This is a genomic window from Streptomyces sp. I05A-00742 (assembly GCF_013055795.1).
Lineage (GTDB): Bacteria > Actinomycetota > Actinomycetes > Streptomycetales > Streptomycetaceae > Streptomyces.
In genome coordinates, this window is the sequence record NZ_JABETO010000007.1 from 1 (window position 1) to 110099 (window position 110099).

109 protein-coding genes, 1 tRNA gene, 2 pseudogenes and 1 riboswitch (1 of these 113 running past the window's edge) are annotated in these 110099 nt (G+C 71.8%); of the genes and pseudogenes, 54 read left to right on the top strand and 58 right to left on the bottom strand.

Annotated elements, in window-relative coordinates:
- The 3 genes and pseudogenes from HN013_RS08980 to HN013_RS08990 all read left to right on the top strand — a co-directional run.
- Positions 1-334: pseudogene (locus tag HN013_RS08980) on the top strand (IS5/IS1182 family transposase); the annotation flags it as partial.
- A gap of 97 nt (positions 335-431) precedes the next feature.
- Positions 432-638, top strand: a complete 207-nt coding sequence (locus tag HN013_RS08985) for a hypothetical protein (RefSeq protein WP_249374856.1) — start codon at positions 432-434, stop codon at positions 636-638.
- 3 nt (positions 639-641) lie between these two features.
- Positions 642-1679 carry a hypothetical protein gene (locus HN013_RS08990; RefSeq protein ID WP_171164929.1) on the top strand — a complete coding sequence of 346 codons (1038 nt, stop codon included), beginning with the start codon at positions 642-644 and terminating at the stop codon, positions 1677-1679.
- 98 nt (positions 1680-1777) lie between these two features.
- Here HN013_RS08990 and HN013_RS08995 read toward each other — a convergent pair whose 3' ends face one another.
- Positions 1778-2116, bottom strand: a complete 339-nt coding sequence (locus HN013_RS08995; RefSeq protein ID WP_212764148.1) for a transposase — start codon at positions 2114-2116, stop codon at positions 1778-1780.
- A 130-nt stretch (positions 2117-2246) separates the two neighbouring features.
- Here HN013_RS08995 and HN013_RS09000 point away from each other — a divergent pair, with 130 nt between their 5' ends.
- Positions 2247-3149, top strand: coding sequence for an SDR family oxidoreductase (locus HN013_RS09000; protein ID WP_171164930.1), 903 nt, complete (start codon positions 2247-2249; stop codon positions 3147-3149).
- 269 nt (positions 3150-3418) lie between these two features.
- Here HN013_RS09000 and HN013_RS09005 read toward each other — a convergent pair whose 3' ends face one another.
- Positions 3419-4552, bottom strand: coding sequence for an NAD(P)/FAD-dependent oxidoreductase (locus tag HN013_RS09005; RefSeq protein ID WP_171164932.1), 1134 nt, complete (start codon positions 4550-4552; stop codon positions 3419-3421).
- 109 nt (positions 4553-4661) lie between these two features.
- Between HN013_RS09005 and HN013_RS32840 the strand changes: the two genes are divergently transcribed.
- Positions 4662-5210, top strand: a complete 549-nt coding sequence (locus HN013_RS32840) for a DUF6228 family protein (protein ID WP_249374857.1) — start codon at positions 4662-4664, stop codon at positions 5208-5210.
- Positions 5113-5631 carry a GNAT family protein gene (locus tag HN013_RS09010; RefSeq protein ID WP_312018556.1) on the top strand — a complete coding sequence of 173 codons (519 nt, stop codon included), beginning with the start codon at positions 5113-5115 and terminating at the stop codon, positions 5629-5631. Before HN013_RS32840 ends, HN013_RS09010 begins: the two co-directional genes overlap by 98 nt.
- Positions 5632-5671: 40 nt before the next feature.
- Here the strand turns inward: HN013_RS09010 and HN013_RS09015 are convergent, their stop codons facing one another.
- Both HN013_RS09015 and HN013_RS09020 read right to left on the bottom strand, forming a co-directional pair.
- Positions 5672-6925, bottom strand: coding sequence for an acyl-CoA dehydrogenase family protein (locus tag HN013_RS09015; RefSeq protein ID WP_171164935.1), 1254 nt, complete (start codon positions 6923-6925; stop codon positions 5672-5674).
- Between the two features lie 83 nt (positions 6926-7008).
- Entirely contained in the window at positions 7009-7488 is a 480-nt protein-coding gene (locus tag HN013_RS09020; protein WP_171165298.1) for a flavin reductase family protein, read from the bottom strand.
- Positions 7489-7611: 123 nt separating this feature from the next.
- On the opposite strand from HN013_RS09020, the gene HN013_RS09025 reads away from it, so the two are divergent.
- A complete protein-coding gene (locus HN013_RS09025) occupies positions 7612-8349 on the top strand; it encodes a FadR/GntR family transcriptional regulator (protein WP_171164937.1) in 738 nt (245 codons plus the stop codon).
- Between the two features lie 9 nt (positions 8350-8358).
- Here HN013_RS09025 and HN013_RS09030 read toward each other — a convergent pair whose 3' ends face one another.
- Both HN013_RS09030 and HN013_RS09035 read right to left on the bottom strand, forming a co-directional pair.
- Complete coding sequence (locus HN013_RS09030; RefSeq protein WP_171164939.1) at positions 8359-8856, bottom strand: GNAT family N-acetyltransferase; 498 nt, start codon at positions 8854-8856, stop codon at positions 8359-8361.
- An 88-nt stretch (positions 8857-8944) separates the two neighbouring features.
- A complete protein-coding gene (locus tag HN013_RS09035; protein WP_171164940.1) occupies positions 8945-9442 on the bottom strand; it encodes a MarR family winged helix-turn-helix transcriptional regulator in 498 nt (165 codons plus the stop codon).
- 107 nt (positions 9443-9549) lie between these two features.
- Between HN013_RS09035 and HN013_RS09040 the strand changes: the two genes are divergently transcribed.
- Positions 9550-10392, top strand: coding sequence for an NAD(P)H-binding protein (locus tag HN013_RS09040; protein WP_171164943.1), 843 nt, complete (start codon positions 9550-9552; stop codon positions 10390-10392).
- Between the two features lie 145 nt (positions 10393-10537).
- Here HN013_RS09040 and HN013_RS09045 read toward each other — a convergent pair whose 3' ends face one another.
- Positions 10538-10972, bottom strand: a complete 435-nt coding sequence (locus HN013_RS09045) for a nuclear transport factor 2 family protein (protein WP_171165300.1) — start codon at positions 10970-10972, stop codon at positions 10538-10540.
- 132 nt (positions 10973-11104) lie between these two features.
- Between HN013_RS09045 and HN013_RS09050 the strand changes: the two genes are divergently transcribed.
- Entirely contained in the window at positions 11105-11668 is a 564-nt protein-coding gene (locus HN013_RS09050) for a PadR family transcriptional regulator (protein ID WP_171164945.1), read from the top strand.
- On the top strand, positions 11661-12461 hold the full coding sequence (locus tag HN013_RS09055; protein ID WP_171164947.1) for an SGNH/GDSL hydrolase family protein: 801 nt from the start codon (positions 11661-11663) through the stop codon (positions 12459-12461). The genes HN013_RS09050 and HN013_RS09055 overlap by 8 nt, the downstream gene beginning before the upstream one ends.
- 175 nt (positions 12462-12636) lie before the next feature.
- On the opposite strand, the gene HN013_RS09060 is transcribed toward HN013_RS09055, so the two are convergent.
- Entirely contained in the window at positions 12637-14214 is a 1578-nt protein-coding gene (locus tag HN013_RS09060; RefSeq protein WP_249374858.1) for a DHA2 family efflux MFS transporter permease subunit, read from the bottom strand.
- Between the two features lie 37 nt (positions 14215-14251).
- Complete coding sequence (locus HN013_RS09065; protein WP_171164949.1) at positions 14252-14857, bottom strand: NADPH-dependent FMN reductase; 606 nt, start codon at positions 14855-14857, stop codon at positions 14252-14254.
- 111 nt (positions 14858-14968) lie between these two features.
- Between HN013_RS09065 and HN013_RS09070 the strand changes: the two genes are divergently transcribed.
- The gene (locus tag HN013_RS09070; protein WP_171164951.1) at positions 14969-15733 is read left to right on the top strand and encodes a TetR/AcrR family transcriptional regulator; all 765 of its coding nucleotides are present in this window, start codon (positions 14969-14971) and stop codon (positions 15731-15733) included.
- Between the two features lie 100 nt (positions 15734-15833).
- On the top strand, positions 15834-16274 hold the full coding sequence (locus tag HN013_RS09075) for a GNAT family N-acetyltransferase (protein ID WP_171164952.1): 441 nt from the start codon (positions 15834-15836) through the stop codon (positions 16272-16274).
- Between the two features lie 182 nt (positions 16275-16456).
- On the opposite strand, the gene HN013_RS09080 is transcribed toward HN013_RS09075, so the two are convergent.
- From HN013_RS09080 to HN013_RS09095, 4 genes are all read right to left on the bottom strand, one after another.
- Complete coding sequence (locus HN013_RS09080) at positions 16457-17050, bottom strand: NADPH-dependent FMN reductase (protein WP_171164954.1); 594 nt, start codon at positions 17048-17050, stop codon at positions 16457-16459.
- Positions 17051-17220: 170 nt separating this feature from the next.
- Positions 17221-18468 carry a GNAT family N-acetyltransferase gene (locus HN013_RS09085; protein ID WP_171164956.1) on the bottom strand — a complete coding sequence of 416 codons (1248 nt, stop codon included), beginning with the start codon at positions 18466-18468 and terminating at the stop codon, positions 17221-17223.
- A gap of 91 nt (positions 18469-18559) precedes the next feature.
- Positions 18560-19555: an asparaginase gene (locus HN013_RS09090; protein WP_171164959.1), complete on the bottom strand. Its 996-nt coding sequence runs from the start codon at positions 19553-19555 to the stop codon at positions 18560-18562.
- A 39-nt stretch (positions 19556-19594) separates the two neighbouring features.
- On the bottom strand, positions 19595-20251 hold the full coding sequence (locus HN013_RS09095; RefSeq protein ID WP_171164961.1) for an AmfC protein: 657 nt from the start codon (positions 20249-20251) through the stop codon (positions 19595-19597).
- 147 nt (positions 20252-20398) lie between these two features.
- Between HN013_RS09095 and dtd the strand changes: the two genes are divergently transcribed.
- On the top strand, positions 20399-20824 hold the full coding sequence (gene dtd, locus HN013_RS09100; protein ID WP_171164963.1) for a D-aminoacyl-tRNA deacylase: 426 nt from the start codon (positions 20399-20401) through the stop codon (positions 20822-20824).
- A gap of 223 nt (positions 20825-21047) precedes the next feature.
- Here the strand turns inward: dtd and HN013_RS09105 are convergent, their stop codons facing one another.
- The 6 genes from HN013_RS09105 to HN013_RS09130 all read right to left on the bottom strand — a co-directional run bounded on the left by HN013_RS09105 (position 21048) and on the right by HN013_RS09130 (position 26200).
- Positions 21048-22028, bottom strand: a complete 981-nt coding sequence (locus HN013_RS09105) for a folate-binding protein YgfZ (RefSeq protein WP_171164965.1) — start codon at positions 22026-22028, stop codon at positions 21048-21050.
- 9 nt (positions 22029-22037) lie between these two features.
- On the bottom strand, positions 22038-22475 hold the full coding sequence (locus HN013_RS09110; RefSeq protein WP_171164967.1) for a transcriptional repressor: 438 nt from the start codon (positions 22473-22475) through the stop codon (positions 22038-22040).
- Positions 22476-22494: 19 nt separating this feature from the next.
- On the bottom strand, positions 22495-23517 hold the full coding sequence (locus tag HN013_RS09115; RefSeq protein ID WP_171164969.1) for an ABC transporter substrate-binding protein: 1023 nt from the start codon (positions 23515-23517) through the stop codon (positions 22495-22497).
- Between the two features lie 8 nt (positions 23518-23525).
- Positions 23526-24296: an ABC transporter ATP-binding protein gene (locus HN013_RS09120; protein WP_171164971.1), complete on the bottom strand. Its 771-nt coding sequence runs from the start codon at positions 24294-24296 to the stop codon at positions 23526-23528.
- Positions 24296-25375: an iron ABC transporter permease gene (locus tag HN013_RS09125; protein ID WP_171164973.1), complete on the bottom strand. Its 1080-nt coding sequence runs from the start codon at positions 25373-25375 to the stop codon at positions 24296-24298. The genes HN013_RS09120 and HN013_RS09125 overlap by 1 nt, the downstream gene beginning before the upstream one ends.
- A 98-nt stretch (positions 25376-25473) precedes the next feature.
- A riboswitch (cobalamin riboswitch) is annotated at positions 25474-25606 on the bottom strand.
- A complete protein-coding gene (locus HN013_RS09130; protein ID WP_171164975.1) occupies positions 25595-26200 on the bottom strand; it encodes an FABP family protein in 606 nt (201 codons plus the stop codon). (Overlaps the previous riboswitch by 12 nt.)
- A 280-nt stretch (positions 26201-26480) precedes the next feature.
- Between HN013_RS09130 and HN013_RS09135 the strand changes: the two genes are divergently transcribed.
- On the top strand, positions 26481-26846 hold the full coding sequence (locus HN013_RS09135) for a DsrE family protein (RefSeq protein ID WP_004949161.1): 366 nt from the start codon (positions 26481-26483) through the stop codon (positions 26844-26846).
- A 120-nt stretch (positions 26847-26966) separates the two neighbouring features.
- Here the strand turns inward: HN013_RS09135 and HN013_RS09140 are convergent, their stop codons facing one another.
- The 6 genes from HN013_RS09140 to HN013_RS09165 all read right to left on the bottom strand — a co-directional run bounded on the left by HN013_RS09140 (position 26967) and on the right by HN013_RS09165 (position 31463).
- Entirely contained in the window at positions 26967-27218 is a 252-nt protein-coding gene (locus tag HN013_RS09140) for a DUF3099 domain-containing protein (protein ID WP_171164977.1), read from the bottom strand.
- A 179-nt stretch (positions 27219-27397) separates the two neighbouring features.
- Positions 27398-27685 (bottom strand): DUF1416 domain-containing protein, encoded by a 288-nt coding sequence (locus tag HN013_RS09145; RefSeq protein ID WP_171164979.1) that lies wholly within the window; start codon positions 27683-27685, stop codon positions 27398-27400.
- A gap of 35 nt (positions 27686-27720) precedes the next feature.
- Complete coding sequence (locus HN013_RS09150) at positions 27721-28563, bottom strand: sulfurtransferase (RefSeq protein WP_171164981.1); 843 nt, start codon at positions 28561-28563, stop codon at positions 27721-27723.
- A 389-nt stretch (positions 28564-28952) separates the two neighbouring features.
- Positions 28953-29657: a DUF2993 domain-containing protein gene (locus HN013_RS09155; protein ID WP_171164982.1), complete on the bottom strand. Its 705-nt coding sequence runs from the start codon at positions 29655-29657 to the stop codon at positions 28953-28955.
- A gap of 209 nt (positions 29658-29866) precedes the next feature.
- Positions 29867-31192 (bottom strand): hypothetical protein, encoded by a 1326-nt coding sequence (locus HN013_RS09160; protein ID WP_171164984.1) that lies wholly within the window; start codon positions 31190-31192, stop codon positions 29867-29869.
- Positions 31193-31202: 10 nt separating this feature from the next.
- Positions 31203-31463: a MoaD/ThiS family protein gene (locus tag HN013_RS09165; protein WP_171165303.1), complete on the bottom strand. Its 261-nt coding sequence runs from the start codon at positions 31461-31463 to the stop codon at positions 31203-31205.
- Positions 31464-31723: 260 nt separating this feature from the next.
- On the opposite strand from HN013_RS09165, the gene HN013_RS09170 reads away from it, so the two are divergent.
- Together HN013_RS09170 and HN013_RS09175 are read left to right on the top strand one after the other, a co-directional pair.
- Positions 31724-33457, top strand: coding sequence for an ABC transporter ATP-binding protein (locus tag HN013_RS09170; RefSeq protein WP_171164986.1), 1734 nt, complete (start codon positions 31724-31726; stop codon positions 33455-33457).
- Positions 33458-33651: 194 nt separating this feature from the next.
- Entirely contained in the window at positions 33652-35547 is a 1896-nt protein-coding gene (locus HN013_RS09175) for an ABC transporter ATP-binding protein (RefSeq protein ID WP_171165305.1), read from the top strand.
- A 199-nt stretch (positions 35548-35746) separates the two neighbouring features.
- On the opposite strand, the gene HN013_RS09180 is transcribed toward HN013_RS09175, so the two are convergent.
- Positions 35747-36595: a S9 family peptidase gene (locus tag HN013_RS09180; RefSeq protein WP_171164988.1), complete on the bottom strand. Its 849-nt coding sequence runs from the start codon at positions 36593-36595 to the stop codon at positions 35747-35749.
- 287 nt (positions 36596-36882) lie between these two features.
- Between HN013_RS09180 and HN013_RS09185 the strand changes: the two genes are divergently transcribed.
- The gene (locus tag HN013_RS09185; RefSeq protein ID WP_171164990.1) at positions 36883-37704 is read left to right on the top strand and encodes a response regulator transcription factor; all 822 of its coding nucleotides are present in this window, start codon (positions 36883-36885) and stop codon (positions 37702-37704) included.
- Between the two features lie 24 nt (positions 37705-37728).
- On the top strand, positions 37729-38775 hold the full coding sequence (locus tag HN013_RS09190) for a LacI family DNA-binding transcriptional regulator (RefSeq protein ID WP_171164992.1): 1047 nt from the start codon (positions 37729-37731) through the stop codon (positions 38773-38775).
- A gap of 63 nt (positions 38776-38838) precedes the next feature.
- On the opposite strand, the gene HN013_RS09195 is transcribed toward HN013_RS09190, so the two are convergent.
- Entirely contained in the window at positions 38839-40017 is a 1179-nt protein-coding gene (locus tag HN013_RS09195) for an ARMT1-like domain-containing protein (RefSeq protein ID WP_171164994.1), read from the bottom strand.
- 274 nt (positions 40018-40291) lie between these two features.
- Here HN013_RS09195 and HN013_RS09200 point away from each other — a divergent pair, with 274 nt between their 5' ends.
- The 3 genes from HN013_RS09200 to HN013_RS09210 all read left to right on the top strand — a co-directional run bounded on the left by HN013_RS09200 (position 40292) and on the right by HN013_RS09210 (position 43766).
- Positions 40292-41431 (top strand): S1C family serine protease, encoded by a 1140-nt coding sequence (locus HN013_RS09200; protein ID WP_171164995.1) that lies wholly within the window; start codon positions 40292-40294, stop codon positions 41429-41431.
- A gap of 215 nt (positions 41432-41646) precedes the next feature.
- Complete coding sequence (locus HN013_RS09205) at positions 41647-42372, top strand: response regulator transcription factor (protein WP_171164998.1); 726 nt, start codon at positions 41647-41649, stop codon at positions 42370-42372.
- A complete protein-coding gene (locus HN013_RS09210; RefSeq protein WP_171165000.1) occupies positions 42369-43766 on the top strand; it encodes a cell wall metabolism sensor histidine kinase WalK in 1398 nt (465 codons plus the stop codon). The genes HN013_RS09205 and HN013_RS09210 overlap by 4 nt, the downstream gene beginning before the upstream one ends.
- An 84-nt stretch (positions 43767-43850) precedes the next feature.
- On the opposite strand, the gene HN013_RS09215 is transcribed toward HN013_RS09210, so the two are convergent.
- Entirely contained in the window at positions 43851-44375 is a 525-nt protein-coding gene (locus tag HN013_RS09215; RefSeq protein WP_249374859.1) for a hypothetical protein, read from the bottom strand.
- Positions 44376-44518: 143 nt separating this feature from the next.
- On the opposite strand from HN013_RS09215, the gene HN013_RS09220 reads away from it, so the two are divergent.
- The gene (locus tag HN013_RS09220; RefSeq protein WP_312018544.1) at positions 44519-46744 is read left to right on the top strand and encodes an MMPL family transporter; all 2226 of its coding nucleotides are present in this window, start codon (positions 44519-44521) and stop codon (positions 46742-46744) included.
- A 14-nt stretch (positions 46745-46758) separates the two neighbouring features.
- Here the strand turns inward: HN013_RS09220 and HN013_RS09225 are convergent, their stop codons facing one another.
- Entirely contained in the window at positions 46759-47736 is a 978-nt protein-coding gene (locus HN013_RS09225) for a threonine/serine dehydratase (RefSeq protein ID WP_171165002.1), read from the bottom strand.
- A gap of 63 nt (positions 47737-47799) precedes the next feature.
- Here HN013_RS09225 and HN013_RS09230 point away from each other — a divergent pair, with 63 nt between their 5' ends.
- Positions 47800-48459: a TetR/AcrR family transcriptional regulator gene (locus tag HN013_RS09230; RefSeq protein ID WP_171165004.1), complete on the top strand. Its 660-nt coding sequence runs from the start codon at positions 47800-47802 to the stop codon at positions 48457-48459.
- Here the strand turns inward: HN013_RS09230 and HN013_RS09235 are convergent.
- The 3 genes from HN013_RS09235 to HN013_RS09245 form a co-directional block, all read right to left on the bottom strand.
- Positions 48449-48952, bottom strand: a complete 504-nt coding sequence (locus HN013_RS09235) for a hypothetical protein (protein ID WP_171165006.1) — start codon at positions 48950-48952, stop codon at positions 48449-48451. The two genes, HN013_RS09230 and HN013_RS09235, sit on opposite strands and share 11 nt — an antisense overlap.
- Before the next feature lie 229 nt (positions 48953-49181).
- Entirely contained in the window at positions 49182-49376 is a 195-nt protein-coding gene (locus tag HN013_RS09240; protein ID WP_171165008.1) for a DUF397 domain-containing protein, read from the bottom strand.
- 9 nt (positions 49377-49385) lie between these two features.
- Positions 49386-50237 carry a Scr1 family TA system antitoxin-like transcriptional regulator gene (locus HN013_RS09245; RefSeq protein WP_171165009.1) on the bottom strand — a complete coding sequence of 284 codons (852 nt, stop codon included), beginning with the start codon at positions 50235-50237 and terminating at the stop codon, positions 49386-49388.
- Positions 50238-50491: 254 nt separating this feature from the next.
- Here HN013_RS09245 and HN013_RS09250 point away from each other — a divergent pair, with 254 nt between their 5' ends.
- Together HN013_RS09250 and HN013_RS09255 are read left to right on the top strand one after the other, a co-directional pair.
- Positions 50492-50974 (top strand): ATP-binding protein, encoded by a 483-nt coding sequence (locus tag HN013_RS09250; protein WP_171165011.1) that lies wholly within the window; start codon positions 50492-50494, stop codon positions 50972-50974.
- A gap of 330 nt (positions 50975-51304) precedes the next feature.
- The gene (locus tag HN013_RS09255; protein WP_312018545.1) at positions 51305-51919 is read left to right on the top strand and encodes a hypothetical protein; all 615 of its coding nucleotides are present in this window, start codon (positions 51305-51307) and stop codon (positions 51917-51919) included.
- Between the two features lie 57 nt (positions 51920-51976).
- On the opposite strand, the gene HN013_RS09260 is transcribed toward HN013_RS09255, so the two are convergent.
- Both HN013_RS09260 and HN013_RS09265 read right to left on the bottom strand, forming a co-directional pair.
- Positions 51977-52159, bottom strand: coding sequence for a DUF397 domain-containing protein (locus tag HN013_RS09260; protein WP_171165013.1), 183 nt, complete (start codon positions 52157-52159; stop codon positions 51977-51979).
- Positions 52160-52202: 43 nt separating this feature from the next.
- Positions 52203-54044, bottom strand: a complete 1842-nt coding sequence (locus tag HN013_RS09265; protein ID WP_171165015.1) for a bifunctional UDP-sugar hydrolase/5'-nucleotidase — start codon at positions 54042-54044, stop codon at positions 52203-52205.
- Between the two features lie 301 nt (positions 54045-54345).
- Between HN013_RS09265 and HN013_RS09270 the strand changes: the two genes are divergently transcribed.
- The 8 genes from HN013_RS09270 to HN013_RS09305 all read left to right on the top strand — a co-directional run bounded on the left by HN013_RS09270 (position 54346) and on the right by HN013_RS09305 (position 62718).
- Positions 54346-54897, top strand: coding sequence for a hypothetical protein (locus tag HN013_RS09270; protein WP_171165017.1), 552 nt, complete (start codon positions 54346-54348; stop codon positions 54895-54897).
- An 82-nt stretch (positions 54898-54979) separates the two neighbouring features.
- Positions 54980-55936 (top strand): mycothiol synthase, encoded by a 957-nt coding sequence (gene mshD / locus HN013_RS09275; RefSeq protein WP_171165019.1) that lies wholly within the window; start codon positions 54980-54982, stop codon positions 55934-55936.
- Positions 55937-56062: 126 nt separating this feature from the next.
- Positions 56063-56512, top strand: a complete 450-nt coding sequence (locus tag HN013_RS09280) for a GntR family transcriptional regulator (RefSeq protein WP_312018546.1) — start codon at positions 56063-56065, stop codon at positions 56510-56512.
- Positions 56509-57444 carry an ABC transporter ATP-binding protein gene (locus HN013_RS09285; RefSeq protein WP_171165021.1) on the top strand — a complete coding sequence of 312 codons (936 nt, stop codon included), beginning with the start codon at positions 56509-56511 and terminating at the stop codon, positions 57442-57444. Before HN013_RS09280 ends, HN013_RS09285 begins: the two co-directional genes overlap by 4 nt.
- Positions 57441-58442, top strand: coding sequence for an ABC transporter permease (locus HN013_RS09290; RefSeq protein ID WP_171165022.1), 1002 nt, complete (start codon positions 57441-57443; stop codon positions 58440-58442). Before HN013_RS09285 ends, HN013_RS09290 begins: the two co-directional genes overlap by 4 nt.
- Positions 58443-58665: 223 nt before the next feature.
- Entirely contained in the window at positions 58666-61146 is a 2481-nt protein-coding gene (locus tag HN013_RS09295) for an RNA degradosome polyphosphate kinase (RefSeq protein ID WP_171165024.1), read from the top strand.
- Between the two features lie 55 nt (positions 61147-61201).
- The gene (locus tag HN013_RS09300; RefSeq protein WP_171165026.1) at positions 61202-62281 is read left to right on the top strand and encodes a CHAD domain-containing protein; all 1080 of its coding nucleotides are present in this window, start codon (positions 61202-61204) and stop codon (positions 62279-62281) included.
- The gene (locus HN013_RS09305) at positions 62278-62718 is read left to right on the top strand and encodes an NUDIX hydrolase (RefSeq protein WP_171165028.1); all 441 of its coding nucleotides are present in this window, start codon (positions 62278-62280) and stop codon (positions 62716-62718) included. Before HN013_RS09300 ends, HN013_RS09305 begins: the two co-directional genes overlap by 4 nt.
- A 142-nt stretch (positions 62719-62860) precedes the next feature.
- Here the strand turns inward: HN013_RS09305 and HN013_RS09310 are convergent, their stop codons facing one another.
- On the bottom strand, positions 62861-63676 hold the full coding sequence (locus HN013_RS09310; protein ID WP_171165030.1) for a class I SAM-dependent methyltransferase: 816 nt from the start codon (positions 63674-63676) through the stop codon (positions 62861-62863).
- A gap of 164 nt (positions 63677-63840) precedes the next feature.
- On the opposite strand from HN013_RS09310, the gene mshA reads away from it, so the two are divergent.
- Both mshA and HN013_RS09320 read left to right on the top strand, forming a co-directional pair.
- Positions 63841-65208 carry a D-inositol-3-phosphate glycosyltransferase gene (mshA, locus tag HN013_RS09315; protein WP_171165032.1) on the top strand — a complete coding sequence of 456 codons (1368 nt, stop codon included), beginning with the start codon at positions 63841-63843 and terminating at the stop codon, positions 65206-65208.
- Positions 65201-65704: a YbjN domain-containing protein gene (locus HN013_RS09320; RefSeq protein WP_171165034.1), complete on the top strand. Its 504-nt coding sequence runs from the start codon at positions 65201-65203 to the stop codon at positions 65702-65704. The genes mshA and HN013_RS09320 overlap by 8 nt, the downstream gene beginning before the upstream one ends.
- A 16-nt stretch (positions 65705-65720) precedes the next feature.
- On the opposite strand, the gene HN013_RS09325 is transcribed toward HN013_RS09320, so the two are convergent.
- Positions 65721-66992 carry an MFS transporter gene (locus HN013_RS09325; RefSeq protein WP_171165311.1) on the bottom strand — a complete coding sequence of 424 codons (1272 nt, stop codon included), beginning with the start codon at positions 66990-66992 and terminating at the stop codon, positions 65721-65723.
- A 162-nt stretch (positions 66993-67154) separates the two neighbouring features.
- On the opposite strand from HN013_RS09325, the gene HN013_RS09330 reads away from it, so the two are divergent.
- A complete protein-coding gene (locus tag HN013_RS09330) occupies positions 67155-67916 on the top strand; it encodes a phosphoglyceromutase (protein WP_171165035.1) in 762 nt (253 codons plus the stop codon).
- A 345-nt stretch (positions 67917-68261) separates the two neighbouring features.
- Here the strand turns inward: HN013_RS09330 and phoU are convergent, their stop codons facing one another.
- Positions 68262-68951 carry a phosphate signaling complex protein PhoU gene (phoU, locus tag HN013_RS09335; RefSeq protein WP_171165037.1) on the bottom strand — a complete coding sequence of 230 codons (690 nt, stop codon included), beginning with the start codon at positions 68949-68951 and terminating at the stop codon, positions 68262-68264.
- 244 nt (positions 68952-69195) lie between these two features.
- Between phoU and HN013_RS09340 the strand changes: the two genes are divergently transcribed.
- Both HN013_RS09340 and HN013_RS09345 read left to right on the top strand, forming a co-directional pair.
- A complete protein-coding gene (locus tag HN013_RS09340; protein ID WP_171165039.1) occupies positions 69196-70482 on the top strand; it encodes a cell wall metabolism sensor histidine kinase WalK in 1287 nt (428 codons plus the stop codon).
- A gap of 49 nt (positions 70483-70531) precedes the next feature.
- Positions 70532-71212 (top strand): response regulator transcription factor, encoded by a 681-nt coding sequence (locus HN013_RS09345; RefSeq protein ID WP_171165041.1) that lies wholly within the window; start codon positions 70532-70534, stop codon positions 71210-71212.
- A gap of 107 nt (positions 71213-71319) precedes the next feature.
- On the opposite strand, the gene HN013_RS09350 is transcribed toward HN013_RS09345, so the two are convergent.
- Positions 71320-72048: a DUF461 domain-containing protein gene (locus tag HN013_RS09350; protein ID WP_171165043.1), complete on the bottom strand. Its 729-nt coding sequence runs from the start codon at positions 72046-72048 to the stop codon at positions 71320-71322.
- Between the two features lie 521 nt (positions 72049-72569).
- Between HN013_RS09350 and HN013_RS09355 the strand changes: the two genes are divergently transcribed.
- The 4 genes from HN013_RS09355 to HN013_RS09370 all read left to right on the top strand — a co-directional run bounded on the left by HN013_RS09355 (position 72570) and on the right by HN013_RS09370 (position 75234).
- A complete protein-coding gene (locus HN013_RS09355; protein WP_003953493.1) occupies positions 72570-73052 on the top strand; it encodes a CarD family transcriptional regulator in 483 nt (160 codons plus the stop codon).
- 361 nt (positions 73053-73413) lie between these two features.
- On the top strand, positions 73414-74208 hold the full coding sequence (ispD, locus tag HN013_RS09360; protein WP_171165045.1) for a 2-C-methyl-D-erythritol 4-phosphate cytidylyltransferase: 795 nt from the start codon (positions 73414-73416) through the stop codon (positions 74206-74208).
- Positions 74198-74689 carry a 2-C-methyl-D-erythritol 2,4-cyclodiphosphate synthase gene (gene ispF / locus HN013_RS09365; RefSeq protein WP_171165047.1) on the top strand — a complete coding sequence of 164 codons (492 nt, stop codon included), beginning with the start codon at positions 74198-74200 and terminating at the stop codon, positions 74687-74689. The genes ispD and ispF overlap by 11 nt, the downstream gene beginning before the upstream one ends.
- Positions 74690-74826: 137 nt before the next feature.
- Positions 74827-75234, top strand: a complete 408-nt coding sequence (locus HN013_RS09370; protein ID WP_171165049.1) for a PPOX class F420-dependent oxidoreductase — start codon at positions 74827-74829, stop codon at positions 75232-75234.
- A gap of 43 nt (positions 75235-75277) precedes the next feature.
- Here the strand turns inward: HN013_RS09370 and HN013_RS09375 are convergent, their stop codons facing one another.
- Together HN013_RS09375 and HN013_RS09380 are read right to left on the bottom strand one after the other, a co-directional pair.
- Positions 75278-76507, bottom strand: coding sequence for an acyltransferase (locus HN013_RS09375; RefSeq protein WP_171165051.1), 1230 nt, complete (start codon positions 76505-76507; stop codon positions 75278-75280).
- 140 nt (positions 76508-76647) lie between these two features.
- Positions 76648-77868, bottom strand: coding sequence for an acyltransferase (locus tag HN013_RS09380; RefSeq protein ID WP_171165053.1), 1221 nt, complete (start codon positions 77866-77868; stop codon positions 76648-76650).
- A 227-nt stretch (positions 77869-78095) separates the two neighbouring features.
- Between HN013_RS09380 and cysS the strand changes: the two genes are divergently transcribed.
- The 3 genes from cysS (at position 78096) to HN013_RS09395 (ending at position 82297) form a co-directional block, all read left to right on the top strand.
- A complete protein-coding gene (gene cysS, locus HN013_RS09385) occupies positions 78096-79487 on the top strand; it encodes a cysteine--tRNA ligase (protein ID WP_171165054.1) in 1392 nt (463 codons plus the stop codon).
- Between the two features lie 71 nt (positions 79488-79558).
- Positions 79559-80509 carry a 23S rRNA (guanosine(2251)-2'-O)-methyltransferase RlmB gene (gene rlmB, locus HN013_RS09390; RefSeq protein WP_171165056.1) on the top strand — a complete coding sequence of 317 codons (951 nt, stop codon included), beginning with the start codon at positions 79559-79561 and terminating at the stop codon, positions 80507-80509.
- Between the two features lie 201 nt (positions 80510-80710).
- Positions 80711-82297 (top strand): DoxX family protein, encoded by a 1587-nt coding sequence (locus HN013_RS09395; RefSeq protein WP_171165058.1) that lies wholly within the window; start codon positions 80711-80713, stop codon positions 82295-82297.
- A 62-nt stretch (positions 82298-82359) separates the two neighbouring features.
- Here HN013_RS09395 and HN013_RS09400 read toward each other — a convergent pair whose 3' ends face one another.
- From HN013_RS09400 to HN013_RS09410, 3 genes are all read right to left on the bottom strand, one after another.
- Complete coding sequence (locus tag HN013_RS09400) at positions 82360-83082, bottom strand: nucleotidyltransferase family protein (RefSeq protein ID WP_171165060.1); 723 nt, start codon at positions 83080-83082, stop codon at positions 82360-82362.
- Between the two features lie 196 nt (positions 83083-83278).
- Entirely contained in the window at positions 83279-83695 is a 417-nt protein-coding gene (locus HN013_RS09405; RefSeq protein WP_171165061.1) for a hypothetical protein, read from the bottom strand.
- A gap of 200 nt (positions 83696-83895) precedes the next feature.
- The gene (locus HN013_RS09410; protein ID WP_171165313.1) at positions 83896-85032 is read right to left on the bottom strand and encodes an ABC transporter ATP-binding protein; all 1137 of its coding nucleotides are present in this window, start codon (positions 85030-85032) and stop codon (positions 83896-83898) included.
- 181 nt (positions 85033-85213) lie between these two features.
- Here HN013_RS09410 and HN013_RS09415 point away from each other — a divergent pair.
- A tRNA-Thr gene (locus HN013_RS09415) sits at positions 85214-85287 on the top strand.
- 208 nt (positions 85288-85495) lie between these two features.
- On the opposite strand, the gene HN013_RS09420 is transcribed toward HN013_RS09415, so the two are convergent.
- Positions 85496-87655, bottom strand: coding sequence for an MMPL family transporter (locus HN013_RS09420; protein WP_171165063.1), 2160 nt, complete (start codon positions 87653-87655; stop codon positions 85496-85498).
- Positions 87656-87925: 270 nt separating this feature from the next.
- Here HN013_RS09420 and HN013_RS09425 point away from each other — a divergent pair, with 270 nt between their 5' ends.
- Complete coding sequence (locus HN013_RS09425) at positions 87926-89062, top strand: aminopeptidase P family protein (RefSeq protein WP_171165065.1); 1137 nt, start codon at positions 87926-87928, stop codon at positions 89060-89062.
- 4 nt (positions 89063-89066) lie between these two features.
- Here the strand turns inward: HN013_RS09425 and HN013_RS09430 are convergent, their stop codons facing one another.
- The 3 genes from HN013_RS09430 to HN013_RS09440 form a co-directional block, all read right to left on the bottom strand.
- On the bottom strand, positions 89067-90620 hold the full coding sequence (locus HN013_RS09430) for an MFS transporter (RefSeq protein ID WP_171165066.1): 1554 nt from the start codon (positions 90618-90620) through the stop codon (positions 89067-89069).
- 90 nt (positions 90621-90710) lie between these two features.
- Entirely contained in the window at positions 90711-91208 is a 498-nt protein-coding gene (locus HN013_RS09435) for a hypothetical protein (protein WP_171165068.1), read from the bottom strand.
- Positions 91209-91298: 90 nt separating this feature from the next.
- The gene (locus tag HN013_RS09440; protein ID WP_398979077.1) at positions 91299-92846 is read right to left on the bottom strand and encodes a M4 family metallopeptidase; all 1548 of its coding nucleotides are present in this window, start codon (positions 92844-92846) and stop codon (positions 91299-91301) included.
- Between the two features lie 343 nt (positions 92847-93189).
- On the opposite strand from HN013_RS09440, the gene HN013_RS09445 reads away from it, so the two are divergent.
- Complete coding sequence (locus tag HN013_RS09445) at positions 93190-93747, top strand: GNAT family N-acetyltransferase (protein ID WP_171165072.1); 558 nt, start codon at positions 93190-93192, stop codon at positions 93745-93747.
- 54 nt (positions 93748-93801) lie between these two features.
- Here HN013_RS09445 and HN013_RS09450 read toward each other — a convergent pair whose 3' ends face one another.
- From HN013_RS09450 to HN013_RS09470, 5 genes are all read right to left on the bottom strand, one after another.
- Positions 93802-95304 carry an FAD-dependent monooxygenase gene (locus HN013_RS09450; protein WP_171165074.1) on the bottom strand — a complete coding sequence of 501 codons (1503 nt, stop codon included), beginning with the start codon at positions 95302-95304 and terminating at the stop codon, positions 93802-93804.
- 167 nt (positions 95305-95471) lie between these two features.
- Positions 95472-95660, bottom strand: coding sequence for an antitoxin (locus HN013_RS09455; RefSeq protein ID WP_171165076.1), 189 nt, complete (start codon positions 95658-95660; stop codon positions 95472-95474).
- 99 nt (positions 95661-95759) lie between these two features.
- Positions 95760-96182, bottom strand: a complete 423-nt coding sequence (locus tag HN013_RS09460; protein WP_171165078.1) for a hypothetical protein — start codon at positions 96180-96182, stop codon at positions 95760-95762.
- 134 nt (positions 96183-96316) lie between these two features.
- Positions 96317-96589 (bottom strand): hypothetical protein, encoded by a 273-nt coding sequence (locus HN013_RS09465; protein WP_249374862.1) that lies wholly within the window; start codon positions 96587-96589, stop codon positions 96317-96319.
- A gap of 82 nt (positions 96590-96671) precedes the next feature.
- Entirely contained in the window at positions 96672-97052 is a 381-nt protein-coding gene (locus HN013_RS09470; protein WP_212764153.1) for a hypothetical protein, read from the bottom strand.
- Between the two features lie 309 nt (positions 97053-97361).
- On the opposite strand from HN013_RS09470, the gene HN013_RS09475 reads away from it, so the two are divergent.
- The 3 genes from HN013_RS09475 to HN013_RS09485 are packed head-to-tail and all read left to right on the top strand — an operon-like array spanning position 97362 to position 101457.
- Positions 97362-99431 carry an MMPL family transporter gene (locus HN013_RS09475; protein WP_171165082.1) on the top strand — a complete coding sequence of 690 codons (2070 nt, stop codon included), beginning with the start codon at positions 97362-97364 and terminating at the stop codon, positions 99429-99431.
- The gene (locus HN013_RS09480) at positions 99431-100771 is read left to right on the top strand and encodes a sensor histidine kinase (RefSeq protein WP_398979080.1); all 1341 of its coding nucleotides are present in this window, start codon (positions 99431-99433) and stop codon (positions 100769-100771) included. Before HN013_RS09475 ends, HN013_RS09480 begins: the two co-directional genes overlap by 1 nt.
- A complete protein-coding gene (locus HN013_RS09485) occupies positions 100768-101457 on the top strand; it encodes a response regulator transcription factor (RefSeq protein ID WP_171165084.1) in 690 nt (229 codons plus the stop codon). Before HN013_RS09480 ends, HN013_RS09485 begins: the two co-directional genes overlap by 4 nt.
- Before the next feature lie 482 nt (positions 101458-101939).
- Here the strand turns inward: HN013_RS09485 and HN013_RS09490 are convergent, their stop codons facing one another.
- From HN013_RS09490 to HN013_RS09505, 4 genes are read right to left on the bottom strand one after another with little or no spacing between them, the layout of a single operon-like run.
- Positions 101940-102530, bottom strand: a complete 591-nt coding sequence (locus HN013_RS09490) for an ATP/GTP-binding protein (protein WP_171165086.1) — start codon at positions 102528-102530, stop codon at positions 101940-101942.
- Complete coding sequence (locus HN013_RS09495; protein ID WP_171165088.1) at positions 102517-102882, bottom strand: DUF742 domain-containing protein; 366 nt, start codon at positions 102880-102882, stop codon at positions 102517-102519. The genes HN013_RS09490 and HN013_RS09495 overlap by 14 nt, the downstream gene beginning before the upstream one ends.
- Entirely contained in the window at positions 102882-103286 is a 405-nt protein-coding gene (locus tag HN013_RS09500; RefSeq protein WP_171165090.1) for a roadblock/LC7 domain-containing protein, read from the bottom strand. The genes HN013_RS09495 and HN013_RS09500 overlap by 1 nt, the downstream gene beginning before the upstream one ends.
- The gene (locus HN013_RS09505; protein ID WP_312018549.1) at positions 103283-105571 is read right to left on the bottom strand and encodes a nitrate- and nitrite sensing domain-containing protein; all 2289 of its coding nucleotides are present in this window, start codon (positions 105569-105571) and stop codon (positions 103283-103285) included. Before HN013_RS09505 ends, HN013_RS09500 begins: the two co-directional genes overlap by 4 nt.
- 581 nt (positions 105572-106152) lie before the next feature.
- On the opposite strand from HN013_RS09505, the pseudogene HN013_RS32845 reads away from it, so the two are divergent.
- Positions 106153-106585 (top strand): annotated as a pseudogene (locus tag HN013_RS32845) (DUF6879 family protein); the annotation flags it as partial.
- Positions 106586-106857: 272 nt separating this feature from the next.
- On the opposite strand, the gene HN013_RS09510 reads toward HN013_RS32845, so the two are convergent.
- On the bottom strand, positions 106858-107433 hold the full coding sequence (locus HN013_RS09510; RefSeq protein ID WP_171165094.1) for a TerD family protein: 576 nt from the start codon (positions 107431-107433) through the stop codon (positions 106858-106860).
- Between the two features lie 211 nt (positions 107434-107644).
- Here HN013_RS09510 and arfB point away from each other — a divergent pair, with 211 nt between their 5' ends.
- A complete protein-coding gene (arfB, locus tag HN013_RS09515) occupies positions 107645-108073 on the top strand; it encodes an alternative ribosome rescue aminoacyl-tRNA hydrolase ArfB (protein ID WP_171165096.1) in 429 nt (142 codons plus the stop codon).
- 33 nt (positions 108074-108106) lie between these two features.
- On the opposite strand, the gene HN013_RS09520 is transcribed toward arfB, so the two are convergent.
- Positions 108107-108658: a flavin reductase family protein gene (locus HN013_RS09520; RefSeq protein WP_398978998.1), complete on the bottom strand. Its 552-nt coding sequence runs from the start codon at positions 108656-108658 to the stop codon at positions 108107-108109.
- Positions 108659-108999: 341 nt separating this feature from the next.
- Between HN013_RS09520 and cdgB the strand changes: the two genes are divergently transcribed.
- A protein-coding gene (gene cdgB, locus HN013_RS09525) for a diguanylate cyclase CdgB (RefSeq protein WP_171165101.1) crosses the window boundary here: on the top strand, positions 109000-110099 show its 5' portion. It continues 673 nt past the right edge of the window; 1100 of the gene's 1773 nt are visible here — the first part of the coding sequence; it begins with the start codon at positions 109000-109002; the stop codon falls past the right edge of the window.

Consider the following 110099-nt stretch of genomic DNA (forward strand, 5'->3'; position numbering starts at 1 on the left):
CGCACTCGTCGACGGCATCCCGCCTGTCGCCGGACGGCACGGACGCCCACGCAGACGCCCCGACGCCCTGCTCGGCGACAAGGGCTACGACAGCAACCCCAACCGCCGCGAACTGCGCAAGCGCCGCATCCTGCCGGTCATCTCCCGCAAAGGCGCACCCAACATCGAGGGGCCGGGGAAGCTCCGCCACGTCGTCGAGCAGACCTTCTCGCTCCTGCACCAGTTCAAGCGCCTGGCCGTCCGCCGGGAACGACGGCTCGAACTCCACGACGCCCTCGTCTCCCTGGCCTGCGGCCTCATCTGCTGGAGACGCCTCAACAACCGCAAACCATGATCCTGTTACGAGCTCTAAGGAGAGCTGGCAGGCCCTGGTGGTGACGATGGAGGACTCCCTGCGACTACACGCCCATCGTCCCGGCACCTTGGTCGCCATGACCGATTACCTCCACGAGCGCACTGGCGGGCTGATCGGCAGTCTTTCCCAGCTCGTCCGAGAAACCACAGTCGACGCCATCGACAGCGGCACGGAAAAGATCACCAAGCGCATGCTCGACGAGATCGAGCTCGACCACGCCGTCCAGAAGACCCGGCCTGATCGCCCCCGTGCCAAGTATGCTCGCAGGCCGAAGGCGACCTGAGTAATGGAGCCCTGGGAAGCCCCGGTCCGGTTCCTGCCACTTCCTCTGCCACCGGTCCACGGAGAGGTCTTCGGCTGGCACCTGAACCGCCTCGCCGCCGCAAACTACGTGACATCGGGCCAACTGGCGCAAACCCTGACGCCGTTCAAGAACGCGCTGATCGGCAAGCGGACGGACACGTTATGGCGCTGGACTCCGATGGTTCTGCCGCGGCTGGCACTCCTGACGGGGCTCACCCACGAAACCCTTCGAATGCTGCTGCCAGCGATCTCCCGGATTGAGGCGCGTACCGGAGGCGAGGTGATCCGCTACCGGCGGCGCCTCTACGTCGCGTGCTCAGGAACTGAACCCGATAACATCCCTGCCGCCAAGATCTGCAAAATGTCATTCGCAGGGCATAGATATTTCCGCATTCACCCCGAAGTGCGGTCGACGAATGCCTGGTCCGCCCGAGAGGTCATCATGTCGGCAAGTTATTTCACATTCGTGAACTATCCCGACATCGACGAGTTTTCTGATTTCGCTCAGCGCCGATCTTGGGTGCTGACGTTTCCGTCCGAGGAGGCGGGCGAGTCGGCGCTCGTCGATGACGATCGGATTGAGTACGCCTGGACACCCCCGAGCGGGGGTGAAGTGCGATTTGTGCAAGATGCCACCCTTGAGCTCTTCTGCCTTGGGCTCACGCGGGTCACCGATGATGTCCTCGAAGCCCTGCGAATCTCCTACGGCATCCAAAGCAGGGAGGATCTCCTGGATCTTTGGGAAGCGGATTCGGATCGGGAGGATATCCTCCTGCGGCTGGCTAATGCCGGTGGCGCCGAATACTCGAACGAGGTTTCCGCCGTAGTCGAGGAAGCGCTGAGCGACGTCGATTCCAGGGTCCGTGCCACTGCGCTGTTGACTGCCGCCTACCTGGGATGGAATGAGCTTCTCCCAACCGTGGAGCGGGTGAGTCGAAGCGATGAAGACCCTCACGCCAGGGCAATTGCTCTCAGTGCTGCCCACTCGATTACCCTCAGCAACTCCGTAACAGCCCGATGAACCACCATCCTGGCCACAGTTGTCCGGTCTCGCCATGGATGAGCCAGTCCCGCTCGACGGGCGCCGGAATTGGTGCCATGTCTCGTTTGGTGAGTTTCTCAGCGGTGGACGCGGCGCGCCGCGCACTCGTGGATCGTCCTGGTCCAGGCGGCGAGCGCAGGGGTGGGGGACGTCGCCTCGCTCAGGCTCTGCCACAGATTCGCCTCGCTCCAGCGGGTGAACCAGCGGTGGGCCGTAGGCACGCTGACCCCGAACGAGGGGGGCAGATGCTGCCAGGCGCAGCCGCTGGTGAGCACGTAGACGACGGCGACCATGACCCCGCGCGCGTCGGCCGCGGCCCTGCCACCGCCCTGGGGTCGCGGCGGCGGGGCCGGCAGGAGCGGACGAGCCGCCGCCCACATCTCGTCGGGGACCAGGCGCTGAGCGAGTGCGTCCATTCCTTTGATCGTACGCACCCGTGACGGGCCACCCTGCCGCTCCGCCAAATGAGATGTGCGCGCCAGAGCCACCCGGGCCTATCGTCGGCCGCCCGCCGACGAGTTCGGCGCCGACTACGGAGGGGAATCCATGACCATTCTCGTAACGGGCGCGACGGGAAAGACCGGCCGAGTCCTGGTCGACCGGCTGCTCGGGGCCGGACAGCGGGTGCGGGCCCTGACGAGGAACCCGGAAGAAGCTCACCTTCCCGATGCCGTCGAGATGGTGGCGGGCAGCCTCACCGACCTCACCGGAGCCGCAACGGCACTCGACGGAGTGGACGGCGTCTACTACCTGTCCGGAGCACTCGACCCGGAACGTGCGGTACAACAGGCCCGCGCCTTCGTGGAGCTCGCAGCGGACGCGGGGGTCAGGCGCATCGTCGACCTCTCCGGCCTCGCCGTCACCGTGCGGCGGCCGGGCAGCTACGAGATGCTGCGCGACGTCGAGGAGGTCATCGAAGCCTCGGGTTTGGAATGGACGCACATTCGGCCGGGCGAGTTCGCCAGTAACAAGCTGGATATGTGGGGTGCGTCGATCCGCGCGGAGAGCACGGTGCGCAGCGCCTTTCCCGACGCGCTCGGTGTCCCCATCCACGAGGCGGACATCGCCGAAGTGGCCGCTGCCGCGCTCCTTTCGGATGGCCACGCCGGGCACGCGTACTCGCTGAGTGGGCCGCAGCAGCTCACGCACCGGGAGCAAGCCGCGGCGATCGCCGAGGGCCTGGGCCGGCCGCTGAGCTTCGAGCAGGTGACGTACGGCCAGGCCCGCGCCGCGTACATCACGGCAGGGATGCCGTGGGACATCGCCGAATACCTGTTGGGCTATCAGGCCGAGTACGCGGCGGAGCCGCCCGAGGTCCGGCCCGATGTCGAACGAGTCCTGGGCAGGCCGGGCCGCACGCTGGCGCAGTGGGCCGCGGATCACGCGTCCGACCTCTCGGATGATCCCGTGCGGCGGGCGAAGGACTCGGCCGGTGCTGTCACGGGCTGACCCGATGCGTTCTCCTTGTTCCCGGCGTCGCCGAATCCCGCGCTGACGGACCGATTTCGACGCTCGGCCGGGCGGGTGACCGCCCGGCCGTCCAGTCCTGCTCAGCGATGCTGCCGAGCAGGGTCTGAAGGTCCGCGGTCAGCTCCCGGTCCACCAGCGGCGAACGGACCTCGGCCCGTCGCGCGGGGTGGCCGCGGCGACAACTGTCCCCGCGGCCGCCCGTATCGGTGAGTCGTGCGGGGCCGCACCGCCCCGCACGACCCGGCGGCTCAAGGGGTCCGCTCGTCTCCGGTGAGCGCGGTGATCAGGCTGTGGGGTGCGTCGTGATCGGAGAGGAAGTCGTGCAGTTGGAGCTCTTCGACGGCGGCTGCGGCGCTGCGGGGGAACATGGCCTGCTCGTACTCGGTGAGCGCGGCTTCGGTGTCGTCGGGGTGTGCGGCGAGGGCCTTGCCGAGTTCGGCGCCGTCGAGCATGGCGAGGTTGGCGCCTTCGCCGTTCGGGGCCGAGAGGTGGGCGGCGTCGCCGAGCAGGGTCACCCCGGGCACCCGGTCCCACCGGTGGCCGGCCGGCAGGGCGTAGAGGGGGCGCAGGACCGGCGGGATGTCGCTGTCGGTGATCAGTGCGGTGAGCTCCGGCGCCCAGCCGTCGAATTCCTTCGCGATCCGCGCGGTGGCCGCGGCGGCGTCGGTGAAGTCGATGGCGGCGAACCAGTCCTGCGGCTCGGCCAGCCCTATGTAGGCGTGCAGGGTGTCGCCCTTTTCCCGGTGGGCGAAGATCTCCCTGTCCGGTGTGGGCACGATCATCGACCCGCCGCCGACCGCTTTCGCGGCGGCGGGGTGCCGGGTGTCGGCGTCGAACAGGTAGGTATCGACGACCGACTTGCCGGTGTACTCGGGTGTGGCGGCGGAGAGCAGCGGCCGGACCCGTGACCACGCGCCGTCCGCGCCGACCAGCAGGTTCGTGACGACGGTGCCGCCGTCGGCGAACGTGACCTCGTGGCGGCCGTCGCCGAGGGTACGGGCGCTGCCGGCCTTGTGGCCCCACCGGACGGTGCCGGCGGGGAGCGAGTCGAGGAGGATCTGCCGCAGCTCGCCGCGCTGCACCTCGGGGCGTCCGCCCGTGCCGTCGTCGGCCTTTTCGAGCAGGACGGTCCCGTTCCGGTCGAGGATCCGCATCGCCTGGCGGCCCTCCAGGACGAGTCCGCGGAACTCGCCCAGCAAGTCGGCGGCCTCAAGCGCGAGTTGGCCGTTGTAGTCGTGGATGTCGAGCATGCCTCCCTGTGCGCGGGCGGCCGGCGAGGGCTCCGCCTCGTAGACCGTGGCCGGGATGCCGTGGACGTGCAGGACGCGGGCCAGGGTCAGGCCCCCGAGCCCGGCGCCGATGATGGTGACGTCAGTGGTCATTGGTGGCTCCTCGCGTGTCGCACGCCTGCCGGGCGGGCACCCGGCGGGATCACAGGAAAGGTGCCTGGCCCAGCCGACAATTCGTCGACATCGGACCGACAGCCCCGATATGCGACCGACACCGCAAATCGGTCCCTGCGCCCGGACGTTCAGGGCCGGCGGTCTTCATCCGGGCCCCCGGGCTGAGCGATCGCGTCGGCGAGGTCGTCGCCTGGGTCCAGGGCAGCGATCTCGACACCCGTTCCTGGCGGAACTGGCCGCGGAGTACCGGGGACGGGCCGGCGGGCGGGGCCGGCGGGCCGACGGCGGAGGCCTGGCGGTGTCGGTCGCCTTCCGGTCCGGTGGTCTCGTCGGGTTGGTCTGGGAGTCGCGGCCGTGGCCGACGGCCATCGGCGGCTGGGGGGCTTCGGTGACCGTCTGGCTGGAGGCGGGTGTGCAGTCGAAGCCCTCCGGGGCCTTTGAGGCGCTCGTCGGCATTCCCCTGACGTGTAGGGGCCACGGAACGGCCTGCGTAGGATTCCCGGATGGCGATCACCGGTTACTCCCTGGAGGGGCCGCGCGTGGCCGTACGCCACGTCGTGCGGCGGGACTTCGACGAGCTGGCGGCGCTGGCCCGGGAGAGCGCCGGGATGCTCGGCCGGTGGCTGGGGGCCCGTGAGCACACGGTGGAGGAGTTCGAGGGCTACCTGGAGCGGCTGGAGCAGCCGACGCATGAGGGATTTGTGATCTGCCTGCGCGGCACGGGGGCGATCGTGGGTGGCGTCAACATCAACAACATCGTGAGAGGCGCGCTGCGGAGCGGGACCCTGGGGTACACCGCCTACGCGTCCACGACCGGCCGCGGCTATATGACCGAGGGGCTGGGCCTGGTGATCCGGCTCGCTTTCGGGCGGATGGAGTTGCACCGGCTGGAGGCGAACATCCAGCCGGACAACACCGCCTCGCTGAGGCTCGTCGAACGTCTGGGCTTCCGGCGTGAGGGCTACTCGCCGGCGTTCCAGTTCATCGACGGCGAGTGGCGGGACCATGAGCGCTGGGCCATCACGGCGGACGATGTGTCGCGCCGTGACCGGCGCTGATGCGCGGAGGGGCCGACCCCCGTGCGGCCCCCGGGGCGGGTCAGACGAACGGGGTGATGCGTTCCTCGATGCCGAGCAGCGCCTTGCCGTAGACCTCCATGCCCACGGCGGGGGTGGAGGCGGCGTGGCGGCCGGCGACGGAGGCGTCGCGCCAGATGCGCTGGAGGGGGTTGACGTCGGCGAAGGAGCCGGCGCCGTGGACGTTGAGGAGGGTGTTGATGGCGGAGAGGAGGTTGTCCACGGCGTGGCCGGTGTCGGCGCGTATGCGGGCCCTGGTGAGGTAGTCGAGGTCGTCGCCCCGGGCGGCGGCGGTGTCGAGGTCGGTGGCGGCGCGCCGGGCGTGCAGGTGGGCGGTGTCGATGCGGAGGGCGGCTTCGGCGACCTGGGTCTGGACGCCGACGGATTCGGCCTGGGTCCCGTAGTAGGTGTACGAGATCGGCTTGGTGGCGGTCTTCGCGGTGACGAGCTTCAACGCGGCGCGTCCCAGGCCGAGTTGCGGGCCGACGAGGCCCACGGCCAGGAAGGGGGCGAAGGAGGTGCGGTAGAGGCCGCTCGGGCCGTGGTCGGCGGGGAAGTCGCCGTTGATGGCGCCCGGTACGGACATCACCCGGTGCTCGGGGACGAAGATGTCGTCGGCGATGAGGCAGTTGCTGGCGGTGCCGCGCAGGCCGGCGACGAACCAGGTGTCCTCCAGGGTCAGGTCGGACCGCGGGGTCAGGGCCATCGCCTGGTCGGTCACGGTGCCGTCCTCGTCGGTGAGGGGCATGCCGAGAACGGCCCATGTGGAGTGCGGGGAGCCGGAGTTGTAGTACCAGCGGCCGGTGACCCGCCAGCCGCCGTCGACCCTGCGGCTGGTGGCGGTCGGGCTGAAGACCCCGGTGACGCGGGCGTCGGGGTCGGCGCCGAAGACCTCGTCCTGGGCCTGTTCGGGGAAGAGGGAGGCCAGCCAGTTGCAGGTGTTGACCACGCCGGTCACCCAGCCCGTCGAACCGTCGCCCTCGGCCAGCGCGGCCGTGACGTCGAGCAGGGTGCGGACGTCGCTCTCGTAGCCGCCGAAGCGGCGCGGGACGGTCAGCCGGAACAGCCCGGCCCGCGTCAGCCCGTCGATCACTTCGTCGGTCAGCCGCCGGTCCGCGTCGATCCGGGCGGCGTGGTCGCGCAGCAGCGGCTGGAGCGCCTCGGCCCGTGCCACGAGCTCGGCGCCGGACGGGATCGGGGCGGACGGGGCCGGGGCGGGCGCGGCCGGGGTGGGCGGGGCGGCGGACGCCGCGGGGCGGGGAGGGGTGGTGGTCATATGGGCCTCCTGGCTGAGGTTCGGAACGGCTGAGGTTCGGAGCGGCCGGTGTTCGGTCGGCCGGCGTTCGGAGCGGCTGAGGTTCAGCGCGCGAACGCGGAGTGGGTGCCGAAGGTGCGGTGGCTGTAGACGAGGGGCGCGGCCTCGTCCGTGCGGACGTGCTCGACGTCGCCGAGGAGCAGCAGGTGGTCGCCGCCCTCGACCGCCGAGCGGAGCCCGCACACGAGCCAGCCCGGCGCGTCGGTGAGCCGGGGCAGCCCGTGGTCGTAGCGCCAGGGCACCCCGGACGCGGCGAAGCGGTCGGGCAGCCGCCGGGCGAAGGTCCTGGCCGGCTCGTCCTGGTCGCTGCCCAGCACGTTCACCCCGAACCGCCCGGTCGCGAGGATGCGCCCGAGCACGTCGGAGGAGCGGTTCAGTGCGACCGAGACCATCGCGGGGCGCAGCGACAGCGAGGCGAAGGCGCTCACTGTGACCCCGTAGGGGATCTCGTCCTCGGTGGCCGTCACGATCGTCACCGGGGCGCAGACGCCGGCCATCGCGTCGCGGAAGTCCTGCTCACCCATCAAGCTCAAGCCCCCTAATCATTATGATGATTAGGGTGATCATGCATCCGATTTACGAAAGGCGTCAAGGGGTGCGAGGCTATTCGCCATAATCAATTCAGCCCGGCGCGCCGAGGAGACACCGTGGGAACCACAGACGACCGCACGGGCGGGCACGAGGCGCGTCACGCACGCGACGGCGCGGACCTTCCGGCCCTGTGCCGCGACGACTGGGAGCGCCGCTCTTCCCCGTCCCGCGCCGAAGTGGCGGCGGACCGCATCGCCGACCGCGTCGCCCGCACCCCGCCGGGCGCCCGCCTCGGGACCAAGGACGAGCTGCGCGCCGAGTGCGGGGTGTCCGTCGGCACGTTCAACGAGGCGCTGCGCCTCCTGCAGGCCCGCGGTCTGGTCACCGTACGGCCCGGCCCCGGCGGTGGGCTCTTCGCCGCCCAGCCGCCCCCCGCCGGGCGCCCGGAGGCCTGGATCGGCGCCCTGGACGAGCAGCGGCCCGACGAGGCCCGGCGCATCCGTGACGCCCTCGACCCCCTCCTCGTGGAGGACGCCCTGTGGCACGCGTCCCCCGCCGACATCGCCGCGCTGCGGGGGCACTTGGCGGCCCTGGCCGAAGCGGCCGACGCCGCCGACCCGGCCGCCTCCGCCCGCGCCGACCGGCTGCTGCGCACCCGCCTCGCCGCCATCGGCCCCGGCGTGCTGCTGCGTTCGCTGTACGACGGCCTGCTGACGGTCGTCGAGCGTGCCGAGTCGGCCGCCGGCCCGGAGGCCCTGCGTGCCCGGTACGACCGGCACGCCGCGCTCATCGACGCCCTCGACGCGCGCGACCGCGACCGGGCCCTGCGCCTGGCCGCGGCTCCGATGCCCTGAGCCCCCCGCTCAGCAGGCGCGTTCGTACTCGACCTGGGCGAGGGGGTTGCCGTCGCCGAAGTCGTGGGTGCGGGTGGTCCCGCGTTCGGTGAAGCCGGACTTGACGTAGAAGCGGCGGGAGCGCGGGGTGTCGCGGAGGGTCCAGAGGTGGACCCGGGCGAATCCGGCGGCGCGCAGCCGGTGCAGCGTCCCGGTCATCAGGGCGGGGGCGACGCCGCTGCCCCAGCCGTCGGGGTGGCCGTAGAAGGTGTAGAGCTCGGCGAGGCCCGGTCGGGTGGGGGAGGGGAGGGAGAAGGAGAGCGCCAGCGGGCGGGCGTCGAGCGTGGCGAGGAGCAGCGTTCCCGTGCCCTCGGCGATCCGCCGGTGCCAGCGCGTGCGCCGGTCCCTGACCCCCCGCGTGACGAACTCCGGGGCGAAGAAGGGCCCGTAGGCGGCCTCCCAGGCCGCGGCGTGGATCTCGCCGAGTGCGTCCCCGTCGTCCGGGCCGGCGTCACGAACCTCGATCATCCGTTCACCGTAGCCGGATGCCGGGAGTCACCGGATGCCGGGAGTCAGGGAACCCCGAGGGAGACCCCGAGCGTGCCTCCGGGCCGCGCTATTCGGCGGCGTCGGCGGCGGGCCCCCGGTCGCGGAGCGCGGCCAGTGAGTCCACGTACTGGAGCATCAGCCGGGCGAACTCCAGCCGGTCGTGCGACGTCCAGTCGGCGGTGATGTACTCGAACGCCGAGCGCTGGTGACGGCGGAAGCGGGCCATGAGGTCGCGGCCGGCGGGCGTGAGGTGGAGGACGCTGCGGCGGCCGTCCTGCTGGGAGGCGCCGCGGACCAGGTAGCCGGCCTTGATGTTGTCGCTGACCATGCGGCTGGCGACCGAGGGGTCCACGACCAGGTGTTCGGCCACCGCGCCGACGGTGATCTCCCGGTCGGGGTCCTGGGTGGCCTCCAGGACGATGTTGAGGACCAGGGTCCGGCTGAGGTCCTTCGTCGAGACCGGGTGCTCGACCTCGAGCAGTGCGGTGCGGCGCAGCTTGGAGAACGCCGGGCCCACGGCGTCCAGCAGCTCGTCGGCCGTCTTCGGCCCGTTCGTCGTCGTCATGCCCCACATCGTACGTCCATGAGGATCCGCAAACATGTGTTGACTAGAAAACGTGTGCATGTAAGCATGCATATGTAAGTCAGCAGGAAACAGGAACGGAGATCTTCGTGACCACCCTCATCACCGGTTCGCGCGGCAAGGTCGGCCAGACCGTCATCGAACGCCTCCACTCGGCCGGTGTCGCCGTCCGGGCCGCCAGTGCCGATCCCGCCGCGCTGTCCGTCCCGGACGGTGTCGGGACCGTCGAGCTGGTGCTGGACCGGCCCGAGACGTTCGAGGCCGCGCTCGCCGGGGTCCGGCAGGTGTTCCTCTACCCGGAGCCCGCCGGCATCCACGACCTGATCAAGGCCGCCGAGGCCGCCGGGGTCGAGCACGTCGTCCTGCTGTCCTCCGCCTCCGTCCTCGCGCCGGACGCCGAGGACAACCCGCTGGCCTGGCACAACCTCCAGGTCGAACGCGCCCTGGCGGAGGCCGACTTCACCGTGACGTTCCTGCGTCCGGACGCCTTCGCCAGCAACGCGCTCGGCTGGGCCCACTTCATCGGCCGGGGCCTCCCGGTGCCGCTCGCCTACCCCGAGGCGTCCCTCGCGCCCATCCACCCCGTCGACATCGCCGACATCGCCGTGCACGCCCTCACCGACGCCTCCTTCGCCGGCCGCGCGGTCACGCTCACCGGCGGCCGGTCGCTGACCTTCCGCGAGCAGCTGGCCGTCATCGCCGACGTCACCGGGCGGGACATCGCCGTCGAGGAGATCACCCGGGCGCAGGCCGAGGAGCAGATGGGCCGCTCCATGTCCGCCGCGATGGTCGGCTCGCTCCTCGGCCTGTGGGCCTCCGCCACCGTGACCCCCGTCCCCGTCGCCGACACCACCGAGACCGTCCTCGGCACCCCGGCCCGCACCTTCGAGCAGTGGGCCCGCGAGAACGCCGCGGCCTTCATCCAGGGCTGAGTCCGCCCGTGCCCCGCGACGTACGACGCGGCCCGTGACGATCACGTACGAGTGGCGCGGCGATGTCGACAGCGCGGCCGTCGACGCGCTCCACGCCGAGGCGTCCGGCCACGCCCCGGCGCCCGTCGCGCCGCGCCGGACCGGCTCAGGCCGCCGGCGGCGCCGGGACGAGGCCGTCGGCGACGAGGCCGGCGTACACCGCGTCGCCCAGGGCGCGGACCGCCGAGTGCGGGCGGACCATGACCGTCAGCGTCCGGATGCGCCCGGAGTCGTCGGTGTGCAGCAGGTCGATCCCGTGGATCTCCTTGCCGTTGACGCCGGCGCGGAAGACCAGGACGGTCGCCGGGGTCGGTGTGCCGTCGGTGAGGGGCTCGGCGGTTCCGTCGCACGAGCCGACGTAGCGGAAGTCCTCGAAGGTGCGCAGCAGGATCCTGAAGAGCCCTATGACCTGGGACTTTCCCTTGAAGGGGGTGAAGGTCACAGGGCTGTTGAAGGTGATGTCGTCGGTGAGCAGGTCCTCCAGGGCGGCGAGATCGTGCTGCTCGACGGCGGTGCGGAAGCGGTCTGCGGCGGTCGTCATGGGCTTCACCCGGGCCGCGGTCGTGGGCTTCACTCGGTTCCTCCTGTAGTCATAAAATTGACTAGTCACTTTCTTGAGTACCATGCGGCGAGGGAGGACCGGAAGACCCGAGAGGGCGGAAGGAGGGGGCTCATGACGTTGCGTCACGCCGTGCTCGCGGCCCTGCTGGACGATGAGTTGAGCGGCTATCAGCTGACCAAGTCCTTCGACGTGGGCGTCGCCAACTTCTGGCACGCGCTGCCCCAGCAGCTGTACGCCGAGCTGACCCGGCTGGAGAAGGACGGTCTTGTCACCGGGCGGGAGGTCGTGCAGGACACCCGGCCCAACAAGCGTCTGTTCAGGGTCACCGAGGCGGGTCTCGCCGCGCTGGAGGAGTTCGTGGCGGACGCGGCCAAGCCGTCGTTCGTCCGGGACGACCTGATGGTCATGGTCCAGGCGGCCGACCACGTGGACGTCGACGCGGTCGTCGCCCGGTTCACGGAGCGCGCGGCGTTCGCCGAGGCGAAGGCGGAGCTGTTCCGGGCGATGCTGCGGAAGATGCGGGGCGGCCGGGAGGAGGGGGAGTTCCTGCGGCACGGTGAGCGGATCGGCCCCTACCTGACCTGTCTGCGCGGCCTCGCCTTCGAGGAGGGCAACCGGGACTGGTGCCTTCGCGGCGCGGAGATCCTGCGGGAGAGGAAGCGTGCCCGTGTCTGAAGGACCGTCGGTTTCCCACCTGCGGTACGTCGCCCTCGGGGACAGCCAGACCGAGGGGCTCGGGGACGGCGACGAGGCCACCGGCCCGCGCGGCTGGGCCGACCGGTTCGCGGACCGGCTCGCGGAGGTCAACTCCGGCCTGCTGTACGCGAACCTCGCGGTGCGCGGCCGGCTCGCCGGTCAGGTCCGCACCGGGCAGCTGGACCCCGCCCTCGCCCTGCGGCCCGATCTGGCCACCGTCGTCGCCGGGTTCAACGACCTGCTCCGGCCGCGCTTCGACGCCGACGAGACCGGCGGCCACCTGGAGGCGATGTTCGCCGCGCTCCGCGCCTCGGGCGCGGAGGTGGTGACCATGACGTTCCCCGACCCCGGTCGCGTCACGCCGCTCGCCCGCCCGTTCGGCGCCCGTGCCGAGGCGCTCAACCGGCGCATCCGGCGGGCCGCCGGGCGCCACGGCGTGCTCGTGGCCGAGACCGCCCACCACCGGGTCGTCACCGATCCCCGGCTGTGGAGCGCGGACCGTCTGCACGCCGGCCCGCTGGGCCACGCCCGTATCGCCGCGGCCGTCGCCCACACCCTCGGGCTGCCCGGCAGCGACGACTCCTGGACGCACCCCCTGCCTCCGCCGCCCCTCCCGCCCCGCACCGGGTGGCGCGCCGCTTCCGAGGAGGCCCGCTGGGCCGCGTCCTTCCTCGGCCCCTGGCTCGTCCGCCGGCTGCGCGGCCGGTCCTCGGGGGACGGGCGGGAGCCCAAGCGGCCCCTGCTCCTGCCGGTACGGGCGGCGGCTGGGTGACCTGCGCGGCATATGTCCCGGTCGGGAGTGGACCTTGACCTGACGTCCGGTTGAGGAAATAGCGCTCCTGGGTGGGCGAGCCCGGCGTCGTGAGCGTCAGGGCGGGGGGCCGGCAGGCGTTTCTGTTGGCCCGCCGGCCGGTTCAGGGCGCGGGCCACGGCAGCCCGGGGCGGGGTCACGAGGCGGAGGCGCGTTCCGCGCTCTCCCGCACCGGTACCGGAGAGGCCGCGACCGGAGAGGCCGCGACCGCCTCCGCCGCCGGGCCCCGCCGCACCCACGTCAGGGCGAAGGCGAGCGCGGCCAGGGCGGCCGCTCCGGCCAGCACCCCGTACAGCCCCTGGGTGACGGCCTCCCCGACCGCCGCGCGCACGGCGTCGGGCATCTCCGCCAGTGAGTCGGGGGACAGGGCGTTCCCGCCGGTCAGCCGGTCCGTGGCGGTGTGGCCGAGGCGGGTGGTGAGTTCATCGTCCATGCGGCCCGCGTAGACGGCGCCGAGGGCGGCGGTGCCGAGGGTGCCGCCGATGGTGCGCAGCAGGGTGACGGTTCCGGCGGCGGCGCCCATGTCGCGGGGGGCGGCGGTGGCCATGGTGGTGAGGGTGGCGGTCTGCATGGCGGTGCCGAGGCCGGCGCCGAGGACGGCCGTCAGGGCGGAGGCGACGGGCGTGGGGGTGTCCGCGTCGAGGAGGAACAGCAGGAGCGCGCCGGTGAGCATGAGCGCGCCGCCGGCCACCGGCAGCAGGTGCTCGTGACGGCTCTTCCCCGTCATGCGGCCGACCGTGAGCTGGGCCGCCAGCATGCCGAGCATCAGGGGGAGCAGCAGCATGCCGCCCGCCGTGGACGAAGCGCCGCGCGCGAGCTGGAGGTACTGCGGGAGGTAGCTGATGACGGCGAGCATGACGGCGCCGGACAGGAAGCTCATGCCCTGGGCCAGGGTGAAGGAGCGGTTGCGGAACAGCCGGGGCGGGATGACCGGTTCCGCCGCCCGCCGCTCGGTGCGGACGAACCGGGCGAGGGCCGCGGCGGCGACCGCGGCGAGTGCGGCGGTCTGCGGCGACAGCCAGGGGTAGCGGGTGCCGCCCCAGCTGCCGAGCAGGGTGAGGGCCAGGATGCCGGTCGTCAGGAGGGCGACGCCGGCGACGTCGACGCGGGCCTTGATCCGTTCGCTGTGCAGCCGCACCCCGGCCGTGGTGGCCAGCAGAACCACCGCCCCGACGGGCAGGTTGACGTAGAACGCCCAGCGCCAGCCGATGTGGTCGGTGAGGAAGCCGCCGAGCAGCGGGCCGCCGACGAAGGCGACCGGCATCATGATGCCGATCATGGACTGGGAGCGGCCGCGGTCCTCCGGCGCCACCAGGACGCCCATGACGGAGATCGCGCCGACCATCAGGCCGCCGCCGCCCAGCCCCTGGAGGGCGCGGAAGGCGATGAGCTGGCCCATGTCCTGCGCGAGGCCGGACAGCGCGGAGCCGGCCAGGAAGACGACGACGGAGGCCAGGTAGGCGCCCTTGCGGCCGTAGAGGTCGCCGAGCTTTCCCCAGAGCGGGGTGGCCGCGGAGGCGGTGAGCAGGTAGGCGGTGACCACCCAGGAGAGGTGGTCGACGCCGCCGAGGTCGCCGACGACGGTGGGCAGGGCGGCGCTGAGGATCTGGCCGTCGAGCGCCGACAGGAAGATGCCGAGCATCAGTCCGAAGACGCCGAGGCGGGGGAACGGCCGGCGCGCGGGCTCCGGTCCGTCCCCTGCGGGGTGGTTCATGGGTCCCCCTGGGACGGTGACGTGTGGTGAGGGCGGGTCAGGCGGTGGTGTAGGGGCTCCTGCGCCGCGCGTCGCGCAGCGCGTGGGCCCACCAGGCCAGTTGGTCCAGCTGGGACTTGGCCGCCGCGTCGGAGCGCGGGTCGGTGGGCCGGCCGTCCGCGTCGAAGGGACCGTCGGAGAGCTGGAAGCTGACGGTGTCGCGGAGGGTGGCCGCGTTGAGCTCGGCCAGGACGAGCCGCAGCTGTTCGACGGCGCGCAGGCCCCCGGAGCGGCCTCCGTAGGAGACGAAGGAGACCGGCTTGGCGTGCCACTCCCGGTTGTGCCAGTCGATGGCGTTCTTCAGTGAGGCCGGGAAGCTGTGGTTGTACTCCGGTGTGACGACGACGAAGCCGTCCGCGGCGGCCAGCCGGGGCGAGACGGCGGCGAGCAGCTCCCCGGCCCCCTCGGGGGCGGGTCCGCCGAAGGCCGGGAAGACGGTGGGCAGGGGCGTCTCGACGAGGTCGATCAGGTCGGCCTCCATGTCGTCGCGCCCGGCGAGGTGGCTCATGACCCAGTCGGCGACCACGGGGCCGAAGCGGCCTTCCCGGGTGCTGCCGCTGAGGACGGCTATGCGGAGCGGAGCGGTTGTGTACGTCGTATCCATAGAAATACAACGTACACGCTGATGTGTACAACGTCTACCGTTGATACGCTGTACGCAGCGGAAGGCCCTCCGACGGCATCCGCGTCCGGCCACGAGGAGCAGGAGCGGAAGATGTCAGGCGAGAGCGGGAAGAGCGGGAAGAACGGCAAGGGGGGCAAGGCCGGAAGCGGTGCCCCCGGGCCCGGCCTGTGGGAACGGCTCGAACGCCCCGCGCCCGCGCCGCGGTCCGCCGCGCTCACCCCGGGGCGGATCGCCGCCGCCGCGGTGGCCATCGCCGACGCGGAGGGGCTGGAAGCCGTCACCATGCGCCGGCTCGCCGCCGACCTCGGGGTGGCCCCCATGGCCGCCTACCGCTATGTGACCGGCAAGGACGAACTCATCGCTCTCATGGTCGACTTCGTCCACGGCGAGCTGGAACTCCCGGACGCCGCGGGGGGCTGGCGCGGGACCATGCGCGCGGTCGGGCTGCGCACGCGCGCCCTGATGCTCGCCCACCCCTGGATGGCCAGGGCCGACCATTTCTCCCTCACCCCCAGCCAGTTCGCCGTCTCCGAGCGGGTCCTGACGGCCCTGGACGGCCTCGGACTGGACGCCGACACGATGATGGCCGTCTTCCGTACGGTCACCGCGTACGTGCACGGCGCCGTCGACTCCGAGATCGGCCTGCTGCGGATGATGCGCAAGCGGGGCTGGACCACCGGTGACGAGACGCGGGAGGGCCTGGCCCCGGAGATGACCTGGCTCATGGGCACCGGGAGGTATCCCGCGACCCGGCGCTATCTGGCGGAGGCGCAGCGCAAGGACGACGCGGCGTGGCGGTTCGAGCTCGGGCTGGACTGCGTGCTCGACGGCATCGCCGTGCGCCTGGGCATCTGAGGCATCTGCGGCGTCTGACTGCCCTGTGGCCGCGCCGACTTGACAAGGTAGGAGAAAAATCCGGCCGGTCTCCGCGGCCGCGGCGCTAACATGCCGCCGCATGATCATGCGCAGACAGGACGGATACGAACTCTCGACCGACCCCGACCGTATCGACGTCGGGCTTGTCCACCACTGGCTCTCCACCGACGCGTTCTGGGCCATCGGCCGCAGCAAGGAGACCGTGGAGAAGTCCGTCGCGGCGTCCCTCAACTTCGGGGTGTACGAGCCGGGGGGCCGGCAGGCCGGTTACGCGCGGGTCGTCACCGACCTGGTGACGTTCGCCTGGCTCTGTGACGTCTACGTCTCCCCGGACCACCGGGGACGGGGTCTCGGCGCCTGGCTCGCGACCGCCGTCCGCGACCACCTCGCCCCGTACCGGCTCAAGCGGCTCCTGCTGACCACCAAGGACGCGCACGGGCTCTACGCGCAGGTCGGGTTCGTGCCGGTGTACGACCCCGAGGGCATGATGATGATGAGCTTCGAGAACGACCCTGTCTGACTCGCGCCTTCGGGGCGGGACGGGCGCGCGGCCCGGGTGGCCCGGGCCGCGCGTTCCGCTGGGCCTTCATGCCTCCAGCCTCCAGGCCGCCGTGTCCGCCGCCGCGTCCGGGGGCAGCATGCGGCAGTGGTACGGGATCTGCTTGGTCATCCGCCCATCGTGCCGCACCGCCCCCGCACCGGTCAGCCGGCGTAGGGCCGGGCCGCCCGGGCCTCGCGCAGCGAGACGGCCCACCAGGTGAGCTGGTCGAGCAGCACCTTGGCCGCCCCGGCCGCCTGGTTGCCCGCCTCCTCGTCCAGGTGCCGGCCGTTGGCGTCGAACGCGCCCCACGGGTTGTGGAAGCTGATCGTCTCGCGGATGGTGACGGCGTGCAGCTCCGCGAGGACCGGGCGCAGGTGCTCTATCGCGCGCAGGCCGCCGGAGAGCCCGCCGTAGGAGACGAAGGCGATCGGCTTGGCCCGCCACGGCGTCGCGTGCCAGTCGATGAGCGCCTTGAGCGAGGCCGGGTAGCTGTGGTTGTACTCGGGCGTGACGATGATGAACGCGTCGGCCCGCTCCAGCTTCGGGGACACGGCGGCGAGCAGCGCCGCGTCCTCCGGGCCCGGCTCGGGGCTGAGCTGGGCCGGGAGCGGGTGCTCGGCGAGGTCGACGACGTCCACCTCGATGTCGTCGCGCTGGGCGAGGTGGGTGCCGAGCCAGCCGGCGACGGTCGGGCCGAAACGTCCGTCACGGGTCGAGGCGACGATGACGGCGAGGCGGTACGGGGCGTGCGACATGGCGGTTCCTCTGTTCTCCGTAGGGGTTTCCCCGTGGGGTGTCCACGGTGGGGTTTCCACGGCCGCGCCGGCGCGGCGGGTGACACGGAAAAGCTTGATACCTCAACCTCAGTAGAGGTCAACTGAAACAGGAGCACCTTCAGTAACACGGTGCGCCCGCCCACCTTCCCTCAGAACACGTCCGGGCACCAGGGCCGTTGGGAAGTCCGCAGCATGAGGTCGGCCCGGGCGGCCGCGCCGGGCCGCTCCTCGGTGACCGAACCCAGCGCCACGAGCCGCACGGCCGACTCGTCGCCGAGCCAGAGGCGGCCCAACTCGCCCGCCCCCAGGGCGAGATCGGCGTCCCGCGTGGTGGGCGTGCACGTGGCACCGTCGGGGCCGGCGTCGAGCAGGTACCGGCCGGCCGCGTACCCGTCCGGGTCGGCGACCTCGACGACGAGGGTGCCGGGAGCGGCGTACGTACGGGCCTCCAGCAGCGCCGGCACATCCAGCGGGCGCAGCCACAGGAAGTCCGCCTGGCCGGTGACGCGCGCGGCGCGCGGGTCGGGCAGCAGCAGCGGCAGGAGGTCGTCGGGGGCGCGGTTGCCGGTGTCGGCCCTGGTGATCCAGTCGACGGAGAGCAGGAAATGCCACAGGGCGCGCTCGGCGGCCGGGGAGACCGCGACGAGGTCGCGCACGATCGCCTTGTCGTGCGGCTGGTGGGCGGCCCACTTGTGCTCGACGGTGTAGGTGAGCAGGCCGTCCACCCGGCCGTCCGGCGCGCGGTAGAGGACGTGGTAGGGCTCCGTCCAGTCGGCCGCGAGGGTCGGCCAGGAGAGGTCCCCGGTGGCGAACCGCCACCAGCGCTCGGTGCGGTCGACGACGCCGTGGCGCCCCGCCCGCAGCCGTTCGTGCAGCCCGGGACCCAGCTCGCGGACGGTCGCGCCGTCCGCGAAGTCCACCCGCCCGCCGCACGCCGGGCCCGCGTACCGCCGGTCGAGGCCGCTGCGGGCGACGTCCACCTCCCAGGAGGCGACGGAGGCGGCCGGGCCGAAGCCGTACCGCCCGTAGATCGGGTACTCCGCGGCGATCAGGGTCGCGGCGGCGTCCCCGCGCTCCTTGGCGGCTCTCAGGTCCCGGGCCATCATCCGGCTGAGCACCCCGCGCCTGCGGTGCGTGGGGGAGACCGTCACATTGGTGACCGCGTTCACCGGGACCGCGGTACCGCCGACCGCCGTGAGCTCCTGCGGATGGCTGCGGAACGTGCCGACGCAGCGCCCCGCGTCGAAGGCGCCCTGCGTCCGCGCGAGGTCCATGCCCGCTCCGCGTATCTCCACCTCTTCCTTGGAAGCCTCGGGAGCGGAGAGGAAGCCGACGTGGAGGGCGGTGATCCAGTCGGTGAGGTCGTCGCGGTCGATCGTGCGTATGTCGAGAGGCATGCGCCGCACGCTAGGCGCATGATCGCCCCGGACGCGCGCCATTTATCGCGGGGACAGCGGCGGCCCCGAGGAGCCGCCCGCCCGGCCCGGCTCAGAACGCCGCGCGGATCTCCCCGACGCGTTCCCCGCCGCCGAAGAGCGGCACGTCGCGGATGCGGTCGAGGACGGGCGCGTCGACGCCCATCAGCTCCAGGGCCCGGGCCAGGACCGGGCCGAGGGCCCGCAGCGCCCCGTCGTCGATCTTGAAGGCCAGGGCGCGGCCGTCGGGCAGGGCGACCGCCTGGACCGCCTCGGCGCCCATCTTGGAGAGCGCGCCCGGCAGCTCGCGCATCAGCCAGGTGTCGGGACGGCGGGTGCCGGCCACGTACTCCGGGTGGGCACGCATCGCGTCCGCGACCCGGCGCTCCGGGGTGCCCGGCGCGGCCAGTACGAAGTGGCGGAAGGCGCGGGCGAGGCCCACGAGGGAGAGGGACATCAGCGGGGCCCCGCAGCCGTCCGTGCCGATGTGCGCGACGCGCTCGCCGCTCGCCTCCTCCACGGCGCCCAGGACGAGCTGCTGGAGGGGGTGGGCCGGGTCCAGGTACGAGTCGACCGGCCAGCCGTTGGCGGCGGAGGCGGCGATCATGGCGGCGTGCTTGCCGGAGCAGTTCATGGTGACGCGGTCCCGGACCCGGCCCGAGGCCAGGTACTCCTCCGCCTCGACGGGGTCGAGCGGGAGGTCCGGCGGGGTCCGCAGGTCGCCCTCCGCCAGCCCGAACTCGTCGAGCATCGTGCGGACCAGGTCCAGGTGGAAGTCCTCGCCGGAGTGGCTGGCCGCCGCGAGGGCCAGCCGCTCGCCCGACAGGTCGAGGCCGGCCCGGAGGACGGCCACCGCCTGCATCGGCTTGTTGGCGGACCGCGGGAAGACGGGCGCCGCGGGGTCGCCGAACGCCAGCTCCACGCTGCCGTCCGCCGCCAGCACCACCAGCGAGCCGCGGTGGTGGCCCTCGACGAAACCGGACCGGACGACCTCGGCGAGGACCGGGCGTATCGCGGCGTCGTCGTCCACCCGGGATATCGCGGGCGGGGAAGGGGTCGAGGTGGTCATGGGCCGGGCCTTCCGGGGGCGGGGACCGCCCCCGGAATGTCACGGGAGCAGGTCGTCTACTTGCGCTTCTCCTTCACGGTACCTTCGCGCGATCTCCGCACCGCAATCGTCCGCCGTCCGCTGGAGCTGCCGGCGCCGCTCCGAGACGTGCCGCTCGTACGCCGCCAGCCGGCCCAGGCCCGCCCGCAGCTCGGCGTCCGTGCGGGCCGTCAGGTCGGAGAGCCCCACCTCGCCGAGCATGTCCTCGGCCAGCCGCCGGTACTCCTCCGCGTGCGGCGTCCCCAGCGTCACATGGCGGGCGGACGAGCGGTGGGCCGACGGGTCGTCCGTCAGGATCTCCGACAGCCGCTCCACCAGCAGCCGCCGGTCCGCCGCCGGGGTGTCCGGCGCCGCCCGCCCCTCCAGCGCGGCCCGCAGGATGTCGATGCGGCCCTGGAGCAGCCGCCGCACATAGCTGAGGTCCGCCTCCTCCTGCCGGGCCTCCTTGCGCACCGCCCGCAGCTCCGCCAGGCGCAGCTCCCCGAGCTGCCGCACCGGTACGTCCGCCAGCCGCCCGGACCGCTGGCTCGGCGGCCTCGCGTGCAGACCTTCCACGGCGTCCCCGGCCTCCGATGCCTTCGCCTTGAGCGTCTCTAGCGTGGTGGGTGTCCTGAGCGTCTCAAGCCCCTTGAGGTGGTTCCCGGTCGGTGTGGTCATGCGGCTCCGTCCCCTCGCGCCGGGTGCGTACGGAACGCTGTGCCCGCATATCGCACCGCCTGCACGCATCGTGCCACTGTGCCCCGCCCGGCCGCAGGCCGTCTCCACCCGAACGGCCCTGAACGGGCGCCGTGCATCATGGACGCCATGCGAGCTGTGGTGCAGAGGGTGAACGGGGCGAGCGTCCTCGTCGACGGCCGGACCGTCGGCGAGATCGTCGGCGAAGGGCTGTGCGTGCTGGTCGGGGTGACCCATGACGACACTCCCGCGAAGGCGGCTCAGCTGGCGCGCAAGCTGTGGTCCTTGCGGGTGCTGGGGGATGAGAAGTCGTGTTCCGACGTGGGGGCGCCGTTGCTCGTGATCTCGCAGTTCACGCTTTACGGTGATGCGCGGAAGGGGCGGCGTCCCACTTGGAACGCGGCTGCTCCGGGCCGCGTGGCCGAGCCTTTGGTTGACGAGGTCGTCGCACGGCTGCGTGAGCTGGGGGCTCGGGTTGAGACAGGGGTGTTCGGGGCGGATATGAAGGTGTCGTTGACGAACGACGGGCCGTTCACGGTGCTGCTGGAGGTGTGAGGGGCCCCGGTCCCTCCCTTTCACCGTTTCTGCGGGGAAGACCCCGCGCCCCCGGGTGAGCGCGCCTGCGGCGCGCGTCCTCAAACGCCGGACGGGCTGAAGTGTGCGCCCGGGCGCGAAATCCAGCCCGTCCGGCGTTTGAGGACCTCGCGGCGAAGCCGCGATGCCGGGGGCCGGGGCAGAGCCCCGGGAAACGGTGAAAGGGCGGGACCGGGGCACCCCCCTACGGCTCGACCACAACCTCCTGCGCCGCAGCCGTCCCCTCACCCACAACCAACGCCGCATCCACCGGAACATTCCGCTTCACGAGCGCCAAAGCGATCGGCCCGAGCTCATGGTGGCGCACCGCCGTAGTGACAAACCCGAGCTGCCGCCCCTCCGCTCCATCCGCGGCCAGCCGGACGGCGGAGCCGTGCCCGGGCAGATGCACCTCACTGCCGTCGAGGTGCAGGAAAACGAGCCGCCGCGGCGGCTTCCCAAGATTCTGGACGCGAGCGACGGTCTCCTGCCCCCGATAGCACCCCTTCTGCAGATGGACGGCGGAGCCGATGAGGCCGAGCTCGTGGGGGATCGTCCGGTGGTCGGTCTCGAGGCCGAGCCGGGGGCGGTGGGCCTCGACGCGGAGGGCTTCGAGGGCGAGGACGCCGGCGGCGGGGCCGTGGTCGGCGGCGAAGGAGTCGAGGTGCTCACGGGGGAGGAAGAGGTCACGGCCGTGGGGGGTCTCGCGGACGACGACACCGTCGGGGACGCCGGCGATCGAGCCGGCGGGCAGATGGACGACGGCGAGGTCGTCGGTGCGGTCGGCGACCTCGACCCGGTAGAAGAACTTCATGCTCTCCAGGTAGGCGATGAGCGCCTCCTGGGTGCCGGGCTCGACGTGGGCCCAGACGGTCTCCCCGTCGTCGACGAGGGAGAGGGCGTGCTCGATGTGGCCGTTGGCGGTGAGGATCAGCGCCTCGGTGGCCCGGCCGGGCGGCAGGTCACTGACGTGCTGGGTGAGGAGCAGGTGCAGCCAGCTCAGCCGGTCGGGACCGGAGACGGCGACCACCCCGCGGTGCGAGAGGTCGACGAAGCCGGACCCGTCGGCGAGCGCGCGCTGCTCACGGAACGGGTCGCCGTAGTGGGCGGCGACGCCCTCGTCCGGGCCCTCGGCGGGCACGGCGCCGGGCAGCGACAACAGAGGGCTCTTCGATCGACGCAGCATGCGCCCAGCCTACGACTCGTCCGGAGCCTTCCCGGAGGCGCAGGAGCCGCACCGGCCGAAGATCGCGAAGTGCTTCATGTCGGTGTCGAAGGCGAACTCCTCACGCAGCCGCGCGGTGAACTCCGCGGCCACGGAGAGGTCCGCCTCGATCACTCCGGTGCAGTCCCGGCAGACGAGGTGTATGTGGTGGTGCCGGTCCGCGAGGTGGTACGTGGGAGCGCCGTGGCCGAGATGGGCGTGGCTGACCAGGCCCAGCTCCTCCAGCAGCTCCAGCGTCCGGTAGACGGTGGAGATGTTGATCCCGCCCGCGGTCCTGCGGACCTCGGTGAGGATGTCGTCCGGCGTCGCGTGCTCCAGCCGGTCCACCGCCTCCAGCACCAGCTGGCGCTGCGGGGTCAGCCGGTAGCCGCGCCTGCGGAGATCGCTCTGCCAGTCGGTGTCCACCACGCTTCCAGTCTAGGCAGCGTCAGCCCTCCCGTACGCCCTTCAGGTAACCGGCGAGTGCCGCGATCGCCGCCGGGTTGCGCGGGCTCTCGACGAGGTCCACGTAGTCGAGGACGAAGACGCGCTTGTTCTTGATCGCGGGCACGTCGGCGAGCGGCGGGTAGGAGAGCAGGAACTTCTTCTTCTCCTCCGCGGTGACGTCACCGTAGTTGTTGATCACGATGACGTCGGGCTGCCGGTCCACGACGGTCTCCCAGCCGACCGTGGTCCAGGTGTCCTTCAGGTCGGCCATCACATGGTCGCCGCCGGCCTTGGTGATGATGTCGTGCGGCCCGGCGTAGGCGCCCGAGGTCACCGGCTTGTCGCGGCCGTCGTCGTAGAGGAACACCTTGGGGCGCTTGCCGCCGGCGGGGATGCCGGCCTGCGCGTCGGCGACCTGCTTCTTGAAGTCCGCGACGAGCTTCGCCGCCCGGTCCTCGACGTCGAAGATCTTCCCGAGGGTGGTGAGGTCGGTGTACAGCGCCTCCAGCGGCGGCATCACGCCCCGCTGCTTGCCGCTGCCGCTGCGGCAGGACTCGGTGAGCACGTACGAGCCGATGCCCAGCTTCTTCAGCCCGGCGGGCGTGAAGCCGTCGCCCTCGCCGAAGCCGTAGTTCCAGCCCGCGAAGACGAGGTCGGCCTTGGCGTCGAGGACCATCTCCTTGTTGATCTGCTTCTTCGACAGCCACTTGACCTTGTCGTAGCCGCCCTTCCAGGGCACGTCGTCGCGGCTCCCCTTGTAGTCGGGCGCCACATAGCCCGCCATGTGCTTCTCCAGCCCCAGGGCGAACATGATCTCGGCGATGCCCACGTCGTTGGTGACCACGCGCTGCGGGGCCTTGTCGTACGTGGTCTTCACCCCGCAGTTCTCGATCGTGACGGGGTAGTGGCCGCCGGAGGCCTTGGACGCCTCGGCGGGCTTGTCGTCGCTCACCTTCGCGCCGCAGCCCGCGAGGGCGACGGCGGTGAGCAGGGCGACGGCGGTACGGGTGATGCGGGAGGTCATGGGAGTCCTCATCGGGGCAGGCGGTCGAAGAGCAGTTGCGGTAGGCCGGACTCGGGGTGCGGCACCCGGTGCGCCCGGACGCCGAAGACGTCGGCGAGGAGGCCGGGCGTCAGCACCTCGTCGGGCGGCCCGGAGGCGACGATCCGGCCGCCCGCGAGGACGTACAGCACGTCGCAGTGGGTCGCGGCGAGGTTGAGGTCGTGCAGCGCGGCCAGCACGGTGAGCCCGGACTCCCGTACCAGCGCCAGGACTTCGAGTTGCTGGCTGATGTCCAGATGGTTGGTCGGCTCGTCCAGGACGAGGATCTTCGGCCGCTGGGCCAGGGCGCGGGCTATCAGCACCCGCTGCTTCTCACCGCCGGAGAGGGTCAGGAAGCCCCGCTCGGCGAGGTGCCCGGCGCCGACCCGCTCCAGGGCCGCCGTGCAGACCTCCGTGTCCTCGCGGCTCGTCCGCCCGGCCGCCCGCTGGTGCGGCAGCCGGCCCATCGCGACGACCTCGCCGACCGTGAAGTCGAACTCGCTGCCCGACTCCTGCGGCAGCGCCGCCAGCCGCCTCGCCCCTTCGCGGGCGCTCAGGCCGTGCAGGTCGTCGCCGTCGAGCAGCACCCGGCCGTGGGTCGGCCGCAGCGCCCGGTAGACGCACCGCAGCAGGCTGGACTTCCCGCTGCCGTTGGGACCGACGATCCCGACGAACTCCCCGCTGCCGGCCCGCAGTTCCACGTCCCGGACGAGCCGGGCGCCCGGGACCTCGACCGACAGGTCCTCGATGTCCACCCTCATCAGGCACCTCCGAAGCTGTAGCCGCGGCGGCGCATCAGCAGCACGAAACACGGCACGCCGATCAGCGCCGTGATCACCCCGACCGGCAGTTCGACGGGGGCCAGCAGCAGCCGCGAGACGACGTCCACCCACACCAGCAGCACCGCGCCCAGCAGCGGCGCGACGGCCAGCACCCGGCGGTGGTCGGCGCCGACCAGCATCCGGGTGGCGTGCGGGACCATCAGCCCGACGAAGCCGATGGCGCCGCTGACGGCCACGACGGCCCCCGTGACGGCCGCCACGACGACGAACAGCACCCGGCGCCGCCGCTCGGGGTCGACGCCGAGCGCGGACGACGTCTCGTCGCCCATGGCCAGGACGTTCAGCCCGCGCGCCGACCACAGCAGATAGCCGAGCCCGCACAGCACGGCGCCCGCGGCGAGCGGCACGGACTGCCAGCTGGCGCCGCCCAGGCTGCCCAGCAGCCACATCATCGCCGAGCGGGCGGCGTCGCCGCGGTCCGCGCTGAAGACCATCAGCGTGGTGATCGCGGAGAAGCCGTAGTACATGGCCGTGCCGACGAGGACGAGCCGCAGCGGCGTCAATCCGTTCGCGGTGCGGGCCGCCGCGTAGACCAGGGCCATCGAGGCCAGCGCCGAGACGAACGCGGCGCTGGACAGCGCCCAGACGCCGAGCGAGCCGAGCACGCCGAAGAGCAGCACCGCGTTGGCGCCGACGGCCGCGCCGGAGGAGATGCCGAGTACGAACGGGTCGGCGAGGGCGTTGCGGACCAGCGCCTGGGTGGCCACGCCGACGGCGGACAGCCCGGCGCCGACCACGGCCGCCAGCAGGGCGCGCGGGAAGCGCAGCTCCCAGACGATGGTGTAGGCCGCGATCTCGTCCCGGTCGATCCCGCCGCCCGTCAGCCCCGCCGCCAGGTAGCGGAGCGCGTCGCCCCAGCCGATGCCGGAGGAGCCGAGGGCGACGCAGCAGAGGAGGGAGCCGAGCAGGGCGACGCCCAGCCCGGCGAGCAGGGGTGGCAGCGGGAGCCGCCGCGACGGTGCGGTCGTGCCGGGTGGAGCCTGAGCGGTGATCGCCAAGGGGTACGCCTCGCGTCGGGCCGTGGGCCCGGGCGGATGTGCCCGCAGGAGCCCCGCCGCGACCGCGGGGGGCCTCCCCTCGCAGACCACGGCGAGTTGTCAGGAGCTGACACCGCCGCGGGCGATCGGGCTCGCAGAACGGTGTTCTGCTTTACCGTTGCGGGTCAGCGCCGGGATGTGACCGGACTTCCCCCGCGGGGCGCTGGGTGAGCGGCCGGGTTACGGCTGCTCGGGGTTGTACGGGGTGCCGTCCGGGCGGAAGAACGAGACGCCGTCCGGGAGGTCGTCCGGCAGGTTCCGGGCCCACTCCTCCAGGCCCGCCACGTCGGCGGTCTTCTTCAGCTGCGCCGACATGTACGGCCGCAGCGGCACCTCGGGGGTGGCCTTCTCGCCGACCCACATCAGGTCGCCCTTGACGTACCCGTAGAGGCGCTTGCCGCCGGAGTACGGGCCGGACGCGGCGGTCCGCGCGACCGCGTCCGTGACGATGTCGATCTGCGGCTTCTTGTCGGCGAGCTCGCCGTACCAGACCTCGACGACGCCCTGGTCGCGGATCATGACGACCTCGATCTTGCGGTCCTTGTCGATCCGCCAGTAGCCGCTCTCGGTCTCCAGCGGGCGGACCTTGTTGCCCTCGGCGTCGAGCACCCAGCTGTGCGAGACGTACTCCAGGAAGTCCCGGCCGTCGTGCGTGAAGGTGACTTCCTGCCCGAAGTTGCACTTCTCGGAACCGGGGAAGTCGGCGACACCCGCCCCCTCCCACTTGCCGAGGAGGAAGACGAGGGGCACGAGGTCCCGGTGGAGGTCGGAGGGAATCTCGATCATGGGATCAGCTCAGACGATCTGTAGGGGCGGACAAGGAGGGGTCAGCGCTGGCCCTGGTACAGCTTCTTCCAGGTCAGCCCGGCGAAAGCGAGAACGCCGACGGCGACCAGGATCAGCAGGGTGGTGAAGACTGCCTCAAGCACGAGCGCGCTCCTCGGTCGGAGTGAGGGTGTGTACGGACCGCGGCCGAGTCTAGTCGGCCCCGTGCGGATCGGCGGTGTGAGGTGGTACGGCCCTCCGGGCCGGGCGCCCGGCCCGTCGCCCGGCCTAGAGTGATCCCATGCGGAAGAAGCTCGTGATCAAGGTGACGGCGGGCGCGGACGCGCCCGAGCGGTGCTCGCAGGCGTTCACGGTGGCGGCCGTCGCCGTCGCGAGCGGCGTCGAGGTCTCGCTGTGGCTGACGGGGGAGTCGTCGTGGTTCGCGCTCCCGGGCCGCGCGGCGGAGTTCGAGCTGCCGCACGCGGCACCGCTGCCCGAGCTGATCGACGGCATCCGGGCCGGCGGCGGGATGATCACCGTCTGCACCCAGTGCGCGGCGCGGCGGGACATCGAGGAGAAGGACCTGATCGAGGGCGCGCGCATCGCCGGCGCCCAGGTGTTCGTCGGCGAGGCCATGGCCGACGGGGTGCAGGCGCTCGTCTACTGACCGGGTGATCTTGGCCGGGTGGCCGGGTGGCCGGGTGGCCGGGTGGCCGGGTGACCGGGTGACCGGGTGACCGGGTGACCGGGTGACCGGGTGGCCGGGGGCCGGGGCGTCGGGGAGCCGTCAGCGCCGGTCGTCCAGTTCGTTCCACCAGCGGTCGGACTCGGGGTCGCCCGTCTCCTCGTCCCACCAGCGGTCGTCGGGGCCCCGGCGGTTGGCCACGACGGCCGCCACCGGGGGGATGACCATCGCGAACAGGCACATGCCGATGGCCGCGGGCACGGACCACAGCCGCACGACGGCCCAGGCCAGGACGAACATGCCGATGCACGTCCCCATCATGGCGAAGTACAGGTGCCGTCGCCGTGCGTACATGGTTCAACGGTACGGCGGGGTCCCGCCCCGGGCGAGACCCCGCGGGCGGACGTCCCGGCGGTTCCGCCGATGGACGGACGACGGGCGGCGACGGCGGACGGCACGGAGGGCCGCACCCCGCCACCAGGCGTCCAGACCCCGGGGGTGCGGCCCTCCGGCCGTTCGTTGTGACCTGACCGTCAGACGGCGATGGCGACCTCGGCCAGCCCGCCCTCCTGGGCGACGACCGTGCGGTCGGCGGTCGCGCCCGTGACGAGCGCGCGGACCGTCCAGGTCCCCTCCGCCGCGTAGAAGCGGAACTGCCCGGTCGCGGAGGTGGGGACCTCCGCCGTGAACTCGCCGGTGCTGTCCAGCAGGCGCACGTAACCGGTGACGGGGACCCCGTCGCGGGTCACGGAACCCTGGATGGTGGTCTCACCGGGCTTGGCGGTCGAGGCGTCCGGGCCGCCTGCCTTTGCTCCACACATGGTGCGTTCCTTTCCGTGGGCGTCAGTGGCGGGCGTCAGTTCGCGCCGAGCTCGATCGGCACGCCGACGAGCGAGCCGTACTCGGTCCACGAGCCGTCGTAGTTGCGGACGTTCGGCTGCCCGAGCAGCTCGTGCAGGACGAACCACGTGTGCGCCGACCGCTCGCCGATCCGGCAGTACGCGACGGTGTCCTTCGACAGGTCCAGCCCTGCGCCCTCGTAGACGGCCCTGAGCTCCTCGTCCGACTTGAACGTGCCGTCGTCGTTGGCCGCCCTGGACCAGGGGACGTTGCGCGCCGTCGGGATGTGGCCCGGCCGCTGCGACTGCTCCTGCGGGAGGTGGGCCGGGGCGAGCAGCTTGCCGCTGAACTCGTCGGGCGACCGGACGTCGACCAGGTTCAGCGTCCCGATCGCGGCCACCGCGTCGTCCCGGAACGCGCGGATCGAGGTGTCCTGCGCCGTGGCCCGGTACTCGGTCCGCGGCCGCTGCGGCACCTCGGCCACCAGGTCGCGCGAGTCCAGCTCCCACTTCTTGCGGCCGCCGTCGAGGAGCCGGACGTCCTCGTGGCCGTACAGCTTGAAGTACCAGTACGCGTACGCGGCGAACCAGTTGTTGTTCCCGCCGTACAGAACGACCGTGTCGTCGTTCGCGATGCCCTTCCCGGACAGCAGCTCCTCGAAGCCTGCCTGGTCCACGAAGTCCCGGCGCACCGGGTCCTGGAGGTCCGTCCGCCAGTCGATCCGGATGGCGGACTTGATGTGGTTCTTGTCGTAGGCCGAGGTGTCCTCGTCGACCTCGACGATGACGGTCTTGGGGTCACCTGCGTCGATGCGGGCCTGGACCCAGTCGGCGTCCACCAGGACGTCACTGCGGCTCATGCTGTTCTCCTCCGGGGCAGTTGCTGAGGTACGCCGGGTGCGCGCGGGGCGCCGGCACACGGCGGTGATGCGGGGAGGGGGCCGGAGCGGCCGGCCGAACGAAGGGGTGCGGGGCACCCCATCAGGCACGGCGACACAGCATGGCGGCCACACGGCACAGGTCGACTGCCCGCCGCTTGGTGAGATCCGCCTGTCGCCTCATGGGGCGATCGTAGGGAGGGCGGGGGAGGGGTGTCACCGGTGTGTCGGTATGTGAGACGGTTTGTCTCGGGTGGTGGACAGCTTCAGCCCGTCCGGCGTTTGAGGACAACCGCGCGGAGCGTGGTTTGGGGGGTGCGGGGGCTTGCCCCCGCAAGAAACGGTGAAAGGGCGGGACCGGGGCGAACCCCCTACCCAGCGAGCCGCACGTCCGTCCCCCCAAGCGTGATCTCCACACCCTTCTCATCCGTCACAACCTTCTCCAGCTTGATCCCCCGCGGCAGCCCCGTGATCTCCCGCTCGAAATCCGTCTTCTTGCGAATCAACTTCTCCAGCCCCGGCAGATCATCCGGCACCTTCTCCGCATGCACCCGCACCCGCGTCCCCCCCACCACACTCACCGTGGAGACAACACTCCGCTTCACCACACCCATCGGCAGCGGAACACTGCCGGTGACCTTGACCCGGCTGGTCCCGGACGCGTCCTTGCCGCCGTAGCCGACAGTGATGCCCGGTCCGGCGATACGGCCCAGGTCCTCGTAGGAGATGTGGGCGGTGCCGGTCGCCCGGTCGGCGACGGCGGAGGAGAAGCTGCTGTCGACGCGGACGCCGTGCAGGGTGGCGTCGAAGTCGCTGACCCGGATCGACTTGTCGCCCGCGCCGGCGGTCACCCCGCCGTCGAGCGAGACCTCGACCTCGTCGAGCTTGGAGTCCGCGACCTGGGTCAGGAACGGGAAGCCCTTGATGGAGACGTCCGGCGTGCCGGACATGTTCTGGCTGCTGCGTATCTTGTCCGCGGCTTCGTTCTCCGCGTACCAGACCGCACCGCGGTCGGCGGCGACGAAGAGGCCGCCCAGGACCACGACGACGATCAGCAGGGTGCGTATGGCGCGCATCGGGTGACGATCCCCCAGGTTGGTTCGGGCCTTGCCGTTCCGGCGAGCCTACTCAGTCGGTCCTGACGACCGTTCGGTCCTGACGACCATGAGGACGGCCGCGGACGGCCCCTGGTTCTGCCGGCGGGGCGACGGTGACCCGACGGCCGCGCCCGGTCACGGTGCGTCGCACACCGGGCGCCCCTGCCCCCGCCCCAACCCCGTCCGCGTCAGAACAGCGCCCGGCCCAGCACGTAGACCACCGGACCGGCGAGGGCCAGCGGGAGGGCGACGCCCGCGGTCATGTGCACGAAGCGCGACGGGTAGTCGTAGCTCGCCACGCGCAGACCGATGAGCGCGCAGGCGCCGGCCGCCAGGCCCAGCAGGGCCGCGGAGCCGCCGGTGTGGGTCAGCTGCCCGCCGAGCACGCCCGCGCCCGCCGCCGCGATCAGCGCGACGACCGGGGCGGCGGCCGACGGCAGCGGCAGGGCCCGGGCCAGGACCGTCGCGGCCACGGCGAGCGCCCCGACCACCACGGCGTCCTGGTCGGCGGACAGGTGCCCGGCCGCGAGGACCGCGAGGGCCGCGGAACCGGCGGCCGTCGTCAGCCCGTACAGCCGCTCGTCCGGCGAGGCATGGCTGCGCAGCTGGAGCATGACGGTCAGCAGCAGCCAGACGCCGAGCGTGCCGAGCACCACCGTGGGCGCCTGTTCGGCCTTGGCGGCCAGCAGACCGGCGTCGGCGACCAGGCCGCCCAGGAACGCCAGCGCGATGCCCTGCCGCGCCGGCCACATCCCGTTCAGCCGGAACCAGCCGGCGGCCGTCACCGCCTGGAGCAGCACGACGGGAACGGCCAGCGCCGCCTGGCCCACGGGCGCGGCGAGCGCCACCAGGGCGGCCAGGACGGCCGTCAGCAGGGCGGGCCGGAAGCCCGGCGACAGGATCTGCGGCCGGCCCTCGGCCTTGGCCTTCTCCGCGGCCGTCATCGGCTTCGCCGGCTCCTCCGCCACGGCGGGCACCGGCGCGTACGCCGCGTCCTGCCGAGCGGGCTCCGCCGTGAACGCCGCGGCCCGGCCCGGCTGCTGGACCTGCGGCCAGGCAGCGGCGTCCGCCGCGCGGTCCGGCGCGCCGGACCAGGCGGGCGCCGCCGAGCCGTAGGACGGCTCCGCCACCGGCAACTGCTGCTGCCAGGCCTCCGTGTCCCAGCTCTGCGTCTGCCACGTCTGCGTCGACGGCTCCTCGGCGGGCGCCCAGGCCTGCTGGTCACCGGCCGTGGGCCAGGCCGTTCCGCCCTGCTGCTGGTGCGGCTGCTGGGGGTACGGCTGCTGTTGCTGTGGCTGCTGGTACGGGTAGTCGTACGAGCCGCCGCCCGTGGCGGTGTGACCGGCCTGCGGGTCGTAGGGGGCCTGCTGCCCGTACCCGTCGTACTGCTGACCGTGCTGACCGGGTTGACCGTGCTGGCTCTGGTGCCCGTGCTGCCCGTACTCGTCGTACGGGTCCCGGGGTTGCCGGGGTTGCCGATGCTGCTGGTACGGGTCGTGGTACTGGTCGCTCATCGTGCCGGTGTCACCCTCCTGCGAAGGGCGGGAGCACTTCGACCGTGCCGCCCTCGGCCAGCTGGACCGTGGTGTGCTCGCGGGTGCCGACCGGGTCGCCGTCCACGAGGAAGGAGCAGCGCGCGAGGACCCGCGCGAACTCCGGGCGCCCCGCGTGGCGCTCCCGGGCCGCGGTCAGCGCGTCGGCGAGCGTCGGTGCCGCGTAGGGCTCCTCGGCCGTGCCGGCCGCGGCCTTCGCCGCGGCCCAATACCGGATCGTGCCCGCCGGCACCGTCCCGCCCGGCGGCTCCGGTCGTGCCGTGTGTGTGGTCGCCACGGGCACCCCGCTTTCACGTTTCGGTTCCATTGTTCGCTGCGTCGTCGCCGCTTCTTCCGCCTCCATGATGACGGGTACCGGGCCGCCCCCGGTCCCGGGCCGGAAAAACCGGGGCGAAAGTCAGGGGGGAATGCGGGGGAATCAGGGGAAGGACCAGGGATGGGTGGGGAAAAAACCAGGGGATCGTACGAACGGTATTCGCTTAGGCTTCTGGTGTGCTGGTACGCCTACTCCGAGCTCGACTGAAGCCCTACTCCCGCCTCTTGGCGCTGGTAGTGCTTCTGCAACTCGTACAGACCCTCGCGACGCTCTATCTTCCCTCGCTCAACGCGGACATCATCGACAAGGGGGTCGTGAAGGGCGACACCGGATACATCCTCACCACCGGTGGCGTGATGGCCGCCGTCGCGCTCGTCCAGATCGTCTGCTCCCTCGGCGCGGTCTACTTCGGCGCGCAGACCGCCATGGCGATCGGCCGCGACCTGCGCGCGGCCGTCTTCGACCGGGTGCAGGCCTTCTCCTCCCGCGAAGTGGGGAAGTTCGGCGCGCCCTCCCTGATCACGCGGACGACCAATGACGTCCAGCAGGTTCAGATGCTGGTCCTGATGTCGTTCACGCTGATGGTCACCGCGCCCATCATGTGCGTCGGCGGCATTGTGATGGCCCTCCAGCAGGACGTGCCGCTGTCCGGTCTGCTGCTGGCCATCGTGCCCGTGCTCGGTGTCATCGTCGGGCTGATCATCCGGCGGATGCGCCCCATTTTCCGGGATGTGCAGGAGCGCATCGACACCGTGAACCGCGTGCTCCGCGAGCAGATCACCGGTATTCGCGTGATTCGTGCCTTCGTCCGCGACACCCATGAACGCGAGCGCTTCGACGGGGCCAACGCCGCGCTGATGGACGTGTCACTGCGGGCCGGCCGACTGATGTCGATCATGTTCCCGGCCGTGATGCTGGTGGTGAACGTGTCCTCGGTCGCCGTGCTGTGGTTCGGCGGACACCGCATCGACGGCGGCGACATGGAGATCGGCGCCCTCACCGCGTACCTCAGCTACCTCATGCAGATACTGATGGCCATCATGATGGCCACCTTCATGTTCATGATGGTGCCGCGTGCCGAGGTCTGCGCCGAGCGGATCCAGGAGGTCCTGACCACCGAGTCCAGCGTGGTGCCGCCCGCCGCTCCGGTCACCGAACTGCGCGGGCACGGCCACCTCGAACTGCGCGACGTCGGGTTCCGCTACCCGGGCGCCGAGGAGCCCGTGCTCAGGAACGTCTCCCTGGTCGCGCGCCCCGGCGAGGTCACCGCCGTCATCGGCTCCACCGGCAGCGGCAAGTCCACGCTGCTCGGGCTGATCCCGCGGCTCTTCGACGCCACCGAGGGCGCGGTCCTGATCGGCGGGGTGAACGTGCGCGAGGCCGAACCGGCGCTCGTGGCCCGCACGGTGGGGCTGGTCCCCCAGAAGCCCTACCTCTTCTCCGGGACGATCGCCTCCAACCTCCGCTACGGGCGGCCGGACGCGACCGACGAGGAGCTGTGGGCGGCGCTGGAGACCGCGCAGGCCCGGGAGTTCGTCGAGGCCATGGAGGAGGGGCTCCAGGCCCCGGTCGCCCAGGGCGGCTCCAACGTCTCCGGAGGCCAGCGCCAGCGCCTGGCCATCGCCCGCGCCCTGGTCCGCAAGCCCGAGATCTATCTGTTCGACGACTCCTTCTCCGCGCTCGACTACGCCACCGACGCCCGGCTGCGGGCGGCGCTCTCCCTGGAGACCGGGGACGCCACCGTCCTCGTCGTGGCCCAGCGCGTCTCCACCATCCGTGACGCCGACCGGATCGTCGTCCTGGACGAGGGCCGCGTCGTCGGCACCGGAACCCATACCGAGCTGATGGCCTCGAACGAGACCTACCGGGAGATCGTGCTGTCCCAGCTCACCGAGGAGGAGGCCGCGTGAGCACTCCGGCGAAATCCCAGCGGGCGACGGAGCCCGAGGAGCCGGCGACGGCCACGTCGTCCCCCGCACCGGAGGGACACCCCGGGACGGAAGGGGGCAGGCAGACCGGCGAGGACGGCACGGCCGGCAAGGACGGCAAGGCCGACGCCCCGGGCCGGAGAGGCCCCGCGCCCGCGACCGGCATAGCCCGCTACATGGGCGGCCAGCCCACCGAGAAGTCCGCGGACTTCAAGGGCTCCTGCCGTCGCCTGTTCGCGCGCATGGGCCCCGAGAAGGCCATGCTCTGGGCCGTGCTGCTGCTCGGCCTGGTCAGCGTCGCGCTGACGGTGGCGGGACCGAAGGTCCTCGGCCACGCCACCGACCTGATCTTCTCCGGCGTCGTAGGGCAGCAGATGCCCGCGGGCACCACCCGGGAGCAGGCCCTCGACGCCATGCGCCGCGACGGCCACGGCAACATCGCGGACGTGCTGTCCGGCGTCGACTTCACCCCCGGCCAGGGCATCGACTTCGGCGCCGTCGGCACGGTGCTGCTGTGGGTGCTGCTGATCTACGTCGGCGCCTCCCTCTTCAGCCTCGTCCAGTCGCGGATCGTCACGACGGCCATCCAGCGCACCGTCTTCCGGCTCCGCCGGGACGTCGAGGAGAAGCTGGCCCGGCTGCCGCTGAGCTACTTCGACAAGCAGCAGCGCGGCGAGATCCTCTCCCGCGCCACCAACGACATCGACAACATCGCCCAGACCTTCCAGCAGACGCTGGGCCAGATCATGGCCTCGGCGCTGACCATGGTCGGTGTGCTCGCGGTGATGTTCTGGATCTCCTGGCTGCTCGCCGTCGTCGCGCTGATCACGGTCCCCGTCTCGGCGGTCATCGTCACCGTCGTCGGCAAGCGGGCGCAGCCGCAGTTCGTGGCCCAGTGGGCCTCGACGGGCCGGCTCAACGCCCACATCGAGGAGATGTACACGGGCCACGCGCTGGTGAAGGTCTTCGGCCGGCAGGAGGAGTCCGCGGCGGCCTTCCGCAAGGAGAACGACGAGCTCTACCGGGCAGGCTTCAAGGCGCAGTTCATATCCGGCGTCATCCAGCCCGCGATGATGTTCGTCGGCAACCTGAACTACGTGCTCGTCGCCGTCGTCGGCGGTCTGCGGGTGGCCAGCGGTTCGCTGTCGATCGGTGACGTCCAGGCGTTCGTGCAGTACTCGCGCCAGTTCAGCCAGCCGCTCACCCAGGTCGCCTCCATGGCCAACCTCGTCCAGTCCGGCGTCGCCTCCGCCGAGCGCGTCTTCGAACTCCTCGACGCCGAGGAGCAGTCGCCGGACGACGACGCGCTGAAGCTCGGCCGGGTCCGCGGCGAGGTCGTCTTCGACAAGGTCTCCTTCCGCTACGAGCCGGACAAGCCCCTCATCGAGGACCTGTCCCTCACCGTCCGGCCCGGCCAGACGGTCGCCATCGTCGGCCCCACCGGCGCAGGCAAGACCACCATGGTCAACCTGCTCATGCGGTTCTACGAGGTGAACGGCGGCCGCATCACCCTCGACGGCACCGACGTCGCCTCCCTCTCCCGCGAGGAACTCCGCTCCCACATCGGCATGGTCCTCCAGGACACCTGGCTCTTCGGCGGCACCATCGCCGAGAACATCGCCTACGGCGCCCAGGGCGCGTCCAAGGAACAGATCGTCCGGGCGGCCAGGGCCACGCACGTCGACCGCTTCGTCCGCACCCTGCCCGACGGCTACGACACCGTCCTCGACGAAGAGGGCGCCAACGTCAGCGTCGGCGAGAAGCAACTCATCACCATCGCCCGCGCTTTCCTCGCCGAGCCCGAGATCCTCGTCCTCGACGAGGCCACCAGCTCCGTCGACACCCGCACCGAAGTCCTCATCCAGCAGGCCATGGCCCAGCTGCGGACCGGCCGCACCAGCTTTGTGATCGCCCACCGGCTGTCCACGATCCGGGATGCGGACGTGATCCTTGTGATGGAGGCCGGGCGGATCGTGGAGCAGGGTGATCATGAGTCGCTGCTGGCGGTGGGGGGTGCGTATGCGCGGCTGTATCAGGCGCAGTTCGCGCAGGCGGTGGTGGAGGGGGCGTAGGGGGTGCCCCGGGCCCTCCCCCAGAGGGGGACCCCCAGTCCTCAAACGCCGGACGGGCTGAAGTGTGCGCCCGGGCGCGACAACCAGCCCGTCCGGCGTTTGAGGACAAGCGGCGAAGCCGCTTTCACGGGGTCCGGGGCAGAGCCCCGGGAAACGGTGAAATGGGGGTGCCCCCTCTGGGGGAGGGCCCGGGGCACCCCTACCCCCCAACCACCCACCTTGCGATCCGCCGCAACAACGGCACCGGCGCAGCCGCCTCCGCATGCCCGAACCCCGGCTCGACCCACAACTCCGTGCACGCCGGATCCCCGGCAGCAACCAGCATCCGCGGATGATCCAACGGAAAATACGCATCCCGATCACCGTGCACGATCAACACCCGCCGAGGCGCGATCAACGGCACCGCCCCCACCGGCGGCACCGGCACCGGATCCCACTCCGCGGAGTGGACCCGGGTCCGCAGGGCCCACCGGGCCACCACCCGCCCGGCCGGCCGCGTCACGGCCCAGTGCAACCGCCGCATCGGAGCGGTGCCCCGGTAGAACCAGCGGGCGGGAGCGCTCACGGCCACGACCGTGTCGGCGTGTGCCCCTGTGCGCCCCTCGTGCTCTCGGCCGGTCTCCGGGAGGTAGAGGCCGCCGTGGCGGAGGGCCACGGAGCCGCCCATGGAGAAGCCGACGGTGGCGACCCGCCGGTGCCCGAGGCGGCGGGCCCAGCCGACGGCGGCGGCGAGGTCGAGCACCTCGCGGTCGCCGACCGTGGAGTGCCCGCCGGACCGGCCGTGCCCCCGGAAGGAGAAGGTGATCACGGCGGTGTGCTGGGCGAAGACGGCGGCGGCACGGCGCAGGGCGGGCCGGTCGAGGGCGCCGGTGAAGCCGTGGGCGAGCACGACGGCGGGGGGCCGGGGGCCCGTGCCGGGCGGTGGGCCCGGCTCGTAGGCCGCCTCGACGGGCACGCCGTCGGCTGTCAAGAGGACGATGCGATGACCACCCGAAGTGATCGACGAAACACAAGATCGGGCAAAGTCGCCGGAGCCCGGGAAAGTCATGTGGGTTATTCTGCTGCGCAGAGAGGATCCGGGCAGAGTCGCCCCCGGGTCCTTTTGTGCATTCGGACGTGCGGTACCGCGCGTACGACCGGGCGCACGCGTGCTTCCGGGCGCGCACCCGCACACTCCCCCAGCACCACGCCTGGGTGGTACCCCCGTCGCAGGGACCGAGGAGGAACCGACGCCATGGGCGAGCGAAGCGCGCACGACAGGACGAACGGCAGGACGGACGGCAGGACGGACGGCAGGCCGGGGGACGGACCGGGCAACCGGGCGGGTGACCGCCGATGAGCTCTCTCCTGCTGCTGACCAACGCCCTCCAGCCGTCCGCCGAGGTCCTGCCCGCGCTCGGGCTGCTGCTGCACAGCGTGCGCGTGGCCCCGGCGGAGGGACCCGCCCTGGTGGACGTCCCGGGGGCCGACGTCATACTGATCGACGGTCGGCGCGACCTGCCGCACATCCGCAGCCTCTGCCAGCTGCTGCGGTCCACGGGCCCCGGCTGTCCGCTGCTGCTCGTGGTCACCGAGGGCGGCCTGGCCGCCGTCACCGCCGACTGGGGAGTGGACGACGTCCTCCTCGACACCGCGGGTCCCGCCGAGGTGGAGGCGCGGCTGCGGCTGGCGATGGGCCGGCAGCAGATCTCGTCGGACGACAGCCCCATGGAGATCCGCACCGGCGACCTCTCGGTCGACGAGGCGACGTACAGCGCCAAGCTCAAGGGCCGGGTGCTGGACCTGACCTTCAAGGAGTTCGAGCTGCTGAAGTACCTCGCCCAGCATCCGGGGCGGGTCTTCACCCGGGCGCAGCTCCTCCAGGAGGTCTGGGGGTACGACTATTTCGGCGGCACCCGGACCGTGGACGTCCATGTGCGGCGGCTGCGGGCGAAGCTGGGGCCCGAGCACGAGTCGTTGATCGGGACCGTCCGGAACGTCGGTTACCGCTTCGTCCTGCCGGAGAAACCGGAGAAACAAGAGAAACAGGAGAAAAGCGAGAAGGCGGACCCCGCCGACCGGGCGCCCGGGCGGGCGGAGGAACCGCGGGCCCAGGACCCCGCCGCCGGGGCGGGAGCCCCCGGCCGAACAAAGAGTCCGCGACCGGCCAAACGGTAGGTGGACCCGCGTAGACTGCCGCGCGTGGCCAAGGTGACGCGGGACGATGTGGCGAGACTGGCGGGGACATCCACCGCGGTGGTCAGTTACGTCATCAACAACGGACCGCGCCCGGTGGCACCGGCGACGCGGGAGCGGGTGCTGGCCGCGATCAAGGAGCTGGGCTACCGGCCCGACCGGGTGGCCCAGGCGATGGCCTCCCGGCGGACGGACCTCATAGGCCTGATCGTCCCGGACGCCCGCCAGCCCTTCTTCGCGGAGATGGCGCACGCGGTCGAACAGGCCGCGGCGGAGCGCGGCAAGATGGTCCTGGTCGGGAACTCCGACTACCTCGACGAACGCGAAGTGCACTATCTGCGGGCCTTCCTGGGGATGCGGGTCTCCGGCCTGATCCTGATCAGCCAGGGTCCGAGCGAGCACGCCGCCATAGAGATCGACGCGTGGGACGCGCGCGTGGTCCTCATGCACCGCAGGCCCGACGCGATCGACGACGTCGCCGTGGTGACGGACGACATCGGCGGCGCCCAGCTCGCCACCCGCCACCTCCTCGAACACGGCCACCCCTACGTCGCCTGCCTCGGCGGCACCGAGCACACCCCGGCCGTCGGCGACCCCGTCACCGACCACGTCGAGGGCTGGCGCCGGGCCATGCGCGAGGCCGGTAAATCCACCGAGGGCCGCCTCTTCCACGCGCCCTACAACCGCTACGACGCCTACAAGGTCGCCCTGGACCTGCTGGCCGGCCCCGACCGCCCGCCCGCCGTCGTCTGCGCGACGGACGACCAGGCGATCGGCGTCCTGCGCGCGGCCCGGGAGCTGCGCATCGACGTCCCCGGCGAGCTGGCCGTCGCCGGCTTCGACGACGTCAAGGAAGCGGCCCTCACCGACCCGCCCCTGACCACGGTGGCCTCCGACCGGCAGGCGATGGCCCGGTCGGCGGTCGACCTGGTGCTGGACGACGGGCTGCGGTTCGCGGGGACGCGGCGGGAGCGGCTGAAGCAGTTCCCCTCGGCGCTGGTCATCCGGCGGTCGTGCGGGTGCGGCGGGGACCAGGGGACGTCCTCGTCCTGAGCGACGGGAGCGACGGGTGGGCCCGGCGCCCGGCGCGCGATATGCGGTGGTGCCCCTCCCGCCTCATGGCCGCAGCCTCGCCTGAACCAGCGCCCGTGTGCCGTCCGTGCGCCAGTCGGTCCCGGTCGCGTCCAGCTCCTTCGCCGTCTCCGCGTCGAGGCCCACGACCACGTCCGACTTGAGGGTGCGCAGCGCGACGAGCGAGCTCGGCACCCCGGACACCGCGTCGGCGAACGGACGGGTGGCGGGCCATGCGCGATCGCCCACCAGGCGGCGGTAGTTGAGGTCGCCCTTGAAGACGAGGAGCCCGGCCGCGGCGAGGGCCGCCCGCAGGTCGGCGGGCATCTCGTCGAAGGTCGAGGGCGAGCAGTAGAACTCGTGGGTGGCGAGGCGCAGCCGTCCCCCGGCCGCCGCTTCCCGGAGGCGGCGGGCCGCCTTTCCCGCCGCGCCGGAGAAGGCGGCGATGCGCAGCAGGCAGTCCCGTACGTCGGCGGCGGTCGCGTCGGAGACGTAGTAGGGGAGCGGTTTGACGTGCAGGACGACCGCGTCGGCCCGTCCGGTGGCCAGGAGGTGGTCGGCGAGCAGCAGGTCGGCGAGGAGCTCGCGGCCGGCGTTGTCGAGGATCATGTGGACGTCGCCGGGCGGGCGTTCGCCGATGTGGCGCCAGAGGGCGGCGGTGTCGTCCGCGAGGAGGGGCAGGTCCGTGGCGTCGGTGGTGGCCTGGACGAGCTGGAAGCCCAGGTCGGCGCGGTTGCCGTAGAGGGCGGCCAGGATCAGGGCATGAAAGGTCTCGGCGGGGGACGCGTCGGCCAGTCCGTCCCGCCAGGCCGTCTCGGCCTCCAGTCCCGGGTCGGCCAGCTCGGCCGCCTTCATGGGGGCGAACGGGTCGACCCCCTGCCAGGGGCCGGGGACGAAGTGGTCGACGCACTCCAGCAGGCGCAGGTAGAAGTAGCTCTCCGCCCAGAGGAACGGTGCCTCGTGCCACGGCCGGCCGACGTACCGGTGGCCCCGGGCCGCCCACGGGACGTGCGCGGCGGTCTCCGGGGCCGGGGACCGGACCGTGCCGCTCCGCGACTCCTCCAGCAGGGCGTCGAGCCGGGCCCGCTGCTCCGGCGTGTAGGGGTTGCTCTCGCACAGCCGCCGGACGAGGGCGGGGTGGCGTTCGTGGAAGACCCCCCAGCCGAACCCGTCGGGGTCGGCGATGCCGTAGGCGGGAGCCGTCCCACTCGTGCTCGTCGTCATCGTCGCTCCCTCGGTGTCGTGTGCGTGGGGGAGCCGTCACCTGCCCGGTGGCGGCTCCGCCCCTCCTCTCCCAGGATGCCCGCCGGTTCGCGCCCGTATCGCCCGTTCAGCCCAGACGGAACCCTGTCAGGGGCGCTCGGGGATGGCCTTGCGCTCCTGGGCGCCCACCGGGCAGCCGGGCCGTCGGGGCCTTTATACGGACCGCACGCCCTTCTGGCGGGCTTCTCAGCGCTCACTCAGACTGTTCTCATGAACAGGGAGGACAGTCATTCATATGACGACGGAGAACCCCCGCCCGAGCGGTCACCAGCACCCTGAGTCCCCCTACGGGTACCCGGCCCCGCCGGCCCACCCGCCGCAGGGCCCGGTCAGCACGCCGGACGGCTCGACGGTCTGGCCCGGTGGCGTGCACCGCACCGGCGTGCACGGCACCAGCGCGTACGGCACGGGTGCGTACAGCGGCGGCAACGGAGGCCACGGCGGGTATGCCGGCTTCGGCGCCCCCACCCCCGCCCCCGCCCCTGCCCCCGAACCCCGGCACCGCCGCCGGGGCGCCCGTACCCTCATCGCGACCTGCGCGCTCGTCGCGGCCCTGGTCGGCGGCGGTTCCGCCGCGCTCGTCTCCGGGCTGACGGGGAGCGGCGACGCAGGCAGCAGCCCGACTCCGGTGCAGAACGCGTCCTCCCGGAGCGCCGGCGTGACCGCCGTGGCGCAGGCGGTCAGCCCCAGCATCGTGGAGATCAAGGCGGCCACCTCCGGCGGCCGGTCCACCGGCTCCGGCGTGATCGTCGGCGCGAACGGCGAGGTGATCACCAACAACCACGTCGTCGCCGGCGCGGACACCGTCCAGGTCACCCTCCACGACGGCTCGACGAAGAACGCCAAGGTGGTCGGCACCGATCCGGGCAAGGACCTCGCCCTCATCAAGATCGAGGGAGCGAGCGGCCTCAAGCCCGCCAAGCTCGGCGACTCAAGCAAGCTCCAGGTCGGCGACCAGGTCGTCGCCATCGGCTCGCCCGAGGGCCTGACCGGCACCGTCACCAGCGGCATCGTCTCCGCTCTCAACCGCCCGGTCACCGTCCCCAAGGAGCAGGGCGACCGGCAGCAGCGGGACAGCGGCGAACCCCAGTGGCCGTTCGAGTTCGGCGGCAACCAGTACAACGGCGACACCGGCTCGTCCAAGACCACCTACAAGGCGATCCAGACCGACGCCTCCCTCAACCCCGGCAACTCCGGCGGCGCCCTCATCAATATGAACGGCGAGATCGTCGGCATCAACTCGGCCATGTTCGCGCCCGGTTCGGGCGGCGGCTCGGCCGACACCGCCGGCAGCGTCGGCCTCGGCTTCGCCATCCCGGTCAACGACGTCAAGGCCGACCTGGCCGGTCTCCGCACGGGCGGCAGTGGCGACTGAACCAGTAGCAGCGACCAAGCGGTAGTAGTGACTGAACCGGCAGCAGCGACCGAAGCGGTAGTGGTGACTGAAGCGGCAGCAGCGACCGAAGCGGCAGCGGCAACTGAAGCAGCACCGGCGACCGAGCCGCGTGGGAAGCTGAGGTGCCGACGGACCGGCCGCCGGCCGCCGGCCGCCGAGGTGACAGCCGACCGGAAGAACACGTGAGGAAGTCGATGAGCTCCGCCGACCCGTCCGCGCCCGCCCGCATCCTGGTCGTGGACGACGAACCCGCCGTCCGCGAGGCCCTCCGCCGCAGCCTCGCCTTCGAGGGCTACGGAACGGAACTGGCCGTCGACGGCCTGGACGCGCTCGCCAAGGTCGGCGCGTACGAGCCCGAACTGATCGTCCTCGACGTGCTGATGCCCCGCATGGACGGCCTCACCGCCGCCCGCCGGCTGCGCGCCTCCGGCGTCACCACCCCCATCCTCATGCTCACGGCCCGCGACACCGTCGGCGACCGCGTCACCGGCCTCGACGCCGGCGCGGACGACTACCTCGTCAAGCCGTTCGAGCTCGACGAGCTCTTCGCCCGGATCCGCGCCCTGCTCCGCCGCAGCTCCTACGCGGCGCCCGCCGCCCCCGAGGAGCCGCACGTCCTCACCTTCGCCGACCTGCGCATGGACCTCGCCACCCGGGAGGTCACGCGCGGCCCCCGCCACGTCGAGCTCACCCGCACCGAGTTCACCCTCCTCGAACTGTTCCTCGCGCACCCGCGCCAGGTGCTCACCCGCGAGCAGATCCTCAAGCACGTCTGGGGCTTCGAGTTCGAGCCGTCCTCCAACTCCCTGGACGTCTACGTGATGTACCTGCGCCGTAAGACCGAGGCCGGCGGCGAACCCCGCCTCGTCCACACCGTGCGCGGTGTCGGCTACGTCCTCCGGGCGGACGGCGGCGAATGATCGAGCGCTTCCGCCGGCTGCCCCTCCGCTCCCGGCTCGCCCTGCTGACGGCCGCGGCCGTCGCCGTCGCCGTCGCCGTGGCGGCCGGAGCCTGCTGGATACTCACCAAGGAGCAGCTCGAAAAACAGCGGGACACCACGCTGACCAGCCAGAAGGTCGCCGACGACTATGTACGGAGCCTGCTGGACCACTGCGGCGCCCGCGTCCCCGACAAGCTCGTCTCCCCGTCCCCGTACACCATCCAGGCCGTCACCGCGGACGGCGCGGTCTGCACCCAGCTCGGCCGGTCCCCGATCCGCGTCGACGTCCAGGACTTCGCCGTCGCCACCGGCCGGCGCACCGACGCCCTGCACAACGCCCGCGCCCAGGACGGCACCGAGATGCGCGTCGCCACCTCCCCGGTGGCCGGCGGGCTCGCCGTGATGATCGCCCAGCCCGTGAGCGACATCGACCGGCCCATGAACGCGCTCGCCATCGTCCTCGTCGTCACCGCCGGGATCGGCGTCCTCGGCGCCGCCGCCATCGGCCTCGTCGTCGCCCGCGCCGCCCTGCGCCCGGTCGACCAGCTCACCGGCGCCGTCGAACACATCGCCCGCACCGAGGACCTGGCCGTCCGCATCCCCGCCGAGGGCGAGGACGAGATCGCCCGCCTCTCCCGCTCCTTCAATTCCATGACGGCCGCCCTCGCCTCCTCCCGCGACCGCCAGCAGCAGCTCATCGCCGACGCGGGACACGAACTGCGCACCCCGCTCACCTCGCTGCGCACCAACATCGACCTGCTCGTCCGCAGCGAGGAGACCGGCCGCGCCATCCCGCCCGAGGACCGCAAGGCCCTCCTCGCCAGCGTCAAGGCCCAGATGACCGAACTCGCCGATCTCATCGGCGACCTCCAGGAGCTCTCCCGCCCCGACAGCGCCCCCGGCAGCACCCCGGTGCAGGTCATCGGCCTCCACGAGGCCGCGGGCAAGGCGGTGGAACGCGCCCGGCTGCGCGCCACGGGCCTGACCGTGACCGCCGAGCTCGACCCCTGGTACGTCCGCGGCGAGGCACCCGCCCTGGAGCGGGCCGTCGTCAACCTCCTCGACAACGCGGTCAAGTTCAGCCCGCCCGGCGGCACGGTCGAGGTCCGGCTGTCCGGCGGTGAACTCACCGTCCGCGACCACGGCCCCGGCATCCCCGCCGACGAACTCCCCCACGTCTTCGACCGTTTCTGGCGCTCCCCCTCCGCCCGCGGCCTCCCCGGCAGCGGCCTCGGCCTCTCCATCGTCGCCCGCACCGTCCGCCGCTCCGGCGGCGAAGTCACCCTCCGCCCGGCGGAGGACGGCGGCACCATCGCGAGCGTCCGGCTGCCGGGGGCGTCGGTGGAGCCGCCGGCGGGGATGCCGGGGGTGTGAGGGGGCGTCCCTGTGCGGAGAAAGCGCGCATGGGCCGGCGCCGGAAAGCGGCACGGCGCCTGCCACTCCGTAGCGGGACGGACCTCAGTCGTCGGCCGCGACGAGAAGCGTCAGGAGTCCCGCCGAGCGGTCGATCAGGACGAACTCGTGGAAGTCGATCTGCACGCCGCCCCAGTCGTGGAAGGCGTCGTCGCCCAGGTCGGGCAGGTGATGCAGGCTGCTCGCGGCGGTGACGCGGTCGAAGACCTCCCGCCGCAGGTCGGCCTCCAGGGTGTCCGGCACCTCCCCGAACTGGTCCGTCCACGTGCGGAGGACGCGTACGGCATCCTCCTCGCCGACGGGTTCGTACGCCTCGGGGGACACCCGGGCCAGCCAGTAGGGGCCGTGCCGGGTTCCCTGCGGGTCCACGCCGCCGCCGGCGTAGTCGTCGCGGAACTGCTCGTGCCGGACGAGGGCGGCGAGGAGGGCGGCGTCGGTGGTGGCCGGGGCCGTCTGCGGAGGGAACCGCAGGTGCTTGATGTCGACCCACCGGCGGGCGTACGCGCTCGGCCTGCGGAACGGGTAGTCCGCGAAGTTGATGAAGGTGCTGTCCTGGTGGGCGAGTGACATGTCCACAATGTTCCACATGTCGGTCGACTCTCCGCGGCCGGGGCGAGGTCACTCGTTCACCGGCACCGGCGCGCTCTGCCGACGCGCGCGGCTTTTACTGTCCTTGGGGCTGGAGAAAGCCGATCGCTGGAAGGCGTGTGCCCGTGCCGGAGCCGAACGACGTGCCGTCCGCGCGGGGATGGCTGGGGCGCCTGGGGGAGTGGTGCGCCCGGCACTTCGTGATCGTCTTTGTGGTGTGGCTGGCGGCGCTGGGCGGGATGCAGGGGCTGGACAAGGCGTTCGGCGGGTCGTTCTCCGACAACTTCGACCTCCCCGGTACGCAGTCGGTGCGGGGGCTGGACGTGCTCAAGGAGCACGATCCGAAGACCGGCGGGACCAGCTCCCCGGTCGTCCTGCACGACGCCGCACGGCCCCTGGCCGATGTATCCGCGCAGGTCAGCAGCACCGTCGCGGCCCTCCAGAAGCTGCCGCACGTGCTGGCCGCCGCCAACCCCCTCCTCGTACCGTCCACGCCGTCCAAGGGCGGGCAGACCACCGGTCCCGTGTCGGCCGACGGCCGGACGGCGTACATCACGGTGCGGTTCGACACCTCGCCGGTCCTCCTCGGCGAGGACACCGTACGGGGCGTCGACCGGGCGGTGACGCCGCTGCGCACGGCCGGTGTGCAGGTGGAGTACGGCGGGCCGCTGGGCGAGCTCGCCCGGCCGAAGCCGGACGACCGGCTCAGCGAAGCCATCGGATTCGGCGCGGCCGTGGTGGTCCTGCTGATCGGCTTCGGCAGCGTCCTCGCCGCGGTGGTGCCCCTGGTGGCCGCCCTCGCGGGCGTCGTCACCGGCCTGGCGTGGCTGGGCCTGCTGGCGGCCGCGTTCACCTTCTCCACCGTCTCGCCGACCCTGGCCACCATGATGGGCCTGGGCGTGGGCATCGACTACGCCCTGTTCCTCCTCACCCGCCACCGGCAGAACGTCATGGACGGCATGGACGTCGCCGTCAGCGCGGGACGGTCGGTGGCCACCAACGGCCGGGCCGTCCTCGTCTCCGGCTGCACCGTCATCGTCGCCCTGGCCGGACTGTGGGCCTGCGGCATCCCCTTCGTCGGCAGGCTCGGCACCGCCGCGGGACTCACCGTCGTCACCGGCGTCCTGGCCGCGCTCACCCTGGTCCCGGCCCTGCTCGGCCTGATCGGGCGGCGCGTCGACCGCTACCGCGTCCGCACCCCGGTCGCGGAGACCACCCCGCACCGCGAAGGCAAGGAGCGCGGGGGCTGGCACCGGTACGCCGGACGGCTGGCACGCCACCCCTGGCGCTTCCTCGTCGCCGGCGTCGCCGTCGTCGGCATCCTCGCCATCCCGCTCTTCTCCCTGCGCCTCGGGCACATCGGCGACGGCGCCGACCCCGTCAGCTTCACCGACCGCCGCGCCTTCGACCTGATGTCGGCCGCCTTCGGCCCCGGCTCCAACGGACCGCTGACCGTCGTCGTCGACGGAACCGCCGTACCGCCCGCCGACTGGTCCGCCCTCGTCCGGCAGGTCGGCGGCGCCCTCGCCCACCTGCCCGGGGCGGCTGTCGTCGGCCCCTTGCAGACCTCGCCCGACGGCGATGTCCTCTCCGCCACCGTCATCCCCGCGGCCTCGCCCCAGGACGCCTCCACCACCGACCTGGTCAACCGGCTCAAGGACACCGTCCTGCCCCGGACCGTCGCCGGAACCGCCGCCCACTCCTACGTCACCGGTTTCACGGCGGTCCAGGTGGACTTCGCCGATCTCCTCTCCAGCCGCCTCCCGCTCATCATCGCGATCGTCGTCTGCCTCGCCTTCCTCCTCATCCTGGCCGTCTTCCACGGCCTCCTGGTCGCCCTCAAGGCGGCCGCGCTCAACATCGTCTCGATCGGGGCCTCCTACGGCGTGGTCGTCGCCGTCTTCCAGTGGGGCTGGGGCGGCCCCGCCCTCGGCGTCCACGGCACCGTGCCCATCGAGAGCTACGTACCGATGATGATGTTCGCCATCGTCTTCGGCCTCAGCATGGACTACGAGATCTTCCTGCTCTCCCGCGTCCAGGAGGCCTGGCTGCGCACGGGCGACTCCCAGGGCAGCGTCGCCTACGCCCTGGAGATCACCGCACGTGTGATCACGTGCGCCGCGCTCATCATGACCAGCGTCTTCGCCGCCTTCCTCATCAGCTCGAACGTCACCGTCAAGATGCTCGGCCTCGGCCTGGCCGTCAGCGTCCTCATCGACGCCACGGTCGTCCGCCTCGTCCTCGTCCCCGCGAGCATGACCCTGCTCGGCAGGAGCAACTGGTGGGCCCCGCGCTGGCTCGACCGGATGCTGCCCCGCATCCGCACCGAGGGCCCGACTCCTGGGCAGTGAGCGGTAGTTCGGTGTCAGTCGGCGGCCGGGCCGCGTACGAGGTCGGACGGATCCGTGTTGGCGCCGCACAGGACGACGGCGACCTTCTCGCCGGCCTCGGGACGGTACGCGGACAGCGCCGCGAACGCCGTGGCCCCGGCGTGCTCCACCGCGATCCGCCACTCGTCCCACAACTCCCGCCGCGCCCGGACGATTTCCGCGTCCGGTACGAGCACCGAGCGCACGTCGGACCCTTGGGCCGCGGCCAGGGCGAGCGGGGTCGCCCGTCGTGCGCCGAGCGCGTCGGCGGCGACCGAGTCCACGGTCACGTCGACCGGCCGTCCGGCGGCCAGCGCGGAGCGCAGCGCGCGGCTGTTCTCCGGTTCGGCGGCCACCGTACGGATGCCGTGCTCCCGGGCCGCCGTGGCGACCCCGGCGAACAGACCGCCACCTCCGGCCGCGACCATCACCGTGTCCAGGTCCGGCAGTTGGCCGTGGATCTCCTCCAGCAGGGTGCCGGCCCCGGCGGCGATCAGTGGATGGTCGTAGGCGTGCGAGGCGAGCGCGCCGGTCCTCGCGGCGAACTCCTCGCAGGCGGCCAGCGCCACGGCGTACTCCGTCCCGACGAGGCGCACGTCCGCCCCGTACGCCCGCAGCCCGGCCACCTTCACCGGCGGCGCGGTCTCCGGCACGAACACCGTGGCCCTCACGCCTTCCCGCCGCGCCGCCCAGGCGCAGGCCAGGCCCGCGTTGCCGCCGGAGGCGATGGTCACTCCGGCCTCGGGGAGGGTGCCGGCGTCCCGGTGCGCCCGGAGGAAGTTCTGCGCGCCGCGCGCCTTGAAGGAGCCGGTGTGCTGGAGGTACTCCAGGGCCAGCCAGAGCTGGCTGCCGTCCCCGGAGTCGGCCGCGACGTCGGCCGGGACGAGGGTGACCGGTCTGACGCGGCCGGCGATGCGGTCGGTGGCGGCTCGGACGTCGGTGTAGGTGAGGGCGGAGGCAGCCGGGTGGGACACGGGGGCTCCTGGTGGGAGGCGGGGGTGACGCGGTACGGTACGCCGTACCGTACGCTGTCCCGTATGCCCCGGCAATCCCCCTCCCTGGACCTCGCGACCCCGGACCACATCGCCGCCACGGCCCTGCGGCTCGTCGACCGGGAGGGCGCGGGCGCCCTCACCTTCCGGACCCTGGCAGCGGAACTTGGCATCTCTGTCGCCTCCCTCCAGCGCCGCTGCACGGACCTCGCCGGGCTCCTGGACCTGGTCACCGACCACCTCGCCGCCGAACTCCCCGACGTTCCCCCCGGCACCCCCTGGGCCGCCGCCACCGAACTCCGGTTCACCGCCCTGTACCGGCTGCTCGCCACCCACCCGGGACTGGTCACCCTGCGCGGCAGCCGACCCCTCCTCGGCCCGAAGCTGCTCGAACGCCTCGTCGAACCCCAGCTCGCCGACAGCCTGGCCGCCGGCCTCGCCCCCGAGGCCGCGATCGCCGCCTACCGGCGCATGTACCTGCTCACCCTCGGCAGCGCGGCTTTCGTCGACCACCGCGACCACAAGTCCGCCCAGGCGCAGACCCGTTCCGCCCTCGCCGCCCTCGACCCCGACACCTTCCCGGTGCTCACGGGCCACCTCGCGGCGATCGTCCCCGCCGTGACCGACCACGAGGTCTACTACGACGCCCTCCGCCAGCTCATCCGCGCCGCGGACCCGGCGGGGCCAGCCCCCGTCACGCGGTGACCGAGTACCGGGCCGCCCGCTCACCCGCGCACAGATAGCGACAACCCGCTCCCACCGCCCCCAGCGCCGCCTCGACTCTCCGCCGCTCGTACGGCTCCACCTCCGCCGGCCAGCACGCCGGGTCCACGAACCCCCAGGCCAGCACCTCGTCCGTACCGTCGCCCGCGGTTCGGGGGAGGTTGACGCACGTCGCCTGCTCGGCGCTCAACCGGCCGCAGTCCACGACGAACTGGATGCTCTCGCCCTCCGGTCCACTGACCCGCGCGTCGTGGTCCACCGCCACCACGTGCCCGGGGTCGACCGGTACGCCGAGCATGCGGCGCGCGTGGTAGGTGGCGGCCCACAGCGCGGTCTCACCGGGGAGGGCCGGGCCTCCGGGCAGCACGCGGCGGGCGCGGCCGCCGGGGGAGGCGAGGGTGACGAGCAGGGGGTGACCGAGGTCGTTGGTGAGGAGGGCGTGGCCGAGGAGGCGGTGGCGAGGGGGGTTTGTCATGGGGGGTGCTCCCTTGGGTGGGTGAGCGGAGGCGGGCACCGAGGAGAAGTGGTGACGCGGGCAATCGCCCGCGGTGCGGATCCACTTGGGAGTTCCTCTTCGCCTCGGTGCAGACGGAAGCTAGCGCCCTCGGCTCGTCAGTTACAAGAGTGCAACGTTGAACTCGTGCAACGTGATCTGCTCAAACGCCACCCACCTGCGGAGATGGAGGGTCGGCAGGCTGCTGAGATCACCCGATCGGGTGGCCGAGATCTGACGTCCTGGCATACAGGAGCAGTGCACCCAGTTGGTGTTGGCCGGTCGTGACGAGCGCCAGAGGGTCGTCACTCTCCCGTATGAGAATCCCGTCTCTGGATTGACTCAGCTCGACGCAGTCGTCGCTGTCCCCGGAGAATGAGGATTTCTGCCACTTCGGTTCCATCATGCCGTGTCCTCACAACTGCTCAAGAGTGTCGCGCACGAAGCGCAGCGACTCGGGTGGTGGTAGGGAAATGTCCAGGGCGCGGCGGAGAATGCTGCGGTATTTCTCCAAGTGCGCTTCTGTGTCCAGGAGGACGGATCCGTGGGCGGTGTCGAGCGAAATCGTGTCGAGCCTCGGGACGGGTCCGGACGCATAGGTGAGTGAGCTGTTGGCGCTGGGGAACGCGCCGGCGGCGAAGGGGATGACGCGTAGCGTGACACCGTCATGTCCGGCCATCTCGATCAGCCTTTCCAGTTGCCGCCGTTGCCCGTCCCTGCCCGGGAATGTCATGCGCAAGGCCGCTTCGTGGACGACGAAGGTGCACTGCTTCGCGGGACTCTGCTCGATCACTCGCTTCCGCTGCATCCGGTAGGTGACTCTGCGCTGGACATCGATGGCGGACAGCTCCGGGACGGTCTGGCCGAAGACGGCACGCGCGTACTCCTCGGTCTGCAACAGGCCGGGAATGTAGACCACCTGGAAAGCGGTCAGCGCGATCGCGTGATGTTCGAGTTCTGCCAGATCGAGGGCGGTGGGCGAAATCGACTCCCGGTACTCCTCCCACCATCTCTTCCCGCGTTCTTCCGTCATGCGGACGAGGGCTTCGATGTACGCGGAATCCGGGCACGCGTAGATTCTCGCGAGCGCTCTCAGACGCTCCGCGCTGATCCCGATCCGCCCGGCCTCGATATTGCTGATGCGCGTACGGTCGGCACCGAATTGCGCACCGGCGTCGGCGACGGTGATTCCGCAGTGCTCGCGCATCTTGCGCAGTTCCGTACCCAAGCGCCGCTGACGGCCCGTCGGCGCTGACCTGGGTGGCATATCCGGTCCTCCCCTGATTCTTGCGCACAGTCTCCCGTGCGGTCTTCACGTCGTCCAGGTGTTGCACTCACACCCCTGCGCTAGTTGCACCCGTGCATCGACACGTCTACGGTCCTGCCTACACCGCGCCGCACCGCTCCGGGAAGACCCGAAGTGCAGCCACCTATATGTCCGTTGAGGCATCCCGGGAGGTGGCCGAGCCACGGACAGGGGCGCAGGCGCATGCAATCGACCGACCGCTCGGAGGCAACCTCATGAGTACGGCAACCCTCGACCACCCCCGCGCCACCGGCCCCTACCGGATAGTCGCCCCCGCCGACTTCACGACCGTGCACCTCGCCAGGGAGTTCACGGCATCCGTCCTGGTGGCCATGGGCCGCGCCGCGCTGGTCGACGACGCGTGCCTCTGCGCGGCGGAGCTCGTCACGAATGCCGTGCGGCACGCCAGGACGTTCCGCGTGACGGTCGACGTCGCGTTCCGGCCGGGGCGGGTGGTTGTCGCGGTGGGGGACGAAGACCCATTCCGCCGGGCGCAAGAGGGCGGAAGCAGGCTGGAGTTGGTGCGCAGCGTCTGTGTGGCGCACGGAGTGAACCGCACCTGGAACCGGCCGCCGGGCAGTCGGGCGCTGATTGTCACGGGGAAGCGGGTGTGGTGCGAGCTGGACGACGGGGGCGAAGCTGACGCGGAGAGACACCCGTTCGCCATGGAACGCTCGATCGAGCCAGGCGTCGAATGAGTGATCGCTCTCCGAATTCCGGACCTTCGGCCCCCGCCGGTTCATACCTTCAGCCCATGGTCACATCACGCCATGAGGCGTCGCACCAAATCTTCCGGGAACGCCCGGAGTTGCTGGATCCGGTGTTCCAAATCTTCGGGGTGCCGTTGCCGGAACGGGCTGCCATCGAGGTCATCTCTCCGGACGCAACGGAGATCAGGCCCCTCGAACGGCGCGTGGACAGTCCTGCGCGTCAAACCGCCCAGCGGAATCGGCTTCCTGCTCGCCATCGAGTCGCAGGGGCGACGGGACGCGGACAAGGCGGTCAGCTGGGCCTACTACCTGGCCTTTTTGAAGGCGAAGTACAAGTGCCCGGCGCTGTTGCTCGTGGTCTGCCAGGACAAGGCGACAGCGGACTGGGCGACCGGGCCGTTCCGGTTGGGTGCCGGCGGCTGGACGGCGCTTTCGGTGCGTCCGATGGTGCTGGGGCCCGGCAACACCCCAAAGATCATCGACAAGGAGGAAGCCGCACAGAACCTGGCTCTGGCGACGTTCTCCGCCATGGCACACGGGCGCGACCCGGCTGTCGACGACATACTGGACGCACTGGCGCGGGCCCTGGGGACGGCGGACGAGGAAGACGTCGTGTTCTACGCGGAAATGCTGGAGAGCGGCCTGGGAGACACCCGGGCGGCGAAGACCTGGAGGAAGCTCGTGAAGATCCACACCTATTTCCCCGGCCGCGGGACCCTCATCGAGGAGACGCTCGAACAGGGACGTGTCGAGGGACAGGCCAAGGAGCGCGCCGAGACGGTGCTGCGCATGCTGGAGCGTCGGGAAGTCGCCGTTCCGGACGAGGTGCGGGAGCGTGTTCTCGGCTGCTCCGACCTGGAGACGCTCGGCCGATGGCTCGATCGAGCCTTCACCGTCACCAACGCCGAGGACCTCTTCGAGGAAGAGCGCTGAAGCCGTACACACGCGACTGTGCCCCACAGTGGCGGACCACTGCGGGGCACGCGCGGGCTACCCGAACCGCCCTGCCTTGATCCGGGACAGAAGCCCGTGAGTCACCCGGGGGCTGGTGTCGAGGACGACGTCGGCATCGTCGCTTTCCCGCACCAGCACAGCCCCCTGCCGCCGGGCGAGTTCCAAGCACTCGTTTTGTTCAGTGGAGAAGGATGATCTCTGCCAGGGCGTATCCGACATGCTCACCTCCAGGTGTGTCTCCTGCTGGGCGGGGCGAAGGAGCCTACTTCACGACCGTGATCCGCTCCGCCTTCGGCGGATCCAGCGGCGCGTTCTTCGACGAGTGGGCGCTCAGGTACGCGAGGAAAACATCCAGGTCGGACGCCCCGACCCGCTTGTTCTTCGCCTCCTTGAAGGTGGCGAAGCCGTCGCCGCCGCCCATCAGGAACTCGTTGGCCGCGACGCGGTACGTCTTCGCCGGGTCGATCGGCGTGCCGTTGAGCTTCACGGACGAGGTGACGATGCGGTCGGCGCCGCTCTTCGTCAGGTCCAGCGTGTACGTCAGCCCCTTGCTCACCTGAAGGATCTTCGGCTGGGGGCCGTTGACCGTGCCGCTGACCTGCTGCTGGAGGACGGAGATGAGCTGGGCGCCGGTGAGGTCGGCGGTCTGCATCATGTTGGTGAAGGGCTGGACGGTGAAGGCCTTGCCGTAGGTCACGACGCCGTCGCCCTCGGCGCCGGCGGCCTTGTAGGCGAGGTCGGAGCGGATGCCGCCGGGGTTCATGAAGGCGATCTGGGCGCCGCCCTTGTCGGCGGGGGCGAGGGCTTCGAGCTGGGAGTCGGCGATGACGTCGCCGAGGGGCTTCTCGTACGCGTCCGAGCCCCGGCCGTTGATGTCGGCGGAGATGTAGCCGACGGGGCGGTTGGCGATCGGCGCGGCGAGGGCGTTCCAGCGGGCGATGAGGGAGGTCATGTCCGCGGCCTTGGGCCGGTCGCGGTCGACCACGTGGTTGGTGGCGCGGGGGCGCGCGACGGGGGTGCGCACGATGTCGCGGGTGCGGCGGTCGTACGTGAGCTTGGTGTCGGTGTAGAGGCGGCCGAAGGAGGCGGCCGAGGTGACGGTGCGCGGGTTGCCCGCGGGGTCGGGGATGGTGCAGGCGTAGGCCTGGTGCGTGTGGCCGGTGACGAAGGCGTCGACCTTCGGCGTGACCTTCTTGGCGATGTCGACGATCGGGCCGGAGATGCCGGCGCCGGCGCCCGGGGTGTCGCAGTTGTCGTTGTACGAACCCGATGCCGGCATGCCGCCCTCGTGGACGAGGGTGACGATCGCCTTGACGCCCTTGCGGTCGAGCTCCTTGGCGTACTTGTCGATGGTGGCGACCTCGTCGGCGAACTTGAGGCCCTTGACGCCCTCCGCCGTGACGACGTCCGGCGTGCCCTTGAGGGTGAGGCCGATGATGCCGATCTTCACGCCCTTGTGCCGCCAGATCGTGTACGGCTTGAGGATGGGCCTGCCGGTCTTCTCGTCGGTGACGTTCGCGGCGAGGTAGGGGAAGTCGGCGCCCTTGAACGTCTTGCCCTTCTCGAAGCAGCCGTCCTTGGGGTGGCACCCGCCGCGCTGCATCCGCAGCAGTTCGGCCCGGCCCTCGTCGAACTCGTGGTTGCCGACCGAGGTGACGTCGAGCTTCAGCTTGTTGAGCGCCTCGATGGTCGGTTCGTCGTGGAAGAGGCCGGTCATCAGCGGGCTGGCGCCGATCATGTCGCCGGCCGCGGCGGTGATCGAGTACTCGTGGCCCTTGCGCGCGGTGCGCAGCGCGTCGGCCAGGTACTCCACGCCGCCCGCCGGTATGACCTTCTTCGTCCCGTCCTTCTGCGTCTCGGTCACCGTGCCGGACGAGCCCTGCGGCGGCTCCAGGTTGCCGTGCAGGTCGTTGAAGGACAGGAGCTGGACGTCCACCGTGCGGCCGTGGCGGTGGCCGTCGCCGCGGCCGTGGTCGCGGTCGCGGTCGTGGGAGGGCGCCGCTCCGGCCGGAGCGGCGGCGAGGACACCGGCGGTGGCGGCGAGGACGGCGGCGCCGGCCGTCAGTCGTCTCGCGAGGCGCTTCCGTGGTGGCGTCGCGTGCATGTGTTCCCCTTTGTGCGGGTTTGGCAGTGCCAGGTGATGCGGTCTGCGGCAGCCTACGGTCAACGCGCGTAGCGCGCAGGAGGGTTGAGGTGACGAATTGGTAGCGCTTGGGCGCTCCGTCCCCCCGCGAGTACCGCCTGCGGGCACCCCTTACGGACACCCCCGCGGGCAACGAAAAGGTCACGTCGCTTGACCGAATCCGCCCCCTGTGGCTTATTGGGCGCCAGCACCACTAAGGCAAGGCTTCCCTTCCCTTGGGCGTCCCTGCCGCAGCACCACCCACACCCCTGAGGAATCCACCGTGTCCGCCCCGGCCGGCCCCGCACCCCTCGTCACCCGGCCCGTCCTCCACACCGCCGCCGCCGCGGGCCTCTGCGCCCTCTGGGCGGCGGCGGTCTGGACCGCCGTCCACCTGCGGGCCGACCCGCACCTCCATGACGTCGCGCTCTTCGTCCACCTCGCCTCGCTGCTCGTCGGCTTCGGCGCCGTGCTCACCGTCGACTGGCTGGGCCTGCTGTGGCTGACGGGACGCAGGGAGCTGCCCGAGGTCCTGCGGACGGCGGGCGCGGTCCACCTGCCCGTCTGGCTGGGCCTGGCCGGGCTCGTCGGGACCGGCGTCCTGCTCCACCCCGACCCCGGCTCCCCGCTCACCCGCGTCAAGCTCGGCCTCGTCCTCCTCGTCGCCCTCAACGGCCTGCACGCCCGGACCCTCCAGCCGCGCATGGAGGCCGTCGCCGCCGGACGGACGCCCGCCTCCCGCGCCCTGACCGTCCGCTGCGCCGTCACCGTCCTCCTCTCGCAACTCGGCTGGTGGGGCGCCACCGTCATCGGCTTCCTCAACAGCAGGCGCTGAGTCGGAGACCAGGCGAACCCCCCAAGACGGCAGACGCGGCGCTGGTCCGAACCCCGTCCGGGCCGCGGCATAGGCTCGACCCATGACTGACGAGTTGAACGACGCGAGCGGACGGCGACGGATCGAGGTGCTGGACGAGCCGGCGCCCGAGCACGTGCGGGACGTGCTGCGGCTGATCGCGGAGGCCGCGGCGGTCGACGGCCAGCAGGCCGTCTCCGAGCAGGGCCGCCTCCAGCTCAAGGGGCGCCGCCCGGGCGTACGGCACCTGCTCCTGCACGAACAGGGCGGAGAGGGTGGAGAGGGCGAGGCGGGCGGCGGGGACGTCCTCGTCGGATACGCGCAGCTGGAGGACACCGACCCCGTCGAGGCCCCGGCCGGCGAGCTCGTCGTGCACCCCGCGCACCGCGGCCGCGGCCACGGCCGGGCGCTGGGCAGCGCGTTGTTGCAGGAGTCCGGCAAGCGGCTGCGGGTCTGGGCGCACGGCGGCCACCCGGCCGCGCGCCACCTCGCCCAGGTGCTGGGGATGAGCCTGTTCCGCGAGCTGCGGCAGATGCGCCGCCCGCTGGAGGGCCTGGAGCTCGCCGAGCCCGTCCTCCCCGAGGGCGTGACCGTACGGACCTTCCGGCCCGGCGCCGACGACGCGGCGTGGCTCGCCACCAACGCCGAGGCGTTCGCGCACCACCCGGAACAGGGCTCGCTCACCCAGCGCGACCTGGACGACCGCAAGGCCGAGAGCTGGTTCGACCCCGAGGGCTTCTTCCTCGCCGAACGGGACGGGGAGATCGTCGGCTTCCACTGGACGAAGGTCCACGCGGCCGAACGCCTCGGCGAGGTGTACGTGGTCGGCGTCCGCCCCGGCGCGCAGGGCGGCGGGCTCGGCAAGGCGCTGACGACCATCGGCCTCCGCCACCTCGCGGCGTCGGGCCTGCCGACGGCCATGCTCTACGTGGACGCGGACAACGTCCCGGCGGTGACGGTCTACGAACGCCTGGGCTTCACGATCCACGAGACGGACCTGATGTACCGCACGGAGAGCTGACCCCCGCAGCCACTGAAGGCCCCCGCCCGCAAACCGGCAACCCGGCAACCCAAGGTTGACAACGGGCGGGGTATCCGAGCACCCTGCTTCCACTAATCAATTAGTGAAAGCAGGGGAGATGATGGCGTGGTCGAGTTCCGCATCGACCGCCGCAGCGGTGTCGCCACGTACCTCCAGATCGCCCAGCAGGTCGAACAGGCCCTGCGCCTCGGTCTGCTGATGCCCGGCGACCAGCTGCCCACCGCCCGTGAGGTCGTCGCGGCCACCGCCATCAACCCCAACACCGTCCTGAAGGCCTACCGCGAGCTCGACCGCGCGGGCCTGGTCGAGGCGCGCCCCGGAATGGGGACGTTCGTCCGGCGCTCCCTGGCGAGGCCCGGCGCCGCCGCCGACTCGCCGCTCCGGGCCGAACTGGCCGCCTGGGCGGACCGCGCCCGCGCGGCCGGGCTCGACCGGGGCGATGTCACCGCGCTGGTGACGTCCGTCGTGGACGAGGCCTACGGCTGCCGGACCCCCGGCGCCCAAGGCGGTAGCGGCGGGAACCCGACAGGACACGCGGACGAGGGGACCGGATGACCGACCTGACCTACCTCCCCGGCGGGACCGCGATCGAAGCGGTCGGGCTGGGCGTGCGGCACGGACGCGCCCGGGTGCTGAGCGACTGCTCGTTCCGGGTGCCGACGGGCCGGGTCTGCGCGCTCGTCGGACCCAACGGGGCCGGCAAGTCCACCCTGCTGTCCGCCGTGGCGGGGCTGCGGCGGCCGCACAGCGGCTCGCTTGAAGTGCTGGGCGGGCCCGCGGGCGGTTCGGACGCCCGGCCGCGGGTGGCCTATCTGGCCCAGGAGAAGCCGCTCTACCCGCAGTTCACCATCGCCGACACCCTGCGCATGGGCCGTGAGCTCAACCCCGGGCGCTGGGACCAGGCGGCGGCGGAACGGCTGGTGCGGGAGGGGAACCTGTCGCCGCACGCGCGCGTCGGTGCGCTCTCCGGCGGCCAGCGCACCCGCGTCGCGCTGGCCCTGGCCTTCGGCAAGCGCCCCGAACTGCTGCTCCTGGACGAGCCGATGGGCGATCTCGACCCGCTGGTGCGGCACGAGATGACGGCCGCCCTGATGACCGAGGCCGCCGAGAACGCCACCACCATCGTGCTGGCCTCCCACGTCCTCTCCGAACTCGACGGCGTCTGCGACTACCTGCTGCTCCTGGGCGACGGCCGGATACGGCTCGCGGGCGAGGTCGAGGACCTGATCGGCGCGCACCGCGTCGTCGTCGGCCGGCACGAGGAGCCGGGGACGCCCCGGGCGTTCGCCCTGCACACGGTCGTCTCCTCGCGGACGACGGGCCGTCAGCTCACCGCCGTGCTCCGGCCCGAGGGGCCGATCGCCGGGGACTGGGAGATGTCGGAACCGACCCTGGAGGACCTGCTCCTGGCCCACCTCCGGGCCCCCGGGGTGCCGCCGCTGCTCACCCCGAGCGCCGAACCCCGGTCCGGGAGGGCCGCCGCGTGACGTCCACTTCAACACCCGCTCCGCCCGTCCCCGTCGCCCGGCGCTCCCTCCGGCCGCGCGGTATCGCCTGGCTCGTCCTGCGCCAGCACCGGGCCACCTTCATCGTCCTGGCGCTGCTCCTGGTGGTGGACCTGGGGCAACTCCTGGTGCTGCGCTGGCTGTTGGCCCACGAAGCCGACTCCCAGGGCCTCGCCCGGCTCTGCGCCGACATCGGTCCGGAATGCGTGGACCAGTGGTCGTCCATCGGTGACTTCCGCTCCACGTACGGCGACGCCCTGCACTTCAACGGCCTGGTGGTGCAGTACGTGCCGCTGCTGGCCGGGCTGTTCACCGCCGGGCCGATGGTCGCGCGCGAGCTGGAGAACGGGACGTGGAAGCTGGCGTGGACGCAGTCCGTGTCGCCGGTCCGCTGGCTCGCGGCCAAACTGGCCGTGCCCGCGGTGCTGGTGCTGACCGGGGTGTCCCTGCTGTCGGCGGTCTACACATGGTGCTGGGCGGCCGTACCGCCCGAAGTGCTGCCGGGCCAGCGCTGGTACGACTCGTTCGGCATGCTCGGCCCGATGCCGGTGGCCGACGCCCTGCTCGGGGTGGCGCTCGGAGCGCTCGCGGCGCTGCTGACCCGGCGCACGGTGGCGGCGATGGTGCTCACCCTTGTGGGCTATGGGCTGGTCCGGTCGGCGCTGGGCCTCGTCCGCCCCTACCTGCTGCCCCGCACCCGGCTGACCTCGCTGGACATGCCCGCCTGGTCCACCGACGGCTGGGTCGTCGACCGCGGCATGCTCACTCGTTCGGGTGAACGCGTGTGGGGCGACTCGTGCGACGTCGGCGTCTCGCCGGACCGGTGCCTCGCCCAGCACGGCGCCGACCGCTGGTATCTCGACTACCACCCCACGGCGCACCACTGGCCGCTGGCGTGGATGGAGGCGGGCCTGCTGGCCGTCCTCGCCGCGCTCGCCGCCTGGGCGGCGGTGCGCTGGCTGCGGCGGGGCCGGCCCTGAGGCCGACGGCCTGTTGTCACCCCACGTGACGGCCGGAAGCCCTCCGTCGCCCGCGGGAGGCTCCCGGGTTTCCCGCACGCCATGTGGGCGTTACCCGTGATTCAACCGCGGTTGCCAGTCTTGCGGGATGCAGCCGTTCGCCCCCCACGCACGACAACGCAGGCCACGCGCCGCCGCGGTCTCCGCCGTGCCCGCCCTCCCGGGTGAGCGGAACAATGAAGGTATGGCAGACCCTCCGGCGTTCTCGCGCCCCCGGGAAGAGGACCGGCCGCACGGTGACCGGGCCGGGGACCCGCCGCCCGTGAGCTTCCTGGCCGCGCACCGGCCCGGCCCGGACCGCTCCCCGGCCCTCGCCCCGTACGTCCCCGAGCTGGAGCCCGACCTGGACGCCGACCTCGACGACTACGCCGAGGACGACTCCGGCGAAGGCGACTACAGCGAGGACGGCTATGGCGAGGACGGCTACGGCGGGGGAGGTTACGGCGAGGGCGACTACGGCGGAGCCGATTACGGCGCCCGCGCCCCCGCCCGCGAGCCCGCCCGCCACCGGCAGGCGCCGAGCACGGCGGACCGCGGGATCGACTACACGGACGGGTACGACGACGGCGAGGAGGACCCCGCCCGGGACGGCGAACCGCTGCCCGAGGGCCGTTTCCTGGACCGCGAGCGCAGCTGGCTGGCGTTCAACGAGCGGGTGCTGGAGCTGGCCGAGGACCCGGCCACCCCGCTCCTGGAGCGCGCCAACTTCCTGGCGATCTTCGCGAGCAACCTCGACGAGTTCTTCATGGTCCGCGTCGCCGGCCTCAAGCGCCGCATCGCCACCGGCGTCGCCACCCGCTCCGCGTCCGGCCTCCAGCCCCGCGAGGTGCTGGAGCTGATCTGGACCCGCTCCCGGGAGCTCATGGCCCGGCACGCCGCCTGCTACCAGCAGGACGTGGCCCCCGACCTGGCCGAGCGGGGCATCCACCTGATCCGCTGGCCGGAGCTCACGGAGAAGGAGCAGTCCCGCCTCTTCACCCTCTTCCGCCAGCAGATCTTCCCCGTCCTCACCCCGCTCGCCGTCGACCCGGCGCACCCCTTCCCGTATATCTCCGGGCTGTCGCTCAACCTCGCCGTGGTCGTCCGCAACCCGGTCAGCGGGCACGAGCACTTCGCGCGCGTGAAGGTCCCGCCGCTGCTCTCGCGGTTCCTGGAGGCGTCGCCGCAGCGGTACGTGCCGCTGGAGGACGTGATCGCCGCGCACCTGGAGGAGCTGTTCCCCGGCATGGAGGTGCTGGGGCACCACATGTTCCGGGTGACGCGCAACGAGGACCTGGAGGTCGAGGAGGACGACGCGGAGAACCTGCTCCAGGCGCTGGAGAAGGAGCTCATGCGGCGCCGCTTCGGCCCGCCCGTGCGGCTGGAGGTCGAGGAGTCCATCGACCCGTACGTCCTCGACCTGCTGGTCCGCGAGTTGAAGATCTCCGACGCGGAGGTCTACCCACTGCCGGGCCCGCTCGACCTCACCGCGCTGTTCCACATCGCGGCCCTCGACCGGCCCGAGCTCAAGTACCCCAAGTTCGTGGCGGGTACGCACCGCGATCTGGCCGAGGTGGAGTCCGCCTCCGCACCGGACGTCTTCGCCGCCCTCCGCGAACGGGACGTGCTGCTCCACCACCCGTACGACTCGTTCTCCACCTCCGTCCAGTCCTTCCTCGAACAGGCCGCCGCCGACCCGGACGTCCTCGCCATCAAGCAGACGCTCTACCGCACGTCCGGCGACTCCCCGATCGTCGACGCGCTCATAGACGCGGCGGAGTCCGGCAAACAGGTCCTCGTCCTCGTCGAGATCAAGGCCCGTTTCGACGAGCAGGCGAACATCATCTGGGCGCGCAAGCTGGAGGAGGCCGGCTGCCACGTCGTCTACGGACTCGTCGGGCTGAAGACCCACTGCAAGCTGTCCCTGGTCGTGCGGCAGGAGGGCGACACCCTGCGCCGCTACTCCCACGTCGGAACCGGCAACTACCACCCCAAGACCGCCCGCCTCTACGAGGACCTGGGCCTGCTCACCGCCGACCCGCAGGTGGGCGCCGACCTGTCCGACCTCTTCAACCGGCTGTCCGGCTACTCGCGCCGCGAGACCTACCGGCGGCTGCTCGTCGCCCCGCGGTCGCTGCGCGACGGCCTGGTCTCGCGCATCGCGCGCGAGGTGGCCCACCGCAGGGACGGCCGCCCCGCGTCCATCCGGATCAAGGTCAACGCGATGGTGGACGAGGCGGTCGTCGACGCCCTCTACCGCGCCTCGCGCGCCGGTGTCCCGGTGGACGTATGGGTGCGTGGCATCTGCGCCCTGCGTCCGGGGGTGGCCGGGCTGTCGGAGAACATCCGGGTGCGCAGCGTCCTCGGACGGTTCCTGGAACACTCCCGCGTCTTCGCCTTCGCGAACGGTGGGGAGCCCGAAGTGTGGCTCGGCAGCGCCGACATGATGCACCGCAACCTCGACCGGCGCATCGAGACGCTCGTCCGCGTCACCGACCCCGCGCACCGCGCCGCGCTCAGCCGGCTGCTGGAGCTCGGGATGTCCGACCGCACGGCCTCCTGGCACCTCGGCCCGGACGGCGGCTGGACCCGGCAGGCGACCGACGCCGACGGCCGGCCGCTGCGCAATGTGCAGGAAATCCTCATCGACGCCCGGAGGCGCCGGCGTGGCTCAGCGACCCCGTGAAACGCCGGTCGCCCTCACCGCGGCCGGAGGACGGACCGACAGGACGACGACCGACATGACGACCGACGCCGCCACCGACGGCCGGCCCCCGCTCCCCGGACGCCGGGGACCGGACGGCGGCCACACCCCGCACCCCACCGGCACCGCCGCCGACGTCCTCGCGCGCTATCTGCACCAGCAGGCCACGGAGTTCCTGCGCGCCCTGCGCCTGCACGGCGACAGCGGGCACGGCACCGGGACCGCCGCCGAGGACAGCGCCGAGGCCGTCCGGCTGCTGCGCGGCGCCGCCCGCCGCGTCGCCGGAGCGCTACAGGTCTTCCGGCCGCTGACCGAGGTCCCCTGGACCGACCAGTTCCGGACCGAACTCGGCTGGCTGACCGAGACGCTGGGCCGCGAGTACGCGTGCGCGGCCCGGCTGGCCCGGCTGCGCGGCGCGCTGCACCGGCTCTCCGGCGCCTCCGCCGACGGCGGCCCCGGGAGCGCCCCCGCCGTCGGCGCGGCCCGCGCCGGTGCCCTGCTCGAACGCCAGCTGACCCTGGCCCGGACGCGCGCCCACTCCGCCGCGCTCCAGGCGCTGGGCTCCGCGCGCTTCCATGCCGTCGCCGACGCCGTCGCCGTGCTCTCCACCGACCCGCCGCTCGACCCCGCCGCCCACGACCTGCCCGCCCACGAGGCCCTGCCGCTGCTCGCCGAGCAGACCCACCGGCTCCTCCTCGAAGCCGCCGGCACCCTGCCGCTCTCCGTCGCCGGACTGCCGTACAACGCCGAGGGGCTCTCCCACGGCCTCGCCGGCCCGGGCGCCCCCGCCGCCGAGGGCCGGCAGGACGCCCCCTGGCACCACGTACGCCTGCTGGTCCGCCTCCGCCGCTACGCCCAGGAAGTCCTCGACGAACAGCACCGCACCGAGGTCGAACCCGCCCTCACCATAAGGCTCCTGAGCGCCGGCCAGACCCTCGACCGGCACCGCGACGCCGCCGAGGCCGCCTCCTACGCGGCCGCCGCCGCCCGCACCCCCCGCATCGCCCCCGCCACCGCCTACGCCCTCGGCGTCCTCCACGCCGACCAGCGCCACGAGGTCGAAGCCGCCCGGTTCGCCTTCGGCCGGATCTGGCAACGAATGGCGGTCCCCCGATGAAACCCGTCAAACCCGCCCCCGGCACCGCCGACGCAGTCGTCCGCGCCGCCGGCTGCGTCCTTTGGCGCCGCGCCCCCCACGGCGGCATCGAGCTCGCCCTCGTCCACCGCCCCAAATACCTCGACTGGTCCTACCCCAAAGGCAAACTCAAACCCCGCGAGGACCCCCGCACCGGCGCCCTCCGCGAGGTCCGCGAGGAGACCGGCATGGACTGCGTCCTCGGCGCGCCCCTGCCGACCTCCGGCTATCCCGTGGCCGACGGGCGGTGGAAGGAGGTGCGGTACTGGGCGGCGGAGGCGTGCGGGGGCACGTTCGTGCCCAATCGGGAGGTGGATCGGTTGGCCTGGCTCCCGCCCGGGGAGGCGCGGGGGCGGTTGACGCATGAGCGGGATCGGGGGTTGGTGGATGCGTTGCTGGTGGTGTTGGGGGTGGGGTAGCCCCGGGCCCTCCCCCAGAGGGGGCACCCCCAACGGGCTGAGATAGCCCGTCCGGCGTTTGAGGACAGCGCGCGCAGCGCGCTTCTGGGGGTGTGGGGGCTTGCCCCCGCAGAAACGGTGAAAGGGAGGGACCGGGGCACCCCTACCCCCGAGGCGCCACCGCCTCCCACCGCACCGTAACCTCCCCCTGCCGCCACCGCCGCACCCCACCCACCAACGGCCAATCCGCACCGAGCGACGACACCGCCCGAATCCACCGCTGCCGAGCCCCCAAAGACGCATAGGGCGCGGCCGCCGCCCAAGCCCGGTCGAAGTCACAAAGAAACGCATGCACCGGCTCCCCCGGCACATTCCGATGAATGAGCGCCTTCGGCAACCGCTCCGCAAGATCCGAAGGCGCCCCCAGCGACCCGAGCCGCGCCGCGAAGGTGACGGTGCGCGGCCCCTCAGGGCCGAGGGCGACCCACACATGCCGCCGCCCGATCTCGTCGCAGGTGCCCTCGACGAGCAGCCCGTCGGGCGCGAGCCGCGCGCGGAGCCGCGCCCAGACGGCGGCGACCTCGTCCTCGTCGTACTGGCGGAGCACGTTGGCGGCCCGGATGAAGAGGGGCCGGCGCCCGGCCGCGAGGGGCACCTCGAAGCCGCCGCGGGCGAAGGCGAGCCCGTCGCGCTCGTAGGGGGCGGCGGCCGCGACCCGGGCGGGGTCGATCTCGACGCCGACGACCTGGGCGTCGGCCCGCACCCGCCGCAGCCGGTCGAGCAGCTCGACGGCGGTCCAGGGCGCGGCCCCGTAGCCGAGGTCGACGGCGACGGGGTCGGCGGAGCGGCGGAGGGCGGAGGCGTGGACGGCGGTGATCCAGCGGTCCATCCGGCGCAACCGGTTCGGGTTGGTCGTACCGCGCGTCGCCGCCCCGACGGGGCGCTGGTGGGGGGCGGATGCGGGACGGACGGCGGCCATGCACCGAGCGTAAGCGGTTCCGGTCGGACGCCGGACCGTGCGGCGGGCCGCATCACTGTTTGGTAAAGGAGGAAAGAGGAGGGAAGGGGAGCGGGCGGTTCCGCGTTCCAGGGTTGACCCCTGACGTACGCACGCCCCCCACAGGCGGACGGAGGACCCGAACGGTGAGCCAGTACGCACCCCGGCGCGGTGCGCGCCGCACCCGTACGCATGGCAGCCCCTTCGCCCGGCCCCAGCAGTTCCTGCGCCGCGCGCAGGGCCGGCTGCCGCGCCGCGTCGCGATGCTCAGCGTCCACACCTCGCCGCTGCACCAGCCCGGCACGGGCGACGCGGGCGGCATGAACGTCTACATCGTCGAGCTCGCGAAGCGGCTCGCCGCCATCGGCATCGAGGTGGAGGTGTTCACCCGGGCCACCACCGGCCATCTGCCGCCCACCGTGGAGCTGGCCCCCGGCGTCCTCGTCCGGCACATCGACGCGGGCCCGTACGAGGGCCTGGCGAAGGAGGAGCTGCCGGCCCAGCTCTGCGCCTTCACACACGGCGTGATGCAGGCGTGGGCGGGCCACCGGCCGGGCCACTACGACCTCGTCCACTCGCACTACTGGCTGTCCGGGCACGTCGGCTGGCTGGCCGCCGAGCGCTGGGGCGTGCCGCTGGTGCACGCGATGCACACGATGGCCAAGGTGAAGAACGCGGCGCTGGCGGCGGGGGACACCCCCGAGCCGCAGGCCCGGGTGATCGGCGAGACGCAGATCGTCCGGGCGGCCGACCGGCTGATCGCGAACACGGAGGGCGAGGCCGAGGAGCTCGTACGGCACTACGACGCGGCCCCGGGCAAGGTCGCCGTGGTCCACCCCGGCGTCAATCTGGAGCGGTTCCGGGAGGCCGACGGCCGGGCCGCGGCCCGCGCCCGGCTCGGGCTGCCGCAGGACGCGCTGGTCCCGCTGTTCGCCGGCCGGATCCAGCCGCTGAAGGCGCCCGACGTGCTGCTGCGCGCCGTCGCCGAGCTGCTGGACCGCCGTCCCGGGCTGCGCTCGCGGATCGTCGTCCCGGTGGTCGGCGGCCCGAGCGGCAGCGGTCTCGCGAAGCCGGAGGAGCTGCACAAGCTGGCCGCCCGCCTGGGGATCACGGACGTGGTCCGGTTCCGTCCGCCGACGGATCAGGATCGGCTCGCCGACTGGTACCGGGCGGCGTCCGTGCTGGTCATGCCCTCGTACAGCGAGTCCTTCGGCCTGGTGGCGGTGGAGGCGCAGGCCTGCGGCACACCGGTCGTCGCCGCGTCCGTGGGCGGTCTGCCGGTGGCGGTCAGGAACGGGACGAGCGGCTTCCTGGTGGACGGCCACGACCCCGCCGACTACGCGCGGGCGCTGGAGCGCTTCGCCGACGCGCCGGAGCTGGCCGGCACGATGGGCGCCGCGGCGGCGGCGCACGCCCGGTCCTTCGGCTGGGACACGGCGGCCGGCGTCACGGCCGGGGTGTACACCGAAGCGATCATCGAACGCCGTCGTCGCCTACGCTCGGCGTATGTCTGACGCGAAGACCACCATCGAGCGGACGCTCAGCGAGGCCGCGCTCGAATGGGAGAGCCCGGACGACGGCACGTACGTCGTGAAGCTGCCCGGTACGCGGAAGTTGTCGACGACCGTGTCGCTGGTCGTCGGCAACCACTCCCTGTCCGTCAACGCCTTCGTGGTGCGCTGCCCCGACGAGAACCACGAGGCGGTGCACCGCTGGCTGCTGGAGCGCAACACCCGGCTGTACGGCGTGGCGTACGCCCTCGACCGGCTGGGCGACATCTACCTCGTGGGGCGGCTGCCGCTGGCCGCCGTGACGCCCGACGAGATCGACCGGATCCTCGGCACGGTGCTGGAGAACGCGGACGGCAGCTTCAACACCCTTCTGGAGATGGGGTTCGCGAGCGCGATCCGCAAGGAGTACGCGTGGCGCACCGCACGGGGCGAGTCCACGCGCAACCTGGAGGCGTTCACCCGGCTGACGGGCGAGGGCGAGGACGGCCGGAAGGAGTGACGCGGGGCCGGGGCGTTCAGGCCGGCATGGCCTCGGCCTCCGGCTGTCCGGTGGCCGGCGTCTTCCCCTGTGCCACCGGCGTCTCCGCCGCCCCCTCCTCCGGCAGGTCGCGCGTCAGCAGCCAGTACCCCGCGCCGGCGATCGTGCCGACCACCGCGCACCCGGCCCACAGCACGCCGGCCCCGAACTCCTCGATGATCACGCCGCCCGTCAGCGGCGCGACCAGGGCCGCGAGCGTCCACGACAGCGAGAACACGCCCTGGTAGCGGCCCCGTGCGTGGAGCGGGGAGAAGCGCACCACCATGCCCGACTGGGTGGGCGAGTTGATGATCTCGGCGAGCGTCCAGACGACGATGGTCAGCGCGAAGACGCCGACCGAGCCGGCGAAGGCGGTCAGCCCGAAGCCGTACCCGGCGAGCAGGGCGGAGAAGACCAGCAGCCGCCGCGGGTCGTGGCGTTCGATGACCCGGGTCACCGGGATCTGCAGCACGACGATCATGATGCCGTTGACGGCCATGACCATGCCGTAGTCCTGGGTCGACAGCCCCTCCCGGCCCATCGCCACCGGCAGCGCCACCGAGCTCTGATGGAAGATCACCGCCACCAGGAAGGCCAGGCCGGTGACGCCCATGAACCGGCCGTCCCGCAGCACCGAGCCCAGCCCCACGGCCGGCGCGGCCTCGCCGGGGCCCGACGGCGCGACCGGCTCGGGCCGCGACTCGGGGAGCGTGAAGTAGCACAGGACCGCGCAGGCCAGCGTGATCGCGGCCTCCCCGAGGAAGCCCGCCAGGTAGCTGTACTCGGCGACGAAGCCCGCCGCGGTCGAGGAGACCGCGAACCCCATGTTGATCGCCCAGTAGTTGATCGAGTAGGCCCGCAGCCGGTCCTCGGGCCGGATGATGTCGGCCATCATCGCGGTGACGGCCGGCCGCGAGGCGTTGCTGGTCAGTCCGACCAGGAAGGCGGCGCCCGCGATCGGCACCGGGTCGTGCACAAAGCCCAGCAGCGCCACGGACGCGGCGGTCGACACCTGGGCGATCATCAGGGTGGGGCGCCGCCCCAGCCGGTCCGTCATCACCCCGGCCCCGAGCGAGGCGACCACCCCGCCGAGCCCGTGCAGCGCCGCGACCAGCCCGGCGTACGAGGCGGAGTAGCCGCGCTCCATCGTCAGGTACAGCGCGAGGAACGTCGCGACGAACCCGCCCAGGCGGTTGACCAGCGTGGCGACCCACAGCCACCAGAACGCCCGTGGCAGTCCCGCCACGCTCTCCCTCGCCGCCCTGCCCATGCGCGCGATCACGCGTGCCCCCTGGATGTAAGTGGTGTTCAGCTGATCCGCACCTTACGAGCGCCGGGCATGTGCACGCCATCCAATTGACACGATCCGTCAAGTGGACCGCCGGCCACCGCCGGGAGCGACGCCCCCGCACCGTCGATTACGCTCAAGGGCATGGCCGACGCACCGTACAAGCTCATCCTCCTCCGCCACGGCGAGAGCGAGTGGAACGCGAAGAACCTGTTCACCGGCTGGGTGGACGTCAACCTCAACGAGAAGGGCGAGAAGGAGGCCGTCCGCGGCGGAGAACTGCTCAAGGACGCCGGCCTGCTCCCTGACGTGGTCCACACCTCCCTCCAGAAGCGCGCCATCCGCACCGCGCAGCTGGCCCTGGAGGCCGCCGACCGCCACTGGATCCCCGTCCACCGCTCCTGGCGGCTGAACGAGCGCCACTACGGCGCCCTCCAGGGCAAGGACAAGGCCCAGACCCTGGCCGAGTTCGGCGAGGAGCAGTTCATGCTCTGGCGCCGCTCGTACGACACCCCGCCGCCCGCCCTCGAGGACGGCTCCGAGTTCTCCCAGAGCGACGACGCGCGCTACGCCTCCATCCCCCCGGAGCTGCGCCCGCGCACCGAGTGCCTCAAGGACGTCGTCGTCCGCATGCTGCCCTACTGGTACGACGGCATCGTCCCCGACCTGCTCGCCGGCCGCACCGTCCTGGTCGCCGCCCACGGCAACTCGCTGCGCGCCCTGGTCAAGCACCTCGACGGCATCTCCGACGCCGACATCGCCGGCCTCAACATCCCCACCGGCATCCCGCTCGCCTACGAGCTCGACGCCGACTTCCGCCCCGTCACCCCCGGCGGCACCTACCTCGACCCGGAGGCCGCCAAGGCCGCCATCGAAGCCGTCAAGAACCAGGGCAAGAAGAAGTAGCCCGGCACGGACCGGACATACAGGCAAGGGCCCCCGGCCGGCGACAGCCGTCCGGGGGCCCTTGCCCGTGAGTGACGTGGACGCGGCGTGTCAGCCGCAGCTCCCGCCGCACTGGCAGGAGCCGCCTTGCTGGCAGCCGCAGGTGCAGCCGGGCCCGCACTGGCATCCGCTCATCGCGGGCGCTGCGGGGATGTGCGCGAGAGAACCGGTCATGCGGTACCTCCTCGATGGGTGGTCTGCCACACCCCACTCAACGCTCACCCGGCGTCGGTCGTCAATGCGCTTGGTGTACGAGTGTGCGGGCGCACGGAGTACGCCGGGGAGCGTAGCGGCGCACTCCATGAGTCAGGAAGCCTCCCCTGCGCCGGGGGTGTTCGCCGACTGGCCGAGCTCGTCCGCGTGCTCGCCCGTGACCAGGTAGACGACGCGCTTGGCGACGGAGACGGCATGGTCGGCGAACCGCTCGTAGTAGCGGCCCAGCAGGGTCACGTCGACGGCCGTCTCGATGCCGTGCTGCCAGCGGTCGTCCATCAGGTGCTGGAAGAGCGCGCGGTGCAGCAGGTCCATGGCGTCGTCGTCCTGCTCCAGCTGGAGCGCCAGGTCCACGTCCTTGGTGATCAGCACCTCGCCGGCCTTGGCCATCAGCCGCTGGGCGAGCTGGCCCATCTCCAGCACGGTGGAGTGCAGGTCGCGCGGGACCGCCGTGTCGGGGAAGCGCAGCCGGGCGAGCTTCGCGACGTGCTGCGCGAGGTCGCCGGAACGCTCCAGGTCGGCGCTCATCCGCAGCGACGTCACGACGATCCGCAGATCCGTGGCGACCGGCTGCTGCCGGGCCAGCAGGGCGATGGCCCGCGCCTCCAGGTCCCGCTGGAGGTCGTCCACCTTGCTGTCGCCGGCGATCACGGCCTCGGCGAGCTTGAGGTCCGCGTCCAGGATCGCCGTCGTGGCGCGCCCTATGGCGGAGCCGACGAGCCGTGCCATTTCGACCAGCCCGTCGCCTATCGAGTCCAGCTCCTCGTGGTACGCGTCCCGCATCGTGTCCTTCTCTCGCTTCGAGTCGTGCGGCGGCCGGTGCGTGCTCTCGTCGCCGTCACCGCGGCACCGGGCGGGGATCCTGCCCGGTCGGCCGGCCCGGCTCCTACGATCCGGCCGGAAACCGACGGGTGACGACCTCCCGAGTGAACCACCACCGACCTCAAGGTGAACTCTCGGCAACGTGTGTTCGAGGCACCCCCCATTTGGCTGTGGGGCTGTCGGTGCGCACGCCTAACCTGGAGACATGAACGTGGACGCGGCCGTCGCCGCAGCGGCAGCCCTCGCCGGACTGTGCACCGGCGTGATCGCCATGCTGGCGTTCCGCTGGAGCGAGCGCGACCAGGCCCGCCCGACCCGCAGCTCCCTGCACACCGACGCGGTCCTCCCGCCCGGGGTGGACACCGTCCTCTCCGTGCTGCGGTCCTCCGCCGTCGTGCTCGACGAGGGGGACGCCGTGGTCAAGGCCAGCTCGGCGGCGTACGCCCTGGGCCTGGTGCGCGGCGGCCGGCTCGCCGTGGAGCCGATGCTCCAGATGGCCCGCGACACCCGGCGCGACGGCGAGATACGCCAGGTCGAGCTGGACCTGCCGCGCCGCGGCACCGGCCGCGGGGACGCCCTCGCGGTCTCCGCCCGGGTCGCGCCGCTGGGCTCGCGCCTGGTCCTGCTGCTCGTCGAGGACCTGACCGAGGCCCGCCGCATCGAGGCCGTGCGCCGCGACTTCGTCGCCAACGTCAGCCATGAGCTCAAGACCCCGGTGGGCGCCCTCTCCCTGCTCTCCGAGGCCGTGATGGACGCCAGCGACGACCCCGAGGCGGTCACCCGCTTCGCCGGCCGGATGCAGATCGAGGCCACCCGGCTGACCAACCTCGTCCAGGAGCTCATCGACCTCTCCCGGGTGCAGAACGACGACCCGCTGGAGGACGCCGAGCCCGTCCGCGTGGACGAGCTGGTGGCCGAGGCCATCGACCGGTGCCGCCACCAGGCCGGCACCAAGCAGATCACCATGGCCAGTTCTGTCGGCGGACCCGAAGGGTCCTCCACTCGGGGTGGTGGCGGGCGACGGGCGGGCGGCTCCGCCGGCCTGCACGTCTGGGGCAACCGCGGCCAGCTCGCCGCCGCCCTGGGCAACCTCGTCGAGAACGCCGTCAACTACAGCCCGGCCCGCACCCGGGTGGGCATCGCCGCCCGCCGGGTCGCGGCGCCCGGCGGCGATCTCATCGAGATCGCGGTCACCGACCAGGGCATCGGCATCTCCGAGAAGGACCGCGAGCGGGTCTTCGAGCGCTTCTACCGGGTCGACCCGGCCCGCTCCCGCGCCACCGGAGGCACCGGCCTCGGCCTGTCGATCGTCAAGCACGTGGCCGCGTCGCACGGCGGCGAGGTCACCGTCTGGAGCGCCGAGGGCCAGGGCTCCACGTTCACCCTGCGCCTCCCGGAGGCGGGCGTGGACCGCGACCGGCTCCGCCTCCGCCGCTACGACGACACCGCCCCCGGCAGCGCCGGCATCCCCGCCCCGGAGACCCTCCCGTGACCCTCTTCCGCCCGCACCGCCAGAACGAGACCCGACCGGAGGTCGCCCCGTGACCCGAGTGCTCGTCGTAGAGGACGAAGAGTCCTTCAGCGACGCGTTGTCCTACATGCTGCGCAAAGAGGGCTTCGAGGTCGCCATCGCGGCCACCGGCCCCGAGGGCCTGGAGGAGTTCGAGCGCAACGGCGCCGACCTCGTCCTGCTCGACCTGATGCTGCCGGGCCTGCCCGGCACCGAGGTCTGCCGGCAGCTGCGCGGACGCTCCAACGTGCCCGTCATCATGGTCACCGCCAAGGACAGCGAGATCGACAAGGTCGTGGGCCTGGAGATAGGAGCCGATGACTACGTCACCAAGCCCTTCTCCTCGCGCGAGCTCGTCGCCCGCATCCGCGCGGTGCTGCGCCGCAGGGGCGAGCCGGAGGAGGTGACGCCCGCCGCCCTGGAGGCGGGACCGGTCCGGATGGACGTCGACCGGCACGTCGTCACCGTCTCCGGCGGCAAGGTCGACCTGCCGCTCAAGGAGTTCGACCTGCTGGAGATGCTGCTGCGCAACGCCGGCCGGGTGCTGACCCGGATGCAGCTCATCGACCGGGTGTGGGGCGCGGACTACGTGGGTGACACCAAGACGCTCGACGTCCACGTCAAGCGGCTGCGCGCCAAGATCGAGCCGGACCCGGGGGCCCCGCGCTACCTGGTGACGGTGCGCGGGCTCGGCTACAAGTTCGAGCCGTAGGCCCCGAGGGGCCATGGACCCCGAGGGGCAGAAGCGGCGAGGGCCCGGAGCCGACGGCTCCCGGGCCCTGCGGCGTGGCCGGCGCCGCCGTCAGTGCTCGCCCGCCGTCAGCGCTCGGTGCCCGGCGCGGCCGGCGTCTGGCTCTTCTTCTCGCCGTTCTTCTCGCCGTTCTTCTTCTCGCCCTTCTCGGGCTTCTCCGCCTTCTTCGCCGCGTCCTCCGGCTTGCCCGCCGGGGCGGAGGCGCCGGGGGAGGCCGGGGCGGACGCGCCCGGCTTGCCCTGCTTGCCGCCGCCCGGCTTGCCCGGCTGCGGGGACTGCGGCGCCTCGGCGGGGCCCCAGTCCTTGAAGTAGCTGGTGGCGGGGACGACGAAGGCGCCGACGCGCACATCACCGGTGCTGCTGAAGACGAACGACAGCTGCTGCTGCTCGCCGTCCTTGAGGCTCTCGCGGCCGTTCGGCAGGACGGCGGAGGCGTTGCCCTTGCCGCCGAGCGTCAGCGAGCCCCCGGCCGGGATCTCCACCGGGCCGTTGCCCTTGGCGCCCTTGAGCTGCACCGTGACGTTCTTGCCGGGCAGCTTGACGGCGTTCAGCGACTGGGCCTTGTCGCCGTTGTTGAACACCTGGCCCGTGATCACGGCCGGGCCGGTCGTGGTCTGCCCCGGCTGGGTGATCACGTTGACGTTCTGGAGCTTGATGTCGCCGACCGCGGTGGCGGCGTTGTCCGGCTTGACCTGCAACGTCTGCGCATCGTTGCCCGCCCCGCAGGCGGAGAGCGAGGCGATCGAGAGCGCGAGGACGGTGGCGGCGAGAGCGCCGCGTCGAAGGCTGCTGCTCACGGCGGCGGCATCTCCTTGACGAAGTAAGAGGTGTGTCAGCGCGCTTAGGTTACCGAGCCGTCGCCGGGCCGCCGCACCCGACCCGCCTCTCAAGGTCCACTCGGCCGTCGACAGTCCTACCACCGGCTTATCCGAGGACCTGTCCGGGTGGATTATCGGTAAGGAATGCGAGTACCGAGCGGAACGCGTTACGGAATTGATCACGTTCGGCTTGATCAATTCCGTAATGCGCGCGAGGAAGGGTCCCGCGCCCCGAACGGAGTACCGGAACTGCGGCGACCGGACCCCGGCAAAACGGGACGTTCGACCGCTCGCGCGCCCGTCCCGGTACGTGTAACGTGCCCGTTTCGCTTGCCCCGGACAACCGCTCCGACCTGCGAATACCTGCTTCCGGAACCCCCGCGCAGCACGTCCCGGGCGCTGTTGTCAAGCCCCGAGATATGCCCTGACCTGCGGAAACGCCATTCAGAACGGACACTTCCCGTGTTAGACTGGATAGCCACGGAAGGGGTACCTGTCACATGACGTTCAAGGTTGGCGACACCGTGGTCTATCCCCATCACGGGGCCGCGCTGATCGAGGCCATCGAAACTCGCCAGATCAAAGGCGTGGACAAGACCTACTTGGTGCTGAAGGTCGCCCAGGGTGACCTGACGGTTCGGGTGCCGGCAGACAATGCGGAGTTCGTCGGTGTTCGCGACGTGGTCGGCCAGGACGGGCTCGACCGGGTCTTCGAGGTGCTTCGCGCGCCGTACGCCGAGGAGCCGACGAACTGGTCCCGCCGCTACAAGGCAAACCTGGAGAAGCTCGCCTCGGGCGATGTGATCAAGGTCGCCGAAGTGGTGCGCGACCTGTGGCGTCGCGAGCGCGAGCGCGGCCTGTCCGCGGGTGAGAAGCGCATGCTCGCCAAGGCACGGCAGATTCTGGTGAGTGAGCTCGCCCTCGCGGAGAACACCAACGAGGACAAGGCCGAGGCCCTGCTCGACGAGGTTCTCGCGTCCTGACGCCCAGAGCCTGACGCTCGGATGTGCCGGCTCCCCGCCGGGCGACAAGCACGACGAGAAGGCCGCACGACAAGAAGTACGCCGCAACCGTTCACGGACGTGAGCGGCAGCAGTGCGACCCGGGGGTCGCCACGTAGAAGTGCCGCGGTGCCCGCGCGATGACGGACGTCATCCGGCGGGCGCTGCGGCATCTCTGCTCCGGCCGTGCCGGTGCCCGCTCGCGGGTGGGCGAACCGGACCAGTCGTTTCACGGAAGGGGCTGGTCACGGTGGGCGCCGGCACACCCCCGAGCTCCAGGAGCAGGGGGTTCCCCCAGGCCATACCCAACTCGGCCGAGGAAGCAAACCTGAACGCCAACGCAATGTCTGATCGAGCCACAGTTCCCGACCGGACCGGCGCTCCGGCGTCCCGTACCGCCGCGGTGATCCCCGCGGCCGGGCGTGGCGTCCGGCTGGGTCCCGGCGCGCCCAAGGCGCTCCGCGCCCTGAGCGGCACGCCCATGCTCGTGCACGCGGTCCGGGCCATGACGGCCTCCCGCGCGGTCTCCCTCGTCGTGGTCGTCGCCCCGCCGGACGGCGAGGCCGAGGTGCGCTCCCTGCTGGACGAGTTCCCGCTCGCGGGCGACCGGACCGAGGTCGTGGTCGTCCCCGGCGGGGCCACCCGGCAGGAGTCCGTGGGCCGGGGCCTGGAGGCGCTGCCCGACGACATCGGCATCGTCCTCGTCCACGACGCGGCCCGTCCGCTCGTCCCCGTCGACACGGTCGACGCCGTCGTCGCGGCCGTCCGCGGCGGCTGCCCGGCCGTCGTTCCCGCGCTGCCCCTCGCCGACACGGTGAAGCAGGTCGCGCCGCGCGACGGCACCGAGGACGCCGGAGCCCCCGAGACCGTCACCGGCACCCCGGAGCGCGCGCTGCTGCGGGCTGTGCAGACGCCCCAGGGCTTCGACCGCCGCACCCTCGACGCGGCCCACGCCGAGTTCCTGGAGCACGCCCGGGAGGGCGAGGGGGCCACCGACGACGCGGGCCTGGTGGAACGGCTCGGCCTGCCCGTCGTGGTCGTCCCCGGCCACGAGGAGGCGTTCAAGGTGACCAGGCCGCTGGACCTGGTCCTGGCCGAGGCAGTGATCGCCCGGAGGAGGGCCAACGATGGCTTCTGACGCACGGACCGTGCCCCTGATCGGCATCGGTACCGATGTGCACGCCTTCGAGGAGGGCCGCGAACTCTGGTGCGCGGGCCTGCTCTGGGAGGACGCGACCCACGGCCTCGCCGGCCACTCCGACGGCGACGTCGCCGCGCACGCCGCCTGCGACGCGCTGTTCTCCGCCGCCGGCGTCGGCGACCTCGGGGAGCACTTCGGCACCGACCGGCCCGAGTGGTCGGGGGCGTCCGGCGTCACCCTGCTGACCGAGGCGGCCCGTGTCGTCCGCGCCGCGGGCTTCGAGATCGGCAATGTGGCCGTGCAGGTGATCGGCGTCCGGCCGAAGATCGGCAAGCGCCGGGACGAGGCGCAGCGTGCCCTGTCCGACGCGGTCGGCGCGCCGGTGTCGGTCTCCGGGACGACGTCCGACGGGCTGGGCCTGACGGGCCGCGCGGAGGGTCTGGCGGCGGTGGCGACGGCGCTGGTGTACCGGCGCTGACGGCGGCCCCCGCTGTGGCGTGATGCCGCCGGCACCCCGTCCGTAACGCCCCGGTGGCATACCGTGACCGGTACCGACACTTCGTCGTGCGCGCACCCGCCCGGTGCGCGCCGTCACTCGAAGGAAGGACCCGGAAGGTGTCTGCCGAGCTCTCGGACGATCTGAAGAACTACCTCGACGACAATCCCGCCTTCATCACCGTGGCCACCGTCCAGCCGGACGGCAGCCCGCAGCTGTCCGTCACCTGGGTCAAGCGCGACGGCGACGACCTGCTGATCTCCACGACCGTCGGGCGCCGCAAGGAGAAGAACCTGCGCCGCGACCCGCGGGTGACCATCCTCGTGAACCCGCCCAACGCGCCGTACACCTACGCGGAGATCCGCGGTACCGCGGAGCTCTCTTCCGAGGGCGGCCAGGAGCTGATCAACGAGCTGTCGCGGAAGTACACGGGCAAGGACTACGCGGACTTCAACCCGGAGGCCGAGAACGACGCCCCCCGGGTCGTCGTCCGCGTCACCCCGCGCAAGGTGGTCGGCTCGCTCTGAGCCGGTCGCGCCCGCCGCGCCGCGGCGGGCGCCAAGGCCGCTGTCAGCCTCCGTCCGCCGTGCCCGCGCCCACCCGGCCCTGCTCGGCGGGCTCGTACGGCTTGTGGTGGGTCCGGGGCTCCTGGAGGATCGTCGTCAGGTCGTTCTGCGGGTCGGGCTTCCGGAGGGCCGGGACGGCCGAATTGCGGCGCATCTCCTCCATGCCCTTCTGCATCGCGCGCCGCAGCCGCTTGCCCACCGGGCGTTCGACGCAGCGGTTGATCAGCCAGGCCAGGCCCAGCATCACCACGATCAGCCCGGCCACCAGCGGGTAGGGCGCGACGCGGGTGCGCAGGCCGTGGATGACGGTCATGCCGATGTACTGGTGGACGAGGTACAGCGGGTAGGTGAGCGCCCCCGCGGTCGTCAGCCAGCGCCACTGGATCCGGTTGAAGTGGCCCAGCGCGATCAGCGCCATGATCACGAACGCCGCGACCACTATCAGCCTGGCCGGCCAGACCGGGATGCTGGTGGTGGTGTTGTCGGCGACCCGCTTGGGCATCCCGTGCAGCGCGATCAGCAGGGACATCGAGACGATGCCCCACAGCAGCGCCGTGGGCTTGAAGCGGTGCATCAGGTAGAAGGCGATGCCCGCCACGAAGTAGGGCGTGTAGAGCGGCATCGCCCACATCTGCAGCAGCTTGCTGTCGGACCGGGGGGCCACGACCGCCGCCACCGTCCAGATCCCGCAGAACAGGACGCACTTGCGGTACGTGACGCCGGTGGCCACCACGATCGCGAAGAGGACGTAGAACTTGAGCTCGATGAACAGCGTCCAGTAGACGCCGTCCACGTCCCACACCCCGAAGGCCTCCTGGACCATGGTGAGGTTGGTGAGGACGACGTCCAGGTTCTCCACGCTGCGCACCTGCGGCCAGAGCGTGATCACCCCGGCGGTCAGGAAGATCGCGAACCAGTAGGCGGGGTAGATCCGGGAGACCCGGGAGACCACGAAGTCACCGAGCGACCGCCCCCAGGTGCTCATGCAGATGACGAACCCGCTGATGAGGAAGAAGACCTCGACGCCGACGAATCCGTAGCGGGTGAACGTCCGCAGGTGGGGGAAGACGTCGTCGGGGTTCTGGTCCCAGCCGCCCCGCAGGGCGGTGTAGTGGAAGACCACGACCATGAGGGCCGCCACCAGGCGGAGGCCGTCCAGTACCGCGAGCCGGGGTGCCGGGCGCCGGACGGCAGGAGGGCTGCCGTCGAGTCCACCTCGCCTGGCGAAGCGCATGTCGTCCTCTTCCGTGGGCTAGTCGGATCGTCATACAGAGCGGGGGTGTGCGGGAATGCTGACACAGAGGACGTGCGGATGGCTGCGACAGCGGTCTCCTGTCCCGGTTTTTCTCCACCGTCTCCCCTGGATGGTGGTATTCATCCGTGCCCTTTCCCGGCCGCCTTCCCGGCCGTCCGGTGACGAAGAGATGACCGGACGGTGCCGGAGGCCCGCGGTGACCCGGCGCGGACCTCGGCCACGGCGCGTCGGAGCGCGCCGCCGAGGCGGCGGGCCAGCGGGCGCTCGATGGCCATATGCACCAGCCAGGCGGCCGTCAGCGCCCCCGCCAGCAGGGCGAGGAGCAGCACATGGCGCGGCAGACGGCCGTCCGCGTACTTGATGATCACCCAGCCGAGGCGCTCGTGGAGCAGATAGAGCGGGTAGGTCAGCGCCCCTGCGGTGGACAGCCAACGCCAGTTGAGCCGCTGTGTCCACCCCAGTGCGACCGCCATCACCGAGAGGTAGAACACGGCCACCAGAAGGAGGGTGGGCCAGTGCGGGACGTGGTGGCCCATGTACGTCTCCGCACGGCGCTGCGCGACCAGCAGGTCGTGCTGGGCGATCAGGAAGCTGCCGCCGACGATCAGCCAGAGGACGGGGGCCGGGCGGAAGCGGTACATCAGGTAGAAGGCGATGCCCGCGAGGAAGTACCAGCAGTCGTAGGGCAGCAGGACGCGTTCGAGCAGGGTGTCGTCGGTGGCCCGGGCGACGACCGCCGCGGCGGCCCAGAGGCCGCAGAACGCCACGACCCGCCGGTAGTCCAGCCCCTTCCGGACGACGAGCGCGAACAGCAGGTAGAAGCGGACCTCGATCCAGAGCGTCCAGTACACGCCGTCGACCGGTTCCACCCCCAGGGCGTCCTGGAGCATCGTGAGGTTGACGGCGACGTCCCCGAGGTCGGCGGGGGAGTTCACCGTGGGCCACAGCCGGACGACGAGGGCCACGAGCAGCACCGCGAACCAGTAGGCGGGGAAGAGCCGGGTGACGCGGGAGACGGCGAACTCCCCGACCCCCTTGCCCCAGCCGCTCATACAGATGACGAACCCGCTGATCAGGAAGAACAGCTGGACGCCCAGCCAGCCGTAGGACGCCGGCAGGTAGGCCGTCGGGAAGAGCGCGGGCGCGGACCGGTTCGCCCAGGCGCCGCTGTCGAAGACGATCCAGTGGTAGGAGACCACCATCAGCGCGGCACACAGCCGCAGCCCGTCCAGGGCGGCCAGTCTTCCGTGCTGCCGCGGGCCGCCCGGCGGCAGCGGGGTCCCGTCGGTCCGGTCCCGGGGGTGGGGGTGGTCCTGCTGTACCGGCAGAGTGGAGTGCAACGCCCCTCCTGGTGTCCGCGGCGCTCCGCTGTCCCGAGGTGTGCCCGGGGCCCGGGTGTGTCCGGGCCCGAGGTGTGCCCGGGAAGTTACCACGAGGAATTGCATTTTTGCCGCAAAACATTAAATAGCGGGCAAAAGCGCGTCGGAGTGCCCATCCGGGGCCTCACCCGTCCAAGGGGTGCCGTCAGGGGCCCGGGGCACTGTCGCGGGGCCACTACCCTGGTTCCGTGACTATTCGCCTGTACGACACCAGCGCCCGGCAGATCCGTGACTTCTCCCCGATCGTCCCGGGCTGCGTCTCGATCTACCTCTGTGGCGCGACCGTGCAGGCCGCACCGCATATCGGACACATCCGGTCGGGGCTGAACTTCGACATCATGCGCCGCTGGTTCGCCTACCGCGGCTACGACGTCACGTTCGTCCGGAACGTCACCGACATCGATGACAAGATCATCAAGAAGTCGGCCGAGCAGGGCCGCCCCTGGTGGGCGATCGGCTACGAGAACGAGCGCGCCTTCAACGCCGGCTACGACGCCCTGGGCTGCCTGCCCCCGACCGTCGAGCCCCGGGCGACGGGCCACATCCCCGAGATGATCGAAATGATGCGCGGGCTGATCGAGCGCGGCCACGCCTATGCCGCGGACGGCAACGTCTACTTCGACGTGCGCTCCTTCCCCGAGTACCTCCGGCTCTCCAACCAGGAGCTGGAGAACCTGCTCCAGCCCGCGGGCGAGGGCGAGACCGGCAAGCGCGACCCGCGCGACTTCGCCATGTGGAAGGCGGCCAAGGAGGGCGAGCCCAGCTGGGAGACGCCCTGGGGCCGCGGCCGGCCGGGCTGGCACCTGGAGTGCTCGGCCATGGCACACAAGTACCTCGGCACCGCCTTCGACATCCACGGCGGCGGCCTGGACCTGATCTTCCCGCACCATGAGAACGAGATCGCCCAGGCCAAGGCCTTCGGCGACGACTTCGCCGCGTACTGGGCGCACAACGCCTGGGTCACCATCAGCGGCGAGAAGATGGCCAAGTCGCTGGGCAACTCCGTACTGGTCTCGGAGATGCTCAAGGACTGGCGCCCGATCGTGCTCCGCTACTACCTGGGCACCCCGCACTACCGCTCGATGATCGAGTACAGCCCGGAGGCGCTGCGGGAGGCCGAGTCGGCGTTCGCGCGGATCGAGGGCTTTATGCAGCGGGTCACCGAAAAAGCAGGGAAGGCCGTCCCTCCCGCGGCCGAGGTGCCGCCGGCGTTCGCCGAGGCGATGGACGACGACTTCGGCGTCCCGCAGGCGCTCGCCGTCGTGCACACCACCGTCCGGCAGGGCAATTCGGCCCTCACCGCCGACGACAAGGAGGGCGCCGTCGCCCGCCTCGCCGAGGTGCGGGCGATGCTCGGGGTGCTGGGCCTGGACCCGCTGGACGAGCGGTGGGCCGGCGCCGACCGCGGCGACGACCTGCACGGCGTGGTGGACTCGCTGGTCCGCATGGTGCTCGAACAGCGCCAGGCGGCCCGGGCCCGCAAGGACTACGCCGCGGCCGACGCCCTCCGCGACCAGCTCCAGCAGTCCGGTCTCGCGATCGAGGACACCCCGTCGGGTCCGCGTTGGTCGCTGTCCTGAGGGACACTTTTCGTACGTACGTTTACTGAGCCGCACCCAGCGGCTCTGGCAGTGAAGAAACAGGTGACCCCATGGCCGGCAACAGCCAGCGCAGGAACCGCCGCACGTCCAACAAGAAGGGCGCGACGGTCGGCAGCGGCGGCCAGCGGCGCCGGGGCCTGGAGGGCAAGGGCCCGACCCCGCCCGCGCATATGCGCAAGGGCCACAAGAAGAACCGCGTCGCGAACGCCCAGGCCAAGCAGACGGCCCGCCGCCCGGCCCCGCGCCGCGGCGGCCCCAAGGGCACCAACGAGCTCGTCGTCGGCCGCAACTCCGTGGTCGAGGCGCTGCGCGAGGGCGTCCCCGCGACCACGCTCTACGTCCAGCAGTACCTGGACAACGACGAGCGCGTCCGCGAGGCGCTCCAGCTCGCCACGGACAAGGGCCTCAACCTCATGGAGGCCCCCCGCCCCGAGCTCGACCGGATGACCAACGGGCTCAACCACCAGGGCCTCGTCCTCTCCGTGCCGCCGTACGACTACGCGCACCCCGAGGACCTGACGGCCGCCGCCCTCGCCGACGGCGAGGACCCGCTGATCGTCGCCCTCGACGGCATCACCGACCCGCGCAACCTCGGCGCCGTCGTCCGCTCCGTCTCCGCCTTCGGCGGCCACGGCGTGGTCGTGCCCGAGCGGCGCGCGGCCGGCATGACGGCCAGTGCCTGGAAGACCTCGGCCGGCACCGCCGCCCGGACGCCCGTGGCCCGCGCCACCAATATGACGCGGATGCTGGAGGCGTACCAGAAGGAGGGCCTGATGGTCGTCGGCCTCGCCGCCGACGGCGATGTCGAGCTGCACGAGCTGGAGGCCCTGGACGGGCCGGTCGTGATCGTCGTGGGCAGTGAGGGCAAGGGGCTCTCGCGGCTCGTCGGTGAGACCTGTGACTTCCGGGTGCGGATTCCGATGCCGGGTGGGGCGGAGTCGCTGAACGCGGGTGTCGCGGCGGGTGTGGTGCTGTACGAGGCGGCGCGCCGGCGGGCGTAGTCCTGCCCCGGTCCCCCCCAGAGGGGGCACCCCCATTTCACCGTTTCTGCGAGGGGTGCCCCGCGCCCCGTTGAAACCGCGCTTCGCGCGGTTGTCCTCAAGCGCCGGACGGGCTGATTTCGGCCCGTCCGGGCCGCCTTGACGGGCCTCGGACACCCGTGTCGGTCAAGGCAGTGTCCTAACCTCCGGTCACTCGGTTAGATGAGTGTGGACACCAGAACACCCCGCACACCTACGGGGGGAAGCTCTTCCGGGTACGACGACCAGCCCGCGCTGAGTACGGTGAAGGTCCCGTCCGACCCCGCGCAGGTCTCCGGCAACCACCTGAGCTTCCGCGTGCAGCTCGCGCGTCCCCCGCACGCCGCCGCCCGGCAGTACGCCGGGGTCGCCGCCGACACGGCGCAGCTGCCCACCGTCAAGGGCCCGGCCAGGCGCCGGGCCCCCGTGGTGTGGAGCGGGCGGGCCGAGCCGGGTGACGGGGCGCCGACGCAGCTCCTCGACGCGATGAGGGAGTCCGGGGCCTCGCGCACGGACGCCCTCGGCGGTATGGCCGGGGCCACCCAGGTCCTGCCGCGCGTCGGCGTCGACGACGCCCCGCCCTCCGTGATCGGGCCGCGCGGGCCCGTCGAGCCGGGGGAGCCGCTGCTGAGCGGGGTGCGCCCCGCGCGCGGAGCGTTCGACGAACCGGCGTACGGATACGGCGAGTTCGACGAGGGCGAGGACGACTGGTCCGCCGAGGACGAGGAGGCGGGCCGCGACCGCGGCGACTCCGTCCGGCATGCCTACTACCCGGGCCGCCGGATGAACCTCGGCGTCGTCCTCCTGCCGCTGCGTATCTTCCTCGGCCTGATCTCGGTCTACGCCGGCATGGGCAAGCTGTGCGACCCCGTCTACTTCGACGGCGGCAAACGCGGCTCGATGGTCACCTGGCTGACCTCACTGCACCCCTGGGGTGCCGCCGCGCCGCTGCGGGAGATCGCCCTGGCCCACCCGGTGGGCGCGGGCCTGACCGTCGCCTTCCTCCAGATCATCGTCGGCGTCCTCACCATCTTCGGCCTCTGGCAGCGCCTGGCCGCCGGCATCGGCGTCCTGCTCTCGGCCACGCTGCTGGTCACGGTGAGCTGGCGGACCGTCCCCGTCTACGACGCCCCCGACATCATCTACCTGGCCGCCTGGAGCCCGCTGGTGATCGCGGGCGCCCCGGTCTACTCCGTCGACGGGCGCCTCGCCGGTGAGGCGTGGCGGCGGCTCGGCCCCCGGGCCGGGATCGGACAGCTGCGGCGGCGGGTGCTGCGCCGCGGCGGGATCATGGCGACGGTGCTCATCGGGCTCTCGCTGCTGGTCGGTTCGATGCTGGGCGGCGCCGTGCGCTCCTCGCAGCCGGCCCCGGCCCCCGGCCCGTCCGCGCCGCCGGTCAACCGCCTGCCCGGTACGCCGCTCCCGCAGCGTCCGGAGACGGCCACCCCGCGCGGGCCGCACGGCTCCGCCACCCCGGGCAAGCCCCGGCCGAGCGCCCCCGGCCGGAAGACCACGCCCCCGAGCGCGACCCCGGCCGCGCCGGGATCCGTCAAGTCGCCCACCGGGGCGGCGACTTCCGGCCACCCGGGGGTCAGCTCCGGAGGCCCCCGCCCGGCGCCCCAGACGCCCCGCCAGCGGCCCGCGGCCCCGGCCGCGCCGCACAGCCCCTCGGGCGCGGCGACGAGCGGTGGCTCGGGCGGCGGGACGTCGGGGGGCTCCGGCCTCTCCGGCGGCACGACCGGCGGCGCCCTCGGCGGCCTCCTCGGCTGAGCCCGTACGGACGGCCGCGGCCCCGCACCCGGGTGGGTGCGGGGCCGCGGTGCGTCGGGGGCTCAGCCGGCGAGCTCCCGGGCCGCCTCCGTGAGGTCCTTGGCCGTGTCGATGGCCCGCCAGTACGCGCCGTGCGGCAGCGGGAAGCCGGCCAGCCGCCGCTCCCGGGCCAGCCGGGGGAAGGTGGTGCGCTCGTGGTCGCCGCGCTCGGGCAGCAGGTCCGCGAAGCCGGCCGAGAAGACGTAGACGCCCGCGTTGATCAGGTACGGCGAGGGCGGCGCCTCGATGAAGTCCAGCACGTGCCCGAACTCGTCCGTCTCCACCGCGCCCCAGGGGATCCGCGGCCTGGCCAGGGCCAGTGTGGCCGTGGCGTCCCGCTCGTGGTGGAAGGCGGCCATCTCGCGCAGGGAGAACCGCGTCCAGATGTCGCCGTTGGTGGCGTACCAGGGCCGGTCGGGGTGGGGGAGGGAGGCGGCGGCGTGCTTGAGGCCGCCGCCGCGGCCCAGCGGCTCCTTCTCCACCACCGTCGTCACCCGCAGCGGCAGATCGGCCGACACGAGCCATGCCTCCAGCACCTCGGCCAGATGGCCGCACGAGACGACGGCGTCGGTGACGCCCTCGGCGGCGAGCCAGGCCAGCTGGTGGCCGATGATCGGGATCCCCGTGCCGGGAATCTCGACCATCGGCTTGGGCCGGTCGTCGGTGTACGGGCGAAGCCGTGACCCCTGGCCTCCGGCCAGGATCACGGCTTGCGCGGGGGTGGGGACGGGGTGCGTGCCGGTCATGCCCCGCACGATATGCCGTGCCGCGGGGTGCGGTGCGACCGGCCGCCGTCGGGGGCGGGAGAGCNGACCCCTGGCCTCCGGCCAGGATCACGGCTTGCGCGGGGGTGGGGACGGGGTGCGTGCCGGTCATGCCCCGCACGATATGCCGTGCCGCGGGGTGCGGTGCGACCGGCCGCCGTCGGGGGCGGGAGAGCCGTCAGTGGCCCTGGGCCACCCCGGAGGCGTACGAGGTGTCGCAGACGGGGCGTGAGTACGCCTGGGCCTTCTTCGCGGAGTGGTACTTGGCGACGGCCGCCTGGCCGAGGACGCGGGCGATGTCCACGCAGTAACGGGCCAGCGAGGGGCGGCCGTTGGTGGCCTCCTGGAGGTGGGTCAGCGCCACCCCCGGGTTCTTCACCTGGAGCTCCGTGAGCAGCTTGTCCCGCAGCACCTCGTGCGGGGCGCGGGCCCTGGCCTGGCTGGAGGCGGCGTCCGAGGACGCGGTGAGCACCTGGGACTCGGCGTTGGGCGCCGCCCACGGGACGCGTGTGACGGCGAGGGTCCCGGAGAGCACCATGACGACGGGGAGGACGAGGGCGAGGGTTCTGCCGATGCGGCGGGCGGCCTGGTTCATGCCGCAGATGGTAGCGAGGCGTAATGAGACCGCGACATTTAGTCACCCGATCGGGTGGCATTACTTCGGCCCTTCGGTGGGAAGGGTTGACGCCTGCGGTGTCGGACCAGGGGCGGTCGGTGCGATTTCCGTGACGCGTCCGGTTGACCGGCCGTGAGGGCCGCCGTGCCGCCCGGGGAGGGGCGGCACGGCGGCGTGAATCAATCGCTCAGCCGCTCGCCCGACGAGGTCGAGAACACGTGCAGCTCACCCGGGCGGGGGACGACGTGCAGCGCGGAGCCCTTTTCCGGTACGCGCCGCCCGTTGACGCGGACGACCAGGTCCTTCTCCTCGTCGCCGACCTCGGCCGTGCCGTATACGTACCCGTCGGCGCCCAGCTCCTCGACGACGTTCACCGTGACGGCCAGCCCGGCCGGGGCGTCGGCCGACGCCTTGGACAGCGAACGCGCCGTGTCGCCGTTCTGCTCCACGACGTCGAAGTGCTCGGGCCGGACGCCGACGGTCACCGTCCGGTCGCCCCGGTCGGCCGCGGCCGCCAGGGCCTCGCGGGAGACCGGCACCACGCTGTTGCCGAACTTCACGCCGCCGTCGGTGATCGGGACCTCGACCAGGTTCATGGCGGGGGAGCCGATGAAGCCCGCGACGAAGAGGTTGGCCGGGCGGTCGTACATATTGCGCGGCGAGTCCACCTGCTGGAGCAGGCCGTCCTTGAGCACCGCCACCCGGTCGCCCATCGTCATGGCCTCGACCTGGTCGTGCGTGACGTAGACCGTGGTGATCCCCAGCCGGCGCTGGAGCCCGGCGATCTGGGTGCGGGTCTGCACGCGCAGCTTGGCGTCCAGGTTCGACAGCGGCTCGTCCATCAGGAAGACCTGCGGCTCGCGGACGATCGCCCGGCCCATCGCCACGCGCTGCCGCTGGCCGCCCGAGAGCGCCTTCGGCTTGCGGCCCAGGTACTCGGTGAGGTCCAGGATGCGGGCCGCGTCCTCGACCTTCTGCCGGATCTCCGCCTTGGGGACGCCCGCGATCTTCAGGGCGAAGCCCATGTTGTCCGCGACCGTCATGTGCGGGTACAGCGCGTAGTTCTGGAACACCATGGCGATGTCCCGGTCCTTCGGCGGCAGATTGGTGACGTCCCGGTCGCCGATGCGGATCGATCCGCCGTTGACGTCCTCCAGGCCCGCGAGCATCCGCAGGGAGGTGGACTTTCCGCAGCCCGACGGGCCGACCAGGACGAGGAATTCGCCGTCCTCGATCGCGATGTCGAGCTGGTCGACGGCGGGTTTGTCGGAGCCCGGGTAGATCCGGGTCGCCTTGTCGTACGTGACCGTGGCCATGGTGGTGGGTCCCTTCACCGGCAGGAACGTGCCGGACGATCCGAGTAGAGGGAGTGGTCCAGTCCAATGTGGACGGGTTGTGCGTGACGGTACCCGGGGAGGGGGCGGTTGTCAGCAGGTCGCCGGTCGCGAAAATCGGGGGGAGCGGCGGGGCTGTCTCCGGTTAGACTGCTTCTCGCGTGCCGCCTTAGCTCAGTTGGCCAGAGCACCTGTCTTGTAAACAGGGGGTCGTCGGTTCGAACCCGACAGGCGGCTCTTGTGCAGCGCGAAGCCCGGGCTTGTTGGCCCGGGCTTTGTTGTTGCCCCTGTCCCGCCCTTTCACCGTTTCTTGCGGGGGCAAGCCCCCGCACCCCCNGCCCCCGCACCCCCGAAACCGCGCTCCGCGCGGTTGTCCTCAATCGCCGGACGGGCTGAAATCAGCCTGTCCGGCGATTGAGGACGCGCGCCGCAGGGGCGCTACCGGCTAGCGCTGCCCGGAGTAGTACGCCTGGTCCTGCGCGGCGCCGTGCGGAGCGGGCTCCGCCGCGCGCGGGGAGTCCTGGTGGCCGGGCCACCAGGCCTTGTGGCCGAGGAGCGAGGTGACCGTCGGGACGAGCAGCATCGCCATGATGAAGGCGGTGAGCAGGATGCCGAAGGCGACCGCGAAGCCCATCTGCTGGAGCATGGAGTTCTCGGCGAGGAGCAGGACGCCGAAGGTACCGGCGAGGATGATCGCCGCGGCGGAGATCGTCGGGGCGGACTGGGCGACCGCGGTCCGGATGGCCTCGCGTGGGGAGACGCCCTTGCGGATCTCTTCGCGGAGGCGGGCGACCATGAGGATGTTGTAGTCGGTGCCGATGGCGACGACGAAGAGATAGATGATGACCGGGAGCATGAAGAGCATGCCCTTCTCGCCCTTGAGGTCCTGGAAGAGCCAGACCGTGGAGCCGAGGGTGGCGCCGAAGCCCAGGGCCACCGCGATCATCAGGTAGATGGGGGCGACGAGGCTGCGGAGCAGCAGGGCCAGGATGATCAGGATCGCGAGACCGGCGACCGGGAAGACCACCTTGTAGTCGTGCTCGACGGCGTTCTCCACATCCGCGAGGACCGCGGAGGTGCCGCCGACCAGGGATTCGGTGCCCTGGGGGGCCGCCTTGTGGGCGGTGTCGCGCAGGTCGCCGCCGGCCAGCTCGATGGCCTCGTCCGCGCTGGGCTTGGCCTTGGTGATCACGCTGAACTGGACGACGGACCGGTCCTTGTTCGGAACGGCCGGGCTGACCTCGGCCACGCCCTCGACGGCCTTGAGCTTGCCGCGGAACGCCTCCAGCCGGCCGTTGTCGATCGGCTGGTTGTCCTTCGACTTGAGGAAGACGTTGGAGGGGTCGGCCTGGCCGGCGGAGAAGCCCTTCTGGAGGTCCTTCATCGCCTGGACGGACTCCAGCTTCTCGGGGAGCTGGCTCTCCATGTCGAACTGCGACTTGAAGCCGAACGCGCCGACGGCGAGGACGGCGAGGACCACGGTGGAGAAGGCCGCCACGAGGCCCGGGCGCCGGGAGACCATGCCGCCGACGCCGTTGGCCATACGGTTCTTCGGGGTCTTCTTCCACGCCTTCGACGGCCAGAACGCCTTGGTGCCGAGCAGCGAGAAGACGGCGGGGACCAGCGTGAGCGCGGCGATCAGGGTCACGCCGACGGCGATCGCCAGCGAGGGGCCCATCGCCTTCATCATGCCCATGGTGGACAGCAGCAGGGCCAGGAAGGAGGCGATGACGGCGCCGGCGGCGGAGGCGATGGTCTCGCCCACCCGCGCGACCGCCTCGGTCAGGGCCGCCTTGGGCTCGTTGCCCTGCCGCAGCAGCTCCCGGTAGCGGAACAGCAGGAAGAGGATGTAGTCGGTGCCCACGCCGAAGAGCACCACGATGAGGATCGGGGTGATGCTGGCGTCGGCCTTGAGACCGCCGACGTCGGCGGCGACGCCGATGAGGCCGTTGGCCACCATGGCGACGAGGGCGATGATGAGGACCGGCAGGAGGGCGATGAGCGGGCTGCGGAAGATGATCCCCAGCAGCACGATGATGAGGACCAGCGTCGCCATCATGATCATGCTGTCGGTGTCGCCGGACGACTCCGCCGAGTCGAGGTTGGACGCCGCCTGACCGGTGACGCCCATCTTCAGCTGCGTGCCCTTGAGCAGCGGCTTGGCGTCCTCGCGAAGCTTCTTGACGGAGTCCGTGACCGTCGTGTCCGACCAGTCCTTCGAGCCGGAGTAGATGTTCGCGAGCGCGATCTCACCGTTCGGGGAAACCGCCTTCGGGCCGCTCACCACCTTGGATATCTTTTTGTAGTGCTTGTTGTCCAGGCCGGTCGCGACCTTCGCCACGTCCCGCTGGTCCGCGGCGGTCAGTTTCCCGCCGTCGGCGCGCTTGAACACGGCGATCGCGGCCGCCTGTTCGTCCTGGGGGAAGGCTTTCTCCTGGAGCTTGCCCGCCTTCACCGATTCGTAGTGGGACGGCAGGAACTCCGCCTGGTCCGTGGTCGACTTCAGACCCGGCGCCAGCGCGATCAACGCCACGGCTGCGACGACCCAGGCAAGGATCGTGAGCCAGGGCCGGTGGACGGCGAACCGCCCGACTCGTCGGAACATGGTGTGGAGCTCCCCCTCGGTACGACAGGTGTTGTTGCGGACTCAGCAGATGGTTCAATGCGGCCCGACAGCGGTATGAATATCCGGTCGGGCATGCCCACGCTAGGGATTTTCTTTACCCGGGTACAACAGATCACCGGTGAATCAGGGGAAAATCGGCCCTGGGGTGGGGAACCCCTAGGGAACCCCTCCTCCGCTCGGATGAGAGACGTCTCACCCGAGAGGTAGAGATCACAGGCCGAACATCTCCACCCGGACTACGCTGCCCCCATGGCGCCCTCGTCGATGGAAGCGTTCTCCGGCCCGGAGACCCCCGGGCACTACGCGGCCCGTATGGACCGTGCCGCGCGGTCCGCCGCCCAGGCGGGCATGGCCGGGCTGATCGTCTCGCCCGGCCCCGACCTGGACTGGCTCTGCGGCTACGGCCCGCCCGTCACCGAGCGGCTCACCGCGCTGATCGTCGTCCCGGACCGGAGGCCCCTGCTCCTGGTCCCCGAGCTGGAGCGGCCCGACGCGGAAAAGGCGCCCGGCGCCGCCGCGTTGACGGTCAGCGGCTGGAAGGACGCCGAGAACCCCTACGACGTGCTCGCCGGGCACCTGGAGCCGCACGGCCGCTACGGGGTGTCCGACAACACCTGGGCGCTCCACCTGCTGGCCTTCCAGCGGCTGCGGCCCGGCGCGGCGTACGCGGCGCTGACCGAGGCGCTGCCCATGCTGCGCGCGGTCAAGGACGCCCACGAGGTCGAGCGGCTCGCGGCGGCGGGCGCGGCGGCCGACGCGATCTACGAGGAGATCGTCCGGCTGCCGTTCGCCGGGCGGCGGGAGCGCGAGGTGGCCGCCGACCTGGACCGGCTGCTGCGCGAACACGGCCACGACCGGGTGGACTTCACCATCGTCGGTTCCGGTCCCAACAGCGCCAACCCGCACCACGACGCGGGGGAGCGGGTGATCGAGGACGGCGACATGGTCGTCATGGACTTCGGCGGGCTGATGGGCGGCTACGGCTCCGACACCACCCGTACGGTGCACGTCGGCCCGCCGTCCACCGAGGAGCGCAAGGTCCACGACCTGGTGCGGGAGGCGCAGCAGGCGGCGTTCGAGGCGGTGCGGCCGGGGGCCGCCTGCCAGGACGTCGACCGGGCCGCCCGCCAGGTCATCGCCCGCAACGGCTACGGCGAGTACTTCATCCACCGGACGGGGCACGGCATCGGCGTCACCACGCACGAGCCGCCGTACATGGTCGAGGGTGAGCACCTGACGCTGGTGCCGGGGATGTGCTTCTCGATCGAGCCGGGGATCTATCTGCCGGGCCGGTTCGGGGTGCGGATCGAGGACATCGTGGTGTGCACGGAGGAGGGCGGCCGGCGGCTGAACGCCACGGGGCGCGAGCTGCTGGTGGTGGCGTAGCCGCTCAGGGTCGCGAGCGTGTCCGCTGGACGTCGGACGCCCCGCTGACCTCGCCCTCCACCGCCCGGTCGCCGTCCTGGGGCGCCGGCTTCGTGATCAGCACCCAGGCCACGGCCGACGCGGCCAGCATGATCCCCGACGCCCAGGCCAGCCCGACGTGGAAGCCGTGCACCACGCCGTTCCTGGTGATGGCGGTGCGCACCGCCGGGGTGATGGGGCCGGTGGCCGCCGCGGTCTTCAGATGGGCGGCGATGTACGCGCCGGCCGTTGAGATGGCGATCGTGTTGAGGAGGGCGGTGCCGATGGAACCGCCCACCTGCTGGCAGGTGTTGACGGTGGCGGAGGTGACACCGGAGTCGTCCGGGGCCACGCCCTTGGTGGCGGTGTCCATCACGGCCACGAAGATCAGGCCCAGGCCCAGGCCGAAGAGGATCGTGGACGGCAGCACGTGCGCCACGTAGTCCGCCTTGACGGGCAGGAACGTCAGCAGGAACAGGGCGACGGCGGCCAGCAGGGTCCCCGGAGTGATCATCAAGCGGGGCGCGACCCGGTGCAGCAGCCGGGACGAGACCTGGGTGCTGGTCAGGACGATCGTCGCGGACATCGGCAGGAACGCCAGGCCGGCCTCGACGGGGCGGTAGCCGAGGACGTCCTGGAAGTAGTACGTCATGTACAGGAACATCCCGAACATGGCGATCACGGCGAGGGCCAGCGTCAGGAACGCTCCGGTCCGGTTGCGGTCACGGAGGATGCGCGGGGGCAGCAGCGGGCTGCCGGCCCGGGTCTGCCACCGGCCGAACAGCGCCAGCAGTGCGGCGCCGCCGAGCAGCATGGCGAGCACGAGGCCGTCGTCCCAGCCGCGAGGCTCGGCCTCGCTGCACCCGTATACGACGGCGACCAGGCCCGTACAGGCCAGCAGGACGCCGCGGAGGTCCAGCCGGGAGCGCCGCTCGGGGCGGGCGTCGTGCAGGGACCACAGGCCGCCGGCGAAGGCGATGAGGGCGATCGGGGCGTTGACGTACATGCACCAGCGCCAGTCCAGGTACTCGGTGAGCAGACCGCCCGCCAGCAGGCCGACGGCCGAGCCGGCGCCCGCGATGCCGCTGAACACGCCGAACGCCTTGCCGCGCTCCCGCGGGTCGGTGAAGGTCGTGGTCAGCAGGGAGAGCGCGGAGGGCGCCAGGAGGGCGGCGAACACGCCCTGGAGCGCCCGGGCCCCGAACAGCTGCCAGTCCGTCTGCGCGGCGCCGCCCAGCGCCGAGGCGAGGGCGAAGCCGACCAGCCCGGTGAGGAAGGTCCGTTTGCGTCCCACCAGGTCCGCGATCCGGCCGCCGAGCAGCAGCAGGCCGCCGAAGGCCAGGGTGTAGGCGGTGATCACCCATTGCCGGTTGGTGTCCGACATCGACAGTTCGCGCTGGGCGGACGGCAGGGCGATGTTCACGATCGTCGCGTCCAGCACGACCATCAGCTGGGCGAGGCCGATGAACACCAGTCCCCACCAGCGGCGGGCGTCGGACGGGGAGCGGGCGGCGGTGGTCGGTGCGTTCGTGGGGCTCATCGGGGAACCTCGCAGCCATGGGGTGCAGAAGCTCTCGGATCAGCCTAGGTCCGTCGGGGGACAACCGCCTCTCGGGTTGCTCGCGCCCCGTCAGACCCGGGGAAAGCGGCTCTGGAGCGTCCAGACGACCGGGTTGTCCGCCAGTCCCTCGTGCATGTCGGAGAGGTCGGCGACGAGGTCGTGCAGGAAGTCCCGGGCCTCGCGGCGGAGCGCGCGGTGGTCGAGGACGAGCGGGGGCTCGTCGGCGGGGACCCAGTCCGCGGTGACCTCCACCCAGCCGAAGCGGCGCTCGAAGAGCATGCGGTCGCTGGACTCGGTGAAGTCGAGCTCGGCGTACTGCGGGGCGGACGACCGGGAGCCGCGCGGGTCGCGGTCCAGCTGCTCGACGATGTCGCACAGGGCCCAGGCGAAGTCCAGTACGGGCACCCATCCCCAGGCTGTGGACAGCTCCCGGTCCTCCTTGGTGTCGGCGAGGTACACATCGCCGCAGAAGAGGTCGTGCCGCAGCGTCCGGACGTCGGCGGAGCGGTAGTCCGTCTGCGGCGGGTCCGGGAAGCGGCGGGAGAGCGAGTAGCCGAGGTCGATCACGTCCCCGATGGTGTCACGGCGCCCGTGCCCCCGGCGCGGCGGCCGGGGGCACGGGCTGCGTGATCACCTGACGTGCGGTGTGCGGCGGGGTTACTTGACGCTGATGGCGGTCCAGGCGGCCGCCACGGCCTTGTACTCCGCGCTGTTGTTGCCGTAGAGCGACGCCGCGGCCTTCAGGGTGCCGGTGCGTGCCTTGGCGTAGTTGGTGTTCGAGGTGAACTCCGTGGTCAGCGCCTTGTACCAGATCTTCTGGGCCTTGTCCCGGCCGATGCCGGTGACCTTGGACCCGTCGGCGGTCGGGCTGTCGTAGGTCACGCCGTTGATCGTCTTCTTTCCGCTGCCCTCGGAGAGCAGGTAGAAGAAGTGGTTGGCCGGACCGGACGAGTAGTGGACGTCGATCCCGCCGAGGCCGGAGTACCAGCTGTCCTTGGACTTGCCGTCCTTGCTCGGCTTGTCCATGTAGCGCAGCGGCTTGCCGTTGCCGAAGATGTTGATCTTCTCGCCGATGAGGTAGTCGCCCACGTCGGTCTTGTTGTTGGCGTAGAACTCGGTGGCGGTGCCGAAGATGTCGCTGGTGGCCTCGTTGAGGCCGCCGGACTCGCCGCTGTACACGAGCTTCGCCGTGGCGGCGGTGACGCCGTGGCTCATCTCGTGCGCCGCCACGTCGAGGGACGTGAGCGGGTTCTTGTTGCCCTCGCCGTCGCCGTACGTCATGCAGAAGCAGGAGTCGGACCAGAAGGCGTTCACGTAGTTGTTGCCGTAGTGGACGCGCGAGTAGGCGCCCTTGCCGTCGTTGCGGATGCCGTTGCGGCCGAAGGTGTTCTTGTAGAAGTCCCAGGTGACGGCCGCGCCGTAGTGCGCGTCGACGCCGGCGGTCTGCCGGCCGCCGCCCCAGGTGTCGCTGCTGTTGGAGTACAGCGAACCGGTGCCGGACTGGCCCTGGTTGAGGTCGTACGTCTTGTGGCCGCCGCGCGCGCCGTCGGTGAGCTGGTACTGCGAGCCCGACTTGGTGGTGGTCAGCGGAACGGTGCCGCTGTAGGTGCTGGTGCCCGTGCCGGTCTCGATGGCCTCGTGCTGGAACAGCTTCTTCCCGGTGGCCGCGTCGGTGACGACGTGCAGCTCGCTCGGGGTGCCGTCCTTCTGCACGCCGGTGACCACGGTCTCGTACGCCAGGACCGGCTTGCCCTGCGCGGCCCAGACGACCTTGCGCGGGGCCTGCCCGGCGGTCTTGGCGGTCTTCTCCGCCGCGGCGGCGCTCAGCGCCGACTTCTTCGCGTCGGCCGGGGCGAGGGAGGGGCTCGTCGAGGGCACCGATATGGCCTCGTCGGTCGCCTTGGTGACCGAGCGGCCGCCGCCCTTGGCCTCGTGGACGATCAGGTCGCCGCCGAGCACGGGCAGCCCGTCGTAGGTGCGCTCGTAGCGCGTGTGCACGGTGCCGTCGGCGTCCTTGACGACGTCGCGGGCGACCAGCTTCTCCTTGCCCCCCAGCCCGATCTTCGCGGCGGTGGCCGACGCCCCGCCCTGGGCGTCCTGGATCGCCGCGGCGCGCTGGTTCGCGGAGAGCGTCAGTGGCAGGCCTCCGCTGTCACGATCGCCCGAGGCGCTCGCGCTGCCCGTCTGGACGCCGACGACGACCATCGCCGCGGAGGCGACGAGGGCGGCGGCGCGCAGGGCGGTGGTGCGGGGGGTGGCGGTGAGTCTCAACTCTGTCTCCTCTGAGGGGGGTTCGGGCAGCCCTGGGTGAGGCCGCCCGTTGATGCGTGAGAGGTGCACGAGTGAATCGAGGAGAGCGTGCCATCTACTGAGCGTTTTTGACAGGGGCGCAACAAGGATGTGATCTGCTGTTATCGGAAAGGGGTCAGTTCTGGTCGGAGTTGATGGATCAGGTTTAAGAAAGGCAGAGTTGGGACTGGAGTGACTGGTGTGGCGTTCACGGGGCGCCGCGAAGACGGTCGCGGGACGTCCCGCGGGAGGGAGAGGCGTGCAGGTCAGGACCTACGCGGACGGGTGCGTTCCGGCGGAGTTGGCCGCGCGGGCGGAAGCGTTGCGCGCACAGGTGTGGACCGGTGGCGGACCGCCCGATCCCGAGCTGCGCCCGGTCGCGATGCTGCTCGTCTCGCCGGAGGGCGAGGTCACGGCCGCGCTGGACGTTCTGTCGAAGGACATCGACCACGCGGGGCGGCGCTACCGCGCCGCCGGGCTCAGCGCGGTCGTCACGGACCGGGCGCACCGGGGCAGGGGGCACGGGCGGCGGCTCGTCGCCGCCGCCCGTGCGTGGATCGCCGCCGACGGGGCCGACCTGGGGCTCTTCACCTGCGACCGCCCGCTGCGCCCCTTCTACGAGAGCGCCGGCTGGGAGGCCCTGGAGGGCACCGTCCTCGTCGGCGGAACGCCGGGGGATCCGTTCCCGAGCGACGGGCCCGGCTTCGACAAAGTCACCATGGCCGGATTCTTCACCGCCCGGGGGCGGCGTGACGCGGGGGCGTTCCGTGGGTGCCGCATCGGTCTCTACCCGGGTGATATCGACCGGTTGTGGTGAACTGCGCGGTGGCGGGGGCCTCTTGGGCGCGCCGGTTGTCTTTGAGGGCTCCGGTCAGCGGAGCCCGTCGAGCCAGGCCAGTACGGCGCCGTTGTCCGCGCCCTCGGTGATCAGGGCTATGTGGTTGTCCGGCCGTACGAGCACCAGGGCGTCGCCGTCGACGCCGTAGGCCCTCCGGGCGTGGCCGTCCGTGTCGAGGAGTCCTGACGGGGAGGCGTCCACGGCGTGGGTGCGGACGAGGTCGCCCCGCTTCGCCGCCACCTCGGGCAGTACGGCCGCGGCCGCGGGGCCGAAGGCGAGCAGGGTGAAGTGCGGTCCGGCGAAGAGCTTGAAGAGCCGGACGGGGTGGCCCGTCGCGTCATGGCAGGGGGCGTCGGGGGCGCGGTCCCCGGGGTGCAGGGTGCGGCTCCCGGTGCCGGTGGCGAGCGGGCTCCACCGGTAGCCCTGGGGGACGGCCTCCGTGGTGGCGGCCTCGATCCCGTTGCCCGGCTCCTTGACGGCCTCCAGGATCTGGTGGTGCCGGTCGGTGGTGATCCGCAGGGTCCGGGCGGCGATGGGGAGCCGTTCCTCCTCGTAGCTGTTCAGCAGCGCGGAACCCCCGTGCCCCGACAGGGCGAACGCCAGCTTCCACCCCAGGTTGTAGGCGTCCTGGATGCCGGTGTTCATGCCGAGGCCGCCGGCGATCGGGTGGACGTGCGCGGCGTCCCCGGCCAGGAGGACCCTGCCCACGCGGTTCCGGTCGGCCATGCGGACGTTGACCCGCCAGGTCGACAGCCAGGTGGCGTTGCGGAGTTCGATCCCCGACACCCGGGCGTGGCGGTCGAACAGGCGCTGGAAGCTCTCCAGCGACGGCGGGACGAGGTCGCCCCGGTCGTCGGTCTCCGGCGAGGCCTGGAACTGGAAGGAGTCCGTACCGGGTATCGGGCAGAGCATGACAGCGCCGTCCGGCGTGAACCACTGGTGCCAGTGGTCCCGGTCGATGCCCTCGGCCTCCACGTCGCCGACGACCATGGCCTGTTCCTCCGCCGAGTGCCCCTCGAAGGACACGCCCAGTGCCTTGCGCACCGTGCTGCGTCCGCCGTCGCACCCGGCCAGGTAGGCGGCCTCGACGCGGCGTCCGTCGGCGAGCGTGGCCGTCACGCCGTGCGCGTCCTGGGTGAACCGGGCGAGTTCCGCGCCGAGTTCGACCTCCACGCCGTGGTCGGCGAGGCGCCCGCGCAGGATCTCCTCGACGCTCCACTGCCCGATGATCACGCCGCCGCCGAACGGCGCGTCGGGGGCCGGTCCCGCGTCCGCGGAGGGGTCGGTGTCGTTGACGTACTCGCCGTCGAAGTACTTGCGGAACGGCAGGCGCGCGGTGGCGGACGCGAGGATCCGGTCGGCCACCCCGAGGTCTTCGAAGACCTCCAGGCTGCGCGGCTGGAGGCCCTTGCCGCGGGATTCGCGGTGGTGGGCGGTCCGCTTGTCGAGGATGCGCACGGCGACGCCGCGGCGGGCGAGGTCGCAGGCGAGGGTGAGGCCGGTGGGTCCGGCACCCACGATCAGCACGTCGGTCATCGGGGTCCTCTCGTCTCTGAGGGGACCACTGAACCCGATCGGCGAATGAAAAGCAACCCGGTATCAAAAGTGACTTGGTTCTGGTGGGTGTGCGGGCGCGCGCACAGCACCGGACGGGCTGTGATCAGCCCGTCCGGTGGGACGCGGTGAGGATCCGGAGCCGCCCGTTACGGCTGGTTGTCCGTGGGCGGCCGGTTGCCCAGCTGCTCGTCGATCTTCCGCTGGGCGGCGTCGACCTGGCTCTGGTACTTGTTCCCCGTCTTGGCGTCGAAGGCGTCACCGCCCTTCTCGACGCCCTTGCGGGCGGTGTCCTCGTGGCCCTTGAGCAGGCCCTTGAGCTTGTCGAGCATGGACATGGGGGTCCTCCTTACGCATGCCTGACTCACCCAGGATCACCGCATTCGTCCCGGTCCGCACCCCGGCGCCGTGCCGGTCGGGTCGCACCGGGTGGTTGGTTACGGGTTGACGATCTTGCCGTCGCGGGTGTGGAAGAGGATGTTGCCCGTTCTCTCGCTCTTGCCGCACGTGAGCTTCTCGTCGTGCTGGACGCGGGTGGGCCGTCCGTTCGGGCTGACGACCAGCTGAACGTAGCTGTACACGAACTCCAGCACGGTGGTGTTGCCCTGGCGGGCGGAACCCATGACGGTCCGGGTGCCCGTGTGCACGGTGGAGATCACGGGGTTGCTGCCGGTGGAGTCGCTGCCCGGCTCGCAGTTCACCCAGTACTGAAGCCCTGTCGTACTGCCCATCGTCGCGACCTGCGCGGAGGTGTGGCTTGTGTCCGCGGTCGCGGTCGCGGCGGTCGCGCCCGTCGCCAGGGCGAGGGAGCCGAGAACCGCTCCTGCGCGCCAAAGGGTCTTCCGGCCGGTCGTTGCCATGTTTGTCTCCTCACTTCACGTCCTCCCGGAGGCCCGGGAGATGGACATGTGGAGGCTACGAAGGGGAGATCAACAGGGACTAAACGCGCATTTATCGCCTGGGTCCGGACCTGCCGGGGCCGGTCCTGTTCCGCCTAGATGCCGTCGCCCGTCCTGTCGTCGGGCCCGATCGTCGGGTCGAGGAGCGAGTCGTACGACCCCGTCCCCCGGCAGTGCTTGCACTGGCCCGTGCGGTGCACGGTGTCGGCCGGCCCCCGGAACGGGTCGGGGCCGGGGTTGTAGGCGAGCACGCGGGGGACGAACCCCGAGCCCTGGCACCAGTGGCAGAGCGGGCGCGGCGGCAGGCCGGGCCCGTCGTCCTCCTCGGGCCGGGGGCCGGGGTCCTGGGGGTCGTCACTGTCGGGCATCGGGACCGATGATGGTCCGCCGGGGGTCCGGCCGTCCTCCGGAAGGGGGCGCTTCATCCGTAAGGGGCAGCCGGTCCCGTTCTCAGAAGTGGATCTCCTCGCAGGCCCGGCCGCGCGACTCCATGCGGCCGTTGATGTGCTCCCAGCCCTCGGCGCAGACCACCGAGCGGTTCGGCAGGTCGCGCCCCACCTGCACGGTGAAGCTCTGGTGGTAGCCCCAGAAGCCCGTGGCGCTGTTGCGGTCCAGGCCGCCGCCCCAGATGTGGAAGTGGCCCGTGAAGTCGCCGTTCCAGGTGGTCGACGCCGACACCGAGTCGACGTGCAGCCCGCTTCCCCGGACGGAGATGCACGTCCGGTGGTTGCAGCCGTTCGCCCCCGCCTCCGCCGGTGTCGCGGTGAACACCAGCGCCAGCGTGCCGAGCGCGCCGAGCGCCCAACGCACCTTGTTCCTCATGCCGTTCACGTTCTCCTCTTTCATGGTTTCTCGGTCTTCTCGGTCTTCTCGGTCCGGCAGGGGCGACCTTGCCACCGGCGCCGCCCGGAGTGATCGTTTCGGCGGCCGAATGCGCTCGAAGGGCTGAGGGAACCGGCGCCGTGGACAACGGCGTTGACGAGGAGCGAACGACGCGAGCTTCCGTGCTCCTCCGGGAGTACCACCCCCGGTGTGTCTCCCCGGGGAGTAACACCGGCTCGGTCCCCCGGCGGACGCGTCCGCCCCCACGTCCCGGAAGCCTGGACACGTCAGTGATCCGCGCGACCGGGAGTGAACGACATGGAGCGGGTGGGACGGACGGCCGGAGGAAAAGAAAGGTGGCTGCCGTGGGCCGTGCTCGCCCTGTGGGTCGCGCTGCTCGCCGTCGCCGTGCCCTTCCAGGAACGGCTCGGCGGTGTCACCCGGGACGGGATCGTGGACTACCTGCCCGCCGGGGCCGAGTCCACCAGGGTGGAGGAGCTGGCGCGGCACCTCCCCGGCGGCAGCACTGCCGACGCGCTGCTCGTCCTCCACCGCGACGGCGGCCTGACCGACGAGGACCGGGCGTTCGAGCGCGAGCGGGTGCGGCGGGCCGCAGGGGCGCACAAGCTGCTGGACGCCCGGCCGCCGCGCGTCGAGTCCAAGGACCACGCGACGTCCGTGACGACCCTGTCCCTCACCGGGCTGCCGGACGCCGTCGACCAGGCCGACGCCGTGGACGATCTGAAGAAGACGGTGAGCGGGGGGCCCGCCGGGCTGTCCGCCCGGATCGGCGGTCCGGTCGCGCTGCTGGCCGACCAGACCGAGGTGTTCGCCTCCCTCGACGGGACGCTGCTGGTGGGGACCGGGATCGCGGTGGCGGTGCTGCTGGTGCTGATCTACCGCAGCCCGTTCCTGTGGCTGGTCCCGATCAGCGTCGTCGGGGTGGCGGCCACGGTGGCCATGGCCCTGACGTACGGCCTCGCCGAGGCGTTCGACATCACCGTGACGAGCACGAGCACATCGGTGATGACCGTGCTCGTCTTCGGCGCGGGCACGGACTACGCCCTGCTGCTCGTCGCCCGCTACCGCGAGGAACTGCGCCACCGCGCACGGCCGTACGACGCGATGCTCGCCGCCGTCCGCGGCTGCGGCCCGGCGGTGCTCGCCTCCGCCGGAACGGTGATCGCCGGACTGCTGTGCCTGCTGGCCGCGGACCTCAACAGCAGCAGTGGGATGGGACCGGTGGGAGCGGTGGGGGTGGTGTGCGCCCTGGCCGCGATGATGACGCTGCTGCCCGCGGTGCTCGTCCTGCTGGGACGCCGGCTGTTCTGGCCGCTGATCCCGGAGTACGGCGTCGAGCCGGTGCGGCGCCGGCGGTCGGTGTTCGCGGTGATGGGGAGTTCGGCCGAACGCCGGCCTGTCGTCGTGCTGGTGGCCGGGTGCGCCCTGCTCGGCGCGCTGGCGGTGGGCTCCCTGGCGCTGCCGGGCACGCTGCGGCAGGAGGACGCGTTCGTCGACCGGCCGGACTCCGTCACCGCGACGGACACCGCCGCGCGGGCCTTCCCCGAGGCGGGGAGCCAGCCGACCGTCGTCATGACGAACGAGGAAGAGGCGGACCGGGCGGAGTCCGCGGCCCGGTCCGTCCCGGGCGTCGCCTCGGTGACGCGCGGCCGGAGCGGGGCGGGCCGCACCGAGCTCCTGGTCTTCCCGGCGGCGCGGCCCGAATCGGACGCCGAGAAGCGGACCGTGGGCGAACTCCGCACCCGCCTGCACGCCGTGCCCGACGCGGAGGCCCTCGTCGGCGGGGCCACGGCCCAGCAGATGGACCTGGCCGACACCAACGCCGACGACCGCCGCAGGGTGATCCCGCTCGTGCTGGCCGGAGTGCTCGCCGTACTGATCGTCCTGCTGCGCTCGCTGACCGCGCCCGTCGTCCTCCTCCTCGCCGTGATCGCCTCCTGGGGCGCCGCGATGGGCGCCAGTGGCCTGCTGTTCGGGCCCGCCCTGGGATTCGAGGGGCTCGACCCGAGCATGCCCCTGCTGACCTTCGTCTTCCTGGTGGCGCTCGGCGTCGACTACGGCATCTTCCTGATGCACCGGGCGCGCGAGGAACGGCTGAAGGGGGCCGGCCCGGAGGACGCGGCGCTCATCGCGCTGCGGACCACCGGAGGCGTCATCGCCTCGGCCGGCATCGTGCTGGCCGCCACCTTCGCGGTCCTGGCGTCCCTGCCGCTGGTGTCCCTGGTGGAAATGGGGCTCATCATCGCGATCGGGGTACTGCTGGACACCTTCCTGGTCCGCACCTACCTGGTCACCTCCGCGAGTCTGTTGCTGAAGTGGTGGATGTGGTGGCCGGGACGGCTCTCCCGGCGTTCCATGGAGGGATGATGCCGCCCGTGGACCCCGTCACCCCCTTGATCGCGCGCCTGCTGCTGCCCCAACGCCCGGTCGCGGCACGGCCCTTCGGCCGTTCCGACGTCGCCGTGGCGCTCGGGGTGCTCCTCGCGCAGAGCCTCCTCTGCGTGCTCCTTCCCGGGGACGGACGCGCCCCCGGCGCGGCCGGCTGGGCGCTGCTCACGGGGTCGGCGCTGGTCCTGGTGGCGCGGCGGCGGGCGCCGTTCCTCACGGTGCTGGCGGAGGTCTGCCTCGCCATGCCGTACCACGCCTGGGAGGACCCGTACTACGCCGTCCTGCCGTCCGGCCTGGTCGCGCTGTGGTCGCTCGCCGCCGCCGGGCCGCCCGCGCGCAGCTTCCTGACCCTGGGCGGCATCCTCGTCTCGGCCACCGTGGTCCTGTTCGCCGCGGGCCGGGGCGACTCCGTCCTGCCGACGCTGCTGCGCGCCGGCTGGGTCGCCGACGTCGTCCTCCTCGGCGAGGCGATGCGCCTCCACCGCGACCACGTCGCGGCCATCGTGGAACGCGCGGAACGGGCCGAGCACGCCCGGGAGCGGGAGGCGGAACGCCGCGTCGTGGAGGAGCGGCTGCGCATCGCCCGCGACCTCCACGACCTGCTCGCCCACAGCATCACCCTCGTCGGTGTGCAGGCCTCGGTGGCGGCCCACGTCCTGGTCGCCGACCCCGGACGGCTCGACCGCGCCGCGCTCGCCCGCTCCCTGGACGGCATCGCCGACACCTGCCGGTCCGCGCGCGGCGAACTGCGCGACATGCTGGACGTCCTCCGCGCCGGGGAGCCCACCGAGTACGGCCCGCCGCCCGGCCTGGACGGCCTCCCCGACCTGGTCCGCACGGCCGGCGGCACCGGCGCCCGGGTACGGCTCAGCATGCCCGACGGGACGGACGCCCCCGGGCCCGCGGTGGGCGCCGCCGCCTACCGCATCGTCCAGGAGGCGCTCACCAACGCCGTCCGGCACGCGGGCCCCTCCGTCGGCATCCGGGTGACGGTGGACCGCGCCGGGCCGGAGGGGGCGCTGCGGGTCACTGTGCTGGACGACGGCGGCGGGCTTCGGCCGCCCGTACCCGCCGACGGCGGTGGTGCGCTCCGGTCGTCCGCTGTCGCCAACCTGCCTGACGCGCCCGGCGGTTACGGCCTCGTCGGCATGCGGGAGCGGGCCCGCAGCGTCGGCGGCACTCTGGAGGCCGGGCCGCGGCCGGACGGCGCCGGGTTCGCGGTGACCGCCGTCCTGCCGCCCGCCCCCGCGGCCGGAGGGGACCGCGGGGGCGGGCGGCAGGACGGCGGCGCGGACCGCTCCGAGGCGGGCGTGGCATGACCGGCGACCCGACGATCCGCGTCCTCCTCGCGGACGACCAGCAGCTCGTCCGCTCCGCCTTCGCCCTGCTGCTGGGCACCGCCTCCGACATGACCGTCGTGGGCGAGGCGGGCACCGGCCGGCAGGCCGTCGCCCTCACCCACGAGACCCGCCCCGACGTGGTGGTCATGGACATCCGGATGCCGGACCTCGACGGCATCGAGGCCACCCGGCTGATCGCGGAGGACGAGGAGCTGGCGGACGTCCGCATCCTCGTCCTGACCACCTACGACACCGACACGTACGTCATGGACGCCCTGCGCGCCGGCGCCTCCGGCTTCCTCGTCAAGGACGCCCGCCCCTCCGTACTCCTGGACGCCGTCCGCACCGTCGCCGTCGGCGAGTCCCTGCTCGCCCCCGGCCCCACGTCCCGCCTCATCACCCGCCTCCTCCGCACCACCGCTCCCACCTCCCTCCCCCCACTCCTCTCCGCCCTCCCCACCCTCTCCGACCGCGAACGCGAAGTCCTCACCCTCGTCGCCCGCGGCCTCACCAACACCGAACTCGCCACCACCCTCGGCCTCAGCCCCCTCACCACCAAGACCCACGTCAGCCGCATCATGGGCAAGCTGGGGGCACGGGACCGGGTGCAGCTGGTCATCGCGGCGTACGAGGCGGGGCTGGTGAGGCCGGGGGAAGCGGGGTAGGGGGAATGGTGCACTGCGGCGACGCCGGGCAGTACATCAGGGCAGCGGCCAGGACACCTTTTGCGGGGCTTCGAGCCACAGCGTGTGGCTACCGTCCCGCGTGATCGTCAGGCCGAAGCGAGTGTGGTGCGGGCGACCGTGCAGTGCCCGTGCGCTGAGGTACGGTTCGCGCTCGGCCCACAGGTTCCGGGGGCCGCCATGGTCGAGCCGGGCGGCCCGCACTTCCAGGAAACTCAGGCGGGTCCGTGATTCGGTGGAGGGCTCGTCAAGGCAGTGCACCTGCCGGCCTTCCGCGACCGAGGCACCGAGCGGCCGAGTCAGGACGTGGGCGATCCGGCTGCGGCTCCCGGATTCCGGCCGAGAGCGACTCGCCGAGGCGCAGACGGATCCGGCCTTGCCGGCTGCAGGCCGACCACCCAGCCGTGGCCGGCTGAGACGGTCCACCCGCAGGCGGCGTGCCGGAGGTCTCCGGCCGTCCGGGGTCAGACGGTTGCGATGACGTCCGCCTGGGTGATCAGCAGATCCAGCAGCGAGAGCAAGGCGCTGCGGACGTCCTCCCGGGAGCGGGCGTCGAGCAGGAGGACGGGGGTGTCCGGGTCCCGTAGGTGCAGGGCTGCCGTGATCTCCTCGGTGGTGTACGGCTGTTCACCGTGGAAGCAGTTCGCGCCGACGACGAACGGAAGTCCGCGGTTCTCGAAGAAGTCGATGGCGGGGAAGCTGCGGTCCAGCCGCCGGGTGTCGACCAGAACGAGCGCCCCGAGCGCCCCGTTCAGCAAGTCGTCCCACATGAACCAGAAGCGCTCCTGGCCCGGTGTACCGAAGAGATACAGGACCACTCCGGCGTCGGTGAGAGTGATACGGCCGAAGTCCATCGCGACCGTGGTCGCCTTCTTGCTCTCGATGCCGTCCAGATCGTCGACTCCGACGCCCGCGGCCGTCAGCCGCTCCTCGGTACGCAAGGGATCGATTTCGGATATCGCTTCGACCAGAGTCGTCTTGCCGACGCCGAAGCCCCCGGCGATGAGGATCTTGACGGGAGACGCTTCCAGTGCGGCGGTGTCATAGCCGGGCAAGGTTGTCCCTGATTTTCATGAGCAGGTGAACATTGGAGGTTTCGGAGACGTCCAGCGGCGGCCGGTGGCGGATCAGACCGCGTTCCAGCAGCTCGCCGAGCAGCACGGTCACAGGGGTCAGCCGCATCTGCATCCGGGCGGCGATCTCGGCGATCGCCCGTCCGTTCGGCGACGGGCACATGGCGAGGATCTCCTGCCACTCCGTGGGCAGGCTGCCGTGACCGTCGGCGTCGTCAGCCGCTGTGATCAGCGTGTCCATCGTCAAACCATGGCGGGATGCGGCTGTACGACCATCGGTGAGGGCGTACAGCCGCGTCCGGCGGCCGCGTCCGGGCTCGGGGTCGGCCGCCATTACGACGTGAGCGCCTGTGAGCGTTCGGGGGTGCCCAGCCACTCGCCGAGCGCCTGCGCGGCGCGGACGGTCTCGCCGCCCAGCTCGCCGAGCCGTGCCTTGCGGGAGGCCACCACGATCAGTGTGCTGCCCGCCCCGCATCCGACGATGCACAGGTACCGGTCGTCCATCTCCACGAGCTGGCGCACCACCCCGCCGCCGTCGATCTCTCGCGAGATGGCCTTCATGGTGGACGCGATACCGGAGGCCGCCGCGGCCACCCGCTCGGCCTGGTCCCGCTCCAGCAGATAGGCGCTGAGTTTGATCCCGTCGTTGGAGAGGAGCACGGCTCCCTGGACTCCCGCGATCCTGCTCAGATTGTTGTCCAGGATGCTGTAGATCACGTCGTTGTTCGTCGTCGTCATGGCTGGTCCCCTCGGAGCTCGAGTTCCACTTGCCGGGTGTTGTCTTCGTAGTCCGTCCAGGCGTCGGCCACCTCTTCCGGCGTGGCGGCATCCTGACGGACCGGTTCGGCCGCACGCCGTTCGCGGAGCCGCTGGGCCATATGGGCCTGCGGGACGCGCTCGGGGAGGGCCGGCCGGGTGGGGAGGTCCCCGGAGCCGGATCGGAGCGATGCCCCCGGCGCCGTGGTCCGGGCCGGCCGCGCCTGCTCCTTCCGCTGGCGCCGCGGCAGTTCCGACGTGGTGGGAGCGGGGTCGCCAGCCGGATCGAGGGACCGCTGAAGCGGGACGAGCTCGGGCCGGCGTTCCTCGGCGGACCGCGGTACGAGCAGACGCTCCTTCGCCGGCCCGGGGTCCGGGGTGCGCTCCCGGGTGTCCACGAGGTGCTCACCCGGGACATTCACCACGGCGGATGTCCCGCCGAACGCCGACCGGCGCAGCGTGACCGTCGCACCCAGCTGGTCGGACAGATGGCCGACCACGAAGAGGCCGAGCCGGTGCGCGTTCTGGGCCAGCACGGAGTACGGCGGGGCGGAATGCAGCCGGTCGTTCATCTCCTCGTACTTCTCGGTGGTCACCCGCGGGCCACGGTCCTCGATCTCGACGCAGAGGCCGTCCGCCACGAGTTCGGACCGGATGGCGACCCTCGTCACCGGCGGGGAGAAACGGGTGGCGTTGTCCAGCAGCTCTGCCAGCAGGTGGCTGAGCTGACTGATCACGCCGGGCTCGACACTGGTCTCGTCCATGGCGTGGCGGTCGACGCGCCGGAAGTCCTCGACTTCGGCGGCCGCCTCCCGGAGCAGGTCGGCGATGCGCATGGGCTCGGTGTGCGGGTCGGGGATCTCACCGCCCGCCAGGATGAGCAGGTTCTCGATCTGCCTCCGCATGCCGACCGTGAGCTGGTCGGACCTCATGAGGTCGGCGAGGAGTGCCTCGTCATGGCCGAAGGTGTCCTGGAGGTGCTCGGTGAGGGCCAGTTGCCGGCTGACCAGGTTTCCGGTCCGTGAGGCGATACCGGAGGCGAACACGCTGAAACCCTGTCGCTCCTCTGCGAGCGTCCGGTGCCCTTCGATGGACACGGCGACGACGCGGGCGAAGGCGTCGCTGATCCGTCCGACCTCGTCCTGCTCACCCCTCGGCTGCGGTAGCGCGTCGGCGCCGACGGCTTGTCCGCGCCGCAAGCGGGCGACGAGGTCCGGCAGGGTCTCCTCGGCGACCGTCACCGTGCGGTTGTGGAGATCCCGCAAACGGCGCAGAACCGAGCGCGTGGTGAAGACCACGACGGCGATGACCAGCAGGAGGGCGGCCCCGCTTGCCGCCACCAGCAGGACGACCTGGCGCTCCAGCTGTGCCGCCTTGTCGTCGCCGTGGGCGAGCATTTCCTGGAGCTCGCTCTGGTTGAGGGTGTTCAGCTGGGCGGAAACAGCATCGTCGGCCGCCCGCCAATCGCGGGTGTCCGGTGGCAGCGCGACGCCGGAAGAGATGTCCCGGTGCCCGGTGATGACCGCCTTCTCGATGCGGGACTTGGTTTTCCAGGCCTTCGAGGCGAGGATCCGCTGGAGGCTCTCCTGGTCGTCGGCGGGCAGATCGAGGGCGGCCGTGTCGTACAAGTAGTCGCTCGCGCCGATGGCTTTGAGGAGTTCTCCGAACCTGGCGGCCGTCAACTTCCCGGAGGGGCCCGACATCGCGAGGATGGCGTTCTCGCGAGCCACCACCTCCGCTGCCGAGAACAAGGCCACCAGCGACGTTCTCTCCTGCGTGAGCGCACCGTCATTGATGTGGCCGACGTCTTCGTGGATGTGGATCGTCTCGTTGATGACGTCGGTGTAGTAGTCGACGGTGTCGTCCAGGCCGCCGTTGCGTGCATCGGCTCGTGCGCGCTGAGCGCCCAGGTCGGCCAGCCGTCGCGTGACTCCCGGCAGGTATTGCTCGGGCTGGTCGGGATGGACCCCGGCAATGCCCAGCGACTTCAGGAACGCGGCCACGGCCCGGTCGGTCTCGGTCCGGTGGCTGCGCAGGTCGGCCGCGTTCACGGGGAGACCCGCCGACCAGGCGGCGGTGATCGCGCGCTCGGACTGCAGTGTGAGCATGAGCTGGTAGAGGGGTACGCCGGTCTGCCGACCGGCCGCCACGTCCTCGCGCAGGTGCCGGGACTCCTGCAGCAACCGATTCGAGCTGATGAGGACTTGGACGCTCATGGCCACGGTGGGCACCACCGCCAGCCAGATGAGCAAGGTACGCAGGCGCACTGCGCGCCGTCGTCTCCTTCGCGGCGGCTCGCCCGGGACTTCGGATCTGGCAGGAGTCATCAGCCCTCGTCAAACAGAGTCGGCCATTCTCGGGAAGGAGGCGATCATAACCAGTCAACTCAAGAAAGAAACGTTGAGGTTGGCGTCGAGGAATGGTATAGACGCCCAAGAGGAGTTGATTGCCGGTTGGGGCGATTGTCGGATCCGCCCGAAGAGTGAGTGGATCGCAAGCCGAGGCGTCAACATACGGGCCGATGTGGGGGATTTGAGGGAGCTGACAGGCAGCACTCCTGGAGGACCACCGGCTGCGCTGACACGACTCCCGGGCCGGTGGGGCGAACGGCGAAGCCGTTCGCGGCGGAGTGCCGGATCGTTTTCCGCGGTGTCCGGCGATCCGCCGCGACTGGCAGCGCCGCACTCCGGCGGTCGGCGGCGGTCGCCGACGGTACTGATGCCGACCTGGTGTCTGATCCTGCTGACGGCGTGTCAGCCAGTGCTGAGAGGTTCCTGTGGGCCTTGGGGGCACGAGCCGGGGACGAGACCTCAGGGCCCGCTCCGGCGAGCCCTGTCCGCTGAGCGGGGCGGAGGTCTTCGGGAACTGGAAGTGCACGGGGCAACGCGACGTAGATCCGGCGTCCGCATACTGGACGCCTTGGGTTGAATTGATTCGCAGCGCGACAGCCCGAGGCGTGGCGGTCCGTCGCGCCCGTATCGTCTCCGAACCGGTCACTGATTACATCCGGTACGAGCACGCCGGCACCGTGGTCAACGTGCATGCCGGGGAGCGAGTTCGCCGGCTGTCCCGGCGCCAGGCGTCGGACATCGCCCTGCCCGGAAACGATTGTTGGGTGTTCGACGGTGAGACCGTTCTGTTCAACCATTTCTCCGGGGACGGCAACTGGTCCGAGCCAATGCTGGGAGGTTCGCTCCGAACCGGCAGTAGCGCGGTTGGCATCGGCTGCGTTCGAGGCCGTATGGGAGCGCGGCATCCCACACGAGGAGTACGCGGCCTGATCCGGCGGAGCACCGAAGAGTCAACTCATGTCAGTCGGTCGGGTAAATGAACGTGCCCCCATGGGATCGGCGGTGCGTTCTCCGGACTGTTCCGGAGGGCTCGGAGCAGCGCTCGGAACGGAATGTCGGCCCGAGCCGGAAGCGTATGAAGGAGACCCCCCGACACAAGTCGGGGGGTCTCCTTGCCGGCCGAAGTCATACCGGGCCGGTTATGTGCCGATCCCAGTACCGGCCAGCACCACGCTGTTCCCGGGGCCAGGGGGCGGCCGGTCTCAGACGTTGACGCCGAAGTCCTGCGCGATGCCGGCGAGGCCCGACGCGTAGCCCTGGCCGACGGCGCGGAACTTCCACTCGGCGCCGTTGCGGTAGAGCTCACCGAAGACCATGGCGGTCTCGGTGGCGGCGTCCTCGCTCAGGTCGTAGCGGGCGATCTCGGTGCCGCCGGCCTGGTTGAGGATGCGGATGTAGGCGTTGCGGACCTGGCCGAAGTTCTGCGAGCGCGTGGTGGCGTCGTAGATGGAGACCGGGAAGACGATCTTGTCGACGTCGGCCGGGAGGCCGGCGAGGTTGACGTTGATCTGCTCGTCGTCGCCATCGCCCTGGCCGGTGGTGTTGTCACCGGTGTGCACGATGGTCTGGTCCGGCGTCTGCTTGTTGTTGAAGAAGACGAAGTGGGCGTCCGAGTAGACCTTCCCGGTGGGGTTCACCGCAATCGCGCTCGCGTCGAGGTCGAAGTCCGTGCCCGTGGTGGTGCGGACGTCCCAGCCGAGGCCGACGGTGACGGCCGTCAGGCCCGGGGCCTCCTTGGTGAGGGAGACGTTGCCGCCCTTGGACAGGCTTACAGGCATGGGGGTGATCCCTTTCTCATCGACTCGCGGACCGCGTGCTGCCACGCGCTCCCGTCACCCGGGATAACGTCGACAGCGGGGGGTGAGGTTCCATCTCCCTTTACTTTCTTTACTGCTTTCTGATGCCGGGTCGGGGCGTCGCCGCCCGGGAGCGGGCGGAGTGGGGCAAAACGAGGTGACGGCGGCGTCTCCGGCGGGGGACGATGGAGCCATGTCCGGTCCCTACGTCATCCGTGGTGCCGTCCACCTGCCCGAGGCGGAACTGCTCTGGCGCTTCTCGCGCTCCTCCGGGCCGGGCGGGCAGCACGTCAACACCAGCGACAGCCAGGTCGAGCTGCGCTTCGACCTCGCCGCCACCGACGCGCTGCCGGCGGTGTGGAAGGAGCGCGCCCTCGACCGGCTCGCGGGGCGGCTGGTGGGCGGTGTGGTGACCGTACGGGCGTCGGAGCACCGGTCCCAGTGGCGCAACCGGGAGACGGCCGCGGTCCGGCTGGCGGCCCTGCTGGCCGAGGCCACCGCGCCGCCGCCGAAGCCGCGGAAGGCGACGCGGATACCGCGCGGCATCAATGAGCGGCGGCTGCGGGAGAAGAAGCAGCGCGCCGAGACGAAGCGGGGGCGCTCCGCGCGGGACTGGCACTGACCGCGGCCGGGTCCCGCAACTGGTTGGAATCGGTCAGGACAGGTGCCGGTAGCGGCCCCGGAAGTACGTCAGCGGTCCGCTCTCCATGCTCGGGGCGGAGGCCCGGAGCACCCGGCCGATGACGAGCGTGTGGTCGCCCGCCACGACCCGCTGCTCCGTCCGGCACTCCAGCGTCGCGAGCGCGCCGCGGATCAGCGGCGAGCCGGAAAGCTCCCCGCGCTCGTACGTCAGGTCCTCGAACAGCAGCCGGTCGCTGACGCGGCCCTTCATGGCGAACCGCCCGGCGACGTGCCGCTGGCTCTCGGAGAGCAGGGAGACCGCCCAGAGGGGCTGGCGGGCGAGCAGATCCTCCATCCGGGAGTCGTTGCGAACGCTCACCATCACGAGGGGTGGGTCGAGGGATACGGAGAGGAACGCCGTCGCGGTCATGCCGACGTCCTCGCCCCGGGGGCCGTCGTCGGGATCGTGCGCGGTCACCAGGACCACACCCGCGGCCAGGCGGGCGAGAGCGGCGCGGAACTCCTCGGCGGTCACACCGTCAGGATGCGGTATACGGGTCTCGGCGGGCGAAGTCGTCTGCAACACACGAAGCACGCTAGCCGCCCGTGACGATCTGTGGCATCGGGCTGCGGTACCAGGATCGTCCTGGTATTGGGGCCTAGGCCTTTCTGCCCCCGATCTGTCCCTGATCTGTTCTCGGGCCCCGGGAATCCCGGCAGGCCCTGCCTTATTTGCGTTTAAGAAACGTAGGACGACTGCGAACGGAAAGTAAGGGTCACCGTTACTCCCTGTGACATGAGTCACAGAAGGCCCTATTTGTTGACCCTGTGTACCGAGTTGTCAGCTCGCTGTGATTCAGTGGCCGTGTAATCGGACGACAAGAAAATCTGGAGAGTTGCTGTCGAGGTCTCGGGGGAGAGCGAGCTATGGAAACCGAGTCGGAGCCGTATGTGCGTCTGGCGACCCTGCGGCAGGTTCACCAGGCGGTCGCGGATCTGAACACCGCGCGCAGCCTCGCGGACACCTTGCAGACCGTCGCCGAGGGCGTGGTGAGCGGGCTCGGGTACGAGCTCGCGGCGGTCAACCTGGTCCGGCCGGACGGTGACCTGGTCGTTGCCGCCGTCGCCGGCAGCGCGAGCGCCGAGGCGTTCCTGTCCGGCAGAGTCGGCTCGCGGGTGTCGTGGGAGCGGCGGCTGAGCATGGGCGAGCGCTGGGGAGAGCTGCGCTTCATCCCGTACACCGAGGGCTGGGTCCTCGACGACGACGACGTCCCGCAGTGGCGCACCACCGGCCCCGCACCGCGCTTTCCCGATGAGTGGCACCCCATGGACCGCCTCCTCGCGCCCCTCTACTCGGCCGGCGCGGCCGGCGGCGAGCTGCTGGGCGTGATCTCCGTGGACAAGCCGCGCAACGGCCGCCGTCCCGGCGCCTGGGGCCGGGAGGCCCTCCAGATGTATGCCTTCCAGTCGGCGATTGCGATCAACAACGCCCGGCTGCGGGCCAACATGCAGCGCGCCCTCGTCCGGCTCGAACGGGAGCAGCAGGCCCTCCGCGCCAGCGAGGAGAGCTTCCGGCAGGCGTTCGAGTACGCGCCCAGCGGCATGGCCATAGCCGAGCTGGGCGGCGACCAGCACGGCCGGCTGCACCGGGCCAACGACGCCCTCTGCCGGCTCCTCGGCCGCTCGGCGTCCCAGATGCGCCGCTACTCGTTCTCCGACCTCGTCCACCCCGAGGACATCGGCACCCTGCTCCGCACCTCCGCCGAGGGCGGCCGGGCCGAGCTGCGGCTGCGCCGCCGGGACGACACGTTCGTCTGGGTCTCGCTGCGCAACTCCGTCGTCGCCGACGCCGCCGACGGGCCGATCTACCTGCTCACCCACGTCGAGGACATCGAGGACCGCAAGCGGCACGAGCTCCAGCTCGCCCACCGCGCCAGCCACGACTCCCTCACCGGCCTCCCCAACAGCGCCGAGCTGCGCGCCCGGCTCAGCAGCCGGCTCTGTTCCCGGCCGCCCGGCAGCGAACC

What these genes read in the sequence shown, in the direction of transcription:
- HN013_RS08985 (WP_249374856.1), top strand. Translation starts at nt 432, where the DNA reads ATGACCGATTACCTCCACGAGCGCACTGGCGGGCTGATCGGCAGTCTT.
- HN013_RS08990 (WP_171164929.1), top strand. Translation starts at nt 642, where the DNA reads ATGGAGCCCTGGGAAGCCCCGGTCCGGTTCCTGCCACTTCCTCTGCCA.
- HN013_RS08995 (WP_212764148.1), bottom strand. Translation starts at nt 2,116, where the DNA reads ATGGACGCACTCGCTCAGCGCCTGGTCCCCGACGAGATGTGGGCGGCG.
- HN013_RS09000 (WP_171164930.1), top strand. Translation starts at nt 2,247, where the DNA reads ATGACCATTCTCGTAACGGGCGCGACGGGAAAGACCGGCCGAGTCCTG.
- HN013_RS09005 (WP_171164932.1), bottom strand. Translation starts at nt 4,552, where the DNA reads ATGACCACTGACGTCACCATCATCGGCGCCGGGCTCGGGGGCCTGACC.
- HN013_RS32840 (WP_249374857.1), top strand. Translation starts at nt 4,662, where the DNA reads ATGCGACCGACACCGCAAATCGGTCCCTGCGCCCGGACGTTCAGGGCC.
- HN013_RS09015 (WP_171164935.1), bottom strand. Translation starts at nt 6,925, where the DNA reads ATGACCACCACCCCTCCCCGCCCCGCGGCGTCCGCCGCCCCGCCCACC.
- HN013_RS09020 (WP_171165298.1), bottom strand. Translation starts at nt 7,488, where the DNA reads ATGGGTGAGCAGGACTTCCGCGACGCGATGGCCGGCGTCTGCGCCCCG.
- HN013_RS09030 (WP_171164939.1), bottom strand. Translation starts at nt 8,856, where the DNA reads ATGATCGAGGTTCGTGACGCCGGCCCGGACGACGGGGACGCACTCGGC.
- HN013_RS09035 (WP_171164940.1), bottom strand. Translation starts at nt 9,442, where the DNA reads ATGACGACGACGAACGGGCCGAAGACGGCCGACGAGCTGCTGGACGCC.
- HN013_RS09045 (WP_171165300.1), bottom strand. Translation starts at nt 10,972, where the DNA reads ATGACGACCGCCGCAGACCGCTTCCGCACCGCCGTCGAGCAGCACGAT.
- HN013_RS09050 (WP_171164945.1), top strand. Translation starts at nt 11,105, where the DNA reads ATGACGTTGCGTCACGCCGTGCTCGCGGCCCTGCTGGACGATGAGTTG.
- HN013_RS09060 (WP_249374858.1), bottom strand. Translation starts at nt 14,214, where the DNA reads ATGAACCACCCCGCAGGGGACGGACCGGAGCCCGCGCGCCGGCCGTTC.
- HN013_RS09065 (WP_171164949.1), bottom strand. Translation starts at nt 14,857, where the DNA reads ATGGATACGACGTACACAACCGCTCCGCTCCGCATAGCCGTCCTCAGC.
- HN013_RS09070 (WP_171164951.1), top strand. Translation starts at nt 14,969, where the DNA reads ATGTCAGGCGAGAGCGGGAAGAGCGGGAAGAACGGCAAGGGGGGCAAG.
- HN013_RS09075 (WP_171164952.1), top strand. Translation starts at nt 15,834, where the DNA reads ATGATCATGCGCAGACAGGACGGATACGAACTCTCGACCGACCCCGAC.
- HN013_RS09080 (WP_171164954.1), bottom strand. Translation starts at nt 17,050, where the DNA reads ATGTCGCACGCCCCGTACCGCCTCGCCGTCATCGTCGCCTCGACCCGT.
- HN013_RS09085 (WP_171164956.1), bottom strand. Translation starts at nt 18,468, where the DNA reads ATGCCTCTCGACATACGCACGATCGACCGCGACGACCTCACCGACTGG.
- HN013_RS09090 (WP_171164959.1), bottom strand. Translation starts at nt 19,555, where the DNA reads ATGACCACCTCGACCCCTTCCCCGCCCGCGATATCCCGGGTGGACGAC.
- HN013_RS09095 (WP_171164961.1), bottom strand. Translation starts at nt 20,251, where the DNA reads ATGACCACACCGACCGGGAACCACCTCAAGGGGCTTGAGACGCTCAGG.
- dtd (WP_171164963.1), top strand. Translation starts at nt 20,399, where the DNA reads ATGCGAGCTGTGGTGCAGAGGGTGAACGGGGCGAGCGTCCTCGTCGAC.
- HN013_RS09105 (WP_171164965.1), bottom strand. Translation starts at nt 22,028, where the DNA reads ATGCTGCGTCGATCGAAGAGCCCTCTGTTGTCGCTGCCCGGCGCCGTG.
- HN013_RS09115 (WP_171164969.1), bottom strand. Translation starts at nt 23,517, where the DNA reads ATGACCTCCCGCATCACCCGTACCGCCGTCGCCCTGCTCACCGCCGTC.
- HN013_RS09120 (WP_171164971.1), bottom strand. Translation starts at nt 24,296, where the DNA reads ATGAGGGTGGACATCGAGGACCTGTCGGTCGAGGTCCCGGGCGCCCGG.
- HN013_RS09130 (WP_171164975.1), bottom strand. Translation starts at nt 26,200, where the DNA reads ATGATCGAGATTCCCTCCGACCTCCACCGGGACCTCGTGCCCCTCGTC.
- HN013_RS09135 (WP_004949161.1), top strand. Translation starts at nt 26,481, where the DNA reads ATGCGGAAGAAGCTCGTGATCAAGGTGACGGCGGGCGCGGACGCGCCC.
- HN013_RS09140 (WP_171164977.1), bottom strand. Translation starts at nt 27,218, where the DNA reads ATGTACGCACGGCGACGGCACCTGTACTTCGCCATGATGGGGACGTGC.
- HN013_RS09145 (WP_171164979.1), bottom strand. Translation starts at nt 27,685, where the DNA reads ATGTGTGGAGCAAAGGCAGGCGGCCCGGACGCCTCGACCGCCAAGCCC.
- HN013_RS09150 (WP_171164981.1), bottom strand. Translation starts at nt 28,563, where the DNA reads ATGAGCCGCAGTGACGTCCTGGTGGACGCCGACTGGGTCCAGGCCCGC.
- HN013_RS09155 (WP_171164982.1), bottom strand. Translation starts at nt 29,657, where the DNA reads ATGCGCGCCATACGCACCCTGCTGATCGTCGTCGTGGTCCTGGGCGGC.
- HN013_RS09160 (WP_171164984.1), bottom strand. Translation starts at nt 31,192, where the DNA reads ATGAGCGACCAGTACCACGACCCGTACCAGCAGCATCGGCAACCCCGG.
- HN013_RS09175 (WP_171165305.1), top strand. Translation starts at nt 33,652, where the DNA reads ATGGGCGGCCAGCCCACCGAGAAGTCCGCGGACTTCAAGGGCTCCTGC.
- HN013_RS09180 (WP_171164988.1), bottom strand. Translation starts at nt 36,595, where the DNA reads ATGACTTTCCCGGGCTCCGGCGACTTTGCCCGATCTTGTGTTTCGTCG.
- HN013_RS09185 (WP_171164990.1), top strand. Translation starts at nt 36,883, where the DNA reads ATGAGCTCTCTCCTGCTGCTGACCAACGCCCTCCAGCCGTCCGCCGAG.
- HN013_RS09195 (WP_171164994.1), bottom strand. Translation starts at nt 40,017, where the DNA reads ATGACGACGAGCACGAGTGGGACGGCTCCCGCCTACGGCATCGCCGAC.
- HN013_RS09200 (WP_171164995.1), top strand. Translation starts at nt 40,292, where the DNA reads ATGACGACGGAGAACCCCCGCCCGAGCGGTCACCAGCACCCTGAGTCC.
- HN013_RS09205 (WP_171164998.1), top strand. Translation starts at nt 41,647, where the DNA reads ATGAGCTCCGCCGACCCGTCCGCGCCCGCCCGCATCCTGGTCGTGGAC.
- HN013_RS09210 (WP_171165000.1), top strand. Translation starts at nt 42,369, where the DNA reads ATGATCGAGCGCTTCCGCCGGCTGCCCCTCCGCTCCCGGCTCGCCCTG.
- HN013_RS09215 (WP_249374859.1), bottom strand. Translation starts at nt 44,375, where the DNA reads ATGTCACTCGCCCACCAGGACAGCACCTTCATCAACTTCGCGGACTAC.
- HN013_RS09230 (WP_171165004.1), top strand. Translation starts at nt 47,800, where the DNA reads ATGCCCCGGCAATCCCCCTCCCTGGACCTCGCGACCCCGGACCACATC.
- HN013_RS09235 (WP_171165006.1), bottom strand. Translation starts at nt 48,952, where the DNA reads ATGACAAACCCCCCTCGCCACCGCCTCCTCGGCCACGCCCTCCTCACC.
- HN013_RS09240 (WP_171165008.1), bottom strand. Translation starts at nt 49,376, where the DNA reads ATGATGGAACCGAAGTGGCAGAAATCCTCATTCTCCGGGGACAGCGAC.
- HN013_RS09245 (WP_171165009.1), bottom strand. Translation starts at nt 50,237, where the DNA reads ATGCCACCCAGGTCAGCGCCGACGGGCCGTCAGCGGCGCTTGGGTACG.
- HN013_RS09250 (WP_171165011.1), top strand. Translation starts at nt 50,492, where the DNA reads ATGAGTACGGCAACCCTCGACCACCCCCGCGCCACCGGCCCCTACCGG.
- HN013_RS09260 (WP_171165013.1), bottom strand. Translation starts at nt 52,159, where the DNA reads ATGTCGGATACGCCCTGGCAGAGATCATCCTTCTCCACTGAACAAAAC.
- HN013_RS09265 (WP_171165015.1), bottom strand. Translation starts at nt 54,044, where the DNA reads ATGCACGCGACGCCACCACGGAAGCGCCTCGCGAGACGACTGACGGCC.
- mshD (WP_171165019.1), top strand. Translation starts at nt 54,980, where the DNA reads ATGACTGACGAGTTGAACGACGCGAGCGGACGGCGACGGATCGAGGTG.
- HN013_RS09285 (WP_171165021.1), top strand. Translation starts at nt 56,509, where the DNA reads ATGACCGACCTGACCTACCTCCCCGGCGGGACCGCGATCGAAGCGGTC.
- HN013_RS09295 (WP_171165024.1), top strand. Translation starts at nt 58,666, where the DNA reads ATGGCAGACCCTCCGGCGTTCTCGCGCCCCCGGGAAGAGGACCGGCCG.
- HN013_RS09300 (WP_171165026.1), top strand. Translation starts at nt 61,202, where the DNA reads ATGACGACCGACGCCGCCACCGACGGCCGGCCCCCGCTCCCCGGACGC.
- HN013_RS09305 (WP_171165028.1), top strand. Translation starts at nt 62,278, where the DNA reads ATGAAACCCGTCAAACCCGCCCCCGGCACCGCCGACGCAGTCGTCCGC.
- HN013_RS09310 (WP_171165030.1), bottom strand. Translation starts at nt 63,676, where the DNA reads ATGGCCGCCGTCCGTCCCGCATCCGCCCCCCACCAGCGCCCCGTCGGG.
- HN013_RS09320 (WP_171165034.1), top strand. Translation starts at nt 65,201, where the DNA reads ATGTCTGACGCGAAGACCACCATCGAGCGGACGCTCAGCGAGGCCGCG.
- HN013_RS09325 (WP_171165311.1), bottom strand. Translation starts at nt 66,992, where the DNA reads ATGGGCAGGGCGGCGAGGGAGAGCGTGGCGGGACTGCCACGGGCGTTC.
- HN013_RS09330 (WP_171165035.1), top strand. Translation starts at nt 67,155, where the DNA reads ATGGCCGACGCACCGTACAAGCTCATCCTCCTCCGCCACGGCGAGAGC.
- phoU (WP_171165037.1), bottom strand. Translation starts at nt 68,951, where the DNA reads ATGCGGGACGCGTACCACGAGGAGCTGGACTCGATAGGCGACGGGCTG.
- HN013_RS09340 (WP_171165039.1), top strand. Translation starts at nt 69,196, where the DNA reads ATGAACGTGGACGCGGCCGTCGCCGCAGCGGCAGCCCTCGCCGGACTG.
- HN013_RS09355 (WP_003953493.1), top strand. Translation starts at nt 72,570, where the DNA reads ATGACGTTCAAGGTTGGCGACACCGTGGTCTATCCCCATCACGGGGCC.
- ispD (WP_171165045.1), top strand. Translation starts at nt 73,414, where the DNA reads ATGTCTGATCGAGCCACAGTTCCCGACCGGACCGGCGCTCCGGCGTCC.
- ispF (WP_171165047.1), top strand. Translation starts at nt 74,198, where the DNA reads ATGGCTTCTGACGCACGGACCGTGCCCCTGATCGGCATCGGTACCGAT.
- HN013_RS09375 (WP_171165051.1), bottom strand. Translation starts at nt 76,507, where the DNA reads ATGCGCTTCGCCAGGCGAGGTGGACTCGACGGCAGCCCTCCTGCCGTC.
- rlmB (WP_171165056.1), top strand. Translation starts at nt 79,559, where the DNA reads ATGGCCGGCAACAGCCAGCGCAGGAACCGCCGCACGTCCAACAAGAAG.
- HN013_RS09395 (WP_171165058.1), top strand. Translation starts at nt 80,711, where the DNA reads ATGAGTGTGGACACCAGAACACCCCGCACACCTACGGGGGGAAGCTCT.
- HN013_RS09400 (WP_171165060.1), bottom strand. Translation starts at nt 83,082, where the DNA reads ATGACCGGCACGCACCCCGTCCCCACCCCCGCGCAAGCCGTGATCCTG.
- HN013_RS09405 (WP_171165061.1), bottom strand. Translation starts at nt 83,695, where the DNA reads ATGAACCAGGCCGCCCGCCGCATCGGCAGAACCCTCGCCCTCGTCCTC.
- HN013_RS09410 (WP_171165313.1), bottom strand. Translation starts at nt 85,032, where the DNA reads ATGGCCACGGTCACGTACGACAAGGCGACCCGGATCTACCCGGGCTCC.
- HN013_RS09420 (WP_171165063.1), bottom strand. Translation starts at nt 87,655, where the DNA reads ATGTTCCGACGAGTCGGGCGGTTCGCCGTCCACCGGCCCTGGCTCACG.
- HN013_RS09425 (WP_171165065.1), top strand. Translation starts at nt 87,926, where the DNA reads ATGGCGCCCTCGTCGATGGAAGCGTTCTCCGGCCCGGAGACCCCCGGG.
- HN013_RS09430 (WP_171165066.1), bottom strand. Translation starts at nt 90,620, where the DNA reads ATGAGCCCCACGAACGCACCGACCACCGCCGCCCGCTCCCCGTCCGAC.
- HN013_RS09440 (WP_398979077.1), bottom strand. Translation starts at nt 92,846, where the DNA reads ATGGTCGTCGTCGGCGTCCAGACGGGCAGCGCGAGCGCCTCGGGCGAT.
- HN013_RS09450 (WP_171165074.1), bottom strand. Translation starts at nt 95,304, where the DNA reads ATGACCGACGTGCTGATCGTGGGTGCCGGACCCACCGGCCTCACCCTC.
- HN013_RS09455 (WP_171165076.1), bottom strand. Translation starts at nt 95,660, where the DNA reads ATGTCCATGCTCGACAAGCTCAAGGGCCTGCTCAAGGGCCACGAGGAC.
- HN013_RS09460 (WP_171165078.1), bottom strand. Translation starts at nt 96,182, where the DNA reads ATGGCAACGACCGGCCGGAAGACCCTTTGGCGCGCAGGAGCGGTTCTC.
- HN013_RS09465 (WP_249374862.1), bottom strand. Translation starts at nt 96,589, where the DNA reads ATGCCCGACAGTGACGACCCCCAGGACCCCGGCCCCCGGCCCGAGGAG.
- HN013_RS09475 (WP_171165082.1), top strand. Translation starts at nt 97,362, where the DNA reads ATGGAGCGGGTGGGACGGACGGCCGGAGGAAAAGAAAGGTGGCTGCCG.
- HN013_RS09480 (WP_398979080.1), top strand. Translation starts at nt 99,431, where the DNA reads ATGCCGCCCGTGGACCCCGTCACCCCCTTGATCGCGCGCCTGCTGCTG.
- HN013_RS09485 (WP_171165084.1), top strand. Translation starts at nt 100,768, where the DNA reads ATGACCGGCGACCCGACGATCCGCGTCCTCCTCGCGGACGACCAGCAG.
- HN013_RS09495 (WP_171165088.1), bottom strand. Translation starts at nt 102,882, where the DNA reads ATGGCGGCCGACCCCGAGCCCGGACGCGGCCGCCGGACGCGGCTGTAC.
- HN013_RS09500 (WP_171165090.1), bottom strand. Translation starts at nt 103,286, where the DNA reads ATGACGACGACGAACAACGACGTGATCTACAGCATCCTGGACAACAAT.
- HN013_RS09510 (WP_171165094.1), bottom strand. Translation starts at nt 107,433, where the DNA reads ATGCCTGTAAGCCTGTCCAAGGGCGGCAACGTCTCCCTCACCAAGGAG.
- arfB (WP_171165096.1), top strand. Translation starts at nt 107,645, where the DNA reads ATGTCCGGTCCCTACGTCATCCGTGGTGCCGTCCACCTGCCCGAGGCG.